Here is a 114,586-nt window from a genome sequence, read left to right on the forward strand (position 1 = left end):
AGCTTTGAGTCGTAGGGCCGCCACAACGGCATGCGCCATAACGGATCCTCGACCGCGACGGAAGCCTCCGCCAGATCGGACGCCAGCGCTTCATCGCCGGTGTAGAAAGGCGGCAGATCGGGACCGAGCGCGACGCGAGCAGCCCCGGTCAAGGTCGCCATGTCGATCAGCAGCTGCGGCTCGTCGTCATCTGCCAGTGCCAAGGCGTCCGCCAGCACCAGCCGTCCCTCGGCGTCGGTGTTGCCGATCTCGACGGTGATGCCCTTGCGGCTCACCAGCACGTCGCCGGGCCGGAAGGCGTTGCCGGCAATCGAATTCTCGACGGCGGGGATCAGCACACGCAGCCGGACCTTCAGCCCGGCGGCCATGATCATCGAGGCGAGGCCAAGGACGTTGGCGGCACCGCCCATGTCTTTCTTCATCAAAAGCATGCCCAAGGACGGCTTGATGTCGAGGCCGCCGGTGTCGAAGCAGACGCCCTTGCCGACCAGCGTCACCTTCGGGGCGTCCCTCGGTCCCCAAATCATGTCGATCAGCCGCGGCGCGCCGGCCGAAGCACGGCCGACGGCATGGATCATCGGAAAGTTGTTCTTGAGCAGATCGTCGCCCTTGGTCACCGACATTTCGGCCTTGTGCGTCGCGGCCAGCGTCCGCACCGCTTTCTCCAGCTCGTCCGGTCCCATATCGCTGGTCGGCGTGTTGACCAGATCGCGCGTCAGGAAGACGCCATCGGCGATGCGGCGAACACGCGCCGCGTCGGCGCCGGACGGCAGCGAAAAACGCAGCGCCTTGCCGGGCTTCTTGCCGTAGCGGGTGAAGACATAGCCGCCGAGCGCCAGTGCGATGGACGCCAGTTCCGGTTGGGCCGGTGCCGAGGCGAAATGCCAGTCGCCTTCGGGCAAGGCTCTCGCCAGCCCGCCGATGGCAAGCGCCCCTTCGCCATCGCCCGTGCCGAACAGGGCTCCGGCAAGCGCGCCGTTTTCGCCGGGTATGAGCAGCGTCCTGCCGGCCTCACCGGTAAAGCCGTTGGCCTTTGCCCAGGCGAGCGAGGACGAGGCAAGGCCCGCTGCATCCAGTCTATCCTTCGCCACCAGATGAACCGGCAGCGTGGTCTTCAGTTTTCTCTCGATGAATTCGACTGGCATTCGATGGTCTCCGGCTTCCGAGTCGGCGCTTTTTAACTATCCGTTAGGGTTAACAGAATATTTCTGCGGGAGGGAAGATGGCCACGTAATGGCCACGTTTACGAATGGAGGCCTGGTGCAGATGCCGACCAACCGCATGACGAACGCCACGGGGAAGCGGCTGATAACCATGGCGTTCATAGTAGCGCTCGCTGCAAGCGTTGCAGGCTGCGGGACCAGCAAGCTGACGACCGGCTCGATCGGACGCAGCAGCGGCAAACCACTGGAAACCATGTCGGCCGGCGAGTTGCACAAGGCGACGATCGCGCTCGGTCAGTCCTACGCCAAGAGCCCCAACGACAAGCGGATCGCGATGAATTATGCCGCGGCGCTGCAAATGGATGGCGACGTCGACCAATCGCTCGCGGTGATGCGCAAACTGGCGATCGCCCTGCCGAAGGACCGCGACGTGCTCGCCGCCTATGGCAAGGCACTGGCCGCCAACGGGCAGTTCGAGCCGGCGCTCGACGCGGTGCGCCGCGCGCAGACACCGGAATATCCCGACTGGAAGCTGGTATCCGCAGAAGCCGCGATTCTCGACCAGCTTGGCCAGAGAGACGAGGCGCGCCAGAATTACCGCAAGGCGCTTGACCTCAAGCCGAACGAACCTTCGATCCTTTCAAATCTCGGCATGTCCTATGTGCTGGAAGGTGATCTGCGCACGGCCGAAACCTATATGCGCTCGGCCGCCCAGCAGCCGAACGCCGACAGCCGCGTCCGCCAGAACCTGGCGTTGGTCGTCGGCCTGCAGGGCCGCTTCGACGAAGCCGAGAAGATCGCCTCCCAGGAGCTTTCGGCCGAACAGGCGCAGGCGAACGTGACTTACCTTCGCCAGATGCTCGCCCAGCAGAACGCCTGGAGCCAGCTCAAGGACCAAGACAAGGCAAAGCCTGCCACCAATTGACCACGCCCGGCTTTGCTCAAACCTGCCAGTTCCCTCAGCTCATCGATATGCTGGAAATACAAAGCCGCGTTGCATCAGCACCGCGGCTTTCGCATATGTTGTCGCCTTGGCGAGTCTATTGGCTGCTCGACGTCGGTTGGTCGCCGAAGATGCCGCGCTGGCTCACCTGGATGCCGGCGGGGCCTAGAATGATGGCAAACAGCACAGGCAGGAAGAACAGGATCATCGGCACGGTGAGCTTCGGCGGCAAAGCCGCGGCTTTCTTCTCGGCGGCGTTCATGCGCATGTCGCGGCTTTCGCCGGCAAGCACGCGCAGCGCATGCGCCACCGGCGTGCCGTAGCGCTCGGCCTGGACCAGCGCCTGCGACACCGACTTGACCGACTCCAGGCCGGTGCGGCTTGCAAGATTTTCGTAAGCCTGCTTGCGTTCCTGCAAGTAGGAAAGCTCGGCATTGGTCAGGATGAACTCTTCGGCAAGTGCCACCGATTGCGCGCCGATCTCGTCCGCGACCTTACGAAACGCCGCCTCCACGGACATGCCGGATTCGACGCAGATCAGCATCAGATCGAGTGCGTCCGGCCACGCCATCTGGATCGACTGCTTGCGTTTGGTGGCGCGGTTGTTGACATAGAGCACCGGCGCGTAAAAACCCGCATAGGCGACGACGATACAGACGAACAATTTGATGAGAGGCGGCTGCTCCGGCAACCCCCCGAGCACGAACAGATACATCGCGGCCAGCGCAAAGCCGACAAAGGGCAGGACCAGACGGAAGAAAAGAAACCGCGTCAGCGGATTCTGCCCGCGAAAGCCCGCCACCTTGAGTTTCTGCAAGGTGCCTTCATCGGCCAGGGCGCGCCTCAGGTCCAGCCGGTCGACAATGTTGCGCATGCCGATCGACTGTTCCTCGCGCAGGCCCTTGCGGCGGCGATCGGCCTCGATCGCAAGCCGCGCACGCTGCTTGGCGCGCAATTCGTCGCGCTCCAGCGCCACGGATTTCATGCGCGCCTTGAGCTGGTTTCCGCCAAAGGCAGGCAGCAGCGTAAAGACGGTCGCAAACACGGCGATGCCAACCAGCAAGGCAATCAGAAATGCCGGATCGGTAAGGGTTTTGACGACGTTCTCAGTCATGCGCTCGAAATCCTAAACTTCGAAGTTCATCATCTTGCGCATCACCAGGATGCCGATCCCCATCCAGACCGCCGAGCAGCCGAGGATCAGATTGCCGACGTTGGTGGTAAACAGAGGCATGATGTAGTTCGGGCTTGTCAGGTAGACGAGAAAGGCGACGACGAAAGGCAACGCACCGATGATCACGGCGGACGCCTTCGCTTCCATGGACAGCGCCTGGACCTTGGCCTTCATTTTCTTGCGGTCGCGAAGCACGCGCGAAAGATTGCCCAGCGCCTCGGAAAGATTGCCGCCGGCCTGGGACTGGATCTGGATGACGATGCCGAAAAAGCTCGCTTCCGTGCACGGCATTGTCTCAGCCATGCGCATGCTGGCGTCGGGGATCGACAGGCCCATCTGCTGCGAATCGACGATGCGGCGGAACTCGGTCTTGACCGGTTCAGGGGATTCGTTGGCGATCAGGCGGACGGCGTCGTTTAGCGGCAGGCCGGATTTGACCGCACGCACAATGATGTCGAGCGCGTTCGGAAATTCGTTGAGGAATGCCTTGACCCGGCGGGCGCGGCAAAACGAGACGAACCAGCGTGGCAGGCCGAGAGCACCGACCAGCAGCGCACCCGGCAAGACAAACAACGGCGCGCCGATGGAATAGGCAAGAAACGTCAGGGCGACGCCACAAACCGCCGAGTAGAGATAGAAGCGCTCAAGTGAGAACTTCATGCCTGCCTGACGGATCTGAGCCTTCAGTGGCGGCTTTTTGACGATGCTCTGGTTGGTTTTTTGCTTCTGTTCGAGATCCTTCAGCGAATCCTGAACCGATTTTCGCCGCTTGGCCGCTTCCGCCATGCGATCGCGCGAGGCCTTGACGACGGCACCATCCGTCTCGGCGGTCTTGATCGTTTCAAGCCGCCTGCCGACTTGCATCTCGGTGCTGATCCGATTGAACAGAAAAGCATAGGCGACCGCGCCGGCGCTGAAGCCGGCGAGCACGATGAATGCCAATACGGTGCCTTCAATTCCGAACATCGATTCCGGCCCCTACGCTTCCAGACACATCAGTCAGCGCGTTTCTCCATCGCCTCGAGCGCATTGGCGAGGCGCTGTTCCTCGCCATAATAGCGGGCGCGCTCCCAGAAGTGCGGGCGACCAATACCTGTCGACACGTGCTCACCCAGCAGCCTGCCGTTCGCGTCTTCGCCCTTTATGTTGTAGAGGACGATGTCCTGCGTGATGATGACGTCGCCCTCCATTCCAATCACCTCGGTGATGTGGGTGATGCGACGTGATCCGTCGCGCAGGCGTGCAGCCTGGATGATCACGTCCACTGAACCAACCACGATCTCACGCACGGTTTTCTGCGGCAGCGTGTAGCCGCCCATAGCGATCATCGATTCGATACGGTTCAGGCATTCGCGCGGGCTGTTCGAGTGGATCGTGCCCATCGAGCCGTCATGGCCGGTGTTCATCGCCTGCAGAAGATCGAACACTTCAGGTCCGCGCACTTCGCCGACGATGATGCGCTCGGGCCGCATGCGCAGGCAGTTCTTGACCAGGTCGCGCATCGTCACCTCGCCCTCGCCCTCGAGGTTGGGCGGGCGGGTTTCCAGACGCACGACATGCGGCTGCTGCAGTTGCAGCTCGGCCGAGTCCTCGCAGGTGATGACGCGCTCCTCGCGGTCGATATAGTTGGTCAGGCAGTTGAGCAGCGTCGTCTTGCCCGAGCCGGTGCCGCCTGAAATGACGATGTTGCAGCGGACGCGGCCGATAATCTTGAGAATCTCGGCGCCGTGCGGCGAAATCGCGCCGAACTTGACCAGCTGATCGAGCGTCAGCTTGTCCTTCTTGAACTTGCGGATGGTGAGCGCTGTGCCGTCAATGGCGAGCGGCGGCGCGATGACGTTGACGCGGGAACCATCGGGAAGACGCGCGTCGCAGATCGGGCTCGATTCATCAACGCGGCGGCCAACCTGGCTGACGATGCGCTGACAGATATTGAGGAGCTGCTGGTTGTCGCGGAAACGAACGCCGGTCTGCTCGACCTTGCCGTTGACCTCGATGTAGACGTTCTTGGAACCGTTCACCATGATGTCGGCGATGTCGTCGCGGGCGAGCAATGGCTCCAGCGGCCCGTAACCCAGCACGTCATTGCAGATGTCCTCGAGCAGTTCTTCCTGCTCGGCAATCGACATCGCGAAATTCTTGATCGCGATGATGTCGTTGACGATGTCGCGGATTTCCTCGCGTGCGCTTTCGGGATCGAGCTTGGCGAGCTGCGACAGGTCGATGGTGTCGATGAGCGCGGCAAAGACCTGGCTCTTGGTGTCGTAGTAGGTTTCGCTCTTTTGGCGCTGAACCTTTTTCGGCTCCGGCGCCAATGGCGGCGCCTCGACCGCACGGCGCACGGGCGGCGGCGCGGCAGACGCGCCAAGCGACGGCGGCGGTGCGGGCTTGGCAAGAACCGCCGTTTCCGCAGGGTTTGCCGCCGGCGCGGCAGGCGCAGGTGCCGGCTGACGGAATTCCGGGGTGAACCGGCTGCCGTCGTCGCTGCCTCTTTTACCAAACATGATCGATTACCAATTCCGCTCCGGAAGCATCACTTCTTGCTGCGCGAGAGCTTGCCAAGGAAATTGCCGAGGCCCGCTTTCTTTCTTGCCTTGATTTCGCTGCGCCCGGTCAGCACATGCGCAATCTCGTTGACCGTGCTGACAACCGGGTTCTTGGCATCCATTTCGCCGAGCATGCGCCCGTTGTTGGCGGCGTTTCCGAACAGCAGCGGCTCGAAAGGAATAACCGACATCGGCGACAGGCCGAGCGAGTCGGCGAAGTCGGATGACGCAATCTCCGGGCGCTTTGGCACGCCGGCCTGATTGATGATCAGCTTCGGCGGCGGATCGTTCGGGCGAAGCCGCTTGAACATGTCGACCAGATTCTTGGTGTTGCGCAGATTGGCCAGCTCCGGCGTCGCCGTGATCACGATCTCATCGGCCTTGACCAGTATGTTCTTGGTCCATCCCGTCCAGACGTGCGGAACATCGAGCACCAGAAGCGGCACGCTGCGCTGCGCCGTATCGATAAGCTGCGTGAAAGCGTCGGGATCGAAATCATAGACGCGCTCGAGCGTTGAAGGCGCTGCAAGCAGCGACAGATGCTGGGCGCACTGGGCAAGCAGCCGATCAAGATAGACCTCGTCGAGGCGCTCCGGTGAGAAAACGGCTTCGGCAATGCCTTGCGCGGGATCCTGATCGAAATTGATGTTGGCCGTTCCGAAAGCCAAGTCGAGATCGGCGACAACCACTTCGGACTTGAACAGCGACGACATCGCCCAAGCCACATTGTGGGCAATGGTCGAGGAGCCGACGCCACCCTTGGCGCCGATGAAGGCAATCGAGCGGCCGATCGGCTCGGCTTCCGGATCAACGAAAATCGTCGATATCACGCTGACAATGTCGGCCATCGACACCGGCGCGATGACATATTCGGAAATGCCGGAGCGGATGAGCTCGCGATAAAGCCCGACGTCATTGTAGTGGCCGATGACCACGACCTTCGAGGTCGGATCGCAATATTCCGAGAGCTGCGTGAGCTGCGCGAGCAATTGCGTCGGCTCGCTGCGCGATTCCAGCAGGATCAGGTTCGGTGTCGGCGCCGATTGGTAGAATTCGATGGCGGTGGCGATGCCGCCCATATGGACCTTCAGATGGGCCTTCGCCATGCGACGATCCTCGCCGGCGCGCTCGACCGGGTTGGCAACGCCCTCGGTCTCGCAAAATGCCTGAATCGAGATGCGCGGAATCGGCCGCAACGCCTGCATGGCGGCGATGTCCTGCTGCGAGGTTTCGCCGCCATCTACCGCTGTGTCGTAGGCAAGATTGCTCATTCTCATTTCTTTCCGTGACTGGCGCGGCTCAAGCTCAATACTCAACTTCCGAATTGCCGAAGAACTCTTCCGAAATGCCTCTCTGACGGTAGACGTCGATCACCGCGCTGCGATTTTCCGCGTCGATATCGGATTGCTTGCGCGGTCCGAGCAGATCGGTCGGATTTGCCATCTGGGCGGCAAGATTGTTCTGATACGAGCAGCCGAAATCGGCATAGTGCTTGTTTTCCGAGGTCTGCAGCAGGTCTTCGGGCCAGCGCCCGCATCTGTCGGTCTGCGCCTTCACCGAGACATAGGCGACGCGGATCGGCGCCGACGCTTCGGCCGAAACCGACTGGTAAGTGGTCATGACGATCCGGTTCCGGCTGATGCCGCTGGCAATCGCAAGTCTGGCAAAATCGCGACCGGCCGCGGTCGCGGCGATCTCGTTGGCCGAACCGCTCGGGATCGAGATCGTCAGGGTCGGAGCGGCGCTCTTGTCGTAGCCATCCAGGAAGCCCAGAAGGGTGTCGCGCTGAGAGCCGGTCATGCCGCGATCGCCGGCGCCGACCGGAAGGTCGATCTTCAGGTTCTTCTCAGCAATCACGATCGGATGGGTGGTGCGATAATCGTCCGGAACAGCGCCGACCGTGATGCTGTCCCGCTTGAGATCGGCGCAGCCCCCCAGCAATGCCGCGACCGCAACCATCAGGACCGGAATGGCTGGCCTGTAGATACGCGAACGGCCGGACCGCTTCGCTGCGGTGTTCGTCCTTGCCTTCAACGCTGACTGAGACATGTCCGCTTCCCCGCTTACTTGTAGATGAAGCCGACAACGCCGTGATAACGGCCGTTGGGCTTGTCGGTCTGCATGGTGCCGTAGACGCGATTGACACGGCCAAGGAACATGCCGGCGCCATCGCTGGCGGCGTTGAAATTGTCGTCCGGCTTGGCAAGAGCGTTGCGCGTCACCGGCTTCACCAGGTAGGGCGTGATGATGATGACGAGCTCGGTCTCGTTGCGGACGAAGTCCCGGCTACGGAACAGCGTGCCAAGCACTGGGATCTTGGTCAGCCCGGGCAGCCCGGCGACCGCCTGCCGGATGTCGTCCCGAACCAGGCCGGCGATCATCATCGAACCGCCTGAAGGCAGTTCAACGGTGGTGTCTGCCAGGCGCTTGCGGATCGACAGCAAAGTGGTGCCGGGCAAGTCCCCGGCCCCTTCGAGCACTGTGGCGCCTTCCATCGTAGGCTCCGAAACCGACGTCCTCACTTTAAGGCTGATGCGGCCGGCCGAGAGCACGACAGGCTGGAATTCGAGGCCAATTCCGTATTCGAGCTTTTCGTTGGTGTAAGTAACCTGGCCCGTTTGATTGTCGTTTGAAACGTTGTTCGTTCGGCTTGTGATGAGATTGAATTCACCGCCGACTTTGAATGTCGCTTTCTCACCCGAGACCGCAGTCAGTGTCGGCTCGGCCAGTGTCTTCATGACACCGCTTTGCTCCATGGCATTGATATACGCTTGAAGCGCCGAGGTGCCGATTGAAAGTCCCGAAAATTGCGACAGGGGTTTTCCCAGTCCGTATGCGGGGCTGGTCAAGGCGCTCCAACTGATGCCATTGCTGTCGCCGTTTCCGATCAGATTGACGCCAAGCTGCTTCATCACCGAGCGGCTGACTTCCGCGACCGTCACCTTTAGCGTCACCTGGTCGTCACCGATGATCTGCAGGAGGTTGACGATCTTGCTGACACGACGCTCGGAATCCGGATTGTCGATGTCGACACCGGCTTCGGCCGAGCCGCCGGAGGCGGTCTGCGAATATTGTCCCGTGGTCGCTTCACCGCCGGACACGAAGATGGTGGCCAGATCGACCGCGCGCTTGGCATCCAGGGGAGTGTCCACGGTTCCGGTCAGGACGACGTTGTCGTTCAGCAATTCGACAGTGATGGTCGATGACGGGATGAAGCGCCTGATATAGTCTTCCAGTCCGGCGACGTCGCGTTCGACTGCCAGATCCAGACTGACGATCTGTTCGCCATTGGGGCCGAAGACGAAGATGTTGGTGTCGCCCACCGCCTTTCCGAACAGATAGATGCGCCTGGCGGTGCGGGTCACCGCATCGGCGACCGCCGGGTTGGCGACGAGAATATCATAGGCATCGCTCGGCAGGTCGATGACCACCGATTTGTTGAGGCCGAGCTTGACGCGCTGGGTGGCGGTCGTAGCCGACACCTCGGCCTTCCTGCCTGCCGCATTCGCCTCGACGGGGCCTTGCGCATTCGTCCCAATGAGGAACAGGCCGATAGCCGCAGCCAGGGCGACCGGCAGTCTAGCGTTTAGCCTCATTGCCTTGCCCCCACTTCGGAAACTTCGCCTGACTTGATCAATCGTACTGTTCCGCGCCGCCCATTGCCGGAAACGAGATAATCGGCCTCGCCCAGATTCTTCTCCTGGGTGTCGCTGATCGACCGCAGCGCCAATGTCAGGCGATCCGCCATTTGCTGAGCGACGGTGATGATTTCCGCCTGCTGCGATGTCAGTTCCAGTGTCGCGGTCTGGCCGACCCTGGTCCTCTTGCCTTCCTCGTCCTCCTGGATGGTCTGGTCGATTGCCAGGACGCGAATGTTCTTGAGGATGGTTTCGGTCGTAAAACCGCTGCCGCCGCCCGCGGCATCGGCTCTGCGGGTCATGATGACATCGACGAAATCATTGGGAAGAATGAAGCCGCCGGCCGAAGTGTCGGCCGATACGGCTGTGGCGACGGCCCGCATGCCGGAGGGCAGGATCGACGACATGAAGCTCTGTCCCTCGCCGATCAGCTTGGATCGCCGCAGCGGCTCGCCGGCATACATCGCGACACGGGCGACGTCGCCTTTCAGCTTCTCAAGCGCATCGGGCTCCGCGGCGCGGGTGATGAAATTCGCGTTGACGCCGTCGGCCGGCCAGGACTGCCAGCTGATGTTGTTCTCGAGTGGGCTGCCCATCGGAACGTCGCCTGACAGGACAAGCACGTCCTGCAGCGCGATTGCCGGCGCCGTGGGGCCGGAATCGACGATTTGAGGCGGCGGAGCCGCCACCATATTTTTTGCAACATATCCTGCGCCACCCGCCGCGGCCACCGCCACGCCTAGAATGATCAGTCGGGATGCTGGCATCTGTCCGAACCTCGCCTTGGCAAACCACGTAGCCAAGCCGGACCTTGCAGCGGCAATCGTCAAAACAAGGTTAATTTAATACTTACGATCGTGATTAATTTAAGGTTTACATAAATTTGAGGCATCGCTCCGGACCGCAAAAAAGGCTGCCAAGCTGCCTGCTTCAACGCCAAATCGAAGAATGGTAGGCATGGTCTGACGAGAAAATGTTGGCGGCGAGAATCAGACCGCCAGCCTTGCAAGTGCCCACGTCATCAAGGGCGAATTCGGAAAGGTGAGCAGGCCGCCAATGCCAAGCGCGATGCCATAGGGAACGCCTGATGTCTCGTCGGCGAAATGGCGTAAAAACGGATTATGGCTTGTAACGGCCGCAAGCGGCGATTTCCGATAGACAAGGATTGCGAGCGTCAGCAGGCCACCGATGAATGTCGAGACAACGAGATATTGGATGAGATGGACATTGAGCCCCATCCACACGGCAGTGGCGGCCAGCAGCTTGGCGTCGCCGCCTCCCATGCCGCCGAGCGCGAACAGACCGAAGGTCACGGCGAGAACCAGGCCACCGGCGGCGAAATGCCAGCCATAGGTTGCCCAGTCCATTCCCGTCAGCGGCGCGACCAGGGCGAAGACTGCCACAAGCAGCACCGGCACACGATTGGCGATCGTCATCGACAGCATGTCGGAGATCGCGGCGAAAAGCATGCAGAACGGAAAAACGACGAAGATCAGGGCTTCAAGCATCTGCGCGGGGCCTATGGTCAACTATGCCTAGCCCAGCTTAGACATGTTCGATTAACGATTGATGAGGCTGCGAGCTGAAATCTGCGGTACGACGAAACAGGGCCGCCAGTGAGGCGGCCCTGTTCTGGAAAACGACAAGACGTCGTAATCTGTTACGAATTGTTGATCGAAGTGGCGATCCCGTTGAACTTCGCGTTCAGCGCGTTGCCCAGCGAGCCGGCGCCGACCATGATGGCGAGCGCGATGAGAGCGGCGATCAGACCGTATTCGATAGCGGTCGCGCCGGATTCGTCCTTCACAAAACGTGCAATGAGATTAGACATTCGAGAGCTCCTACTCCACGTGTTACAGCAGTTCCGTCAACTTCTCTTGGCGGCTGATCGGATATTGCCAATCTACGGAGAAGCTCTTTCGATCGGCTTAATAAACAGCCTTACCGATTCCTTTCCGGCTTCGATGACATTGCGTGGTTAACCGTAAACTAAGTGACGCTATGGCCCGACAGGCACGTCACGGGCCGCGAAAGGCGCAATTTAGCGATTTGGGAAAAGGGCCGCCCGCTGCAGGCGATCACGATTCCGATCCCGACATCACCACAGAACTTCTCCGATTAACCGTTGGTTCACCAATCTCGTTCATGTTCCGTTGAGCAGTTTGCCGCCGTGGAGCGCTTCAATGACCGGGCCGAGATCGTCCTTTCCGATTGCCGCGCTCCTTGCCGCCACGGCCTTTGTCGTGCCGGTCAAGGCTGGCGCCGGCATCGAGGTCACGATGAATCAGGCGAAGATCGTCAAACTGTCGCGCGCCGCCGATACGATTGTCGTCGGCAACCCGGCGATCGCCGACGCCTCCGTGCAGGATGCTTCGACGATCGTGCTGACCGGCAAAGGCTTCGGCGTCACCAACCTCGTCGTCCTCGATCAAGAGGGCCGTCCGATCGTCGACGAGCAGATCACCGTCGTGCGGCAGGATGCGTCGTCGGTGCGCATCTATCGGCGTGCCGAAATACAGACCATGTCCTGCACGCCGTATTGCGAAAGCTCGTATAAAAGCGATGCGGAGAAGGCCTCGGAAGCCGAGATGAGCGCCGGCCGGTAACGAGCGGATTGTTCTCACCTCGCTGAAATGCCGCTTCGGTTGTCGGCCTGTTAAAGCCTCTCCCTCAAATTTAACGATCATACAAACCGCACTTCAATGGGTTTCCGCTAATATTCCCTCCGACACCCCTTCAGGATCGGCAGACACGGGACATGATCAGAGCAGGACTGGCAGGCTTTTCCGCGCGCTTCCTTGGCGACCGGCGCGGCAGCACGGCTTTGGAGTTCGCGATGCTTGCCGTGCCATTTGCGCTCCTCATCTTTGCCATACTGGAGAGCTGCATTTCATTTGCCGGGCAAGAGGTGATGGCCAACATCACCGACGATGTCGCGCGCCAGCTACGGACGGGCCAGGTAAGGCAGGCCGATGTGACCGAGGCCACGCTGAAGACCATGATCTGCAGCCGGCTGAAGGTCATGGTCGCCAAGGACTGCCCGGGATTGGAGGTGGACCTGCGCGAGTATCCGACCTTCGCCGCCGCGGCCCAGGCGGGCTTCAAGATCCAAGACCGCGAAATCGTGCTGACCGGCACGGACCCCGCGGCTTTTACGGTATCCCCAGGCTTGGCTGAATCAATAAACATGCTGCGGGTTTTTTATAAATGGCCCGTCATGACCGATTTCATGGCCAAGTCGATGGCCAATCTGAAAGACGGCAACACGCTGCATTTCGCATCGGTGACCTGGCAGAACGAGCCGTTCGACAATTGAAAACGTACCGTTGCGTGGGTGGGAAAGGACGAAGGCATGGGGCGGGCGGGGGCACATAAGAGGATCGCTGGGATATGCACGAAAACCATCCGGTTCTGCTCCGATCGCCGCGGTGTCGCGGCCGTTGAGTTTGCCTTCATCGTGCCCGTCCTGCTGATCATGTACTTCATGACCATGGAAGCCTCACAAGCCATCGAGACCAGCAAAAAGGTCAGTCGCATCGGCAGCATGGTGGCGGATCTCGTTACCCAGCAGCAGACCATCACGGCAGCCGATCTCGATGCGATCATGCAGATCGGCAACTCCACCCTTCAGCCGTACAACCGATCGACCCCGGAAATCATCATCACCGCAATACAGGTCACGGACGAACCGACGCCGAAGGTACTGGTCGTGTGGTCACGCAAGATGGTTGGTAGCGCCTTCAGCGCCGCCACCGCCAAAAACTCCATCACCACGGTTCCACCGGCGCTCGAGATCAAGGGTACCTTTCTCATTCGCGTCGAAAGTAATCTCGCATACCAGCCGATCATCACCTGGTCGGTGGACAGTGAGAAGCGGCTCGGATTGAGTTCGGCTTTCGACTCGATATCGATGGGCGAAACCTATTATCTCAGGCCCCGCAGGAGCCCGACGATTCCCTGCAGCACCTGCTGAAACGACCGGGCCCGACTCCGGCCGCCATTGCTATCGGCCGTTGCCTGACACCAGGCGCACGATGGCTGCAGCCATCGCGTAATCCTTCGGGCCAGCGATGGCGAAGCCGCCGGAATGTTTCGATTCCAGAAGATCGTAGACATCCGGCGACATCGATCTGAGATTGATGAGAACACGGTGAGCCGCCGTTTGGCTTCGGGATCGGGATCGCTGCGGACGGCATGGGGACCATACCGCAGCAGGCCGGACGTCCACACGACCTGAAGTGCTGCTTTCGAAAGCCCTGCCATTTCCAGCCTGGCGACCGTGCCGCCCGCAACATCCGGCTGGCCATCGGCCACCGCCGGCATCCAGCCGAAGAGGGCATCGGCCTCGCCATCGACCAGCATCGTTTCAGCCGCCGCAGCCGAATTGGCGTGCGTCAGAAATGGCGCATCCTTGGCGATCTTGACGCCTTCGGCGGCCAGCCCGGCAAGCGGCAAAAGAGAACCGCCGACACTGTCCGGAGGCACCATGGCGACCCGATGCGCCTCCATCGCGGCCAGATCTGGGACCTTGCCGTCCCGCGTCAGCAAGACGGATCGGATGCCGATCACGCCGTCGGAATCGACAGGCGCCACAAGAGGCTCGACGCATTCGCAACGTTCGGATGCGATGGCGTAGGCGGTCGCCGAATAGACCGCATATTCGATGTGGGCGTTGGCTTGCGCCTCGATCAGCGCCGCGTAGTCGCGGGAAACGACAAACTCCACCTTCATGCCGAGCGCCTTGGTGTAGGCGTCCGTCAACAGCGCCAGACCCGGAACTGTGTTGCCGGCGCCGGGCTCGGCGACGATGCCGACACGAAACGTGCCGATGTCATCCCGCCAATCGGCGCGCACCGGATTTGACCAGGCCGCACCCAGCAGCGTCATGATGACTGCGAAGGCCTTCAAGGCATGCCTCATGTGAGTTCCCCGCTGGTTTTCGTCGATCCACGCCGATGCCGGCATTTCGCCACATCTCAACTATCGCGCCAAGCCGTCTGCTTCCGAATTGCCAATGGCGGCGCGGCCCCCTATGTCTGGGCGGACAGACAAACGATAATAATGAATCCCTGCAATGGCGCGCGCCTTCCTTTTTGTTCTCGATTCCTTCGGCATCGGCGGCGCGGCCGACGCAGAGCGCTATGGCGACGCCGGTTCCAACACGTTCGGACACATCGCTAGAGCCTGCGCCGAAGGCCGGGCGGATCGCGAGGGGCTGCGCAAAGGCCCGCTTTTCGTACCCAACATGCTCTCGCTCGGCCTGGGCCACGCGGCGAAAACCGCGACAGGATTCAGCATCGACAGCGGGGGCGAGGCCCAGGTCGCCTCCGCCTTCCATGGCGCGGCGCAGGAGATTTCGAGCGGCAAGGACACGCCATCGGGCCATTGGGAAATCGCCGCCTTGCCGGTTCGCTTCGACTGGGGCTATTTCCCGGACACGGTTCCCGCCTTTCCAGCCGAACTGACCGAAGCGATCATCCGCGAAGGAGAGGTGCCGGGCATTCTCGGCAATTGCCATGCCCCGGGCACCGAGATCATCGAGCGTTTCGGGGAGGAGCATATCCGCACCGGCAAGCCGATCTGCTACACGTCGGTCGACTCCGTCCTGCAGATCGCCGCGCATGAAGTTCACTTCGGCCTGGAACGGCTCTACGAATTCTGCAAGGTGGTGCGCAGGCTGGTCGATCCGCTGAACATCGGACGGGTGATCGCGCGGCCCTTCATTGGGGAAGCCGCCGCCAGCTTCGAACGGACGCACAACCGCCGGGACTATTCGGTGCCGCCGCCTGAACCGACCCTGCTCGACCGGTTGACGGCGCGCGGCAGCCGGGTCATCGCGGTCGGGAAGATCGGCGACATCTTCGCCCATCGCGGCATTTCGGAAGTACGCAAGGCCGCCGGCAACATGGCGATGTTCGACAAGGCGCTCGGCGCGATGGCTGACGCGGGCGACGGCGATCTCGTCTTCGCCAATTTCGTCGATTTCGACACAGAGTTCGGCCATCGGCGCGATGTTGCCGGCTATGCCGCGGCGCTCGAGGCCTTCGACCGGCGGCTGCCGGAGGCGCTTGCACGACTGAGGCAAGGCGACCTTCTCATCCTCACGGCAGACCATGGCAACGATCCAACCTGGCACGGCACCGATCATACACGCGAACGCATTCCAGTGATCGGCACGGGACCAGGTTTTGGCGGCGACATTGGGCTCAGAACGACGTTCGCCGACATCGGTGAAACCGTCGCCGAGCATCTTGGGCTGGCACGCGGCCGTCACGGCACCTCCTTCTATGCAACGATAGGCGGCTATGCCTGAGTTGCCTGAGGTCGAAACGGTGCGACGGGGCCTGCAGCCGGTTCTGGAAGGCGCCCATATCGTCCGCGTCGAGGCACGCCGGCCCGACCTGCGCTTTCCGTTTCCCGAAAAATTCTTGGAGGGGCTGACCGGCAAGACAATTACAGCGCTCGGCCGCCGGGCCAAATACCTGACGATGCATCTGAAAGGCGGTCCGGTGCTGATCTGCCATCTCGGCATGTCGGGGTCGTTCCGCATCGAAACGTCCGATGACAGCGAAATGCCCGATAGCAGCGAAGTGTTGGGCGCGTTTTATCACGAGCGCTCGAAAAGCGCGGTACACGACCATGTCGTCTTCCATATCGTCTCTCCCGAAGGCGCCCGGTCCCGCGTGACCTTCAACGATCCGCGCCGTTTCGGCTTCATGCTGTTTTCCGAAGGGGCGCCCGACACGCATCCGATGCTCGCGGGGCTGGGCGTCGAGCCGACAGGCAATGCGTTGGACGGCGAGTTGGTCGCCTCGCTGCTGAAAGGCCGGAAGTCGCCGCTGAAGGCAGCACTTCTTGATCAGCGGCTGATCGCCGGGCTCGGCAATATCTATGTGTCGGAGGCCCTGTGGCGCGCCGGTCTGTCGCCGTTGCGCGAGGCGGGCACCATCGCAAATCCTGGAAAGAAGGCCAAACAGCAGCGCGACGCCCTGGCCGAAGCCATCCGCGCGGTGATCGCCGACGCGATCGCCGCCGGCGGATCGTCGTTGCGCGACTATATGCAGACCGACGGGTCGCTGGGCTATTTCCAGCATTCGTTCGCGGTCTACGATCGCGAGGGCGAACCCTGCTCCAAGCACCGCTGTGGCGGCCATATAGAGCGCATCGTGCAAAGCGGGCGTTCCACCTTCTATTGCCGGACCTGTCAGTTGTGAGCTAGGTGCCGGGTGTGACCTAGATGCCGAGTATGAGCTGGACGCCAGATGTAAGTTAGATGACTGAGTGAGGAGATACAGTCATGGCCTATGAAACGATCATCGTGGAAACCCGCGGCAAGGTCGGGCTGATCACGCTCAACCGGCCGAAGGCGCTCAATGCGCTGAACTCCCAGGTCCTGGCGGAAATGGTCGCGGCCGTGAATGGCTTCTGCGCGAATGCCGACATCGGCGCGATGGTCATCACCGGCTCCGAAAAAGCCTTCGCGGCAGGTGCGGACATCAAGGAAATGCAGGCGATCTCCTTTGTCGACGCTTATGTGCAGGACTTCTTTGTCGGCTGGGAAGAGTTCACCCGGGCGCGCAAGCCTGTTATCGCGGCGGTGGCCGGCTATGCGCTCGGCGGCGGCTGCGAACTGGCGATGATGTGCGATTTCATCATCGCCGCCGACAACGCCAAGTTCGGCCAGCCCGAGATCACGCTCGGCGTCATGCCGGGCATGGGCGGATCGCAGCGCCTCACCCGCTTCGTCGGCAAATCGAAGGCGATGGACATGTGCCTGACCGGACGGATGATGGATGCGGCGGAAGCCGAGCGTTGCGGTCTGGTGTCGCGTGTGGTGCCCGCCGTCGAGCTGCTCGAGGAGGCGTTGAAGGCGGCGGCCAAGATAGCCGATTTTTCGCTGCCGTCGGTGATGATGGCGAAAGAGGCCGTCAACCGCGCCTATGAAACGACACTGGCCGAAGGGCTGCGGTTCGAGCGCCGGCTGTTTCACTCGCTGTTTGCGCTCGATGACCAGAAGGAAGGCATGGCGGCCTTTGCCGAGAAGCGGAAGCCAAATTTCACGAACCGATAGATCGTGACGACAGCGGCCAGAAGCGAGCGACAGCAGCGGCCAAAAAGAAGGCGAAACAGCGTTGACGCGCCGGAAAAGCTGAACTATAAGCCGCACCAACCGAGGCGGCCCTGTGGCTGCCCGTTTGTTTTTGCGCCCTGCGACATCCCGCATGCGCCCACCAGATCAGAAGAGAGGCATCATGGCCAATACCTCCTCGGCCAAAAAGGCAACGCGCAAGATCGCCCGTCGCACGGCGATCAACAAGAACCGCCGCTCGCGCGTGCGGACCTACATCCGCCAGGTCGAAGAGGCGCTCGCCTCGGGCGACAAGGCTGCCGCGCAGGCTGCTTTCAAGGTGGCGGAACCGGAATTGATGCGCGCCGCGACCAAGGGCGTGGTGCACAAGAATACGGCGTCCCGCAAGGTTTCGCGCCTGGCGCAGCGACTCAAGGTGCTGTCGGCCTAATATACCTTTACTGATCTTGTCCTTTTCAAGCCCGGCCGCTCGTGCCGGGTTTTTTCGTTTGCCGGCAAGTACTTAAAAAGAAATCTCGCAAACGGACACTTCGCACGGTTTCAATGTTCGAAATGCTTTGCCGGCATATACATGCCTGCTGATAGGCGCAGCCGCTGAAAGCGTTCACGGCGAAGATATCAGCTGTCAAAAATCAGCTTTATTTTTCAATAAGTTATTGACGGTCATCCACAGCTTGTTCACATCGGGCGCGGGGGATGGGGAACTTTTGCCTGTCAAGAAAATTATTTCAGAAAATTTCGCGCGATGCGGCCTTTTTCATATTCGCCGGAAAAGGGTTTGAATCACAATGGCTTTGTCAAAACATGCCAGTGCAGCGCAAGCTCCGAACCCGTCTGCGCTAACCACATTCCTTAAAAATCCGTTAGTCGTGGCCTTGCCCTATCCACAGCGAGTTCGTTATTGTCGGTCTATCGAGAGGGACGGGCCGTTGGCCCTTAGCTCAGCCTGAATCGGCCAGCAAAAAATGGCAGAATTCGTTGCGTGGATCATTTCCGCGTACGGGCTTGGTTTGTCTTTTCGACACGGTAGGGGATTGGCGTAATTGTACATGGCAGATCAATGACGCGCCGGCGTTTTCGCCGGACGGAATTGTATTGCCCTGACATGACCAAAGCGGGCTGGCTCTGATGAGGCGGCGCCGGTTCCCTGACAATGAGGCGACATCATCTGCCGGCGGCGGCGAGGGTGTCGCCGCGAGGACACGGTCGCCGGAAACATGGATGCAGGAGGCGCATTCCCGGCGGAAAAAAGGTACAAAAGGACAAGGAACTCGATCATGCAAAGCGGCATCGAAAGGGAGCTTACGGGCGACCTCCCATTCCCTGGAACCTTAACCGGAGGGGACGCTATGTCGGCTTCCATCGACGCGGAACAAAAGTTCGACCGGGTCAAGGCCCAGTTAAAGGCGCGTCTGGGAACCGAAGTCTACTCGAGCTGGTTCGGACGCATGAAGGTCGCCGAGGCGTCCCGGGGCATTGTCCGCATCTCGGTGCCCACCGCCTTCCTGCGCTCGTGGATCAACGGCCACTATCTCGACCTCATAGCCGAGCTGTGGAAGCACGAGGATCCTGAAATCCTAAAGATCGAGATCGTCGTGCGCACCGCTACCCGCCCGGGGCGCAACGGCGTCGAGCCCGAAGTGGTCCCGGCGCGCAAGATGACGAGGCAAGCGCAAACGGCGCTGGCCGCGGGAACAGCAGGCCCCGGCAGGGTGGAGCGGATACCGGCACCTCGCCCGGGAATGCCTGCAGAGTCGGAGTTCCGGCACAATGTGCTCGGTTCGCCGCTTGACCCGCGCTACACGTTCGGCTCCTTTATTGAGGGACCGTCGAACCGGGTGGCGTTTGCCGCCGCCAAAGCGGTGGCGGAATCGCAGTCGAGCGCGGTACGCTTCAATCCGCTCTTTCTTCACGCGACGGTGGGGCTGGGCAAGACGCACCTGCTGCAGGCGATCGCGGCGGAATCGCTGAAGCAAAATCCGAAGTCGCGTGTCGTCTATCTCACGGCCGAATATTTCATGTGGCGGTTTGCCACCGCGATCCGCGACAACAACGCGCTGACGCTGAAGGAACAGCTGCGCGACATCGACCTTCTCATCATCGACGACATGCAGTTCCTGCAAGGCAAGTCGATCCAGCATGAATTCTGCCATCTGATCAACATGCTGCTCGACAGCGCCAAGCAGGTGGTGGTCGCAGCCGACCGGCCGCCGTCGGAACTGGAATCACTGGAGCCCCGCGTCCGCTCGCGCCTCAACGGCGGCGTCGCGCTCGAAATGTCGGCGCCGGATTTCGCCATGCGCATCGGCATGCTCAAGCTGCGCCTTGCCACCGCCAAGGCCGATGATGCGTCGCTCGACATTTCGGACGAGATCCTCAACCATGTCGCTCGCACGGTGACCGGCAGCGGGCGCGAACTCGAAGGTGCGTTCAACCAGCTTCTGTTTCGCCAGTCGTTCGAACCGCAGATCACCATCGACCGCATCGACGAGATCCTCGGCCACATCTATCGTTCGGGCGAGCCGAAGCGGGTGCGCATCGAGGACATCCAGCGCATCGTCGCGCGCCACTACAATGTGTCGAAGACAGAACTTCTGTCCAACCGGCGCACGCGGACGATCGTCAAGCCGCGGCAGGTCGCCATGTACCTGTCGAAGGTGATGACACCGCGCTCCTTGCCGGAGATCGGACGGCGTTTCGGTGGCCGCGACCACACGACGGTGCTGCATGCAGTGCGCAAGATCGAGGATCTTTCAGGCGTCGACAACACGCTGGCGCAGGAACTCGAATTGCTGAGAAGACTGATCAACGATCAGGCCTGACCGGCCCGAAAAACGCCAGCTAGCGGACTTCGCCAGTTTTATCCCCAGAAAGCCCGCGTAACCGGTCCGAACAGGTAGCGCGGGCTTGCGTTTACGGGTTTTTTCCTGTCAGTTTGTGCAGATTCTGAGCCTGTTCAGACCTTTCGCGGGTTGCCGCTTACCGGAGACCCGCTCATTCATTCAAGCGAGCCTGTTTCGTCATGCGTGTTGTCCTGGAACGGTCAAATCTCCTGAAGTCGCTCAACCACGTTCATCGCGTGGTCGAGCGGCGCAATACCATACCGATCCTGTCGAACGTGTTGCTGAGCGCCGAAGGCGCCACCCTCGAACTGAAGGCGACCGACCTCGATCTGGAGGTGACCGAAGCCACGCCCGCCAAGGTGGAGCGCGGCGGGGCGACGACGGTTCCGGCTCATCTGCTCTACGACATCGTGCGCAAGCTCGCCGACGGCGCGGAGGTCATGCTGAAGACCGACGAGGACGGCAACGCCATGACGGTGACGTCGGGCCGCTCGAGCTTCCGTCTCCAATGTCTGCCGCAATCCGATTTCCCGGAGCTTTCGGCCGGATCGTTCTCGCATATCTTCCGGCTCGATTCGCTCGCGCTCAAGGGCCTGATCGAGAAGACCCAATTTGCCATCTCCACCGAAGAGACGCGCTACTACCTGAACGGCATCTACCTGCACACGCATGACGCCGACGGCAAGCTGAAGCTGCGCTCGGTAGCGACCGACGGCCATCGGCTGGCGCGCGCCGAGATCGACGCGCCGGCAGGATCCGAAGGCATGCCGGGCATCATCATTCCGCGCAAGACGGTCAGCGAGCTGCAAAAGCTTGTCGATGACCCGGACGTCGCCGTGACCACCGAATTGTCCGACACCAAGATCCGTTTCACCATTGGAAGTGTCGTTTTGACCTCGAAGCTGATCGACGGCACCTTCCCGGATTATCAGCGGGTCATCCCGACCGGCAACGACAAGAAGCTGATCATCGACCGCCAGAGTTTCGCCGCCGCCGTCGACCGCGTCTCGACCATTTCGTCGGAACGCGGCCGGGCAGTGAAGCTTTCGATTGGAGAAGGCCAGGTCACGCTTGCGGTCAACAATCCGGATTCGGGCAGCGCCACAGAGGAACTGGCCGCGGACTATTCGTCCGACGCGATCGAAATCGGCTTTAACGCCAAATATCTGCTCGACGTCGCCGCCCAGTTGACCGGCACTGAGGCAAAATTCATGCTGGCGGACCCCGGTTCGCCGACGCTGATCCACGACATGGCCGACGAAACCACGCTCTACGTGCTGATGCCGATGCGGGTATAGGCCCGAACGAGGCCATCTTGCTGTCATGACCGGAGTTGCGAAGCAGTCTGAGCGCGACCAGCAGACTCATATAAGTAAGCTGTCACTTACGAACTTCCGCAATTACGCAACACTGTCGATCGACCTCGACCCCGGCGCCGTGGTTTTTTCCGGTGACAATGGCGCCGGCAAGACCAACCTGCTGGAAGCGATTTCCCTGCTGACGCCGGGTCGCGGCCTGCGCCGTGCACCTTATGCCGACGTGGCGCGTGAAGGCGGGGACGGCGGCTTTGCCATCCATGTCCGGCTCGATGGGCCGGACGGACCGGTCGAGATCGGCACCGGCATTGCAGGCGGCGACGCCGCCGGCGAGGGCAGCCGGCGGGTGCGGATCAATGGCGCGGCAGCGCGCTCGGCGGAGGACATGCTGGAATGGCTGCGCGTCGTCTGGCTGACTCCGGCGATGGATGCATTGTTCACCGGGCCGGCCGCAGACCGCCGGCGCTTTCTCGACCGGCAGGTGCTGGCGATCGATCCAGGCCACGGCCGGCGCGCGCTCGACTACGAAAAAGCGATGCGCGGCCGCAATCGGCTGTTCGCCGAAGGCTCGCGTGACGGCGCCTGGTTCGATGCGATCGAGACGCAGATGGCCGAAACCGGTGTAGCGATTGCCGCGGCGCGTGCCGAACTGGTGCGCCTGCTCGCCGCCATGATCGACAGGCTGCCAAGCGCCGGCCCGTTTCCGCAAGCCGACATCGGCCTGTCGGGCACGTTGGAAAGCGAAGTCGGCACCACCGCGGCTGTCGATGTCGAGGAGCGGTTCCGCCAAGCGCTTGCCGAAGGCCGCGATCGCGACCGCGCCGCCGGGCGCACGCTCGACGGCCCGCACCGTTCGGATCTCGTAGTGCGGCACCGGCCCAAGGCGATGCCAGCCGAACTGTGTTCGACCGGCGAGCAGAAGGCGCTGCTGGTCGGCATGGTCTTGTCGCATGCTCGGTTGACCGGCGAGATGTCGGGCATGACGCCGATCCTGCTGCTCGACGAGATCGCCGCCCATCTCGACGGCGGCCGGCGTGCCGCGCTGTTCTCGATCCTCGAAGAGCTGAACTGCCAGGCTTTCATGACCGGAACCGATGCGGCGCTGTTTTCCAGTCTCAAGGGACGCGCGCAGTTCCTGACCGTCGATCATGGCATGGTTAGCCCAACCATTTGACTTCTTGGATATCGTTACCTCAAGACTGCTGCGCACCCTCTGGCCAAGCCCGAGGGCAGGCTTTGTGGGTGACGTGCATTGACGCCTGACAAGGTTTTTCTTCCGCTATATGGTCCGGCGATGATCACCACCGCGCTAACCGACGAAGAACTCGAACGCTACGCCCGGCACATCGTGCTGCCCGAAATCGGCGGCGCCGGCCAGCAGCGACTGAAGCGGGCGCGGGTCCTGGTCATCGGCGCCGGCGGGCTCGGAGCGCCGGTGCTCGAATATCTGGCCGCAGCCGGCGTCGGCACACTCGGCATCGTCGACGACGACAGCGTCTCACTGTCGAACCTGCAAAGACAGGTGATCCACGGCACCGATGCTGTCGGCATGGCGAAAACCGACAGTGCCAAAACGGCGATCGCCCGCATCAATCCCAACGTCGCCGTGGAACTGCACAATCTCAGGCTGACGGCGGACAACGCCCCTAACCTCGTCGCCCGCTATGACATCGTCGTCGACGGCTCCGACAATTTCGAAACACGTTATGCGGTGGCCGACGCCTGCGCCGCGGGAAAGCGGCCGCTGGTACATGCCGCCGTCGGCCGCTTCGACGGCTCGGTGACCGTGCTGAAACCGTTCGAGACCGGCACGGACGGCAGGCCAAATCCAAGCTATCGCGATCTTTTTCCGGAACCGCCGCCGTCCGGCCTGGTGCCATCCTGCGCCGTGGCCGGCGTGCTCGGCGTGCTGACCGGCGTCGTCGGCACGCTGCAGGCTATGGAGGCGATCAAGCTGATCGCCGGCATCGGCGAGCCGCTGGTCGGCCGCCTGCTGCTTTACGATGCGCTGGCCGCGCGCTTCGACACGGTCCGCTACAAGAGAAACTAGATCTTGGGCAGCTTGGTTTCCGTCGCGCAGCTTCCGGCCGATTTCGACCGTTGGGACGAGGTGCTGGCGCTGATCATGCGCGCCTTCGTCGCCATGGACGGCGTCATCGATCCGCCATCCTCGGCGCATCGGCTCACGGTCGAAAATCTCCGGGATAAGGCCCGGCAAGAAACGGGCTTTGCGGCGCTGAAGGACGGCAGGATCGTCGGCTGCGTTTTTGTTCTCGAACGGGCCAGTGATTTCTATGTCGGAAAGCTCGCGGTCGAACCGGATTTTCAGGGACAGGGCATTGCCAGGCAGCTGATGCAAGCTGTCGAGGATCTCGCCCGCAACCGCGGCAAGCCTGCGATCGAGCTTCAGACGCGGGTCGAACTGACCGGAAATCACGCGGCCTTTGCCCGCCTCGGGTTTAGCGAAATGGAACGGACAGCGCATAAGGGCTATGACCAACCGACCTCGATCACCATGCGCAAGGTGCTTTCGTAAGCCTTCGCTGACTTAAGATGGGCGGCCGGTCACGTTCGCAGCGGCAGTACGCGATCCGGCGGCCGGTGGCCATCGAAGAAGGCGCGGATGTTGATGATCACCTTCTCGCCCATGTCGATCCGGCCTTCGAGCGTCGCCGACCCCATATGCGGCAACAGCACGACCTTGCCCTTGGCGGCGAGCTTCAGCAATTTGCTGTTCAGCGCTGGCTCATGCTCGTAGACGTCGAGGCCGGCGCCGGCGATCTTGCCGTCTTGGATCAGCTTGACCAGAGAGTCCTCGTCGATGATGTCGCCGCGCGCTGTGTTGACGATGTAAGCGGACGGTTGCAGAAGCGCCAGCCGCCGCGCCGAAAGCAGATGGAAGGTCGCCGGCGTCGACGGACAATTGACCGATATGATGTCCATGCGGGCAAGCATCTGGTCGAGGCTTTCCCAGTAGGTCGCCTCCAGCTCATCCTCGACCGCCGGCAGCACGCGATGGCGGTTGTGATAGTGGATCGACAGGCCAAAGGCCTTGGCCCGCCGGGCGACGGCGGTGCCGATGCGGCCCATGCCAACAATGCCGAGGCGTTTGCCCCAGATACGTCGGCCGAGCATCCAGGTCGGCGACCAGCCGGCCCATTTCTTGTCGCCGGTCAGCACATTGGCGCCTTCCGCCAGCCGCCGCGGCACCGCCAGCATTAGCGCCATGGTCATGTCGGCCGTATCCTCGGTCAACACGTTCGGCGTGTTGGTGACGGAAATGCCCTTCTTCGCTGCTGCCGCCACATCGATCTTGTCGACGCCGTTGCCGAAATTGGCGATCAGCTTGAGGTTGTCGCCAGCCTGAGCGATCAGCGCTGCGTCGATATGATCGGTTATGGTCGGCACCAGCACGTCGGCTTCCTTGACCGCCGCGACCAGTTCCGGCTGCGTCATCGGCCTGTCTTCGACATTCAGCCGGGCGTCGAACAGCTCACGCATACGTGTCTCGACCGGGTCGGGCAGCTTGCGCGTGATGACGACGAGGGGCCTTTTTCTGCCTACCATTGTTTCCTCGAAACCCGACCTCGTTGAGACCTCTTTAACCAAGACAGGCGAAACTGCAGGCCGGTCGCGGTGCCAGTTCTCCATGTAACAAGAGGTTCCGCCGAAGACAAAGAAAAAGGGGCGCCAAGGCCGATGAGCCGGCGCCGAAAGGAATGAAAGTGTCTGGTTTCGCGTCGCTCCGCCTGGCCCTCAGCGCAGCATTCCTCGGCGCTCTCCTTTATTCCCCTCATGTGGCGGCACAGAATGCAGCAGCACCCGCCCAGAGCGCAACGCTCGGCCCGAGCGGCCTGCCACTGCCGCGTTTCGTCAGCCTGAAAGCGGGCCGCGTCAACTCCCGCGTTGGACCAGGTGTCAACTATTCCGTCGACTGGATGTATATGAAGCCCGGCCTGCCGATGGAGATCATCCAGGAATTCGACACCTGGCGTCGTGTGCGCGATGCCGACGGCTCGGAAGGCTGGATCAACCAGTCGCTGCTTTCAGGCCGCCGCACGGCGATCGTAGCACCCTGGCAGCGGGGCAAAGATGCCCGAGTCAACCTTCTCGATGACCCGGAAAAAGATGCAAGCATCGTCGCGATCATCGAGCCGGGCGCCATGGGCACGATCAAGTCCTGTGACGGCCAGTGGTGCGAGATGACCTTCAACGGCCACACCGGCTGGCTCGCCCAGTCGCTTGTCTGGGGCGCCTATCCGGGCGAACGGGTCAAGAACTAACCCTTCTTGGCGGTTCGGGATCACGGTCGAGAGGCAGATACAGCCGAGACGGATATCTCGCGGCCAAATAATGCGCGGATCAATCGCAGCGTTTGGGACGCAGCCTCACCACGATATCGACATTGGCGATCTCCATGCCTTCCGGCGGCTCCGGCAGGTTGGAAACCGTGACAGGACCGCTGGCGATATCGAAGATCCTGTTTTCGCCTTCGATGTAGAAATGATGGTGATCGGAGGTGTTGGTGTCGAAGTAGGTCTTCGATCCCTCGACGGCCAGGATGCGCAGAAGGCCCGCCTGGGTGAATTGATGAAGGGCGTTGTAGACGGTGGCGAGCGAAACCGGCACGCCGGCGGCGATCGCCTCCTCGTGCAGTTCCTCGGCCGACAGATGGCGGTCGCCTTTGGCGAAAAGCAGATCGGCCAGCGCAATGCGCTGACGCGTCGGCCTCAGGCCAGCTTCGCGAACCCGCGTGTCCACAGCGACATTTTCCTTCCGGCAGCCCAGATCCATCTATCCGTCCAAGCTCAAAGTTTTGCCTCAAGACATGCCCAGAATGCCAAAAACCGAACATTGACCGAAACTGGACACCCCCCGACATATATTCTGTCGGCCGAATACGATCAATAGCGCGCATTGACCCAGGCAGACGGGCAGGTTAAGCGCAAACGCCGGTTTCCGGCCGGAAATAGATTGTGTTAGGAAACCAACGACAAGGGCGCGCTACCGCCCGGACGATTACGGGGACGAGATTGATGGCGGTTTCGAAATCCAGCTACGATTACGAAGAACTGCTTGCCTGCGCCCGCGGCGAGCTGTTCGGACCTGGAAACGCCCAGCTCCCCTATCCGCCGATGCTGATGTTCGACCGCATCACCGAAATCAGCGAGACGGGCGGTGCCTTCGACAAGGGTTTCATCCGCGCGGAATTCGACATCAAGCCGGACCTGTGGTTTTTTGCCTGCCATTTCATCGGGAATCCGATCATGCCGGGGTGCCTGGGTCTCGACGCCATGTGGCAATTGACGGGATTCTACCTCGGCTGGCTCGGCGAACCGGGCAAGGGCATGGCGCTGTCGACCGGCGAGGTGAAGTTCAAGGGCATGGTGACGCCGTCGGTCAAGAAAGTGGAATATGGCGTGGACTTCAAGCGCGTGATGCGCGGACGGCTGGTGCTTGGCATCGCTGATGGCTGGCTGAAGGCGGATGGTGAACCCATATACGCAGCAACGGATCTCAAGGTGGGTCTGTCCAAGCAATCGGCCGCCGCCTGATCGGCGCGCCTCCGCAGCGCCGCGGGTCCGCAGGACGCGCAAAGGAAGCTGTAGAACTTAATTTGCGCATGATCCTTGTCCGACAGGTTTCGGGTTCATGCGCTGGAAGGAGTTGCGAATGAGACGGGTCGTAGTGACAGGCCTCGGCATCGTGTCGTCGATCGGCAACAATGCCAACGAGGTGCAGGCCTCGCTCCACGATGCCAGATCCGGCATCAGCTTTTCCGATTCATTCGCCGAACACGGCTTCCGCTGCCAGGTCTGGGGAGCGCCGACGCTCGACCCCTCGGCGCTGATCGATCGTCGCGCCATGCGCTTCCTGTCGCAAGGTGCGGCCTGGAACCATGTCGCCATGGACCAAGCTATCGGGGACGCTGGACTAGGCGAGAACGACATCACCAATGAGCGCACGGGTATCGTCATGGGATCGGGCGGACCATCGACCCGAACCATCGTCGAAGCCGCCGAAACCACGCTCAAGAATGGCAGCCCCAAGCGCATCGGCCCGTTCGCAGTGCCGAAGGCGATGTCGTCGACCGCTTCGGCGACACTCGCCACCTGGTTCAAGATCCACGGCGTCAACTATTCGATCTCTTCGGCCTGCTCGACCTCGGCGCATTGCATTGGCAATGGCTACGAACTGATCCAGTGGGGCAAGCAGGACATGGTCTTCGCCGGCGGTCATGAGGATCTCGACTGGACGATGTCGGACCTGTTCGACGCGATGGGCGCCATGTCCTCCAAGTTCAACGACCGGGCATCGGCCGCCTCGCGCGCCTATGACGTCGATCGGGACGGCTTCGTCATTGCCGGCGGCGCCGGCGTGCTGGTCCTGGAAGAGCTCGAGCACGCCAAGGCGCGCGGCGCAAAGATCTACGCCGAGATCGTCGGCTATGGCGCGACCTCCGACGGCTACGACATGGTGGCGCCCTCAGGCGAAGGCGCGGTTCGCTGCATGCGGCAGGCGCTGGCAACCGTCTCTTCGCCGGTCGACTACATCAACACGCACGGCACCTCGACGCCGGTCGGCGACTCCAGGGAAATGGGCGCGATCCGCGAGGTGTTCGGCGAAAACATGCCTTTCATCACCTCGACGAAATCACTGACCGGCCATTCGCTGGGTGCGGCCGGCGTGCAGGAATCGATCTACTCGATCCTGATGATGCAAGGCGGCTTCATCGGCGAGAGCGCCCATATCGAGCAGCTCGATCCGGAATTCGAGGGCATGCCGATCGTGCGAGATCGCATCGACGATGCCAGGATCGACACCGTTTTGTCCAACTCGTTCGGTTTCGGCGGCACCAACGCAACGCTGATTTTCCAGCGCTATTCCGCATAAGGATTGCCGATCATGGACGGATTGATGAAGGGCAAGCGCGGGCTTGTCATGGGTGTCGCCAACGACCATTCGATCGCTTGGGGCATCGCCCGGAAACTGTCCGAACATGGGGCAGAACTCGCCTTCACCTATCAGGGCGAAGCCTTCGGGCGCCGGGTCAAGCCGCTCGCCGACAAGCTCGGCTCCTCGCTGGTCGTGCCTTGCGACGTCGAGGACAGCGCATCGGTTGCCGCTACCTTCGAGACCTTAGGCGAGGCCTGGGGCGGGCTGGACTTCGTCGTCCACGCCATCGGCTTTTCCGACAAGAACGAGCTGAAGGGCCTTTACGCCGACACCAGCCGCGACAATTTCGTCCGCACCATGGTCATCTCCTGCTACTCCTTCACCGAGGTCGCCCGTCATGCCGCCGCGCTGATGAAGGGCAGCGGCTCGATGATCACGCTGACCTATGCCGGTTCCGTCCGTGTCATGCCGAACTACAACGTCATGGGCGTGGCCAAGGCGGGTCTGGAAGCCAGCGTCCGCTATCTCGCGAACGACTACGGCCCGCGTGGCATCAGGGTGAACGGCATATCGGCCGGACCGGTGCGGACATTGGCGGGCGCCGGAATTTCCGATGCACGCCACATGTTTTCCTACCAGCAGCGCAACTCGCCGCTGCGCCGTACGGTGACCATCGACGAAGTCGGTGGTTCCGCGCTCTACCTCCTGTCCGACCTGTCGTCGGGCGTCACCGGCGAAATCCACTATGTCGATTCCGGCTACCACATCGTCTCGATGCCGGCGCTCGACGAGCTGAAGCGGACCGACAGCGTACGAGATTAATTCGGCCCGTAAAAAATGCGACGGCCTTGCCGGCAAGCAGACTGGTCGAAGAACGCGGCCATAGATTCGCGAACGGCGCCTTGCCGATCTGCACTGAACTCCGCATTCAGCGGCGCGCCGCGAGAATCTTGAACATGCCGTCGCGGGCGATCTCCGCATGGCTGGAGAAGGCAGCCGCCAGCACCGGCTCGTAGGGAAGCTGACGGTTCGCCACCATGAACAGCCGCCCACCCGGCTTCAGCGCCTTTGCCGCGGCGCGGATCATGCCGGCACCGATCTCCGGCTCGGCCGCCCGGCTGCGATGGAAGGGCGGGTTCATGACGATGGCGTCATAGCGCCGCTCGACCGGCTCGCTCAAAAGATCGATCCAGGAGAAATTGGGTTCCGCCGCTGTATTGCCGATATTTCCTTTCGCCGCCTCCAGCGCATCGAACTCGGCCTCGTAGAGATCGAGCGCCGATATGCCAGGTGAGCGGGCGGCGACCTCGGCCGCCACATAGCCCCAGCCGGCGCAGAAATCGGCAACGCTGCCACGCAGGTCGGTAGGCAGGTTGTCCACCAGCAATTTCGAACCCGTATCGATCTTGTCGAAAGAGAACATGCCTGGCGCGGTGCGGAACCGGGCCTCGACCAGAATGGTTGGATTGACGGCGCGAAGCGCTGCCGCGGCCGCAGCGTCGGCCGGTCGACGGAACCAGAAGGCGATGCCGTGATGCTTCGGCAAATGGCCGTCGAGCGGAACAAGCTCGCCGACGCGCTTGCGCAGGCTGGCAATGCCATTGTCCTTGGCGCCGGCGACGATAATCGATCCGCCCGGCCTCACACGCTCAATCGCCTCAGCGATGCGCAATTCGTTTTGCCCGCGATGACGGCCGGCAAGCACCAATGCCGCATCGAAACCTTCGCCCTCCAGGCGCGGCGTGACCGTGAAGCCAGACCCCTGCAGCACGCGAAAATGCGGGCGGAAGCCTTGCACCAGATGCAGTGCTGCATCGAAACCTTCGGGCAGGCGGAAACCCGGTTCGGCGCCGAGAAAGAGGACACGCTCGCCCTTACGCGGCAGGGAGACAGCCTCGGCCTCGAACGGATGGAACAGTGTCTTCAGCGGCTCGGCGGACATTCTTCGATCTCGAAGTGCTGCTTGCTTTGAAAATGAAAACGGGCGCGACCTTCCGGCGCGCCCGCTTCGATTGTACCGTCAGATCGCTCAGGCGGCGTCTTCTTCGCCTTCGGCCTTCTTGTCGCGGGCGATTTCCTTGCCGGTGGCCTGGTCGACGACCTTCATCGACAGGCGGACCTTGCCGCGCTCGTCGAAGCCCATCAGCTTGACCCAGACCTTGTCGCCTTCCTTGACGACGTCAGAAGTCTTGGCGACGCGGTCATTGGCGAGCTGCGAGATGTGGACGAGGCCGTCACGCGGACCGAAGAAGTTGACGAAAGCGCCGAAGTCGGCGGTCTTGACGACCGTACCCTCGTAGATCTCGCCGACTTCCGGCTCGGCGACGATGGTGTGGATCCACTTCTTCGCCGCCTCGATCTCCTTGGCGTTGGACGAAGCGATCTTGACCGTGCCGTCGTCCTCGATGTTGATCTTGGCGCCGGTCTTTTCGACGATCTCGCGGATGACCTTGCCGCCCGAGCCGATCACGTCGCGGATCTTGTCGGTCGGGATGTGCATGACCTCGATGCGCGGCGCGAATTCGCCGAGTTCGGAACGCGCGCCGGAGAGCGCATGGCCCATTTCGCCGAGGATATGCTGGCGGCCATCCTTGGCCTGGTCCAGCGCGATCTTCATGATCTCCTCGGTGATGCCTTCGATCTTGATGTCCATCTGCAGCGAGGTGATGCCGTTGGCGGTGCCGGCAACCTTGAAGTCCATGTCGCCGAGATGGTCCTCGTCGCCGAGAATGTCGGAGAGCACCGCGAAGCGCTCGCCTTCCTTGATCAGACCCATGGCAATGCCGGCGACCGGCTTGGCCAGCGGCACGCCGGCATCCATCAGCGCCAGCGAGGTGCCACAGACGGTGGCCATCGACGACGAACCGTTGGACTCGGTGATCTCCGAGACGACGCGCAGCGTGTAGGGGAACTGGTCTGATGTGGGCAGCATCGGGCGGATCGCGCGCCAAGCCAGCTTGCCGTGTCCGATCTCGCGGCGGCCGGGCGAACCCATGCGACCGGTTTCACCGACCGAATAGGGAGGGAAGTTGTAGTGAAGGAGGAACTTCTCCTTGTACATGCCGGTCAGCGAATCGACATACTGCTCGTCCTCGCCGGTGCCGAGCGTGGCGACGACCAGCGCCTGGGTCTCGCCGCGGGTGAACAGCGCCGAGCCATGGGTACGCGGCAGGACGCCGACTTCGGAGACGATCTTGCGGACCGTCTTCAGATCGCGGCCGTCGATGCGCGAACCGGTGTCGAGGATGTTCCAGCGCACGACCTTGGCCTGGAGCTCCTTGAACACGGTGCCGATCTGCTCGGACGTGTATTTTGCTTCTTCGCCTTCTGCGGGCGCGAACGCAGCCTTGACCTTCGTCTTGACGGCGTCCACGGCGGCATAGCGCTTCTGTTTGTCGGTGATCTTGTAGGCGTCGCGAAGCTCGCCTTCGACGATCTTCAGCATCTCGGCTTCAAGCGCCGAATAGTCTGGCGCGGTGAAATCGCGCGGGTCCTTGGCGGCGACCTCGGCCAGCTTGATGATTGCGTCGATCACCGGCTGGAAGCCGCGATGGCCGAACATGACGGCGCCGAGCATCAGATCCTCGCCGAGCTCCTTGGCTTCGGACTCGACCATCAGCACGGCGTCAGAGGTGCCGGCGACGATCAGGTCAAGCTTGGATTCCTGCATCTCGTCGACATGCGGATTGAGCACATATTCGCCGTTGATGTAACCGACGCGGGCGCCGCCGACCGGGCCCATGAAGGGGACGCCGGACAGCGTCAAGGCCGCCGAGGTGGCGACGATCGACAGGATGTCCGGATCGTTTTCGAGATCATGCTGGACGACGGTGACAACGATCTGCGTGTCGTTCTTGTAACCGTCAGCGAAGAGCGGGCGGATTGGACGGTCGATGAGACGGGAGACCAGCGTTTCCTTTTCGCTCGGGCGGCCTTCGCGCTTGAAATAGCCGCCCGGGATCTTGCCGGCGGCATAGGTCTTTTCCTGGTAGTTGACGGTCAGCGGGAAGAAGTCGAGGCCGGGCTTCGGCTCCTTCATCGAAACGACGGTGGCGAGAACCTTGGTTTCGCCGTAGGTGGCGAGCACCGCGCCGTCAGCCTGGCGCGCAATCTTGCCGGTTTCGAGGATGAGCGGACGGCCGCCCCATTCGATTTCCACTTTGTGGTGATTGAACATGTCTTGTCCTTCATATGCGGAAAGGGCCGCGCCGTTTCGCCGTGCGCGAGTGCCCCTTTCCGTTGGCTTCGTTTCTCGGGCAGCCACGGGCAAGACAACGGGAAGCTCGGGTAAATCCGGCGCGGCTGCCGGGCGAGCGTCCTGCAATCCTGCCCCATGACCGTCCATGGGCGGTTTCGAATGGCCCTGTGCTATCTCGAAACCGGGTCTGGCCAATCGATTCGATTGACCTTGCGCGTGGCCCCGAAAGCCGCGGCTCTCGGAAAATGCCTTGCACAAATTCAAAATTTCAGAGCGTCCTATTTGCGCGTCCAAATCGATGCGCGGCGCTCTACTTCCTGCATTAGAGCAATGGACTGCTCCAATGCGCGACCGGCGGGCTCTCGAAAGAACCCGCCGGTCAATTCGTCAACGGCGCAGACCGAGCTTCTCGATCAGCGTCTGATAACGCGCATCATCCTTGCGCTTGAGATAATCAAGCAGGCTGCGGCGCTGGGAGACGAGAGCGAGCAGACCACGGCGGGAATGGTTATCCTTCTTGTGGTCCTTGAAATGGTCGGTCAGGTTCTTGATGCGCTCGGAAAGGATGGCCACCTGGACTTCCGGAGACCCGGTATCGCCCTTGGCGGTTGCGAATTCACCCATCAATTCCTTCTTGCGCTCGGCAGTAATCGACATCGTGTTTTTCCTTATCTGTTTGAGGAAACGGGACGCCCTCGGCCGGGATGTCGTCCAGCAGGGGCCGGTACAAGCAAGGTGTCATTGCACGATGCTGCGGCGCATATAGTGCAATTCAGGCAAAAACACCAGCCCAATTCACAAGCCGGCTTTTTGCTGCATAAACGAAGATTTTCCTTCGGCTAAAGCCACTTCTTCCATCTGAAGAAAGCGACGAGCCCGAGCGCGACAACGGCCATGAACACGAGCGCCGCCGGATAGCCGTATTGTGCCTTCAGCTCCGGCATGTTCCATGGCGAGGTTTCGGGATCGAAGTTCATGCCCCACACGCCAGCGAGAAAGGTGAGCGGGATGAAGATCACCGAGACGATCGTCAGATAGCTGATGACATCGCTGGTGCGTGCCTGGCTCAGCGACACATGCATCTCGATCAGACCGGTCAGCATGTCGCGCTGGGTCTCGACCAGTTCGATGAGCCGAAGCGAGTGATCGAGCGTGTCGTTCAGGAAGATCTTGGTCTCAGGCTTCACATAGGACACGTCGTTGCGGATCAGCGTCGCCAGCGCATCGCGCATCGGCCAAAGTACCCCCTTCAGCACATTGGCGTCGCGCCGCAACTCGTGAAGCCGCCGCATCTGGTGCTTGTCCGCCGCGCGCAGCATCTGGTCCTCGATGCTGTCGACCAATTCGCCGGCAGTCTCGATCGGCGGGAAATAGCTGTCGACAATGGCGTCGATCAGCGCATAGGCGAGATAGTCAGCGTCGCGTGCGCGCAGCCGGTTGGGCATCGAGCTTTCGATGCGCTTGCGCACGGGATCGAACGGATCGCCTTCGCGCTCCTGGAAGGTGACGACGAAGTTCCTGCCGAAGAAGACCGCGATCTGCTCGTAACGATGCGCGGTGACGTCGTCGATCATCCTGACGACGACGAAGGCATGGTTTTCAAAGAAATCCACCTTCGGCCTCTGGCCGGTGTTGACGACGTCTTCCAGCGCCAGCGGATGCAGGCTGAAAATCCGGCCGATCTCCTCGATCAGCGGGATGTTGGCGAGACCGGTGCAATCGAGCCAAATGACCGGCCATGTGTCGCAATGAGCGTTGACGTCGTCGATGCTGGCATTTTCGATTGTCTCGAATGTGTCGGGCGACATCAGTGTCAGTCGCAGTTCGCTGCGCCGCGCCGCCGGGTCGGCGATCAGTGTGCCCGGTGATGCGCCGACCGGCGGCCGCCTTGCAGTCACCGGCGCCCGCTTCTTGATCGTCTCGGCCTTTGTCATGTGCCCCTCGGATGCTGCGTCTGATCGAGACTAGACGACGGGACTCACCCGGCAAAGACCCGCTTCGGCTTGAACATGCCTTGCTCGATGGCGCCGATGGCGACCAGCTTGCCGCGCGCCGTAGCGCAGGCTTCCTCGGCTTCCACCGGCGCGTCGCGGCCACGGATGATGACCGGATTGCCGAGGCGGATTTTTGTAGCAGCGTCGTCGCTGATCGCGATCTGCGGCAGGCAGTCGAGCGCGGCTGATGTGTCGACCAGAAGCGCGTCGATGGCGTCGAAGTCGACTGGCACCGTGTCCGCTGAATCCGAACGTTCATCGCCCTGTTCGCCGAAGCGGGCGGCTTCCAGCTCGGCGATGGTGACGAAGTCTTCCTGCGTGAACGGCTCGACCTCGATCCGGCGCAGTTCGGCAATGTGGCCGAAACAGCCGAGGTCGCGGCCCATGTCGCGGGCCAGAGAGCGCACATAGGTGCCCTTGCCGCATTCGACCTCGAAAATGCTGCGATCAGCACTGTGCTCGATCAGGTCGAGGCGGCCGATCTCGACTTCCCGCGCCGGGATGTCGACCGTCGCGCCGTCGCGGGCAAGGTCGTAGGCGCGCTCGCCTGCGATCTTGATGGCCGAAAATTGCGGCGGCGTCTGCATGATGACGCCGGTGTATTTCGGCATCAGCAAAAGCACATCGGCTTCTGCCGGACGCTGTTCGGAACTTTTTGTCACCGGCCCTTCGAGGTCATCGGTCGAACGCTCCTCACCCCAGGCAACGGTGAAGCGGTAGACCTTGGCGCCATCCTGGACATAGGGCACGGTCTTGGTCGCTTCGCCGAGCGCAATCGGCAGCATGCCGGAAGCGAGCGGGTCGAGCGTGCCGGCATGGCCGGCCTTTTCAGCCTGGAACAACCATTTGATCTTGGAGACGGCTTCGGTCGAACCCATGCCGACGGGCTTGTCCAGCACCAGCCAGCCGGAGATCGGCCGACCCTTCTTCTTGCCGCGACGCGCCACTATTTTTCGTCCTTGTCGTTGTCTTTATTCTGGTCGCCAATCTGCGCGTCAGGGTCGAGATCACGCGCCACTTCTGGCGAGTGCAGCAATTCGTTGATTTTCTGGAAATTGTCGTAACTGGTGTCGAGCCGGAAGCGGAACTCCGGCATGTATTTCATCTGCCGGAGCGCGCCTGAGACGCGGCCGCGCACGAATTTAGCATGCTTGTTGAGCGCTTCGACCACGGCATCGGCATCACTGGCGCCAAGCGGCAAGACGAAGGCGGTGGCGATCTTCAGATCGGGCGACATGCGCACTTCCGAGACCGAAACCACAGCATTCTCGACCAACGGATCGAGGATCTCGCCACGCTGCAAGGTTTCCGACAGCGCGTGGCGCACCTGCTCGCCGACGCGAAGCATGCGCTGGGATGGACCTGACGTGGTTGAACGGGGCATTTTTCTCTATCCTGAAATCGTGAGGCACGGGATAGAACCGCCCCGCATGTCTCATATGCTTTGGGCGGCGGCCTTTCGACCACCGCCCGGTCTCAATAGATGCTCGAACTCAAGATGCTCGAACTCAGAGCGTTCTGGTCACCATCTCGACGCGGAAGCACTCGATGATATCGCCGACGCGCATGTCCTCGTAGTTCTGGAAGGCCATGCCGCATTCCTGGCCACCCGGGACCTCCGCCACTTCGTCCTTGAAGCGCTTGAGGGTCTTCAGCGTGCCTTCGTGGATGACGACATTGTCGCGGATCAGGCGAACGCCCGCACCGCGCTCGACCTTGCCTTCGGTGACACGGCAGCCGGCGATCTTGCCGACCTTGGTGATGTCGAAAATCTCGAGGATCTCCGCATTGCCGATGAAGGTCTCGCGACGCTCCGGCGACAGCAGGCCCGACAGCGCCGCCTTCACGTCATCCACGAGATTGTAGATGATCGAGTAGTAGCGGATCTCGATTCCCGCAGCCGCGGCAGCCGCGCGCGCCTGCACATTGGCGCGGACGTTGAAGCCGATGATTGCGGCACCCGAGGTTTCCGCCAGCGACACATCGCTTTCGGTGATGCCGCCGGCGCCCGCATGGACGATGCGCGCACGCACCTCGTCGGTGCCGAGCTTGTCCAGCGCCGCGTTGATCGCCTCGATCGAGCCCTGCACGTCGCCCTTGATGACCAGCGGGAATTCCTTCAGCCCGCTCGTCTGCAGTTGCGACATCATCTGTTCGAGCGAGCCACGCTGGCCGGCATGCTTGGCCACCGCCTTCTCGCGCGCCAGACGCTGGCGATATTCGGTGATCTCGCGGGCGCGGGCTTCATTGTTGACCACGGCGAAGCGGTCGCCGGCCTGCGGGGTTCCTTGCAGACCGAGCACCTCCACCGGCATCGCCGGCGGCGCTTCCTTGATTTGCCCGCCGCGGTCGTTGACCAGCGCGCGCACCCGGCCCCATTCGTTGCCGGCAACGAGGATATCGCCGGGCATCAGCGTACCGGTCTGGACCAGCACGGTGGCGACGGGGCCGCGGCCCTTGTCGAGCTGGGCTTCGATGACGACGCCCTCGGCGGTGCGGTCCGGATTGGCCTTCAGGTCGAGGATTTCGGCCTGCAGCAGGATCGCTTCGAGCAGCTTGTCGAGATTGGTGCCCTTGGTCGCCGACACCTCGACGTCCAGCACCTCGCCGCCCATCGATTCGACGAAGACTTCGTGGCGCAGCAGTTCCGAGCGCACCTTCTGCGGGTCGGCGTCATGCTTGTCGATCTTGTTGATCGCCACGATGATCGGAACGCCGGCCGCCTTGGCATGGCTGATCGATTCGATCGTCTGCGGCATCACGCTGTCGTCGGCCGCCACCACGAGGATGGCGATGTCTGTCGCCTGGGCTCCGCGGGCGCGCATCGCCGTGAATGCGGCGTGGCCGGGCGTATCGATGAAGGTGATCTTGTGACCGTTCTTCTCAACCTGATAGGCGCCGATATGCTGGGTGATGCCGCCTGCCTCGCCGGACACGACATTGGCATTACGGATGGCATCGAGCAGCGAGGTCTTGCCGTGGTCGACATGGCCCATGATGGTCACCACCGGCGGACGCGGCTCGAGATCTTCGGGACGGTCGGCGATGTTGAAGAGGCCTTCCTCGATGTCGGACTCGGCGACGCGGCGAACCGTGTGGCCGAATTCGGTGGCGACCAGTTCGGCCGTGTCGGCGTCGATGACGTCGCCCGGCTTCAGGATCTGGCCCTGTTTCATGAAGAACTTGACCACATCGACGGCGCGCTCGGACATGCGCTGCGCCAGTTCCTGGATGGTGATGGTTTCGGGCAGTATCACTTCGCGCATGACTTTCTCGCGCGGTTCGTTATGCAGCGCGCGCTTGAATTTCTCCTGGCGCCGACGCATCGACGACAGCGAACGCGCACGCGCATCCTCATCGGAAAGTGCGGCATTCAGCGTCAGCTTGCCGCGGCGGCGATCTTCCTCGCCTTTGGTCGGCTTAGCCGGACGCGCCACTTCGGGCGTGACCGGACGGCGCACCGGAGCACCGGCGCCGGTCCGCTTCGGCTTGATTTCCTCGTCGTCGACTGTCGCCAGTTCGGCCAGCGGCGCGCGGCGACGCGCCTCTTCCTCGGCACGCCGGCGGGACTCGGCCTCGGCCTGCAGCCGGGCTTCTTCCTCGGCCTGGCGGCGCGCGGATTCCTCGCGCTCGCGACGGCGGCGCTCTTCATCCTCGGCGCGGCGCTTGGCCTCGTCGATGGCGCGCTGGCGATCCTCGACGTCGCGCACCTTCGAACCCTCAAGGGCCCGGCGGCGCGCCTCCATCTCATTGCGGGACAATTCGTTCAGCACCATGCCGCCGCGTTCGACCGGCGGCGGAGGCGGCGGCGCCTTGGGCGCTTGCTGCACAACGGGCGCTGCCGCGACCGGCGGCTTCGGCGTGAACACGGACACAGGGGCAGCGGCCGGCTCCGGCTTGTCGCCGGGCAGCGAGAACTTGCGCTTCTTGGTCTCGACCACGACCGCCTTGGTGCGGCCATGCGAGAAGCTTTGGCGCACGGTGCCCTGTTCCGTACCGGGGCGCTTCAGCGTCAAGGTCTTCTTCGGCGTCACACTCAACGTCTTTTCGTCGCCCGATTTCGTATCGCTCATTCCATATCCTCTGCGGCATCATCTTCGTCAGCAACGGCCGCAAGCCTTGCCAGATCGTCCGGGGAACCGCCCCGATACCGGTCGAGCGCAACCATGCGCATCTGGACCGCCCTGCCCGCGTCTCCCGCGAGAACGGCAGCATGTATCACATTTGTACCCCCCAATGCCAAGCTCAACTCGGCCTCGGGGAAAAGTTTGTAGGCGAGGATGGCGGGGCCGCCAAGATGGACGGTTGCCCGTCGCGCCTGGCTGATCTTGCGGACGCCGTCATCTGACGCCTCGGTCGCATGCAACACGAAAAGCGCCAGCCCACCACGCACCGCGCTCTCGACCTTGGTGGCGCCGAGCGCGATCGAGCCTGCCTTTCGGGCAAGACCGAGCATGCCCAGAGCGGATCTGGAAAGCAGCCCGTCGACCATGCCGCCGAGATCGGTCGGCACGGTCACCTGCGCCTTGAAGGCGCGAGCGAACAAGTTTTTCGCTGCCGCCTTGTCGATATGTAGGCGGTCGGCCGTCACCCAGCAACCGCGGCCGGGCAGGTTTTTCTTGATATCCGGGACGACGGCCGAATCCGGGCCGACGACGAAGCGGATCAATTCATCCGGTTCGGCCTGTCTGCGCGTGACGATGCAAGTGCGATCGTTCATCTCGTCCAAGGGCGGGTTGTGTGCGATGCGGTTTCACCTCACGCACCAACGGCTTCGTCAGCCGGCACGTCTTCGGCTGCAAGCTCGTCTTCGGTGATCCAGCCGGCCTTGAGGCGGGCGGCCAGAACCATCTGCTCGGCATCGGCGCGCGACACGCCGTGACTGGCGAGCACGCCGGGGAACACCTTCGTCTCGCCGTCCTTGCGTTCTTTCCAGCCGGTCAGGTCATCGGCCGCATAGCCGGCGAAATCCTCGATCGTCTTCACGCCGTCCTCGCCGAGCGTCACCATCATGGCGGTGGTCACGCCGGGAATCTCACGCAACTCGTCCTTGACGCCCAGCGCCTTGCGCTTCTCGTCATGCTCGGCTTCGATCTTCTCCAGATACTCGCGGGCGCGGGCCTGGATTTCCGAGGCGGTGTCCTCGTCGAAGCCGTCGATCGACGCGATCTCGTCGGCATCGACATAGGCGACTTCCTCGACGTTGGTAAAGCCTTCGGAGGCGAGCACCTGGCCGACCATCTCGTCGACGTTGAGCGCATCCATGAACAGCGCCGAGCGTTCGACGAACTCCTTCTGGCGGCGCTCGCTCTCTTCCTGCTCGGTCAGGATATCGATATCCCAGCCGGTGAGCTGCGAGGCGAGCCGGACGTTCTGGCCACGGCGGCCAATGGCCAGCGACAGCTGGTCGTCCGGCACCACGACTTCGATGCGTTCGGCATCCTCGTCAAGCACGACCTTGGCGACTTCCGCTGGCTGCAGCGCGTTGACGATGAAGGAAGCAGCCGAAGGCGACCACGGAATGATGTCGATCTTCTCGCCCTGCAATTCGCCGACCACCGCCTGAACGCGGCTGCCGCGCATGCCGACGCAGGCGCCGACAGGATCGATGGAACTGTCACGCGAGATGACGGCGATCTTGGCGCGCGAACCTGGATCGCGGGCGACCGACTTGATCTCGATGATGCCGTCGTAGATTTCCGGCACTTCCATGGTGAACAGCTTCGCCATGAACTGCGGATGGGTGCGCGACAGGAATATCTGCGGACCGCGCTGCTCGCGGCGCACGTCATAGACATAGGCGCGGACGCGATCGCCATATTTGTAGTTCTCGCGCGGGATCAGCTCGTCGCGGCGGATGATCGCCTCGCCGCGGCCGAGATCGACGATGACGTTGCCGTATTCGACGCGCTTGACGGTGCCGTTGACGATCTCGCCGATGCGGTCCTTGTACTCGTCATACTGGCGGTCGCGCTCGGCCTCGCGCACCTTCTGCACGATGACCTGCTTGGCCGACTGGGCGGCGATGCGGCCGAAATCCATCGGCGGCAGCTGTTCGGCAATGAAGTCGCCGAGCTGGGCGTCGGGATTGCGCTCGCGCGCGGAGGAAATGGCGATCTGCGTCGCATAGTCGTCGACTTTCTCGACCACTTCCATCAGCCGCTGCAGCTTCATCTCGCCGGTATTCGGATTGATGTCGGCACGGATGTTGGTTTCCTGGCCATAGCGCGAGCGCGCAGCCTTCTGGATCGCATCCGCCATGGCGGCGATGACGATCGACTTGTCGATCGACTTTTCACGCGCGACCGCGTCGGCGATCTGCAGCAGTTCAAGCCTGTTAGCGCTTACAACCATCGTTTTTCTCCCGAGCTTGTTGCCGAGCCTTTGCGCCCGGCAGCCCAATCACATTTCCTGTTCGGTTTCATCTTCCGCGCCCGCTTCTGCGCCCTCTGGCGCGTCTTCGGGTTCGCCGCGGCGCTTCTTGGCTTCCTTGCGCGCCCTGTTGTCTTTCGACAGCGCGTCGCGGATAAGGTCATCGGTCAGGATCAGCCGTGCCTCGGCAATCGCATCGTAGGGCACACGCACCGTCGGCTCTTCGCCGTAGGCCGCCTTGTCGCGCTCGATCAGCACGCCGTCCGCGTCGCTCTCGGCGATCTTGCCCTTGAAGCGCTTGCGGTCGGCGACAAGGACCGAGGTTTCCATCTTCACCAAATGACCCGTCCAGGTCGCGAAATCCGACTTGCGGACCAGCGGCCGGTCGATACCCGGCGACGAAACTTCGAGATGATATGCCTTTTCGATGGGATCATCGACGTCGAGCGCCGGCGATACTGCCCGGCTAACCTCTTCGCAATCCTCGACGGTCATGGTGCCGTCCTCGCGTTCGGCCATGATCTGCAGCGTCAGCCCGTTCTGGCCCGTCAAATGCACCCTGACAAGGCGGAAGCCGATGGCACGCAGCACCGGCTGCACGATCAGCGCGATTCGCGCATCGATGCCGTTTTCGCGGATGATGCGGTCGTCGCTGTCGGGTACCGTTGCCGTCATTCTACTTCTGTCGCTTCATTGGTGGGCGGAAGGTAATAAAAAAGAGCGGGACCGGGTGGACCCACTCTTCGCCATACCGACCAAGAATTTGAGCATGATATAGACGATCGCCGCCATGGTTTCAAGTCCGCATGCAGGACCGGGCGAAAAGTGCCGGAAGCGGCAGCGTTGCACAGGGCGCATGGCGGCCATGCGGCAGCGTCCCTGTGATATCGGGCAATACGCACCTATCTATGTTGCGCTGCACAAATTCAATCACGCATCGCAGCAGGCGAAAGGGCATAATAATGACCAACCGCAGGGTTTTCTCGGCCATCGGCGATTTCTTCACCGTGTTCGGCAGCGCCGTCGCCGCTTCGCAAGCCGTCGAAGCCGGCCGCAAGCCGCGGGCGCACGATCTGCGCAATCTCGGCATGGATCCGGCCGCCTTCAACAAGATCGGTCGCTTCTAAGACCGGCGGCTCAGGGCGAGGACATCTTTGGTCCTCGTCGACGGCAAAGCGCGCGACGCGCGCTGCTGAGTAGGACTATCTCCGGACGAAGGTGAGATATGTCGGCCGACGGCCTTCGCGAATGGCCTTCGCCTCGTAGCGCGTACCCGACCAACCCTCATAGGGTCGATGCCAGTCGGCGGCCTCTTCAGCCTGCCACGCAAACGCCTCATGTTCCCGGCAATGCAGCAGCGTCCAGTTCACATAGCTATCGATATCGGAAGCAAAGCGGAATTTTCTGCCTGACTTCAGGACGCGCGCGAAACGGTCGAGATTAACCGGACTGACGAAGCGTCGCTTCCAGTGCTTCTTCTTCGGCCAAGGATCGGGATAGAGAAGGTCGATGCCGTCGAGCGAGGCTTGCGGGAGCCAGTCGAGCAGGCGCGTGGCGTCGTCGTCATAGACGCGAAGATTGGCAAGCGGCCGTTCCCTGACGGCCATCATCATCTTGGCCATGCCGTTGACGAAAGGTTCGACGCCGACAAAACCGATTTCAGGAGCCGCCGTCGCCCGATGCAGCAGGTGCTCGCCGCCGCCGAAACCAATTTCGAGATGAATGGCGCAGACATCGGCTTCGAACAGGCTGCGCAATTCGGCCGGCGGTCCGGCGGTCAGATCGAGCCGGTAGGTGCTGAAGCCACTTTCCAGTGCCGCCGCCTGCTGCGGACGGATGGTCTTGCCGCGCCGGCGACCGAAAAATGCTTCGGTCGCACGGCTTGGCCGGTCTTTCGGATCCATGGACGCCGCGGCTAGGCCGCGACTGCTTCGGCGGGCGCTTCGGCGAGTGCATCCTTGAGCGCCTTGGCGAGGTCGGTCTTTTCCCAGGAGAAGGATCCGTCACGGCCGGCCTTGCGGCCGAAATGGCCATAGGACGACGTCTTCGCGTAGATCGGCTTGTTGAGATCGAGGTGGCGGCGGATGCCGGACGGCGACAGGTCCATCACGGTGCGCAGCGCCTGCTCGAGCTTTGCCTCATCGACCTTGCCGGTGCCGTGCAGGTCGACATAGACCGACAGCGGCTGGGCGACGCCAATGGCATAGGAAAGCTGGATGGTGCAGCGATCGGCGAGCTTGGCCGCCACCACATTCTTGGCGAGATAGCGTGCCGCATAGGCCGCGGAACGGTCGACTTTGGTGGTGTCCTTGCCGGAAAAAGCACCGCCGCCATGGGGCGCAGCACCGCCGTAAGTGTCGACGATGATCTTGCGCCCGGTCAGGCCGGCGTCGCCGTCTGGCCCGCCGATGACGAACTTGCCCGTCGGGTTTATGTACCAGTTGCAGCTGTCGGCGATCTTCAGCTCGCCGAGCGCCTCGCGAATATAGGGTTCGACGACGTTGCGGACCTTCTTCGAATCCCAGCTGGCGTCGAGATGCTGGGTGGACAGCACGATTTGCGTCACTTCCGCCGCCTTGCCGTCGATATAACGGACGGTCACCTGGCTCTTGGCGTCCGGCCCGAGCCGGCCGGCATCGCCGTTGCCCTCATGGCGCGCGGCGGCCAGCAATTCGAGGATCTTGTGGCTGTAGTAGATCGGCGCCGGCATCAGATCCGGCGTCTCGCGGCAGGCATAGCCGAACATGATGCCCTGGTCGCCGGCGCCTTCCTCGCCTTGCCGGTCGGAGGCGTTGTCGACGCCTTGCCCGATATCCGGTGACTGGCCGTGCAGCAGAACCTCGATCTTTGCTGTCTTCCAGTGGAAACCGGCCTGTTCATAGCCGATTTCGCGGATCGCCTTGCGGGCGGCCGACTTGAACTTCGCCGGATTGACGAGCGGATGACCGGCGGCATCCATCAGGATGTTGCCGGCCTTGTCCTTCTTGAGCAGGGTCTCGGGGACGCGGACCTCGCCGGCGATGACGACGCGATTCGTGGTCGCCAGCGTCTCACAGGCGACGCGGACCTTCCAGGGGTCCATGCCGGTCTTTCTGGCCTCGCGATAGACCAGATCGACGATCTCGTCGGAGATACGGTCGCAGACCTTGTCGGGATGACCCTCGGCAACGGATTCCGAGGTGAATAGATAGTTTTGCCGCGTCACGGGTGTCCCCTCTTGAAAAAATGTCGGCACGCTGCCGATTGGCGCGCCACGTGTTAGCTGTGCCGGGCGGCGCCCGTCAAGCGGTGCGGCCATTCTGGTATGAAAATCGCGCTATTATCTTGTACCACTGTGACCGGCGGCAGGATGCCGCAAGCGCGCTTAGCTCCAACACGTTGCTTAGCTTCAGCACGTTGATGAAAAAGACTTTGAGCATGGGTGTAGAGCAAAATCGATCCGCTCTCCGGCATGCCTATGGGATGTAAGTTACACGGTGCGCGAGATCGCGAGAATTTGCCTGCCCCGCTATGACGGCCTCGCCATTTCGGGTTTTCAACGGCCAAATCAATCGGCCCAATCAATCCACTTCGTCGGTGGAAAGGGCCTTCACAAGCTCGATGATCTTGCGGCGTATCTTCACGTCGCCGATCTTGACGAAGGCCCGGTTGAGTTGAAGACCTTCAGGACTGCCGCAGAATTCGACGGCAAAAGCCATTGATGTATCCTCCGCAAATCCGCGGTTGCCCACGGTCTCCTGGCCCGGCGCGTCCTCGAAAAAGAAAGCGACAGGAACGCCGAGTATCGAGGCGATTGCCTGCAAACGGCTGGCACCAACGCGATTGGTCCCCTTTTCGTATTTCTGTATCTGCTGAAAAGTTATTCCGAGGTTCTCGCCCAGCTTCTCCTGACTCATTCCCAACATATTGCGACGAAGCCTGATGCGACTTCCGACATGGATGTCGATAGGATTCGGCTTCTTCTTGTTTTCTTCTGCCATTTTTTCCTCGCCGAATTTTTCCGGCTTTTTGTGTTTTTCTGCCCAAACGAAGCCGGCGGCCGGTGCCCAACACAAAGACGTACCGACTTCGAGAAATTTCAGGCCGTTACAGTATGAGTTTCTAATGTGTCGACTGTCAATTCGCCCGTAGCTTTTGCCTTACATTCGATGTGAAAGCGGCCAGGGCAAACAGCAACAATATCATCAGTCCGTTGATGCGTCTTTGGCGGGAAGAAGCAATGGCTTGATCGGAAATCGGCACATGTACATCGATGGCTCCGCGTGCGTCGATCGCCAGCGCGTCGAGGATGCGCCCGCGCGGATCGACGACAGCGGAGATGCCGTTATTGGCTGCGCGCAACAAGGGCACCCCGTTCTCCACAGCACGAATCTGCGCCTGCCTGAAATGCTGGTACGGACCCGGCGTGTCACCGAACCACGCGTCGTTCGTGACATTCACAATAAGCTCGGCTGACGTAGCGTCAATCGCCACCAGATCGGGAAAGATGACTTCATAGCAAATGAACGGAAGCACGCGGATGCCGCCGGACAGCGCGATCGGATGCCGCTCATTGCCGGCCGCGTAGGTCGTCGGCCCGGCGACGAGCTGTTTGAGCCCGAAGCGGCCAAGCAGGTCGGCAAAAGGCAGATACTCGCCAAAGGGCACCAGATGAACCTTGTCGACAGCATCTGCGATTTCGCCCTTGTCGTCGATCGCCACCACCGAATTGTAGTACCGCCTGTCGGCATCTGCCGCCGAGCCGCCCTCCTCCCGGACGACGCCGGCGATCAGCATCTGGCCGTCGTCAAGCATCTCTCCCAGCGCGGTCAGCGCATCGGGACGTTCGGCGAAAAAAAACGGCACGGAGGTTTCCGGCCACAGGATCAATTGCGGCTTGTCATGGCCGGCCTCCGGCGCCTTGGCCGAAAGCCCCATCAGCGTAGCGAAGATCCGGTCGGGCACCGAAGCGTCCCACTTCTCGCTGAGGTCGACAGCCGGCTGCACAATGCGGACGTCGAGGCTGCGCTCCGCCGGCTTCTCGGGAATAGCAAGCCGGATATAGCCGAAGCCGACATGGGCCGCGACGAGAAGGGCAAGCAGTGCAGCTCCCAGGCGGACATGCCGGCGCGCCGCAAGCAGGGCCGGCAATGCAAAGACGAAGACCGCCAGCGCGTTCATGCCGACCATGCCGGTCACCGACACGCTCTGCATAAGCAAAGGCACCGGCATCGCCGCGTAGCCGACGGCATTCCACGGGAACCCGGTGAACAGAAAATCGCGCAGCCATTCCGTCAGGCCAAAACCGAAGGCAAGGGCAGCGATGCGGCCGATGTCGTTGCTCCACAGCAGCCGGGCAACCGCTGTTGCGAAGCCGTAGAAAAAGGCGAGGGCCAGCGGAATTCCGACCACTGCGAAGGGAAGCGCCCAGGCGAAACTGTCGGCCTCGACCAGAAGTGCCGAGCCGATCCACCACAGGCCGGCGAGAAAATAGCCGAAGCCGAACCACCAGCCGATGGCGAAAGCCGGCCGCAGACGCCAGAACCAGCCATCGGAGGCTTCGCCGGTCGCGCCGTCGAGGAGCCAGACCAGCAGCGGAAACGAAATAAAACAGACGGCAAAGAAATCGTAAGGCGCCTGGGCAAGAACCGCCAGCGCGCCAGCAAGAAACGCCACAAGCGCGCGGCGCCAACCCCACAGCAGAATTATCCGGCCGGCCAGGCGCTTCATCAATTCTTCCGAGTCGTGCGAATCACCGAGCAAGATTTATCAGGCTGCGGTCCACGCTCCAAACGGCCACCGCTTCAGCCGGCGTGCCCGCTTGAATCTTCGGCAATCGACCCTCCTGCGGACTCAAAAGCAGGGTTCACAGACGAAGTGAGAACGATAGCGTGGATGCTCTATCAGCGTGCCAAAGCCGACAAGAAATGCTCCCCATGCGAGCACAACTGCCACAGCCATGATGCCAACTCCTGAAGCCAGTTTGCAAGCCAAGCCGACCGATGAAGAAAAGCGCCAAGGGCGTATCAGCGCAACGATTGCGGCTGATGCCAGCAGAATAAGCGCTGGAACGCCTAAGACCACGGCGTGCATCTCCAGCATAAGAGCGAACGGAGTATCCAACTTTATCATCGGCTTAACCCCCCTAAACCCTGAAGGCATTCAAGATGGCGACTCCGATGACTCGATGGGCCAGTTTTTCCACCCGTTGCGGACGAAGACGGCCTCGCGCAAGACGTTCACCTGTTGCCTAACCGCCTCCGCAGCAGGAAATGAAAGTCGCACAGGACAACCAGCCCAACCAGCATGCCGGATGTGGAGCCGACCACATCGCTCCAGCCAAGCTCGGACCCAACTCAACACAGCTTTGGACAGGGCATACAGCGGGACCAGGAATGACAGCCCGGCGAAAAAGGCGGTTACGGCAAACCAGGTTCTTTCGAAAGAGAGCGCCTTCCGCCCATCGAAGCCACGAATTCGTGCGGTCCGCGAAATCAAGTGGCCGTAGGCTGCTTCCTCTTGCTTTCGCAGGCTCGGGATGAATATGGCGATGAAGCAGAGGAACGCTGCATGCATGGCCAAGAGGCCTCTGAAAATCCGAAGGTGAGGATCACCGCCGAAGGGAGCCACGCAGTAGAGCGCCCCGAGGAGCACCGCAGCCACAAATCCATAGAAACAAAGCCGGATGGGATGCCACCAGTCTAGCGACGCAAGAAACATTTTCCGCCTTAACCCGCTGCCAATCAGCCAACAGAACTTCTTCCGCAGATATTGATCTCCGCTTTCCACCGTAACGGAAGTTCGCGGAATCGAAGACCATGCGCTGATGCCCGATTACAATCTTGAATATCGAAAGCTGCGCGAAGCGGGCTTCTCCGGCTGGTCGGGAGCCAATCGAGATGGGAACATCCGGACTCTGACAACCACGCTCATGTGGCTTGAAGCCGAATAGCTGTTACCAGGCCAGCGAGGGAAAACTCTTCGCCCTTCCAATTCATCCATCAGTCTTCGCCGTCGCGCGACAGAAATGCGTTCAGCCGCTCCAGAACGAGGGCCGGGGCTTCGAGCTGAGGCAAATGACCGACGCCAGGCAGTGTTTCGAACGACGCCCGCGGGATCAGCGCATGAAGCGCTTTGCCTCGCTCCAGCGGGATCCATGGATCGTCCTTGCCCCAGATTATCTTTACCGGACACCTGATATTCCCGAACACCTGCTCGACTTCGGCGGTGTACTTTTCGTCGGCTTGCGCGAATTGCCGATAGAAGCTTCCTCGTCCCTCCTCGGCAAGCCACGGCTCGACAAGCTTCTCGAAATCACCCGAATCGATGTCATTGACGATGGCCCCCTTGATATAGGCCTCCACGACCGCTCTGTGGATGTGCGGCGGCAGGCCCAGAAAGGCATCCACATGACGACCGACGTGATCGAAGAACTCCGATCCCCACGGGCGCATGGCGACGACATTCATCAGAACATACCGCTCGAAGTCGCAGCCATGCAGCAAATGCGCCCGTAGCGTCGTCGCTCCGCCGAAATCATGGGCAACGACCATGGGCCGCTCAAGGTGCCAGTGCGCAAGCATCTCGGCGAATACCTTTCCTTGCACATCGAGTGAGGTGCGCTGCTCCGCGGCTTTGTCGGATCGCCCGTATCCGGGCATATCGTACCAGTGGACACGATAGCGCCTTGCAAGGTCTGGAATAATCCGATGCCATGAGAACGAAGACCACGGCCAGCCATGGGCCAGCACGAGCGCAGGCCCGTTGCCAGATCGACCCGCTGCCACAGCGCCCGCGGATGTTTCGACGGTCTCATCAAGTTTCCACGGCATCAGATATTCTCCCAGTATTCAGGACAGCGTCCAGATGAATGGTTCGGAACCATATAGTTCGAGACCACCTACCATCCATCGCTGAGATTGAGACGGAGACGCTAACGGTGCCAGCCTTCGATCCGTAGATCGCCCAGCCGCTCGGCCTCCTCGCGTGGAATGGTGCGTACGGTCTGGGAAGAAGTCCAGACGTGACCCTCAGGATCGAGCGCCCTATACCGTTGTTGAGAGCTTGAACGGATCGTCGACCGTCATCGGGCGGCGGTGCTTCAGGTTTTCTTGTCGCAGGTTCTTGTCCCAAAACCGCTAGACACTTTTGCGGAACCTGCTCACGCCTGCTCGGCGCGGACGGCGCGCCGGCGGCGCTCGCCTTTCGGGGTCTCGACGATGCGCACGCGCTTGACGCGGCGCGGATCGGCGTCGAGCACATGGAATTCGAAGCCAGGGATGGCCTGCACCACTTCGCCGCGGGCCGGAACCCTGCCAAGCGTGTTGAAGATCATGCCGCCGATCGTGTCGACATATTCGCCATGCTCGCCGGCGGCGAAATCCTCGCCGATCATCTTGGCGACATCGTCGATCTCGGCCTTGCCGTCGACGACGAACACGCCCTCGCCGGTCTGGGTGATCATCGGCTCGTCCTCGTCATGCTCGTCCTCGATGTCGCCGACCACCATCTCGACGATATCCTCGAGCGACACCAGACCGTCGGTGCCGCCATATTCGTCGATGACCAGCGCCATCTGGGTCCGCATCGCCTGCATCCGCCCCATGAGATCGGAGGCGAGCATCGACGGCGGCACGAAAAGCACCGGGCGGATCAGGGTCAGGTCGCCGATGGTGCGCGTGAGATCGACCTTGGCGAGATCGAGAAGCGTGGCGGCGGCGGTTTTCCTGGTCGTCCTGCCCTTCCTGACGCGGGCGATCTTGGTGATGTGCGCGAGCACGTCGCGGATGTGGACCATGCCGCGCGGGTCGTCGAGCGTCTCCGAATAGACCGGCATGCGGGAATGGCCGGACTGCTCGAACAGCCCCAGAAGATCGCCCAGGTTCGTCGTGATCTCGACCGCCTCGATGTCGGCGCGCGGCACCATGACGTCCTCGACGCGCACCTCGCGCAGACGCAGGATGTTGTTGAGCATGGCCCGTTCGCCGGGCGAAAAGGCGCCGGCATCGCTCGCCGTTTCGGCAAGCGCGTCGGCGATCTCCTCGCGCAGGCTGGTGCCGTTGCGTTGCCTGAACAGGCCGAGCACGCGATCGAACAGGGAAGGACCGGCAGGCGATGGCTCGCTGGCGAAGCTGCCGGTAATGGTACTCGGACTCGAGCCCTCTTCCGTCTGTTCGGATGGCTTGGTCGCACTGCCGGCGTCTGGGCGGGCGGCAGTCTCTGGTTTGTCGTTCATCGTCGTCCGGTCATTTGATCTTTTTAGTTACGCGTAGGGATCGGGAATGGCAAGCCTCGCAAGTGCTGCGCGTTCGACGGCTTCCATTTCCTCGGCCTCGGCGTCGGTCTCGTGATCGTAGCCCAGCAAATGCAGCAGGCCGTGGATGACGAGATGGATGATATGGTTGTCGACAGGCTTGTCTTCCAGTGCGGCTTCCCGCGCAACCGTCTCGGCGGCCAGCACGATGTCGCCCAGCATCGGCGGCAGCGGGCCGCCCGTTGTAAGCGGAAAAGCCGGGAAAGACAGGACATTGGTCGGTTTGTCCTTGCCGCGCCAGCCGGCATTGAGGCTGCGGATATGGGCATCGTCAGAAAAGACGATGCTGAGTTCGGAAGGGCCGGCTACGCCGATTTCGGCAAACGCAGCGGCAACGGCGCGATGGACCAGCCGCGTCAGCGCAGCCTCTTCCGGCCAGTCGCCCGCTTCGACCGCTATATCGATGTCGACGGGAACCGGAAGATCCCCGCCTACAGACTTTCTGTCCTCAGCCATAAGGCCGCATCTTCAGCCTTCGGCGCCCAGGCCCCGGGCCAGCTTGCCGTCGCGGTCGTAGGCCTTCACGATCTCGGCGACCAGCGGATGCCTGACGACGTCGCCTTCGTTGAAGCGCACCGTCACCATGCCAGTGACGCCGTCGAGGATCCTGAGCGCCTCGACCAGACCGGATTTGGTGTTTTGCGGCAGATCGATCTGGGTCGGATCGCCGGTGACGATCATGCGAGAGTTCTCGCCGAGACGGGTCAGGAACATCTTCATCTGCATCGGCGTGGTGTTCTGCGCCTCGTCGAGGATGACGGCGGAGTGCGCCAGCGTGCGGCCGCGCATGAAGGCCAGCGGCGCGATCTCGATCACCTCGGCGGCAATCGCCCGCTCGACCTTGTCGGCCGGCATCATCTCGTAAAGCGCGTCATAGAGCGGCCGCAGATAGGGATCGACCTTCTCCTTCATGTCGCCGGGCAGGAAACCGAGCCGCTCGCCGGCCTCGACGGCCGGCCGCGACAGCACGATGCGCTCGACCATGCCACGTTCGAGCAGCATCGCCGCATGCGCCACCGCCAGGAAGGTTTTTCCCGTGCCAGCCGGGCCGATGCCGAAGACGAGTTCGGACCGCTCCAGGGCGCGCATATAGGCGTCCTGGTTGAGCGAACGGGCATAGATCGTCTTCTTACGCGTCGATATCTGGGCGGCTGACACCTTGCCCTTGCGCTCCAGCGTCGGCAGCGTCAGCTGGTCGTCGGCGGCGATCGCCATGCGCACGGCGCCGTCGACGTCCGACTGGCCGATGTCAGCGCCTTTCTGGAGAATGCCGTAGAGATTGTCCAGGGCGCGGCGCGCCTGCTCGGCGGCCGAGGCGGATCCCTTGATGGTCAGTTGGTTGCCTCGCGAGCGGATATCGACGCCAAGCTTCTGCTCAAGCCTGGCCAGATTCTCGTCGAACTGGCCATAAAGGGCGCTGGCAAGCTTGTTGTTGTCGAAAGTCAGAACGATGTGCGCCATATCCGAAGCCCCCGATGGTAGGTTCTGGGGCAGGTTCTTCACTTCCGCAGCGCTCAACCGTCTCTCCTCATCTGCCGAGACCTTCAGGCCAATTCGGCGAACAGGCTGTTGTAACCCGTCTTCGTGATTCGTACCTGGATAATCTCACCGATTTCGCCGGACTTTTCATCAACAATAACCGGCTGCAGCCACGGCGAGCGGCCGACCTTCTGGCCAGCCTGGCGGCCCGGCTTCTCGATCAGCGTGTCGATGGAGCTGCCGACCAGGCTCGCGCCGAAATCCTGCTGCTGCTTCAGCAGCAGCGCCTGCAGTCGCTGCAGGCGCGCGTCCTTGACGGCTTCCGGCACATGATCGGCCATTTCCGCGCCCGGCGTGCCAGGGCGCGGCGAATATTTGAACGAGAAGGCCGAGGCATAGTTCACTTGGCGGACAAGGTCCATCGTCGCCTCGAAATCCGCATCCGTCTCGCCGGGAAAGCCGACAATGAAGTCGCCTGAAAGCGCGATATCGCTCCGTGCGGCGCGGATCCGGTCGAGCAGCGTCAGATAATCCTTTGCCGTATGCCTGCGGTTCATCGCCTTGAGGATGCGGTCGGAGCCGGATTGCACAGGCAAATGCAGATAGGGCATCAGCGTCGGCAAGTCACGATGGGCGGCGATCAGTTCGTCGTCCATGTCGCGCGGATGGCTGGTGGTGTAGCGCAACCGCGCCAGCCCGGGAATCTCGGCCAGCCGGAACAGCAGGCGGCCAAGACACCATTCCTCGCCGTTTTCTCCCTCGCCATGCCAGGCATTGACGTTTTGGCCAAGCAGCGTCACCTCGCGCACGCCGGCTTGCGCCAGCCGCTCGGCCTCTGCGACGATCTGCGCCACCGGCCGCGACACTTCCGAGCCTCTGGTATAAGGCACGACGCAGAAGGTGCAGAACTTGTCGCAGCCCTCCTGCACGGTCAGGAACGCGGTGACGCCGCGTCTGATGATCTCGGCGCGCTTCGGCTGCGGCAGATGCTCGAACTTGTCCTCGATGGCGTAGTCGGTTTCGACGATCTTTTCGCCGCCGCGCACCCGTGCCAGCACGTCGGGAAGCCGATGATAGGTCTGCGGGCCGATGACCAGATCGACGACCGGCGAGCGGCGGATGATCTCGGCCCCCTCCGCCTGCGCCACGCAGCCGGCGACACCGATTAGCATCTCGCTGCCGGCCTGAGCCCGTTCGGCCTTCATCTCACGAATGCGGCCGAGTTCGGAATAGACCTTTTCGGCCGCCTTCTCGCGGATATGGCAGGTGTTGAGCAGCACCAGATCAGCCTCGCCGATGGCATCCGTCGCCACATAACCATCGGCGGCCAGCGCGTCGGTCATCCGCTGCGAATCGTAGACGTTCATCTGGCAGCCATAGGTCTTGACGAAGACCTTCCTGCTCGCGGCAGATGGTACGACCGCACTTTCGGCCGCACTTTCGATGTCGTCCCGTTCTAGCGTATTCAGTTCCATCCGGCGGCTTCTAACGTCTTTTCCAGACAAAAAACAGACGATTCTGCTCTACAGCGCCGCGTATCCTCTTGGACGCACAAAGAACGACGGAGTACGTGAGCCTGTTCCGGCTTACCGGCTCGGGCGCGGATCTGCGAGCGCCGCCTGCACCATATCACGCACCTGACTTTCCATCAGCCTTGCCGTTTCCTTGCGGTTGGAGCCCCTGGAAAAAGCGACCGGCTTGCCAAAATGGACTTCGACATCGAGCCCGCCCTCTGCCATCAGAACCTTTAGATGCGGCATCAAATCCTCGTCACCGATCCAGGCGGCAATCGGACGGTGCCTGCGGCCGAGCGGCACGCCATGCAGGCGCGTATAGACGATCGCCACCGGCTGGATGAAGACCTTTTCGGCCGCCCCTTCCGAAATCGCCATCGAGGCGGCGCCGAACAGCGTGCTCTTGAACGGCAGGATCATGTTGCCGTCGCTGGTCGAACCTTCGGCAAACAGCACCATGGCGTCGCCCTTGGCCATGCGGTTGGCGATCTCGCTCGCCTGGTCGCCCGACGAACGCTTGCGCTCGCGCTCGATGAAGACGGTACGCTGCAGCTTCGACAACATGCCTATCAACGGCCAGCCGGCCATGTCGGCCCTGGCGATGAACGTCACGTCGGCCATCGACCCCAGCACCATGATGTCGGTCCAGGAGATGTGATTCGACGCAACCAATAACGGGCGTTGGCTGGACAGCGACCCCTTGACATGGATGCGCATGCCCAGCGCCCGGATGATGAGCCGGTGCCAGATCTTCAGGATGAAAGTCTCGCGCCAGAGCCCGGTCTTCATCGACAGGATCTGCAACGGCACGAGAATCAACGAGCCGACGACAACGAGGCCCAGCGCCAGGAAAATCCTGATTTTTCCGATCATTTCGTACGCTCTGGCAATTTTGAATCTGCGCTAGCGAAGATCGCGGCGCATGACAAGCGCGCCGGTCGGGCCATGCTCGGGCGACCTGTAATAGTTGGCACGCTTGCCGACCTCGCGGAATCCCAGCCGCCGGTAGAGCGCGATCGCGGCGACGTTGGTCTCGTCGACCTCGAGGAAAAGCGCCTCGGCGCGTTGCGCGTGCAGTTCGCGCAGAACGGCATCCATCAATTGCCAGCCGAGCCCCTGGCGGCGATGGGAGCGCGCCACCGCGACAGTCAGGATCTCGCCTTCACCGGCAGCCAGGCGCGCCAGGACGAAGCCGACCGGCGGCTTGGCACCCTGTCCGGTCTCGCGCGCGGCATAGCCGAACACCGTGTCCTGCTCGAGCAGTGCGGCGAATTCGTCATCGGTCCACGGCCGAACGAAATCCTCGCGATGCAGCACCGACATGGCCGCGCTGTCGGCAATCGTCAGCGGCTCGAGCGCAAAGTCCCTGCGGCGCGGCTGGAGGAAAGGAATGCGCATCAGTTTTTCTTCCCGGCTTTCTTCCTGGACAGGATAAAGCCGGCCTGCGGCTTGGCGTCGGCGCCGCGCAGATAGAGCGGTTTCGGCTTTTCGCCTTCAGCCTTTTTGCCGGCACCTTGGGCGGCAGCCAGCCGGGCATAGACGGCGATCTCGGCAGTGGCGCTTGTCGAGCCGATGTCGAAGGTGCGGCCCGCGGACGCGGCGACCTGCGTTGCCGCCGTGCCGGCAAGAACCGGAGAACCGTCAACCACCATGGCGACGGCTTGCGAAAGCGTGGTCACCGCCGGACCATAGCGCAGAACCGGCCCCTCGTCGTAAAATGCCGCGTGGATTTCCTCGCGTCCGGCGTCGAGTGCCGCCAACACGGCGCGGCCGGGGAATGCCGCTTCCGCCTCCGTCGCCAGGGCTTCCAGCGTCGTCACCCCGATCGCCGGGATTTTCAGCGCCAGCGCCAGTCCGCGCGCTGCCGACACGCCAACGCGCAGGCCGGTGAAGGAGCCCGGGCCGGTGGAGACAGCGATGGCGCCGAGGCCGGCATAATCGGTTCCGGCCGCCTTCAACGCCTCCTCGATCACTGCCATCAGATGCTCGGCATGGCCCTTGCCGAGATCGAGCACCGAACGGCCAAGCTCTTTGCCGGCCGCAGTGTCGTAGACGCAAGCGGCGCAAAGATTGGCGGCACAGTCGATGGCAAGCAATTTCATAAGGCGGCCGGTTGGAGCACCCGCTTGGGCACAAGGGTTCTAAAGATAATTTTCCTGTGCCTGCCATGGCTCATCGCCGCAAGGAAATAATGCATAAATCGTTGGCGGCTTCGCTTCGGCCTCGTCTGAACGCGGTAATTCCAGCGAACGTAACGTCAGGGAACCGGAAGCACTTATCCGGCCTCCTCGATGCGCAGCATGTGATTATCCCAGACATAGTCCGGCTCCGACCGCGTCGCGCCCCTTGCTTCGATGATTTCGCCGGCGCCCGTCGTAGCTATAAAGCTCGCCCCGTCGGGCGCCACGCCGCAGACCTCGACCAATGCGTTGGTGGCAACGATCCGGCCGCTGGCCGTATCGATCACGGCAAGCGAGTTGCCCTCCGGCGAGGACACGGCGACGGTGCCGGCGGCGGGGTTGGCGGCGACCGAGCCGATGTAGTTCCTGAAGCCGGAAAGCACGTCCTGCGGCATGTCGAGCAGTTGCAGATCCTTGCCGCGCGCGGCGCGGCCGACCAGCAGCGGACGATCGGTGCCCGGCCCCCGGTACTGGCAGCCGAACCAGACCGTGCCGGATCGGTCGATATCCATGTGACGGATCGACAGCTGGTGCAGCGCCGGCGGCAGTTCATGCTTTTCGACGAGGTCGCCGGCGAGGCGGTCGACCAGTACATAGGATGGCTTCATCGTCGCGATGTTGAGCTCGGCGCGGCCGAAATCCGGATGCGTCTCGATGCCGCCATTGGCGACGGCAATCGTCCTGCCGTCGCCTAGCAGCAGAAGCTCGTGCGAGCCCATGCCGTAGGTCGGGAACTCACCGATGCGCTTGAATTTCGCACGCGCGTCGTAGACGCCGACCACGCCGGCGGCATTGTCGAAGTCATTCTCGGTGGCGTAAAGCAACGCACCGTCGGTCGAAAACACGCCGTGGCCGAAGAAATGCCGTCCACTGACGCTGGCAATGGTCAGTGGCTCGTCGCGGCCTGTGTGGTCGAAGACCACGGCGAAGGTGCCGGGCTGCCTTGCGAAGACCACGGAGCGTTTCGACACCGGATCGAAGGTGACGTCGTGACCGCGGGCGGGCAGGTCGATAGCGTGCAGGACCATGCCGGCCTCGGACAGGATCGCCGCGCCATAGCTGCCGTCGCGCTTGATGAAAGCGGTGGCGAAGACGGCGTCGGCGGCAAGCGTCTTTGCCCATGCGGACGGCGCCATCGCCGAGGCAAAACTTGCGCCGGCAGCGCGCAGGAAATCGCGGCGATCGAACAAAGGAGTTTTCAAAAGACGGTCCTCTTGTGGATCATCGCAGGCGTTCGGGATTGGCCGAAGCCTCCCCAACTTCGTCATCCTTGGGCGAAGCAGGAGCGAAGCTCCGTCGCGGAGACCCAAGGATCCATGCCGTAATCTCAGCCGAAGAGTACGGCGAAGCAGAACCCTGCACCGAAGCAACGCTCTGAGGTCACGGCATGGATCCTGGGGTCTGCGCCGCGTCGCTACGCTCCTTGCTCCGCCCCAGGATGACGAAGCGATGGGCGTTTCAGCCAATCTCGAGAGCATGCGATCCCGTCCACGCCATCCGATAAGTCCGCTCCCTTTCGAGTATCATGCTCAGTTTCTTTGCCGCATGATCTTATCCAAAAAGTCGGCAACTTTTTGGGATCATGCTTAGTCTCCGTCCAGCGACGAGAAGCCAGCGGTCAGGCCGAATTCGGCTGTCAGCCTGGTGCCGATCAGGGTCGACAGGCTGGATGTCACCAGCGAGAAATGGTCGAGCCTATCACGCAGCGCCGGGTCGGCGAGTGCCTTGTCGATCGGACCTCTGATGGCCGTGGCGTCGGCGGCCCCGTTGACGAGCTGGATGTGGATCGAATCTGCCATCCAGCGCGCGTCGGGCGACAGCGCTTCGCCAAGCTGCGACGCCTGGAACAGCGCGTCCATGCCCGAAAGATTGCCGGTCAACGAGCGCGCGGTGTTTTGCGAGCGCCAGTAGATCGCCTGTTTCGGCTTGTCGGCTTGCGGATTGCCGCCCAAAAAGCCCTTTAGGCGCACGTCGCGGACCATTTCCAGCTCGTTGATGAAGACGCCGACCAGTTCGGTCACCGCTTCGGTGCCGTCGCGGTAGAGCGCGTTTTGCGGGCCCGGATTGGCCCAAAGTGCGGCAAAACCGTCGGGCTTGTTCCAGGCGTCGCTGACCTCGGCGGCAATCGTTTCGATGTTGCCAGCGACGGCCGCGCCGTAAGCACAGCGATAGGGATCGTCCTTACCGGCGAGCCGCTCGGCGCTATCGCCGTAAAGCACGAACTCCAGCGCGCCGAGCCCTTGCATTGCGACGCTCTTTGTCGCCAGCTGGGCTGGATCGGCGGCGGTGCGATCTTTATTGGCCAGCGCCGCCTGGACCTGCCTCAGGCCGATGCTCTTGCGGTCCGGCCAGAACAGCATGCGCTCCAGCCGGTTGTTCTGCGTGATCGGTCCGATGCGGATGATCTCGACGACCGACCAGGCATCCACGGTACCGGAGAATTCGGCGCGCGCCGCATCGAGATGGTCCTGCGAAGGCGCGTCGCAAAGCCTGCGCATCGCCTTGGTCAGGCTGTCCGCATGCTCATGCAGCCGTGCATAGGCCGGGCGGACAAAGCCGTCGATGGCCTGCTGGATCACATCGGAGGCCTTTGCCGCCGCGGATGCCGGCAACGCGCCGGCGAGGACCAGCGGGAGAACCAGGACAAGCGCGAGACGCTTCGACATCAGAACGACTCCAGGAACTTGACCAACGCGTCGCGATCGGCCGCATCGGCGGCGGCAAAGCGGTCGCGCGCCTTCTGCCCCTCGCCGCCATGCCACAGGATCGCCTCGGCCAGGGTGCGCGCGCGCCCGTCATGCAGGAAGAAGCTGTTGCCGTTGACGGTCTGGGTAAGTCCGCTGCCCCACAGCGGCGGCGTGCGCCATTCGCTGCCGGTAGCCTCGCCCACCGCTTGCCCATCGGCGAGACCTGGCCCCATGTCATGCAGCAGAAAATCGGAATAGGGCCAGATAAGCTGGAAGGCCTGCGCCTTGTTGGGCGTGCCGCGGCGGGTGACGAATTTCGGCGTATGGCAGGAAATGCAGCCCATGTCGTAGAACAGCTTCTTGCCGGCCAGCACATCGGGCTCGTCGAGATCGCGCCGCGCCGGCACGGCGAGGTTTTGCGAATAGAAGGTGACGAGGTCCATGACCGGCGGCGGCGCCTCGACCGGGCCGAGGCGCTCCTGCACGCCGTTGGGCATGGCAAGGCAGGTCTTTTCGGCCGCGGTGCAATCGCCCCAGTGGTTTGGCACTTCCAGCGTCGAAATGCCGATGTCACCGGCGAATGCGTCCGCCGCTTGCTGGCGGATCGACGGCGTCTGCGCCTTCCAGCCGAAGCGGCCGAGCGTCAGTTCGCCGCTCTGGCCATCGCGCACGATGTTGGGCTTGCCGGAGATGCCGTCACTGTTCCGATCGTCCGGATCGGCATGGGCGAGAATGTCCGCCGGTGCGATCTGCTCGACCAGGCCGAGGCCGATCATCGGCGGCGTCATGCGCGGCGAAAGCGTCGTGTGCGGATCGAGCGGCCCGTTGGCAAGATCATCGACCGAATAGCTCGGCTTGCGCAGCCAAACCACGGTACCGTCCGGCAGCGTGACTTTCTGCTCCTGATAGTCGACACGCATCCGGCCTTCGCCCCGAAGACCCGGCACGGCCAGGCCCTGCAATTGCGAGCCGTAGACCGGATCTGGGAAGTTGAGCACCTTGCGGGCGGCCAGCGCTGCTTTCTCCTCATCGGTGCTCGCCTGCCGCGCCAGCCGCAGGAACATCGAGGTGGTACCGCTGTCGCCTTCCGGCGGACGACCGCGACCGTCCTTCAGATGGCAATTCTGGCACGCCCGCTCGTTGAACAGCGGCCCAAGCCCGTCCGACGCCTGCGTCGACGAGGGCGACGAAACCCAGTTCTTGCGGAAAAGGGCATTGCCGAGCTTGAAGGTGCCTTCTTCCTCGAAGGTGATATTGGCGGAAGATTGCGAGAAAGCGTCCTTGTTGGCATCTTTCCGTGACGTGCCGGCGCCGCCCTGCATCGGCTCGAACTGCTCGGGCCTGGAAAAATCCTTGGTCGGCCTGGTGATGGCGATGACGCGCGCCAGATCCTTCGGCGTCAGATCGGTACGACTGGTGGCGAGGCCCGCTGGTTCGGACGCGCCGGCCAGCGCCGAGGCCGTCAGCGCGACCACCACGGCAAACGAAAGCCCGCGAAGCCAACTGTATCGCGGTTTTTGCTGGGACGGCAGGCCGCAACCCTCGGCCCGCCGCAAGCGGCGCAAGAAACCTAAGGGGCGCCGCATTCCCGCATGTCCCTAATCCGCCTCGTCGGCCGATGCGGCGTTGAGCTGGCCATATTTTTCCTCGCCGATCGAGGCGAGCAGGTCGAGTTGCGTCTCGAGGAAGTCGATGTGACCTTCCTCGTCGGACAGCAGATCCTCGAACAGCTTCATCGTCACGTAGTCGCCTGCTTCTTCGCAAATCTCGCGCGAACGCTTGTAGGCGGTGCGCGCGTCATATTCGCCGGCGAGATCGGATTCGAGCACTTCCTTGACATTCTGGCCGATGCGCAGCGGCGCTACCGACTGCAGGTTCGGATGACCTTCAAGGAAGATGATGCGGGCCACGAGCCGGTCGGCATGGTGCATCTCCTCGATCGATTCCGCGCGTTCCTTCTTCGCCAGCTTGGCGTAGCCCCAGTCTTCCAGCAGCCGGAAATGCACCCAGTACTGATTGACCGCTCCAAGTTCCAGAAATAGAGCCTCGTTAAGCCGCTCTATAATCTGTTGTTCGCCTTTCATGGGTTCTGCTCCCGTATTGGACGCGCAGGCCTCTGACGCGATCCAGGTGTGAAACGACATCCACGCCGCTCGCCTCCGAGCGGGCGTGGTAATTTTCGGTTACCCGAATGATCGTTTCGACCACATTTGGGAAGCAGCCGCAACAGCGACCACGCTTCTGCATGGCATGATAGATCTTCGCCGGCACGATAAGTTGCCAGGGATCCTGATCCAGCAGCCCGACGATCGTCTGCTCAATCTCCTTCTCGGTGATGATGTTGCAATGGCAGATCAGCATTATTTGCTCTGTATGGCTGACGGCGCGTGCTCGGCGCCGTTTGGCTTATTTTCTCAATCGAACGGAAAACCGATTTCCACTTTTCTTTACGCGGACCTTCGATTCGGGATCGTGCTCGAGGCGCTTGCGCCTTACTGGAACACCTTGTCTGGCGCATCGAGGCTATCCGAACCCTCGAAGGCGATGGCATTGAGTTTCAGGGTGCCGACGGCGCGTTCGATCGACTTGGTCTGGTCGACCAGCGCGTCGATCGCCGCTTGCACGGTGGCGTTGCCTTCCGTGTTGCCTTCGCCGATCTGCTGGTCATAAGCCTCGCCGCCAAGCGCCCGCGCCTTGATGGCTTCCATCTTGGCGACGGTGACATCGAGCTTGTCCGCCAGTTCCTTGTCGATCGCCGGATCGGCCTCCTTGACCATGTCGGATACCGAGGGGCCTTCGACGATGGTGCCGTCGAGACGCGTATAGCTGCCACGATAGGCGGTGCGAACGCCGACGGCATCGTAGAGATGGGAGTCGTAGGTATTGTCGGAGAAGCAGTCATGCTCCTCTTCCGGATCGTGCAGCAGCAGGCCGAGCTTCATGCGCTCGCCGGCGAGTTCGCCATAAGACAGCGAGCCCATGCCGGTGAGGATGGTCGAGATGCCGGTTTTCGGCTCGCCATCGACAAGGTTCTTGCGGGCGGCGCCGCCATCCTTCCACTCGTTGACCATGTCCTGCAGATCGGAAACCAGAAGGTCGCTGGCCGACTTCAGGTACTGCGCGCGCCGATCGCAATTGCCGCCGGTGCAGTTGGCAACGTCATAGTCCGTGTAGGGCCGTTCGCCGGAGCCCGGACCGGTGCCGTGCAAGTCCTGGCCCCACAGCAGGAATTCGATGGCGTGGTAGCCGGTCGCCACATTGGCCTCGATGCCGCCGGCTTCCTGCAACGTGCCGGAGAGGAACTCCGGAGTAAGATTGGTGGCGTCGATCTTCTTGCCGTCGACCTCAATCGACTTGTTGGCGATCACATTGGCGGTGTAGAGCGCATTCGCATCCGACTCGGTGCCGTAGCCGGCGGCGACATAGTCGATCAGGCCTTCGTCCAGCGGCCAGGCGTTCACCTTGCCTTCCCAGTCGTCGACGATGGCGTTGCCGAAGCGGTAGACTTCGGTCTGCTGATAGGGAACACGCGACGCCTTCCAGGCCTCGCGGGCGGCAGTCAGCGTTTCCACCGAAGGCTTGGCAAGCAGCGCGTCGACGGCCTTGTCGAGCGCCTGCGCCGTCGTCAGCGAATCCTCATATTTGGCGAGCGCAATGTCGGAATAGGTCTTGATGACAGCCTTGGCATCGGTTTCCGCCTTGGCCGGCAGCACGAATATCGCCGCCGTCAATGCCGCCGTGGCGCCGATCGCGGCGAGCCTGCCATATCGTGCCGTGATCATCGCTCTCATGATTGTCATCTCCTCGGAATTCAGTGAAATGCCGGCATCAAAGGCGCGTCGGCAGGGAATCGGCACCAAGGCAGGTCCATGCCATTGGCCGAGAAACAGGCCGCGGCATAGCGCGGTTTGCGGAAGAAAGACATCGAAATGCCTCCAATCGAAAGGGTTCAAGGCCCAGACATCAAAGGGATGCGCTTGACACGCAAGCATCCATAAAGCGATGAAGGCGGCGGAAGTCAACCAATTTCAGAGAGAAAAGCCAATCGAAACAACAGTTTAGAATTATTCTAAACTGGAAGTGTCAACTTTAGCCGCATTTTACCTTGTCGTCATTAACAGCACTATTGATGGACGCCATTCCGGGTGCGACCCGCAAAGGTGGTCTTGCGGCGGGGTCAGACAATTGCCACTTGGCGAGACGTCCTAGACTTGGACGAGAATTGGGGATGAGGAAATTGGGGCTGCGATGAAAAACGGTGTGGTCATTGTCGGTGCGGGTCATGCGGGCGTGCAAGCGGCCGCCAGCCTGCGCGACGACGGTTACGACGGACCCGTGATCCTCGTCGGCGACGAGAACGAACTGCCCTATCACAAGCCGCCGCTGTCGAAGACCTTCATCAAGGATCAAGAGGCCAAACCGCAGCCGCTGCGCGGCGAGGCCTTTTATACCGGCAGTACCATCGACTACCGGCCGGGCATCAGGGTCGACCGCATCGATGCCGGCGGACGCAGGCTGGAGCTATCAGGTGGCGGCGTGCTGCCTTTCGACCGACTGATCCTGGCGACCGGTTCGCGGCCGCGCATCCTGCCGCTGCCGGGTTCGGAGCTTTCAGGCGTGGTGTCGCTGCGCTCGCTCGCCGACGCGCGGCTGATCCGCGCGTTGAGCGCGCAGAGCGAGGATGTCGTCATCCTCGGCGGCGGCTTCATCGGACTGGAGATCGCCGCGACGCTCAAAGCAGCCGGCCGCAAGGTCACCGTGGTCGAGGCGGTCGACCGGCTGCTCGGCCGGGCGGTAGCGCCGGTCATCGCGAGGCACGTGCGGCAACGGCTGGAAGCGACCGGTGTGCGCATCCTCACCGGCACCACGATTGCGCGGCTTGAAGGCGAACACGGCCATGTCGCGGCGGCGATCACCACATCAGGTGAGCGGCTGCCGGCGCAAATGGTCATCACCGGCATCGGCGTCGTGCCGAATGTCGAACTGGCGCAAGCCGCAGGAATCGCCATCGCCAACGGCATCCGCGTCGACCAGCAGATGCGCACGTCGGTGCCCGAAATCCTCGCCATCGGCGATGCCGCCTCCTACCGGCACTGGCTCACCGGCGGCGACGTGCGGCTGGAATCGGTGCAGAATGCGACCGACCAGGCGCGTCTTGCCGCGCGCACCATCGTCGGCCATGCGGACGCCTTTGCGGCGGTGCCATGGTTCTGGTCCGATATCGGCGACATGAAGCTGCAGATGGTCGGCCTGATTTCGGGCGGCGACAGCCATGTCGTGCTGGGCGACGTCAACGAGAACAGATTCTCCATTTATCACTACGCCGGAAATCGGCTGCTCGGCATCGAATCGGTCAACCGGCCGGGCGACCATATGCTTGGCCGCAAGATGCTCGGCGCCGGCTTCTCGCCGACGCCGCAGACCGTTGCGACGGGGCCGGACGGACTGAAGGCGGCGCTCGCCGCCTTCCAGCAGGTAGAGCCTGTCCGCGCCGCTGAATAGGATATGGTGTTATTTAGGTGATGCCGGCCTGCGAACGGTGGTTTCCTACGCTTCCGGTACTCACGGACCCAAATGTCCGCTCCGTTCCGGTTCTCGGAACCCACCATTCTCGGCTCGGCCTGACCTGAATCTCAACACATCCCAAGAAGGCGAGGGTCAGGCGGCGCGGACCTCGCGGATCGAGCTTTCCAGGACATCGAGCGCTTCGTTCATGATGCCGTCCTGGATGGTGATCGGCGCCAGGAAACGGATGACGTTGCCGTAGACGCCGCAGGTGAGCAGGATCAGGCCCTTGTCGAGCGCCTTGAGCCGGACGGCATTGGCGATCTCGGCCGACGGCAAGCCTTTCTTTACGTCGTTGAACTCGACCGCGTTCATGAAGCCGGGACCTCGGATATCGACGATCTCCGGCGCGTCGTCGCGGATCGATTGCAGCCGCTGCTTCAGCCGCGCGCCCAGCGCGTTGGCGCGGTCGCAGAGCTTTTCCTCGTCGATGATGTCGAGCACCGCATGTGCCGCGGCGACGCCGATCGGGCTGCCGCCATAGGTGCCGCCAAGCCCGCCGGGGTTCGGCGCATCCATGATCTCGGCGCGGCCGGTGACCGCCGACAGCGGAAAGCCGCCGGCCAGGCTCTTGGCCATGGTGGTGATATCGGGCGCCACCTCGTGATGATCCATGGCGAACATCTTTCCGGTGCGGGCAAAGCCGGTCTGCACCTCATCGGCGATCAACAGCATGCCGTGCTGGTCGCAGATCTTGCGCAGTGCCGTCATGAAGTCGCGCGGCGCCTCGTAGAAGCCGCCCTCGCCCTGCACCGGCTCGACGATGATGGCGGCGACGCGGGCCGGATCGACATCGGCCTTGAACAGCCGGTCGAGCGCGGCCAGTGAATCGGCGACCGAGATGCCGTGCAGCGCCACCGGGAACGGCGCGTGGAAAACATCGGCCGGCATGGCGCCGAAGCCGACCTTGTAGGGCACGACCTTGCCGGTCAGCGCCATGCCCATGAAGGTGCGGCCGTGGAAGCCGCCGGCAAAGGCGATGACCGCCGGCCGGCCGGTGGCGTTACGGGCGATCTTGATGGCGTTCTCCACCGCCTCGGCGCCGGTGGTGACGAAGATCGTCTTCTTGTCGAACTTGCCCGGCAGCATGCCGTTCAGCCGTTCGGCCAGCCTGACATAGCTCTCATAGGGCACCACCTGGTGGCAGGTGTGGGTGAAGCGGTCGAGCTGCGCCTTGACCGCTTCTATCACCTTGGGATGGCGATGGCCGGTGTTGACGACGGCGATGCCGGACGAGAAGTCGATGTAGCGGCGGCCTTCGACATCCCAGATTTCCGAGTTCTCGGCGCGGTCGGCATAGATCTGCGTGGTCATGCCGACGCCGCGCGAGATCGACTGGTTCTTGCGTTCGGAAATGGCTGAGTTCTTCATGATGTCCTTCGCCGGGCCAGCGCCCGTTCTCGTTGATGGTGGCTCAGATGTCTTCTGGCGTTATTTCATATATTCCTCAAGTTGGCACCAGCACCGGGTCATTGGGCCTGCCGTCACCATCGGGCAAGTGCAAAGTTTGAGCTGCTCAAGCCGTCCGCACGAACCCATCGCTGGCCCTCAGCAGGTTGCGCGTGTAATCCTCGGTCACGCGGCGCTCGACGAGGTCGTCCGCTGTGAGGTGCTCGACCGCCTCGCCGTTCTGCATCACCATTAGCCGCTCGCACATATGGGTGATGATGGCGAGGTCGTGGCTGACCATCAGGAAGGTCAGCTTGCGCCGCCGCCGGATCTCCTCCAAGAGGTTCAGCACTTCGGCCTGCACCGAAGCGTCGAGCGCCGAGGTCGGCTCGTCAAGCAGCAGGATTGACGGTTCGAGGATCAAGGCGCGGGCGATTGCCACGCGCTGGCGCTGGCCGCCCGACAATTGATGCGAATAGCGGAAGCGGAAGCCGGTGCCGAGCCCGACTTCGTCCAGCGCCCGCTGGATGCGCTTTTCGCCATCGGCAAAGCCGTGGATGGCGAGCGGCTCCTGCAGCAGGCGGTCGACGGTCTGGCGAGGATGCAGCGAGCCATAGGGGTCCTGGAAGACCATTTGCACTTCGCGATAAAAAGCCTTGTCGCGGCGCGCGCCGAGCGTCTTGCCGTTGACGGCGATGGTGCCCGAAGCGGCCGGAGCGAGGCCGGCTATTGCTCTGAGCAGCGTCGATTTGCCGGAGCCGGATTCGCCGACCAGGCCGAAGGATTCGCCGGATTGCACCTCGAGGCTGACGCCCTTCAGCGCACGAAACCGGTCGAAGACCACCTCCAGCCTGTCGACGGAGAGCGCCGCCGTCATGCCGCCCACTCCGGCTTGCGGTCGAGCACCGGCAGCGGGTGACGGTCGGCGCCGATCTTGGGCATGCAGTTGAGCAGGCCGCGCGTATAGGGATGTTGGGCGCGGCCGAGTTCCGACGCTGTCAGTTGCTCGACCACCTTGCCGGCATACATGACAATCACCCGGTCGCAGAATGACGAGACCAGGCGCAGGTCGTGCGAGATGAAGATCAGCCCCATGCCGCGCTCCCTGACCAGCCTGTCGAGAATGCCGAGCACGTCGAGTTGCACGGTGACGTCGAGCGCCGAAGTCGGCTCGTCGGCAATCATCATTTCCGGCCCGGCGATCAGCATCATGGCGATCATGGCGCGCTGGCCCATGCCGCCCGAAACCTCGTGCGGATGCAGGTCGAAGACACGGGAGGGATCGCGGATCTGCACCGCCTCCAGCATGGCGAGCGCGCGGTCGCGGGCTTCGGCCTTGTCGACCTTCTCATGCGTGCGCAGCGTCTCGACGATCTGGCGGCCGATGCTCATCACCGGGTCGAGCGAGTATTTCGGATCCTGCAGGATCATGGCGATGCGCTTGCCGCGCAGCGCCCGGCGATCGCGGGGCGGGGCCGCGAGCAGATCGATGCCGTCGAAGGCGAGTTTGTTGGCAGTGACCTCGGCCTGCGGCGGGGTCAGGGCCATGATGGCGCGGCCGGTCTGCGACTTGCCGGAACCGCTCTCGCCGACGATGCCGAGCCGTTCGCGGCCAAGCGAGAAGGAGACGCCGCGCACCGCCTCGATCAGGCCGGTACGCGTCGGAAAGGTGACGCGCAGATCGTCGACCTCCAGCAGGGTGCTCATTGGGTCGCCGCTCATTGGCCGCCGCTCATTGGTCACCACTCCGGGGGTCGAGCGCGTCGCGCAAGCCGTCACCGAGCAGGTTGAAGCCGAGGCTAACGATGAGGATGGCAAAACCCGGTGCACCGGCCACCCACCACTGGTCGAGCACGAAGCGGCGGCCCGACGCGATCATCGCGCCCCATTCCGGCAATGGCGGTTGCGCGCCGAGGCCGAGGAAGCCGAGGCCGGCCGCGGTCAGGATGATACCGGCCATGTCGAGCGTCACCCTGATGATCAGCGAGGATATGCAGAGCGGCATGATGTGGCGAAGCACGATGCGGAACGGCGAAGCACCCATCAGCTGCACCGCCTTGATGTAATCCGAATTGCGCACCGTCAGCGTTTCGGCGCGCGCGATGCGGGCGTAGGGCGGCCATGAGGTGACGGCGATGGCGAGCACCGCATTCTCGATGCCGGGGCCAAGTGCCGCGACGAAGGCCAGCGCCAGGATCAGTTTCGGAAACGCCAGAAAGATGTCGGTGATGCGCATCAGGACCGCATCGATCCAGCCGCCGGCATAGCCGGCGACCGTGCCGACCAGCAGGCCGATAGGGGCGGCGATGATGGCGACGAGAATGACGACGTAGAGCGTCCATCGCGAACCGAAGATGATGCGCGAAAGAATGTCGCGACCGAGGTCGTCGGTACCGAACCAATGCTCGGCGCTCGGTGCCAGCAGGCGCGAACCCTTGAGATCGCCGAATGTCGGCGAATAGGGCGCCAGCACATCGGCAAATGCTGCGACGATCAGCAGGGCAAGGATAATGAGCAGACCGATAAATGCCAGCCGATTAGCGGAAAAGCGCCGCCACGCCACATAGGCGCGGCCAAGCCTGGCCTGCATGCGCGACGCCGGCCGCTCGCTGAGCAACCAGTCGCGACGGCTTTGTATCGCTTCTGCAGTCATCTCACTTTGGTCCTCGGATCGAGCACCCGGTAGAGCAGGTCGGACAGAAGGTTGATGCCGATGAAGACCGAGCCGATGACGATGGTGCCGCCGAGCACGGCGTTCATGTCGGCATTCTGCAGGGAATTGGTGATGTAGAGACCGATGCCGGGCCAGGAGAACACCGTTTCAGTCAGCACCGAGCCTTCGAGCAGGCCGGCATAGGAAAGCGCAATCACGGTGACCATCGGCACCGCTGCGTTGCGCAGCGCGTGGCCCCAGATGATGCGCGTTTCCGACAGGCCCTTGGCGCGCGCCCCCACAATATACTCCTGTGCAAGCTCGTTCAGCATGAACGACCGCGTCATGCGGCTGATATAGGCGAGCGAGAAATAGCCAAGCAGCGAGGCCGGCAGAATGATGTGGCGGAAGGCATCACCAAATACATCCCACCGTCGCAGCCACAGCGCATCCAAGAGATAAAAGCCGGTGATCGGCGTGAAGGTATATTCATAGACGATGTCGAGGCGGCCGGGAAAAGCCACCCATTGCAGCCTGGCGTAGAACAGCACAAGCGCCAGCAGCCCCAGCCAGAAGATCGGCACAGAGTAGCCGACCAGGCCGATGATGCGGACGATCTGGTCGATGATGCTGCCGCGCCGGACCGCGGCCAGCACGCCGAGCGGCACACCGAGGAATGCACCGATCAGCGTCCCCAGCGTCGCCAGTTCGATCGTAGCGGGAAAGGCGCGGCGGATGTCGGTCATGACAGGATTGGTGGTCAGCACCGACGTGCCGAAATTACCGTTCAGGGCATTCTTCACATAGATGTAGAACTGCTCGATCAGCGGCAGGTCGAGACCCATTTCGCGGCGGGTGCGCTCGACGACATTGGCCGGCGCCCGGTCGCCGAGCACCGCCAGCACCGGGTCGATCGGGATGACCCGCCCGATGAAGAAGGTCACCGCGAGAAGACCGAGATAGGTGGTTATCGCGATGACCAGGAAGCGGGCGATCGCCGACGCGACAGCGACAGCACGGGCGCTGCCGCGCCCTGCCGTCGCTTCGCTTTCAACAGTGCTCATGCGGCAAGTCCGCCGATATCACTCCTTGGAGATCTGGCCGACGAAGTTGGTGTCGAAGCTCGGGCCGAGCGCAAAGCCTTTGAGGTTCTTGCGCAGGCCGGCCACTTCCAGCTGCTGGTGGATGATGATGAAAGGACTGGTTTCGAGGACCTTCTTCTGCAGATCCTGGTACATTGCGGCGCGCTTGGCCGCATCCTTCTCGAGCAGAGCCGCCTCGGTTTCTTTGTTCAATTCCGGGATGTCCCAGGCGTTGCGCCAGGCCAGGGTCTTGGTCTTGCCTTCATCCGAATTGTCGGGGTTGCTGGCGAAGGTCTGGGCATTGGAGTTCGGATCGAAATAATCCTGGCCCCACTGGCCGATATAGATGTCGTGGTTACGGGCGCGGTATTTGGTCAGCGTCTGCTTGCCGTCGCCGGGAATGATCTCCAGCTTGATGCCGGCCTGTCCCAGCGTCTGCTGAAACGATTCCGCCATGCCGGTCACTGGCTGGGTGCTGCGTACGTCCATGGTAACGCTGAAGCCGTCGGCGAGGCCGGCCTTGGCGAGCAGTTCCTTGGCTTTGGCGACGTCGAACGTGAACGGATTCTCGTCCAGCTCGCCGAGCACGCCTTTCGGCAGGAAGGTCTGGTGGATCTCGCCGATGCCCTTGAGGATGGTCGAGCTCAAGGCATCGTAGTCGACGAGATATTTGAAGGCCTGGCGAACCTCAGGCTTGGCGAGGTTCGGGTTCTTCTGGTTAAGGCTGATGTAAAAGACCGTGCCCTTCGGTGCGCTGGTGGTGGTGAGATTGGCGTTCTTGGCGATGGCGTCGAGGTCGTTCGGCTCGAGATTGCGGGCAACGTCGATGTCGCCGGCCTCGAGCGCCAGGCGCTGACCCGAGCTTTCCTTCATGTTGCGATAGATGACGCGGGCAAGTTTGGCCTTTTCGCCGTGATAATTGTCGTTGCGCTCCATCACGACGACCTCATTCGCCCGCCATTCGCGCAGCTTGAAGGCGCCGGAGCCGGCATAGCCGGTCTTCAGCCAGGCGTTGCCGAAATCGTTGTCGTATTTGTAATCGTCGCTGGGCGTCACCGCCGCGACATGCTCCTTGACCAGCTTGGCGTCGACGACCGAGGCGACGGTTGCCGACAGACAGTTCAAGACGAAGCTCGGCGCATAGGCCTTGTCGACGGTGAACTGGAACGTCGTGTCATCGATGGCCTTCGCCTTCTCAGTGACGTTGTCGCCGTTGATGCCGAACTGCCCGATGATAAAGGCCGGGCTCTTGTCGAGCTTGATGGCGCGCTCGAACGAATAGGCGACGTCCGCCGCCGTGATCGGGTTGCCCGAGGCAAATTTCAGGCCGGGCTTGAGCTTGAAAGTGTAGGTCAGGCCGTCGTCGGAGACGCTCCAGCTTTCGGCGAGATCGCCCTTGACCTTGGAGGTATCGCTGAGATCGAGGCGGACAAGAAGATCGTAGGTGTTGCCGGTGACCTCGGCGGTCGACAGCTCGAACGCCTCGCCCGGATCCATGGAGATGATGTCGTCGATGGCGAAACCCTCGACCAGCGTGTCGGCGGGCGTGACCGCAAAGGCCGGCGCGCCGGCCAGAAGCAGCGCTGACATGGCTGCGCCCGCGAGCAAGAAGCGGGAGCGTAGAGCAAACTTTTCCATCATCATTTTGATTGTTCCCTGTTTTGCTGACCTGAGTTCCCGGCCCAGGCTTGTGGCGTTCTCTTGCCACATCGGCCCGAAAATCGGAATCGATTTTCGAAAAGCACGATGTGTAGTTCAAAGTCCTAGAGCGTCCTTTGCGCGTCCAACGGACGCGCGGCGCTCTAACCGAACGGTGTCCCCTGAACCGGTTGTCTTGGCAACTTTTATCCAGTTCCGCCTCACCATATCCGGCGGTTTCAAGCGCGGCAACGAGCATTTGCAAAGCTGTTGGTTGGACCGATCAGCCAGCCGCCACCGCCGGGAACGACACCCCGGGGTGAGCTACTTCAATGCGGTGACCAGGTCGGCATCGGGAAAACAGGTGGCGGCTCGACTGTTCCTGGCCTGCCACTTACCGATCGAGCGGCGGGTCTTGAAGCCGGGCAGGCCGTCGGCACTGCCGACATCATAGCCCTCGGCCTCCAGGGCCCGCTGCAGGGTGGCGATGTCCGACCTGTGGAGCCCGCCGACCGCGCCCCAGCGCCCTGAAAAATTGCTGTCGCCATGGGCGATGCGGTCGGCGCCGTGGCCGATGAACAGGGCATACAGATCGCTGGTGTTGTATTGCTTCAGCACGTAGAAATTGGGCGTGACGATGAAGGCCGGACCGCTGCGCCCAGCCGGCATCAAAAGAAAGCCTTCGGCCTTCAACTCGCGCGCCGGAAACGGTCCTGCCGCGACGCGCTTGATGCCCATATCAGCCCACTCGGAAATCCTCTTGCCCTGGTCCGGACCTTCGAGCGAGCAGGAGACCGCTTCCGGCACCGTCACCTCGAAGCCCCAACCGCGGCCTTTTACCCAACCATAAATGGACGAGATAGTTGGCGATCGAGGCCAGCGTGTCCGGCACCGAATTCCAGATGTCGACGCGACCGTCGCCATCGAAATCGACGGCGTGGTTCAGGAACGAAGTCGGCATGAACTGCGGCTGGCCGAGTGCGCCTGCCCAGGACGATTTCATCGCGCCGACCGGGGCCAACCCACGCTCGACGATCTCGAGCGCCGCCATAAGCTCGGTGCGAAAGAAGTCCTTCCTGGTCGCCATGAACGCCTTGGTGCCCAGCACTTCGAAAGCGTCGTAAGGCATTTTCGCCGCGCCGAAGCCGCTCTCGCGGCCCCAGATCGCGAGCAGCACCTCGCCCGGCACGCCGTAGCGCTTCTCGATCGCGGCAATGGTCCTGGCGTTGGCCGCCTTGCGCGTGCGGCCACCGGCGGTCACGGCGCGAACCGTCTTTTCGGCGAAATAGGCGCCGGGCGAACCGAACTCCGCCTGATGCTGCTTCTGCGGCGTCGTCGCCTTTTTGCCCGGCATAATCAGGTCGGGCAGTTTCCGGTTCGGTTTGACGCCGTCAAAGGCGGCGTCGAAAGTTTTTCTGGAGATGCCTTTGGCACTGGCCTCGGGCCAGAGAACGCCTTGCAGCCAGGCGCGGAACTGGTCGTCGATTTTTGCTGCGGAAGCAGGGGTGGCGAGGAAGAGGCCAAGTAGGGCTGCAAGAAAAAGAGGCACTCTGGCGAGGTTGCGTTTCTTCCAACCCCCCTCTGTCCTGCCGGACTGTCCGGCAGGACAGAGGGGGGTGGGACGGAGTGCCATCGCTTCAGGAAAACTGTCCGTCACAGATCACCCCAATTGCCTCAAAACGCCGTCCGCGAGCGCAGCGCCGCGGCCAGCGTGCCTTCGTCGAGATAGTCGAGCTCGCCGCCGACCGGCACGCCATGCGCCAGCCGCGTTACTTTGATGTCGAAGCCGGACAATTGGTCGGTGAGATAATGCGCGGTGGTCTGGCCCTCGACCGTGGCATTGACGGCAAGGATCACCTCCTTGACCTCGCCGCCGGCGACGCGGTCGACCAGCGAGCGGATGTTGAGCTGCTCGGGGCCGATGCCGTCGAGCGGCGACAGCGTTCCGCCGAGCACATGGTAGCGGACATCCATGGCGGCCGCCCGCTCCAGCGCCCACAGGTCGGCCACGTCCTCGACGACGATCAGCGTGCCGGCATCGCGGCGCGGATCGGTGCAGATCATGCAGGGGTCGGACGTATCGACATTGCCGCAGGTCGAGCAGATGCGCACCTTGTCGACCGCCTCGCTCATGGCGGCGGCCAGCGGCGACAGCAACTGCTCCTTCTTCTTGATGAGGTGAAGTGCTGCCCGCCTGGCCGAACGGGGCCCGAGCCCTGGCACCTTGGCCAGAAGCTGGATCAGGCGTTCGATCTCGGGACCGGCGATTCGCTTCGACATCGCATTGGTTTAGACCATGATCCCGAAAAGTGGAAACCGGTTTTCGGAAAAGATCATGGTCAAACAAGAAGATAGAGCCCCATTCCGGTTTAATCGGAATGGATCAGGCTCTATGATTTTTCCGCACGCTTTGGAACAGTTCTGCGGGCGAGCGATCTGCTCAACGCGTAAGGATGCTGCTGCCGTCAGTATACTTCCAGCGGCCGGCTCTGGCCGGCGATCATCGCACCGATGGCGTCGGTGTTCTCGGGTGTCGATTCAAACGACATCGTCGGCTCGGCCGGCGCCGCCGGGAATGACGTGACAGGTTGCGAACCGGCAGTGCCGCCGAAACGGGCCGCGTCCGGCTCCTGCATCGGCTCTTGCATCGCCACAAGCGTCGCCTTCTCCAGAGTAGTCTTTGCCGGTTGCGATGTGACCGCGGTCACATAGGTTGCCTTGGCGAATTTTGCCTTGGCGACCGGAGCGGCGGAGGCCACGAGCGTCACAGGCGCTGCGCGCGCCGACCCCCGCGGCGTGGACTGTGCCACCGCGACCGTCGGCTCATCAGGCAAGGGTTTCCAGTTCCGGCCGCGTTTTTCATAGAAGGCGTTGCCGCCGGCAACCATGGTGTAGTGCATGTTCTTGTAGGGGAAACGCAGGCCGGCGGTGTGAAAGAACATCGTGTTCTTCAGCTTGGTCTTGCGCTCGCCCCTGAGCACCGCCTCGGCCGCCTCCTCGACGTCGGGCATCGCCTTCGAATTCATCTGTCGTGTCATCACGCCCGGTGCGAACTGGCCGCGCTCGCCGACCACCTGGCAGATGGTGTTGCCGTGCTTGCCGGAACGCAGCCGGTTCATGACCACCGTGCCGACGGCAATCATGCCGTCACGGCTCGACCGGTTGGATTCGAAGAACATCGCGCGCTGGAGGCACTCCTTGTCCTTCAATGTGTGACGGTAGGGCCGGGATCTGGCGGCATCGGTCAGGCTGGCCACCGACAGGCTGTGCGAGGTGGTCTGACTGCAAGCGGCCAAGAACAGCGGAGAGGTGATGACGCCGAGCAGCAACGGCGTCTTCCATCGGGTCGCGATCAAAAATATCCCCTCATTCTGTCGCCAGCCCGCCCCTGGTTGCGGCAAGAATGAGACACTTTCAGGCAAAAAGATGGCTAAAGCGTTATTAAGTGCGCGGAGTTGCCGAATGGACACACCGGTGGAGCAGGCGACCGCCGGATCGCGGCACAGCACTCCATGGCCCTATAAGGGTATGGATCCTATCCTAAGATATCCGCAGGGAGCCTTCCCCAAGGCTCGAGCAATGGGTTCAGTCGACCGGCATAGCTATCAACACCTTAGAACGGCAGCTTCATTCCCGGCGGTATCGGCAGTCCTGCGGTCAGTGCCTGGGTCTTTTCCTGCATCATCTGCTCGACCTTGGCCCTGGCGTCATTATGGGCGGCGAGAAGCAGATCCTCCAGAATCTCGACCTCCTCCTTGAACAGAGACGGGTCGATCTTGAGCGCCTTCATCTCGAATTTGCCGGTCAGCGTCACGCTGACCAGGCCGCCGCCGGCCTGTCCGGTGGCTTCCAGCGTGGCGATCTCGTCCTGCATGGCCTGGAACTTGGCCTGCATTTCTTTCGCCTTGCCCATCAGGCCGAGAAGATCTTTCATGGCTTGGTCCTCTACGATTGATCGTGTGTCTTTTGGTTGGGCATGATCTTCTCCGAAAACCGGCTCCCACTTTTCGGGATCATGCTTCAGGTTTCGTCTTCGTCTGTCGCCGGCTCGATCGGAACATCGGCCTCCACCGCATCGGATTCCGGTGCGTCGGGAATGCGCACGTCGATGATCTTGGCGCCGGGAAAACGCGCCAGGATGGCGGCGACGGTCGGGTCGTTCCTGGCGTCGAGGAGGGCGCTTTCGCGTTTGGTTGATTCCATCTCGGCCAGCGTCTGGCCGCCCTCTTCCTTCGACAGCGACACCAGCCAGCTGCGGCCGGTCCAGGCGCGCAATTTGGCGGTCAGGTCGTTGAGCAGCATCTTCGGCGCGTCATCGGTCAGGCTGACGTCGATGCGGCCCGGCTCGATGCGCACTAGCCGCACGCAGCGCTTCACCAGCACCTTGAAGGCCATGTCGCGCTGGGCGTCGGCAAGCGCGACGATATCGGCCAGCGATTTCACCGGCACCGGCGGCGCATCCGCAACCGGCTCCGGAACGAAGGCTGCAGGCATCGGCGCGGGTTCGACCAGCCGCATGGTCTGCGCGCCACCATTGGCCGACGGCATCCGCTTCTGCGCCACAGCGCTGGCGCCGCCATTTCCGGGACTTGCTGGGCCGGGATTTGCGACGACAGAACTTGCGGGCGTACCATTCGAGCGTGGCGGGCCATTCGACACCGATGCACCGGCCTCCAGCGATTTCAGCGCCTCGTCCAGTGTCGGCAGGTCGGCGGCATGCGCCAGCCGGATCAGCACCATTTCGGCGGCACTGACCGGCCGGTTGGAGGACTGCACCTCGGGAATGCCTTTCAACAGCATCTGCCAGGTCCGCGACAGCACCCTGACCGACAGCGCCTTGGCGAAATCGGCGCCGCGCCGGCGCTCGTCCTCGGATAGCGACGCGTCATCGAGGGCCGTCGGCACGAAGCGCAGCCGAGTTACGAGGTGGTTGAACTCGGCAAGGTCGGTCAGCACCGCGGCCGGATCGGCGCCGGTATTGTACTGGTTGCGGAATTCGGCCAAGGCCGCCGCCACGTCACCCTTCATCACATGTTCGAACAGGTCGACAATGCGGGCGCGGTCGGCGAGCCCGAGCATGGCGCGCACCGCTTCGGCGCTGACTGCGCCGCTGCCATGGGCGATCGCCTGGTCGAGAATGGACAGCGAATCGCGCGCCGAGCCTTCGGCCGCACGGGCGATCATCGCTAGCGCGTCGTCGTCGACCGCAATGTCTTCCTTGCCGGCGATCGAGGAGAGATGCGCGACCAGCGTGCCGGCATCGATACGCCTGAGGTCGAAGCGCTGGCAACGCGACAGAACGGTGATCGGAACTTTTCTGATTTCGGTGGTGGCGAAGATGAATTTGACGTGCGGCGGCGGCTCTTCCAGCGTCTTCAGCAGGCCGTTGAAGGCCTGGGTCGAGAGCATGTGCACTTCGTCGATGATGTAGACCTTGTAGCGCGCCGACACCGGGGCGTAGCGCACGCGCTCGATGATGTCTCTGATGTCGTCGATGCCGGTATGCGAGGCGGCGTCCATCTCGATGACGTCGACATGGCGGCCTTCCATGATCGCTTGGCAATGCTCGCCCAGCACGGCAAGGTCGACCGAAGGCTGGTCGACCGTGGCGGTCTTGTAGTTGAGCGCCCGCGCCAGAATGCGCGCCGTCGTCGTCTTGCCGACACCGCGCACGCCGGTCAGCATCCAGGCCTGGGCGATGCGGCCGGTGGCGAAGGCGTTGGTGAGGGTGCGGACCATCGGCTCCTGACCGATCAGTTCGGAGAAGTTCGCAGGACGGTATTTGCGCGCCAGAACGCGATAGGCGGCGGCCTTTTCCGTTCCCGAATTTCCGGCTTCGCTCATTCGCCCGTAAAGCTCCAAGGGCCGCGCCTGCAGGCGGCCGATTCCTGCGCATAGTTTCGCCCGCAGGGCTTGGCGCCGTCAATGTCGCGGGAGAAAGGCGAAGAGGTGGGAGGCTGGAACAATGACCCGTTCCGGGCTCGTTAGGGCTGCTTCCTTCCGGACCTGACCCGGTTGGCGAGTGGACCGTCCACCACCAACCTCCCACTTTCCATATCGGCAATCCGGCGATGAAATGCAAGGGCGCAGGATCAATCAGCCGGGAGTGGCGCCGAAAGCTGAAACAAAAAAACCGCCTCAGGAGCGGGTCATTGGCGCAGATCAGCACCATAGCCCAACCATTAGCATAACTGCCGTCACAAAGCAACGATTCGCTTGCCGCCTCTTGCGGGCCACCGGCAGCCGCTCTAGCGTTCAAAAGTCTAAAAAACACGACAAAAGTGAAGGAAACGCCGATGTTGCCGGGCCTCAAGGCCGGATTCACGCTGGATGCTCGTCTGGAGGCGGACAGCGAGCAATTGATGTGGCTCGGCCTGTGCGAGCTGCGGGTGATGAACGACCGCCGCTGGCCGTGGCTGCTTCTGGTACCGCAGCGACCGGGCGTGGAGGAAATCCACGATTTGACGCCGCTCGACCAGGCGATGCTGACCTTCGAGACCAATATGGTGGCGCAGGCGCTGAAGAGGGTGAGCGGCTGCACCAAGATCAACAGCGGCGCCCTCGGCAACGTCGTGCGCCAGTTGCATGTCCATGTCGTCGCCCGCTCGGAAGGCGATCCCGGCTGGCCGGGCCCGGTGTGGGGGCACGGCATGCGCGAGCCCTACCAGCGCTCGGACCTTCGCCGGTTTGCGCAACAGATAAAGGCGGCGCTATAAGCCTGTCCCGTGTCCATCCTGAAGTTGAGTCTCCATGAGCTTCCGCCTGTTTGACGCGCCCTTGCGCGAGCCGAGCCAGTTCGTCGGCTTCGCCGGCAATGTGATCGACCGGCAATCGGAAAACCGCGCCGACGATTCCGTCGAAAAGGCGCTCGCCGATCCCTCGGTCAGGCTTTTGCTGATGCATGGCGGGCGGCTACACCTGAAGCTCAGGGATGGCGGCTTCGACCCCTGGTTCGGCGCCGAGGAAAGCCAGCCGCTCCAGGTGTCGCTCGACCATGGCGTCCTGCTCGGTTTTTCCGACAGCGGCCCGGTGCTCGCCGTGCCGGCCGGGCTCGATCCCGAACAATTGCCGGAGTCGATCAAGGCGATCGACTATCGCTCGGTCTATATGCAGGGGCTGATCGACGAGGCGGCGGCCGGCGCGATGGCGCAAGGAGCAGCATTGCTCGCCTGGCATGCCAGCCACCGCTTCTGCAGCAAATGCGGCGCTGAAGCCGAAATGCGGGCCGGCGGCTACAAGCGGCTTTGCCCGGCCTGCGCCACCGAGCATTTTCCGCGCACCGACCCGGTGGCGATCATGCTGACCGCGACGCCCGAAAAATGCCTGCTTGGCCGCGGCCGGCATTTCGCACCGGGCATGTATTCGGCGCTCGCCGGCTTCATCGAACCCGGCGAGACGATCGAGGCGGCGGTGCGCCGTGAAACGTTGGAGGAAGCCGGCATCAGACTTGGCCGCGTCGTCTACCATGCCAGCCAGCCCTGGCCGTTTCCCTATTCGCTGATGATCGGCTGCTTCGGGGAACCGCTCAACGACGACATCCAGGCCGACCTCAACGAACTGGAAGACTGCCGCTGGTTCTTTCGCGACGAGGTATTCTCGATGCTGGCCCGCGAGCATCCGGGCGGCCTGATCACGCCGCCGAAGGGGGCGATCGCCTATAATCTCATCCGCGCCTGGGCAGACAGCGCGTAAAACTCACAGGGGGACAAATGATCCGTCACACAGTGGTATTCAGGCTGAAGCACAAGGACAGCTCGGCCGAGGAGGCAAGATTCCTCGTCGACGCGAAAATACTGGCGGCGATACCGGGCGTCGAAAAGTTCGAGCAGCTGCGTCAGGTCAGCCCGAAGAACGATTTTCGTTTCGGCTTCTCGATGGAGTTCGCCGACCAGGCCGCCTATTCCCGCTACAACGACCATCCCGACCACGTCGCCTTCGTCCGCGACCGCTGGATCCCAGAGATCGAGGCGTTTTTGGAGATCGACTACGCGCCGCTGAGCTAGCGTCAATCATTCGAGCAAGTTCGGCCGAGAGCAGCCCTCATCAGCCGGTCGGTGACTTGCCAGTGAAAACCGCCAGTTGAGCGGCGAAAGCACGCTTGTAGGCCGGCCGGGCTTCGCCGCGGGCGACATAGGCGAAGAGGTTCGGATATTCGTGCAGTATACCCGACCCGCTCAACCTTAGCAGCACGTGCACCATCATCAGGTCCCCCGCGCTGAACGCACCATCGAGCCAGTCGGCAGCGCCCAAGCGACCGGAAAGCTCGCCCAGCCGGTCACGGATGCGATTCTCGACCATAGGCAGGCGCTGTTCGTGCCAGGTCTCGTCGCGCTCCAGGAGCACGGCGGTTTGGCGCTCAAGGATCGGCGGCTCCACCGTGTTGAGCGCGGCAAACATCCATGAGATCGCGCGCGCCCGCGCATTCCCATCCTCTGGCAGCAGGCCACCATGGCGCTCGGCTATATGGAACACGATCGCCCCCGACTCGAACAGGGCGAGATCGCCTTCCTCATAGGTCGGAATCTGCCCGAAAGGATGGAGTGCTCGATGCGCGGGTTCGTTCATCGCTTTGAACGAAACAAGACGAACCTTGTAGGGCTGCCCCACTTCTTCAAGCGCCCAGCGAACGCGCATGTCACGCGCCAGTCCCCTGCCGCGATCGGGCGATCGTTCAAAGGCGGTGATGGTGGGGATCATTGGAGGCTCCGGATGATTGGATGACGCCATCGTGCGTGACGTTCGATTGAGATCAGTTTACTTATCTCCTCGCGTCCATTCTTCGATTGTGGCAACCAAAGGACGAATGTCGAGCCGGAATTCCGACATCTGGGAACTGCTCGTCAATCGCGCGTGACCGCTGCAACGGAGGCGCGTAGCGCTCCGGCGAAATCGGGATGGCCATAGAGGTCGTTGTGGCCAGCCGCTATGGCGATGTGGCTGCGCAGATCACGGGCAGCCTCGCGCAGAGGTGCCGAACGTGCGGCAGGGACGATGGTGTCGTTTTCGGCGGTGATTACGGCCGTGGGCACATCGAGGTCGCGCAGAGATCCTGCCGCCTCCATGCGGTGCCGCAGCAAGAGGCGAACCGGCAGCCAGGGATAGTGGTGAGCGGCGAGTTCTCTCAGCGAATCGAAGGGCGTAACCATGACGATGCCGCGCAACGGCCGGGCCGTCGCCAGATCGACCGCAACCGCAGCGCCGACGCTAAGGCCGATGGCGACGATGCCGGCTTTGGCATCGGTGGCCAGGTGGTCATGGGCGCGTCGGGCGTCCTCGAACAGGGCGGTGGCCGACGGGCTTCCGCTGCTCGGCGCATATCCGCGGTAGTGCAGCGCAGTGACCTGATGTTCGGGAAATAACTGGTGCAGCATAAGGGCAAGTGCATCGGCATTCCAGGCATTGCCGGCGAATCCCAGCAGGAGCGGGCGCGGCGCGGCCGGCGTCTGCCTTGCCGGCAGGCGCACCAGAACGACGCGCTCGCCGTCCTCCGTCGCCAGTTCGACATGGCGGGCCCCGGCCGGCAGATCGGGTCCGAACGCCGCAAGGCCGGCCGGAAAGATCAGCCAGGACTGAAGCACATACACCACGGTGACAACGGCCGCATACAATCCAGCGACTGCGAGCGTCAGTTTCAGAAGCCACATCGCAGGAATGTCGCCCGGCGCTCGTCACCTGGCAAGGCGTCACGTCGGGGTGCCGCGGAGCTCTCGATGAATGCTGTTGGTCAAAGCCTAACGCTTGGTACCCGATGCGAGTCGCCTCTTCCGACCTCTTGCGGAAGTTCGGTCGCCCTCAGCCGAACTCACGCCCATGACCCGATGCGGACCTTCTTGCCCGATACGAGGAAGGTCTGGAAAATGTGGGAATGCGTCATTCCTCCCGGTTACCGCCTGGCAGCGTCGCACCCATCCAACACCATCCCAAATTTATCAAGTATCGCCCGCGCCGTCGGAACGGCTCACACCGGAACTCAGCCCCGGGCGGATGTTCTGGTTATGGTGGAAGACGTTGTCGGGGTCGTACGAGGACTTCACGTCAGCCAGCCGGTCAAAGACGGAGTCGCCGTACGCCTCGCGGACCCGGCCCGGGTCTTCGTCGCCACCGAGGAAATTGACGTAGACGCCTTCGCGGAAGCGGCCAAGGGCGGCGAGGAACCCCCTCGTCCAGTCCGTCTCTCGGTCGCTGAAGTCCTCGCCGGGCCGCCACGCAGCGTGGACGATGATCGCGTGCGACGCTTGCCGGTTCCCGAACGCCGTCGCGCCCTCGGCCACTCGGCTCACCGCCCCCTTCAGATGGAACATCGCCACATACGAGCGCGGCGACGAGCAGGAGAACGCGTGCCCGGCAATCACGTCGGTGAGGTCGTCGCGGAGTGCGGGGAGGTGGGTGGCCTTCCAGTAGTAGTTCCAACCGTGGATGACGGTCGAGTCGAGCGCGCTCTGAAATACCACGTACGGCTTGGGCCCGGCCAGATCGAGGAGGGGAGTCCGAAATGCGCGGAGCGGGCGGAGCGCCTTGTCACCGTCCTCGATCGGCCCGGCGTAGCACGCGCCCACCATCACCACCGGGCGCCAATGCAGTTCCTCGGGGATGACCGATAGAGGCGGCACGGTGCAGAATTTTACGACCGTGCCGAGTTCGTCGGGAGCGTCGCGGATGAAGTCGCGGTAGAAACGGAGGACCTCCCCGGCGTCGCTCGTGTTCCAGAGGATGGGCCCGGCCAGAACGGTGGGCCCGACGGGGTGGAGGCGGAACTCGAACGAGGTGACCACGCCGAAGTTGCCGCCGCCGCCGCGCAACGCCCAGAACAGGTCGGGGTGCTCGTCCTCCGACGCCCGCAGCCGCTCGCCGTCGGCCGTCACGACGTCGGCGGCGAGGAGGTTGTCGACCGCGAGACCATGCTTTCGCATCAGCCAGCCGATGCCACCGCCGAGGGTGAGCCCGGCGACTCCGGTATGGCTCACGATTCCACCGGTGGTGGCAAGGCCGTGCGCCTGCGTCTCGCGGTCGACGTCGCCCCACAGCGCACCGCCCTGCACCCACGCCCTGCAGCCGGCGGGATCGACCCGCACGCCACGCATCGCCGAGAGGTCGATGACGATCCCGTCGTCGCAAACGGCGGTGCCCGCCACGCCGTGGCCTCCGCCCCGTATGGCGATCTCCAGATCGTGGTCGCGAGCGAAACGCACGGCCGCGACCACGTCGGCGGTCCCGATGCATCGGGCGATCAGATGCGGGCGCCGGTCAATGGCGCCGTTCCAGATTGCACGGGCGACATCGTAGTCGGCGTGGCTGGCATTGATCAGCCGGCCTCGGAACCCGTCGATTTCCACGACGGTTGGCTGCATGCTCCCGTGATGTGCTTCTGCGTACGTTGATGTCGTCATAGGTGTCGTCATCGTGTACTCCTCTCGTCGAGAGAGGCCACATCGGACCACGGCGGGCCGCTGCCGTATAGTCAACAATCTGGACTCCACAATCGGAGGCGGATGCGCAACACTGCCGTTGTGAGGACCTCTGTCATGAGGACATACGGTCAGTACTGCCCCATCGCCCGTGGCGCCGAGATTTTCGCCGAGCGCTGGACGCCGCTGATCATCCGCAACCTGTACCTTGGGTGCGGAAACTTCAGCGAGATCCTGGAGGGCGCGCCCGGACTCTCCCGTACCCTGCTCTCAGAGCGGCTCAAGCAGCTCGAATGGGTCGGTGTCGTCGAGTCGAATCCCAAGCCCGACGGGCGCGGGCGCCACTACGCGCTCACGTCCGCGGGCCACGAGCTCTTCACGGTCTGCCAGTCGCTCGGCGAGTGGGGTGCGCATTGGCTCGAGATCGCCCCCCAGCACCTAGACCCCTTTGTGGCCCTGTGGTCGATGTGCAAGGCGCTCCGCCGGGACCGGCTCCCGGACCGACGCGTCGTCATCCGCTTCGACTTCACCGGCCGCCCACACCGGGAGCGCTATTGGCTACTTATCGAGCTCGGAGACACCGAGATCTGCAAGACTTACCCTGGCTTCGACGAGGACCTCTACATCACGGCGGAAGCCGAAGCTTTCGTCAAATGGCACGCCGGCCAGCTCAGTTGGTCCCAAGCCACCCGCGAGGACCGCATCCAGCTCGACGGCGACCTGTCGCTCGCAAAAGCCTTCCCGAGCTGGAACGCCCGCAGCATGTTCGCCCACATCATGCCGGTCTCCCGCACCACCACGAGTCATGCAGGTTGACATTCCGGATGCGGCCTCCCGATGCGGCACCGCACCGCCGGCGTGAGACGTGCCAAGGTCCGAAGACATCCAGTGTTTTGCCAATGGCTCGACGATTGCGAATGACAGGATCGGATCGACTCGAGCCATTGCCCGAAGGGCGGCTTTTGCGAAGCGTCATGAATGTCGGGAAATGGCGCTACTTGCTCCTTCCGATCGCGGGAACCAACGGCAGAAACCCACCCAATGCGGGCTTACGGCTCCGGCGCTAGATTTTGACCACTAGCTAATCCGCCACCTTCCACTGCTCGCGCGATTCGCTGGCCGGGTAGACGCCAAGGATCCGCATTTCGCGCGAGAAGAAGGCAAGCTCGTCGAGTGCCAGCTTGACCAATGGATCGTCGGGATGGCCCTCGATATCGGCATAGAACAGGGTCGCGGTGAATGCGCCGAGTTGGTAGCTCTCTAGCTTGGTCATGTTGATGCCGTTGGTGGCAAAGCCGCCCATCGCCTTGTAGAGCGCGGCCGGCACGTTGCGGACGCGGAAGATGAACGTCGTCATCATCCTGGCTTCGGCGGAAGGGCGTTGTGCCCACTGCCTGTTCTTGGTCAGCACGACGAAACGGGTGACGTTGCTGTCGGTGTCCTCGACATTCTCCTCGATGATGTCGAGTCCGTAGAGCGTCGCGGCCAAGGCCGGCGCCAGCGCCGCCATGGTGCGGTTCTTCAGCTCGGCGACCAGCTTGGCGGCGCCCGCCGTGTCGCCGGCGACCACCGGCTTCCAGCCGTTCTTGCGGATGTATTTGCGGCACTGGCCGAGCGCATGGATGTGGCTGTGCACGGTCTTGATCTCGTCGCGCCTGACGCCCGGCAAGACCATCAGCTGGAAATGGATCGGCAGGAAATATTCGCCGACGATGTGCAGCTTCGATTCCGGCAGGAGGTGGTGGATGTCGGCGACGCGCCCGGCAATCGTGTTCTCGATCGGGATCATGGCGAGGTCGGCTTTGCCGGTCTCGACCGCATTGAAGGCATCCTCGAACGTCGGACACGGCAACGGCTCCATATCAGGGAACATGTTGCGGCAGGCGGTGTCGGAATTGGCGCCCGGCTCGCCCTGGAAGGCTATTTTGTTGGTTTTTTCAGGCATTCTCAGGTTGACCGGATGTTTCAGGTTGAAAGGAGGGTTCTGGCGCGTTCGAGATCGTCCAGCGTGTCGACGCCGAACGGCGCCGACTGCACAATCTCGGCGTCGATGCGCATGCCGGCCTCCAGCGCCCGCAACTGCTCGAGCTTCTCGCGCCGTTCCAACGACGAAGGCTTCAGCGCGACGAAGCGTTCGAGCGCTGAGCGGCGATAGGCATAGAGGCCGATGTGGTGATAGAGCGGCCCCTCGCCCCAGGGTGCCGTGGCGCGGGTGAAATAGAGCGCCCGCAGCCGTGTCTCCGACAGCGGCGAGCCGACGATCTTGACGACATTTGGATTGGTCTTTTCCTCGTCGCGGACGATCTCGATGCCGAGCGTGGCGATGTCGACCGCCGCAACCTCGAAAGGCCTCAGCGCGGCATTGATGATGTCGGGATCGATGGTCGGCAGGTCGCCTTGCACATTGACGATCGTTTCGACCTTACGCCCGGGATCCAGCGTGGCCAGCGCCTCGAAGATGCGGTCGGAGCCCGATTCGTGGCCGACGCGCGTCATCACCGCCTCGAAGCCGTGCGCGCGCACCGCTTCGGCTACGCTTTCGGTATCGGTGGCGACCACCACCCGGCCGAGCCCGGCTTCGGCAGCGCGACGGGCGACATGGACGATCATTGGGACGCCGGCGATGTCGGCCAGCGGCTTGCCCGGCAGGCGGGTCGAGGCCATGCGGGCCGGGATGAGGATAAGCGTGGACATCGGGTGATGAAGCGTCCGAAAAAGAGGAAGGGAAAAGTGGCAAAAGGTCTCACTGGAAGCGCCCTTATAGGTGTTGCAACGCCAGAGCAAAAGACCTAGTTTCCGCCCGATTTGACCGCCTTGTGGGGTGGTTCACGATTACCGACGGACGGAGTGGACGGATCGGTCCGCCGGAAAAGGGAGCCTGGGGCGTATGGACTCTTTCGAAATCAACAAGCTGATCGGCGGCCTGCTCGGAACCGTGTTCGTCGTCTTCTCGGTCGGCATTGTGTCCGACGCGCTGTTCGCCTCCCCCGCACCGGAAAAACCCGGCTTCGCCATCGAGGCGACCGAGGAGCCTGCCGAGGGCGGCCCGGCAGCTCCCGCTGCAGAAGCCAAGCCGATCGCCGACCTCCTGGCCAACGCCAATGTCGAGGCGGGTGCCGCCGTGTTCAAGAAGTGCCAGGCCTGCCACTCCGGCGAAAAGGGCGGGCCGAACAAGGTCGGCCCCGATCTCTGGGACCTCATCGACCGTCCCGTCGCCGAGCATGAGGGCTTCGCCTATTCGGCCGGCATGAAGGATTTTTCCAAGGGCGGCGCCGAGAAGTGGACCTACGACAACCTCAATCACTTTCTCCTCTCGCCGAAGAAGCTCGTGACGGGCACGGCGATGGGATTCGCCGGCCTGCCGAAGGACGAGGACCGCGCCAACGTTATCGCTTATCTGCGCACGCTGTCGGACAGTCCAAAGCCGCTGCCGGCACCCGGCGCTTCGGCCGAGAACGCCGCCGCGCCCGCCGAAGGCGCGGCGCCGGCCAAACCGGCAGAAAGTGCAGCGCCGGCCGCACCTGCGCCGGCCCCAGCTGCTCCGCCACCAGCGCCGGCGCAATAACGCAATTGTAATCGTACATTCCTTGAAAAAGCCGGGTTCAGCCCGGCTTTTTCAATGGGAAAAGCGCATGTGCGGCGACAAAGCCGGCCTGCCGCGGTTTTCATGAGCGTCAAATGATCTAGATTGTCGGCTGACAGCTATCACGCAGAGGAGAAGGCATGACGGTTGGCCGAACGTTTCTCAGATCGACGCTGGTTGTGGCGGCTTTCGCCGGCGGCCTGCAGGCAGCCTTCGCGGACGAATGGCGCACCACCTCGTCGCTAATCGGCGAATCCAAATACGGCGACAACTTCCAGCGCTACGACTACGTCAATCCGGACGCGCCGAAGGGCGGCACCCTAAATTCGGTGGTGCTCGGCACGTTCGACAGCTTCAATCCCTATATCGTTCAGGGTTCCTTCGCCGCCGGCTTCTTCCCGTTCGGCGGCGGCCTGCTCTATGACACGCTGATGGAGCAGGCGACCGACGAAGGCAGCGTCAGCCATCCGCTGATCGCCGACGCCTACAAACATCCGGACGACTATTCCTCGGCGACCTACCGTCTCGATCCGCGGGCCAAGTGGCACGACGGCAAGCCGATCACCACCGACGACGTGATCTGGTCGTTTCAGGTGCTGAAGGCCAACAGCCCGATGTACAGCCGCTATTTCGAGAACGTCACCGATGCCGTCGCGATCTCGGACCGCGAGGTCGAGTTCCATTTCGACCAGAAGGGCAATCGGGAGCTGCCGAAGATCCTCGGCGATCTGGTGGTGCTGCCGAAGCACTGGTGGGAAGGCACCGACGCCAACGGCAAGAAGCGCGACATCACCAGGCCGACGCAGGAGCCGCCGCTCGGCTCGGCCGCCTACCAGATCGCCAGGTTCAAGCCTGGCACTGAGATCGTCTGGCAGCGCGTGCCGGACTACTGGGGTGCCAAGCTGCCGGTGAAGATCGGGCGAGAAAATTTCGACAGGCAGCGTTTCAGCTACTTTCTCGACGATAATGCCTCTTGGCAGGCCTTCACCAAGGGCGGCTTTGAGGATTTTCGCGTTGAGTCACGGGCCCAGAGATGGGCAGTCGAGTACACCTTTCCCGCCATAAAAGCAGGGGACGTCATAAAAGCGGAATATCCCACAACCTCGCCGGAACCCATGCAGGCCTACGTGATGAACACGCGCCGGCCGCTCTTTCAGGACGTGCGCGTGCGCCAGGCTCTGACCTACGCCTATGATTTCGAGAGCATGAACCGCACCATCTTCTTCGGCGCCTATACGCGCACGGACAGTTATTTCGAAGGTGGCGATTTAGCCTCAAGCGGCCTGCCGCAGGGCAAGGAGCTGGAAATCCTGCAGCAATATCGCGACAAGCTGCCGCCCGAACTGTTCACCCAGGAGTTCAAGCTGCCCGTCTACACCGCGCCGCAGTCGGGGCGTGAAAATCTTCGGAAGGCCTATGACCTATTCAAGCAAGCGGGTTGGGTCAATCGCGGCGGCAAGCTCGTCAACGAAAAGACCGGCGAACCGTTCAGGATCGAATTTCTCGGCAACGACCCCGTAGACGAACGCGTCGCCGGGCCCTTGATTGACAATCTCAGACGTCTCGGCATCGATGCCACGCTGCGCATCGTTGACGACAGCCAGTACACGAACCGGACCCGCGCCTTCGATTTCGATATGCTGGCGGTTGCCGGCTTCCAGCAATCCAATTCGCCGGGTAACGAACAGCGGGATTTCTTCAGCTCCACCGCAGCCGATACATCCGGGTCACGCAATTTGGCAGGGATCAAGAACCCGATCGTCGACGCCCTCATCGACCGAGTGATCTTTGCCACCGATCGGGACGATCTCATAGCGGCCACCCACGCACTGGACCGGGTGCTGCTCTGGAACTACTACATGATCCCACAGTGGCACTTGGGAAAAATTCGTATCGCCTACTGGAACAAATTCGGCATCCCGGAAAAGCAACCGACCTATAGCGGCGTCGACCAGAATTCCTGGTGGATCGACCCGGACAAGGAAAAGGCGCTGGCGGCAAAATACAAGAGTAGCAATTGATGGCGGCGCTGCCCCGCCGCGCCCCTCTGGCCCGCCGCGACTTTCTGGCCCTCGGCGCCGCGGCCACGGCGGCAGCTTTGCTGCCCGGCCGGGCCTTCGCCGCCATAGCGACCGGCGTAAAGCTGCACGGCCTGTCGGCCTTCGGCGACCTCAAATATTCCCCAGGTTTCACGCATTTCGACTATGTCAATCCGGACGCCCCCAAGGGCGGCCAGATGAATTTCGCACCACCGAACTCCACCTTCAATCAGAGCTTCCTGACGTTCAACACGCTGAATTCCCTGGTGTTGAGGGGGGAATCGCCGCCGCGCACCGAACTCTGTTTCGATTCGCTGATGGCAAGCGCACTCGATGAGCCGGATGCGGTCTATGGCCGGCTTGCCGAGTCCGTCACCTTATCGCCGGACCGCAATGGCTTCCGCTTCAGCCTGCGACCGCAAGCGCGCTTCCACAACGGCTCGCCACTGACGGCGGAGGACGTCGCCTTCGCATTGAAGCTTTACAAGGGCAAGGGCCACCCGAACCTCTCCCAGGTGTTGCGGCATATGACGGAAGCGGTCGCGGTCGATCCGGTTACCGTCGACCTCACCTTCAACGGCAAACAGTCGGCGCAAAATATCCTCGCGATCGTGGCAATGCCGATCGTGTCCAAGGCCTTCTATGCGGTCAACGAATTCGATGCCTCGACGATGAAACCGCCGCTCAGTTCCGGCCCATACAAAATAGGGCGCGTGGCGGCCGGGCAGACTGTCGAATATGAACGCGTCGCCGACTATTGGGGCAGGGATCTGGCCGTGAACCGCGGCCTCTATAATTTCGACCGCATCCGTATCGATTTTTACATCAATCGCCAGGCAGCGTTTGAAGCCTTGAAAAAGGGGGACACGCATTTTCGCGAGGAATTTACCTCGCGGGTATGGGCGACCGGTTACGACTTCCCGGCGCTGAAGGACGGCAGGGTCGTCAAACGCGAATTTCCGGGCGAGAAAACGCCATCCATGCAGGCTGTCGCGCTGAACCAGCGCCGTGCGCAATTCCGCGATGTGCGCGTCAGACGAGCGATTGCCAATTGCTTCGATTTCGAATGGACCAGGCGGGTTTTGTTTTACGGCGCCTACGAGCGCTCGCAATCGAACTTCGAACGGTCGGATTACAAGGCCGAGGGCCTGCCCTCGGCCGAGGAATTGGCCCTGCTGGAGCCGTTTCGAGCCGAGCTGCCGCCGGAAACGTTCGGCGAAGCGGTGATGCAGCCTGTCTCCGACGGTTCGGGCCACGACCGTAAGCTGCTGCGCGCGGCTTCGAGACTGCTTGCCGAAGCCGGCTGGAAGCGGGCCGGCAATTTCGTCGGCAATGAAAAGGGCGAGCGGCTGCGGGTGGAAATGCTGGCCGAGGACGATGGCATCGTTCGGCTTTTCTCGCCGTGGGCCGAGAACATGAAAACGATCGGCATCGACGCTTCGATCCGGCAGGTCGATTCGACGCAGTATGAACAGCGGCAGAGCAATTTCGACTTCGATTTCACCCTGCTCGCCTGGTCGATCGGGGCGACGCCGACTGCCGACGGCCTGGAGATACTCTATGATTCCCGGATGGCGCAAACGCCGGGAATGCGCAACTATCCCGGTACGGAAAGCAAGGCCATCGATGCGCTGATCGAGGCAGCCGGCAAGGCGCAAAGCCGGATTGAACTGGTCACGGCGCTCAAAGCACTCGATCGGGTCTTGCGCGCGCGGCTAGACTGGATTCCAACATATTATCTCGCGAATCACCGAGTAGCCTATTGGGACATGTTCGGCTTTCCCGAGCAGAAGCCTGATTTCGGCTTTCCGGTCGAGGCGCTGTGGTGGTTCGACAAGGACAAGGCGGCAAAGATTGGCAAAGCCTAAATTTCTTGCGGGCGTTGGCGCCGCCCCTCACCTGCCTGCCGGCATCCTCTTCCCGTATAGCGACGGGGAGAGGGGCGCTGAGGCGATTGCCTTGGCGGCATCTCCAGACACAATGGTCTCCCTCAAGGAAGACAACATCTGATGGGCGCCTATATCCTGCGCCGCATCCTGCTGATGATCCCGACCCTGTTCGGCATCATGGCGGTGTCCTTCGCCGTCATCCAGTTCGCGCCGGGCGGGCCGGTCGAGCAGGTCATCGCCAGGCTGACCAACCAGGGCGGCAGCGATCGCCTTGGCGGTGGCGGTGGCGACGCCGGCGCCAGCAATTTCGACGTGGCCGGCGACGTCGGTTCGAAATATCGCGGCGCGCAAGGGCTTGACCCCGAATTCATCGCCAAGCTGGAAAAGCAGTTCGGCTTCGACAAGCCACCGCTCGAGCGCTTCGGCATGATGCTGTGGAACTATATCCGGTTCGATTTCGGCGACAGCTATTTCCGTGACATCTCGGTGATCGATCTGATCCTGGAGAAGATGCCGGTATCGATCTCGATCGGGCTGTGGATCACGCTGCTGTCCTACCTGATCTCGATCCCGCTCGGCATCCGCAAGGCAGTCAAGGACGGCTCGGCATTCGACGTATGGACCAGCGGCGTCGTCATTGTCGGCTACGCCATTCCGGGCTTCCTGTTCGGCATCCTGCTGATGGTGCTGTTTGCCGGCGGATCCTTCTACGACTGGTTTCCGCTGCGCGGCATCACCTCCGACAATTGGGACCAGCTGTCCTGGCCGGCGCGGATCGTCGACTATCTCTGGCACATGACCTTGCCGCTGACGGCGCTGGTGCTGTCGGCCTTCGCCACCACGACGCTGCTGACCAAGAATTCGTTCCTCGAGGAAATCCGCAAGCAATATGTGGTGACCGCGCGCGCCAAGGGCCTATCGGAACGGCAGGTTCTCTACGGACACGTCTTCCGCAACGCCATGCTGATCGTCGTTGCCGGCTTTCCCGGCGCCTTCATCTCGGCCTTCTTCACCGGCTCGCTGCTGATCGAGAACATCTTTTCACTCGACGGCCTCGGCCTGCTCGGTTTCAGGTCGGTGGTCGAGCGCGACTACCCGGTGGTATTCGCCAATCTCTACATCTTCTCGCTGCTTGGCCTGATCGTCGGGCTCCTGTCCGACCTGATCTATACCTGGGTCGACCCGCGCATCGACTTCGAGCGGAGAGACGTCTGATGGCCGGGGCCGCAGCCGAAACGGCGCCGGACCGGATTGCCCGGCCCTGGCTGTCGCCGCTCAACCAGCGGCGCCTGCAGAATTTTAGGGCCAACCGGCGCGGCTATTGGTCGTTGTGGATCTTTCTCGTGCTTTTCGTGCTGTCGCTGTTTTCCGAATGGATCGCCAACGACAAGCCGGTCCTCGTTTCCTACAAGGGCGAGATCCTGTTTCCGGTCCTGGTCGCTTATCCCGAGGAGAAGTTCGGCGGCTTTTATGCGGTCACCGACTATCGTGACCCGGTCATCCAGGACGAGATCAATGCCCATGGCTGGATGATCTGGCCGCCGGTCCGCTACTCCTACCGAACCGTCAACAACGCGATCCCCGAGGCGGCGCCCACCAAGCCGTCCTGGCTCTATGACGTCAAGACACGCTGCAACCAGTATCCGCAAGGTGCCGCCGACCCCAATTGCGTTGTCGGCAACTGGAACTGGCTGGGCACCGACGACCAGGCCCGCGACGTGCTGGCGCGCGTCATCTACGGATTCAGGGTCTCGGTGCTGTTCGGCCTGATCCTCACCGCCGGTTCGGCGCTGATCGGCGTGACGGCCGGGGCATTGCAGGGCTATTTCGGCGGCTGGACCGACCTTCTGTTCCAGCGCTTCATAGAGATCTGGTCGGCGATCCCGGTGCTTTATCTCTTGCTGATCGTCGCCGCCATCCTGCCGCCCGGCTTCTTCATCCTGCTTGGACTGATGCTGCTGTTCTCCTGGGTGGCGCTGGTCGGCGTGGTGCGGGCCGAGTTCCTGCGCGCCCGCAACTTCGAATATGTCAACGCCGCCCGCGCGCTCGGCGTACCCAACGGCACCATCATGTTCCGGCATCTGTTGCCAAACGCCATGGTGGCGACGCTGACCTTCCTGCCCTTTCTGCTCAGCGGCTCGATCTCGACGCTGACCTCACTCGACTACCTTGGCTTCGGCCTGCCGCCCGGCTCGGCGTCGCTGGGCGAGCTGCTGAAGCAGGCGCAGCGCAACCTCAACGCGCCATGGCTGGGCATTTCCGGCTTCGTCGTCATCTCGCTGATGCTGTCGCTGCTGGTCTTCGTCGGCGAAGCGACCCGCGACGCCTTCGATCCGCGCAAGACGTTCAGATGAGCGAAGCCCCTCTCCTCTCCGTGCGCGATCTCAGCGTCGCCTTCGCGCAGGAAGGCCGCCAGTCGATGGCCGTCGACCACATCTCCTTCGACATCGCTAAGGGCGAGACGGTGGCGTTGGTCGGCGAATCCGGCTCCGGCAAGTCGGTCTCGGCGCTGTCGGTGCTGAAGCTGCTGCCTTATCCGGCTGCCAGCCATCCATCGGGAAAGATCCTGTTCCAGGGCGCCGACCTGCTGGCCACCGACGAGAAGGCATTGCGCCGCGTGCGCGGCAACAAGATCACCATGATCTTCCAGGAGCCGATGACCTCGCTCAATCCACTGCACACGATCGAGCAGCAGATCATCGAGGTGCTGGCGCTGCACCAGGGCCTGGGCGACAGCCCAGCCAAGGCGCGCACCCTGGAGCTGCTCAACGAGGTCGGTATCCGCGAGCCGGAGAAGCGGCTCGACGCCTATCCGCACCAGCTTTCCGGCGGCCAGCGCCAGCGCGTGATGATCGCCATGGCACTGGCCAACGAACCGGAACTGCTGATCGCCGACGAACCGACGACAGCACTCGACGTCACCGTGCAAGCGCAGATCCTCGAACTGCTTGCGGAGCTGAAGAGCCGCAAGGGCATGTCGATGATGTTCATCACCCACGATCTCGGCATCGTCAGAAAGATCGCCGACCGGGTCTGTGTGATGACCAAGGGCAAGATCGTCGAGACCGGACCGACGAAAGATATCTTCGCCAACCCGCAGCACACCTATACGCGGCATCTGCTGGCCGCCGAACCGAAGGGCAAACCGCCCGCCGCCAACGCTGCCGCCAAGCCTGTCATGACCGGCCAGGACATAAAAGTCTGGTTTCCGATCAAGAAGGGCTTTTTCCGGCGCACCGTCGACAATGTGAAGGCGGTAGACGGCATCGACGTCACCGTGCGCGCCGGCCAGACGCTCGGCGTCGTCGGCGAATCCGGCTCTGGCAAGACGACGCTCGGCCTGGCGCTGGCCAGAATGATCTCGTCGACCGGGACCATTCGGTTCAACGGGCGCGATATCAACGAGCTGTCATTCAACGCCATGCGGCCGCTGCGGCGCGAGCTGCAGATCGTCTTCCAGGATCCGTTCGGGTCGTTGAGCCCGCGCATGTCGGTCTCCGAGATCATCGAGGAAGGGCTGAAGATCCACGAGCCGAAGCTGTCGCACGATGAGCGCGACAAGCGCATCGTCGATGTGCTCGGGGAAGTCGGGCTCGATCCCGCCACGCGCAATCGCTATCCGCACGAGTTTTCCGGCGGCCAGCGCCAGCGCATCGCCATCGCCCGCGCCATGGTGCTCAACCCGCGCTTCGTCATGCTGGACGAGCCGACTTCGGCGCTCGACATGAGCGTGCAGGCGCAGGTGGTCGATCTTCTGCGCAGCCTGCAGGCGAAGCACGACCTCGCCTATCTGTTCATCAGCCACGACCTGAAGGTCATCCGCGCGCTTGCCAACGACGTCATCGTCATGCGCAATGGCAGGATCGTCGAAGCCGGCCCATCCGAACAGATTTTCGAACGGCCGCAGACCGACTATACCAAGGCGCTGATCTCGGCCGCATTCAGGATCGAAACGGCGCCGGTCGGTATCGTCAGCGAATAGCCTGTACCGCATAAGGAAATAGAATCCGCAATGGAAAAAGGCCGTATCCTGCTTGCCCTCACCGGTATCCATCCAGGCCGTTGGCGCGAACTCTTGTCGGCGGAACGCGAGGTGGTGCTCGAGCCGGACGGCGCCAGCGATCCCTCGATCACCTATGCGGTGGTGTGGAAGCAGCGGCCCAACCTTCTGTCGTCGCTGCCCAATCTGCGCGCTGTCTTCTCGATCGGCGCCGGCGTCGACCACATCTTCGCCGATCCCACCTTGCCCGACGTGCCGATCGTCAAGGTCGTGGCCGACAACCTGACCCAGTACATGACCGAATATGTCGTGTGGCGGGTGCTCGATCACCATCGCCAGGGCATGCTCTACCGGTCGCAGCAGCAAAAGAAGATCTGGCACGAGCCACCGCAGCGACCGGCCGGCGACATCTCCGTCGGCATCATGGGGCTCGGCACGCTTGGCCGCGCGGCGGCTTCGGTGCTTTTGTCGCTCGGCTTTGCGGTCAATGGCTGGTCGCGCAGCGAGCGGCCGATGAGCGGCGTTTCGACCTATGCGGGCGAGGCCGGATTGATCCCCTTCCTCAACGCCACCGACATTCTGGTGGTGCTGTTGCCGCTTACGCCACAGACGCAAGGCATCATCAACTACGGCGTGCTGAAGGAACTGAGGAAACGCAACGGCCTCGGCGGTTCGGTGCTGATCAATGCCGGGCGCGGCAAGTTGCAGAAGGACGCCGACATTCTGCGTGCGCTGGAGGACGGCACACTCAAGGAAGCGAGCCTCGACGTGTTCGAGGTCGAGCCGCTGCCGAAGACCAGCCGGCTGTGGAACCACCCGAAAGTGTTCGTGACGCCGCACGCGGCGGCGACCTCCGACCCAGTGCATCTGGTTCCGATCATGCTGCGCCAGATGGCCGCCTTCGACCGCGGCGGGCAGCTCGAGAACGTGGTGGATCGCGACGCGCGGTATTAGCTCTGGTTCCACTGCACAGAGGATTTGACCTTTGACTGAGCCTAAAAGAGACTGCGGATAATCGCTGCCGACTTGCCTGCAGCCGCCGATCCAACGCTGGCGATTAGCAAGAGGCTACCACGCCTTCGTCATCCTAGGGCGGAGCAAGGAGCGAAGCGACGCGGCGCAGACCCTGGGATCCATTCCGTTACCTAAGCCGAAGAATGCAGCGGACCAGAACCGAACGCTACCACCTCGTTCCGCGAAAAAGCTCAACCATTCTGGGATTGGTCGTCTCGATCAGCTCGATCTTCCATTGGCGCGGCCAGCGCTTCAGCGACTTCTCGCGCTGGATGGCGTCACCAATGTCGAAATGTTCTTCGTACCAGACCAGACGCTGCACGCCGCGAGCCTTGGCCGGATTTGTGCTCCGGCAGGCGGCGGCCGAGGTCGTTGGTGACACCGATGTAGATCGTGCCGCGCTTCTGGCTCGCGGTCATATAGGTATAGCCGGTCATGGTGGAAGGGTAGCTGGCACCGTTGCGGATGCACGTGTTGTTCTGAGCGGTTGCATTCTTCGGCTGAGGTAACGGCATGGATCCCAGGGTCTGCGCCGCGTCGCTTCGCTCCTTGCTCCGCCCTAGGATGACGAAGTGGAGGGATGGTTCGGCCAATCTCGAAGGTTTGCGATTTGCCACTGAGATTTGCCGCTGAACGGGACTGTGGACGTTCGCTGCCGATCGGCCTCCAACCTGGCAAAATCCACTGCACAGAGGTATTAACCCGGCAGGCCAAGCTTGGTCTGCTTGGCCGGCTTGCCACATTCGCGGCGGGCGATCGAACGGTTCATGGCATCGATCCGGCCGCTTGCCTGTTCGACCTCTCGCTGGGCCTTGGAACGGGCGTCCGGCGTGAACGGGCCGAGGCCCACCCCGGGATCGGAGAAGGACGGCTTGGCATCTTGTGGAAGGCGGTATTGCTGTGCCAGCCGGTTGCGTTGCGCCAGCAATTGATTGCAGGGCACGCTGTCATATTGCAGCGAGGACTGGACATTCGCGTCCTGTCGCTCGGCAATCGAGGTGCCGACGCAACCGGCTATTGCCAGGCAAGATGCCAAGACCACCAAGTTCCAGCGCATGCAACGTCCTCCGTGTCGGTGTCCTGCCCTTTCGGGCATGCGAATCGGACTTTTTTCGCAGCCGCCGCCACGTGTGGCGCAGGTGAACGAAAATGGTCGCCGACGAGGCCTGATGCGGTTTCATGATGGAGGTCCCGCCGGCAGTTGCCTGTAAGCCGAGTCAGCAGTCACTTGCAACAGGCTTCCCGCGCCGGAATTAGCAACTATCTTGGAGCCATGCGCGCCAGTGACCTGCTTCATCCCCGGCCCGAGGGTCTCTATTGCCCACCCGGCGATTTCTTCATCGACCCGGTGCGGCCGGTCAACCGGGCGCTGATCACGCACGGCCATTCCGACCATGCCCGTTCCGGCCACCGCTCGGTGCTGGCCACACAACAGACGCTTGACATTATGGGGCTGCGCTACGGCGAGGGCTTTGCCGGGACCACGCAAGCGGCCGCACTTGGCGAGGCGATTGCGCTGAACGGCGTCACCGTAACCTTCCATCCGGCCGGCCATGTGCTGGGCTCGGCGCAGATCGAGGTCGTGCATCAGGGCTCATGCATCGTCGCTTCGGGCGACTACAAGCGCCATAGGGACGCGACTTGCGAGCCGTTCGAACCGGTCAAGTGCGACGTGTTCATCACCGAGGCGACGTTCGGCCTGCCGGTGTTCCGTCACCCGCCCGATACCGAAGAGATCGCCCGCCTGCTTAAATCGACGGCGCAGTTTCCCGAACGCGCGCATCTGGTCGGCGCCTATGCGCTTGGCAAGGCGCAGCGCGTCATGCGGTTGCTGCGGGACGCCGGCTACGACAAGCCAATCTACATCCACGGCGCGCTGGCCAAGCTCAGCGACTACTATCAAAGCCAGGGCATCGACCTCGGGACGCTGCAGCCGGCGACCGTCGAAAGCGGTGGTAAGGACGACTTCACCGGGGCCATCGTCGTTGGCCCGCCCTCCGCCTTCGCCGACCGCTGGGCGCGACGCTTTCCCGATCCGATCTCGTGCTTTGCGTCCGGCTGGATGCGCATCCGCCAGCGCGCCAAGCAGGGCGGCGTCGAACTGCCGCTGATCATTTCCGACCACGCCGACTGGGACGAGCTGACCGCCACGATCAGGGAGACCGGCGCCGGAGAAATCTGGGTGACGCATGGCCGCGAGGAGGCCCTGGTGCGCTGGTGCGAACTCGAAGGCATCGCCGCCAGGCCGCTGCATCTCGTCGGCTACGAGGACGAGGGCGATTGAGCTGATGGAAGATAGTTCGGAAATCGCTCATGCGGCGCTCCACGCCAGGCCAGAGGGTGGTGGCGTGGAGCGCAAACCCGTCTTATCGGCGCGGTTCTCCTCATGAACCGCTTCGCCGAACTCCTCGATCGCCTCGTCCTGACTCCGTCGCGCAACGGCAAGCTGACGCTGCTGAGCGATTATTTCCGCAGCGTCGAGGATCCAGATCGCGGCCTGGCGCTGGCTGCCATCACCGGCGACCTGACCATCGCGGCGGTCAAGCCGGCTATGCTTCGCATGCTGGTCATGGAGCGCATGGATCCGGTGCTGTTCGGCTATTCCTACGATTATGTCGGCGACCTAGCCGAGACCGTGTCGCTGGTCTGGCCGCAATCGCCCGCAGATATCGCCAACCATGAGCCGACGCTCGCCGAGGTCGTCGCAAAGCTGCAGGCGGCGAGCCGTTCCGACGGGCCGAAGGTGCTGGCCAGACTGCTCGACAGCGCCAGCATCTCGGCGCGTTTCGCCATCATCAAGCTGGTCACCGGCGGCCTGCGCATCGGCGTCTCGGCGCGATTGGCCAAGCAGGCGCTGGCCGATCTCGGCAAGGTCGACATCGCCGAAATCGAAGAACTCTGGCATGGGCTGACGCCGCCCTATGCCGAGTTGTTCGCCTGGCTGGAAGGCAAGGCAGAAAAACCCAGAAAGACGGCAATGGCGCTGTTCCGGCCGGTGATGCTGTCGAACCCGATCGGTGACGGCGATCTCGAAAAGCTCGACCCGGCCGATTACGCCGCCGAATGGAAATGGGACGGCATCCGCGTCCAGGCCGTATCGGAAGGCGGCATTCGCCGGCTCTATTCGCGCACCGGCGACAACGTCTCCGGGGCCTTTCCGGACCTCGCAGAGGCGATGGATTTTTCCGCCACCCTCGACGGCGAGCTTCTGGTCGGCGACCCCCTGCAGGCGACCGGTACGTTCTCGGACCTGCAGCAGCGGCTGAACCGTAAGAGCGTGACACCGAAGATCCAGCAGCAATACCCAGCCTTCATGCGCTGCTACGACGTGCTTCAGATCGGCGACGAGGACTTGCGCGCGCGCTCTTTCCGCGAGCGGCGCCGCCGCCTCGAAGCCTTCGTGCAGACGCTCGATCCGAGCCGCTTCGATCTTTCGCCGCTGGTCGAATTCACCGACTGGCAGGCGTTGGAGGAATTGCGCCGCAAGCCGCTGCATCCGGTCATCGAAGGCGTAATGCTGAAGCGCTGGGATTCGCCCTATCTCACCGGCCGGCCCAAAGGTCCATGGTTCAAATGGAAGCGCGATCCGCACACGGTCGACGCCGTGCTGATGTATGCCCAGCGCGGCCACGGCAAGCGTTCGAGTTTCTATTCCGATTACACGTTCGGCGTCTGGTCCGGCCCGGAAGGATCGGAGGAACTGGTGCCGGTTGGGAAAGCCTATTTCGGCTTCACCGACGAGGAACTGAGGCAGATCGACAAGTACGTCCGCGACAACACGATCGAGCGTTTCGGCCCGGTCCGCTCGGTGCGGGCCGACCGCAGACAAGGCCTCGTGCTGGAGGTGGCGTTCGAAGGGCTCAACCGCTCGACACGGCACAAATCCGGCGTCGCCATGCGCTTTCCCCGCATTTCACGGCTGCGCTGGGACAAGCCGGCGGCCGAAGCCGACCGCATCGAGACGCTGCAGGCGCTGCTTGACAGTTAGATTTTTGTTTTGAGCATCGGATTTTCCCAAAACCGGTTTCCACCCCGGGTCAAGCCCGCGGGCATGCTTTTGGGTCCGATGATCTACGGAACAATCGAGACGCGAATCTCGTAGATGTCGACCGACTTGCCCTGCTTGTCGAAGTCGGAATTGATGGCGATGGTGCCGGCAGCGCCCGGAGGCTTGTCGGGAAACCGGACGTCGAAGAGATATTCGTTGCGCTCGTGGCCGACCGCGTAGCGCTTGCGGCCGCAGTCGCCGAGTTCGCCGAAATTGCAGTCGACGGAGATCTGCGTCTCCTTGCCCTCCTCGGAGCGGGCGATGATGTCGAACGTGGCGTGCTTGCCGGCGAGTTTTTCCAGCACGCCTTGCCCGACGTCGAAGCTGATCGCCGAACCGGAGGCGCCCGACCGGATGCGCAGGAAGGAACCGCTGTCGTCCTGCATGACTTCGGCCTTGGCATCCGAAGGCGCACTGACAAGCGTCGGGTCGCTCGGCGAAAACACATTGACCCAGTCGCGCTCCACATCGCCTGAGCCCAGCGGCGAGGCCGTGTCGCCTGGTGGCGTGAAATCATCGTCTTCCACCGTCGGTGCCGTTTGCGGCGGGGCCGTGTCGAGTTCGGCCGCTGACTTGAAGACGCCGGTCTGCGCAGCGAAATAGAGGCCGATACCGACAGCTGCGAGCAGCGTCACGCCGAGGAAGATCGCGGTGAGAGGCAGGCGGGGGCCTCTCACCCGCCTGTCGTCGCGGTCTGGCATCACCTCTGCGTCGCCGTCTCCGGTTGATGGAGGGGACGACATGTCGATCTCCGGCACACCGGGAAAAACCGCGTCGGGCATGATATCGGGAACGACCGGTAAGACGCGCGAGCGCGGCGCGTCCGATGCAGGAAGCTTCGCCGGAGCGTCGACAACGACGTCAGGCGGCGGAGCGGGTTCAGCATCGGCGCCGGCATCCGTTTCGGCTTCGGCCTCGGCTTCGGCTTCGGCATCGGCTTCGCTGTCAGCCGGCTGCTTCACCGCCGGTGCTGCAGCGTCACCATCGGTCGGCCGGCCGATGCCGGGAACCGCCGGCAGGAACTCGGATTCGATTTCGGTGATCTTGGCCTGCACCGCCTTGCGGCGCTTGATGGCGACTTCCACCGTCACGCCCGGGTTGGCCTGCAGGGCACGGTCAAGTGCGGCGAAGGCTGATCGGTAGACCCGCTCGCGAAACGCGCGGTCTTCGGCATTGCCTTTCTCGAAGGCATTTCGGATCGCTTTTTCGATCGCGTCCAAACCGGACCCCTCTGCACGTACGGTCACATTGTCATGATCGTTAGCCGTAGGCGATCAATCAATCAACGGGCCAGCGGCCGCATTCTGCCTTGGCGAGGCATCCAAAGTCCATTTCGGCGGTTTTCGGTAAAGGAATCAACATTTTTCGCCGATTTCCCGATGCAGCGGCGACGCGACGTCCCGCAACCCGCCGGTACGGCATCGCGCCACTGTATGGCGGACCGGCGCGGCGGTGGCTTGTAGGTGCGGCATGAGCTCACACGAAATGCCAAGTCCCATCTTGAATTTATGGTTGGTTGCGTCTATCACCCAGCGCATCTTGGAGGCCTCGGCTTCCCGGGCCGCTTTAGCTCAGTTGGTAGAGCACATCATTCGTAATGATGGGGTCAGGTGTTCGAGTCACCTAAGCGGCACCAATTATCATTTCTCATGGCTTTGCGGGTTTTCGAGGGTAGAGCGAAAAAACGGCCTGCAACAAATTCAGCGGCAGATTTTTACCGCTTCTTTCCATCGGAAGTCTGTCGCGCCGCATGGGATCACTGCGACGCTGCCGGCGCCAGTCGCAATATCCTTCCCGCCGGCTCGTCGGTCAACGCCATTACCGCGCCGTCGGGAGCCTGCACCACGTCTCGGATACGCCTGCCGAGAGCGAGGACTTCCTCGCCGGCGACCTGCTTTCCATCGATCCTGACACGAACGATGCCTTCCGCCGACAGTCCGCCGATCAGGAGGTCGCCTCGCCAATCGGCAAACATGTCGCCGGTGTAGAAGGTCATGCCGGAAGGCGAGATGACGGGCGTCCAGCTATGGATGGAGCCGGCAAACTCCGGCCGAGTCGACGGATCGGGGATGCGTTCGCCCGAATAGTGCCGGCCCCAGCTGACCACGGGCCAGCCGTAATTCCTGCCTGCTTGCGGAATGTTCAGCTCATCGCCGCCGCGCGGTCCCATTTCCGCCGTCCAGAGCACGCGGGTTTCGGGATGGATCGCTGCGCTTTGCACATTGCGATGCCCGTACGACCATATTTCGTCGGCGCCGTCCTTGCCGACGAAAGGATTGTCGTCAGGCACAGAACCATCGGGATTGATGCGGACGACCGTGCCGAGATGATTGTTCGCGTCCTGCGCCTGTTGCGCCTTGCCGCGATCGCCGAGCGTGACGAAGAGCTTGCCGTCCGGCGTGAATACCAGGCGAGAGCCGTAGTGGTGCCGACTGGACACGGCTGGTTCCTGCCGGAAGATCACTTCGAAGTTCGTAAGCGCGCTGCCGTTCTCCTCCAGACGTCCACGGCCGACGGATGTGGCGGCGCCGCCGCCGCGTTCCTCCGAGTAGGAGAGATAAACCGTCCGGTTGTTGGCAAAGTCCGGATCGAGCGCCACATCCAGCAGACCGCCTTGTCCGCTGGCGAGGACGTCCGGCACACCGTCGATCGGATCGGAAACGGCCCCCTCGGTCGAGACGAGCCGCAGGCGCCCCGGACGCTCGGTGACCAGCATTGCGCCGTCGGGCAGGTAGGTCGCGCCCCAGGGATGTTCGAGCCCTTCGGCAAAGGTATCGACCGCGATGCGGCCGGTCTCGCTCTCGATGCTGCTGTCCTGCGCGAGCGTGGTCGAGGGCGTACCGAAGGCAAGAAGAAAAGACGAAGCAATGAATATCCGCAGCATGATATCTCCATCCGAACGGGGGCATAGGGGAGGAGCCGCCGGCTCCCCGATATAATGACCGACTGCCGATGCAGTTCCAAGCTGGCGCGCGCACCTAGGTTTTCAACTATGACCAGGTCCGGATCGAGCGAGATGAGCACGGGGCCTGTGGCATCCTCAGTACGATCTACCAAAAAAGAAGCCAAATGAGCGCGAACTGAAAAACCATCGAGACACAACTGAAACACATCTGCGCGCAGGCGACATGCACGCGAAACGCTTTGGGGCGATGGTCACCCCAAGCCAGGAACGCAGGAGCGTCGCCGATGACACCCGACCAGATCAGACTTGTCCAGGACAGTTTTCGCGAGGTCGTCCCAATTCGCGTGGCCGCCGCGGCGCTGTTCTATGACCGCCTGTTCGCGATCGACGCGGACCTTCGCGCGCTGTTTCCGGTGACAGACATGACCAAGCAAGGCGCCAAGCTGATGGCGAGCCTGGGCTTCGTCGTGCACGGATTGGACCGTGCCGACACCATCCTCCCGACGGTGCGCATGCTCGCCAAGCGTCACGTGACCTACGGCGTCGAGGAGCGTCATTACCCGATCGTCGGGCAAGCGCTCATCGAGACGCTGGCGGCCGGCCTCGGCACAGCTTTTACGCCGCCGGTCCGCGAGGCTTGGGAGGCGGCCTACGGGTTGCTCGCCAGTGTGATGATCGCGGCTGCCCGCGAGGATCAGCTCGCAGCGTGATTTTATTGGATGCAGCCAAAAGGCGAGCATCCAGCCGAACAACAATTCTAAATGGGGAGAAATACGATGTTCAGATACACAGCTCTTGCAGCGCTTTGCGTTGTGGCAAGTTCCGCTTCTGCCGGCGAACTCACGGCCCGTCAGGGTGGGAGCGTCGATCTCGGCAACTTCCACGGCGTCGTCTACTTCACGGAGGCGGATGACGGCTACCGGGTGGTCACCACGATGGCGGCGGGCGAAGAAAGTTTGCCAGTACGCTTCGTCGCGACCCTCACCGAGGGGCAGGCTTTCGTGATCTCGGTCCCGGGCGAGTTGGCAGGGGCCGGCCAGGCACTCGAAATCTCGCGCGCCCAAGGCAAGCTCGTTGTCGCCAAGGTAGAGTCCACCCAGTAAACGGCTCGTCTCCACGACTTAATTGCGGCTTGTGCCTTTGCGGTGGCCGCCTGAGGCCGGTTTCGAGTTGCTCGACCGCGGTGGCGAAAGCCAAGGGCGTGGATTTTCGCACTGCGATACCCGAGTCGCTGCCGTTTGAGGCTCCGTGTTCGACCGCGTCAACGGAGCCTGGTTTGTCGGGCGTCATGGTTTGACTTGCGTCAACGCCAAAGCAGCTGGGTGGCCGGATAATTGCCCATTCTGCATTTGGATTGCTCGCGATCATGGAGACGACCGATGGACGAAGAGCTCAGAAAGAAGATCCTGACGCTGTTGGACCAACACCGGATCATGACGATTGCCACACTAAGGCCGGACGGCTGGCCGCAGGCGACGACAGTCGGCTACGTGAACGAAGGCCTCGCCCTCTACTTCCTCTGCGGCCCGGACAGCCAAAAGGCGGCCAATCTGGCGCGTGATGATCGGGTGTCGCTGACGATCGATCACGACACTCCGGATCTGTTGGCGATTACCGGCCTGTCCATGGCGGCGCACGCGAAAGCGGTGGCTGATCCGGCCGAAGCGGCCAAGATCTTGCGTATGCTTCCGCTGAAGTATCCTGAGCAGGTCGCGCCGCTGCCAGTTCCAATGCCGACCCCGGAGGATGTCCGCATATTCCGCGTCACTCCGACGGTCATCTCCGTGCTCGACTACTCCAAGGGCTTTGGCCACACAGACCTTGTGACTTGCTAAGCACTTTTTGACGCGGATTTTCGCACTGGCGATCGCCCGCGTCATCAGCAATTTCGGGCTCTTGCATCTGGCGCAGCCGGAACGAGCGCGACGGCGTCGCGTGTTCGAGTCACGCAAGCGGCACCAGTTACCCCACAGATCAAATGGATGAACCGGGGCCATCGCTCAGCGAGGCCACCGTCTTCAGCGCGCTATCGAGCATGTCGCCCTTTTCGTCCTTGAGTGCTGCTTCGCGCAGGCGCCTGATCCAGTCGGCGGCGTCCTCGCGGCCCTTGACCATATCCAGCGCCGACAGCACCCGGTCGAATTTCGACTGGGCGCGGGCGTGGGTGTCGCTGTAGCCCTTGATCAGCCGGCGGCAGTTGAGGATCTCCGTGCCAAGCGCGTAGTCGTCCCTGACATGGCTGAGCGCCAGCGCGTACCAGCGCTCCAGATGTTCGGTCTCAACCTTGTGGCGCAGCAGGCGGCGGCGCCAGCGGCGCAGGCCGCCGATGAACCACAAAGCGGCAAAGCCGGCGAAACTATCGGTGCGGATGCGGCGGCCGCGATTGATGCGGCGGTCGAGGAAGGCGGCAAGCTTCGGCCGCACCTCGATATAGCTGCCGAGCCCGGCCGGCAGCGTACCGCAGAATTCCTCGATGCGCGGGTGGAAATATTCGGTCACCTGCAGGACCGTTTCGTCCTTGACGCCGACCTCGCGGCGCACGCGCCTGTCGCGCGTCGAGCGCGTCTTCAAATCGGCGACACGGATCATGTCGTCGTAGCACATGGCGTTGGCCAGGTGCTTTGCCGCTGCGGTCGACAGCGCGAAGTCATGTCCGGCATCGTCCAGGGCGACGGCCCGGTCAAGCCGGTCGAGATACTCGCCGCCATAGGCGATGTCCTGATAGTCGACGACTTTTCTCAAGCCGCGAAGCGCCATGTCGCGCACCGGGGCCGGCAGCGCAGCGACCCGGGCGGCGAGTGCCTGCCAGCCCTTAAGCAGGCCTTCCGGCCCGCTCACTTTTGTCGTGCCGCCCGATCCGGTCCCCGCAACTTTCGGCTCTGCGATCTTGTCGCCCGGAGCCGGCGCACTCGCGATGCCGCGGGCGCGATCACAGGCCGCGCCGAAGGCGGCGAGGCTGGCCTTCACGCCGCGACCGCCGGCGCCGATCGCCTGCTCGTAGCTTTCGCGCGTGAACGGCAGCGCGTCCGAGCCCGCCAGCGCGCCGAGCAGGCTGGCCGAGATCATCGAGCCGTTGTCGGCGGCGATCTTTTCCATGTCGAAGGCGATGAAGCGCTTGGCTGCGGCTTCCGCCGTGGCATGCACCTTTGGTGACGAAGCGCGGCCATCGCCGGGCTCGATCTTTTCCGAAACCGCGGCGATGCGATGCGACGAGGCAATCAGCGTAGTGCGCTCCGGTGTGACGAAGCCGCGGATGATGGCGCGGCCGGCTTCCATCAGTTCGGCGGCGATCAAGATGTCGACGTCGCCCTGCGAGGGCGACAGCGCAAAGACCGGCAGGCGGCCGGTGTCGCGGCACATCTCGACATAGTAGATCGTGGCGCCGGTGCGCTGGGCGACGCCGGCGACCGAGGTCGATTGCGCGACATAGCCATTGCGTTCGGCGACGTCGGTGATCCAGTCGGCGAGCACGCCGCCGCCCTGGCCGCCGACCGCCAGCACGGCAAGCTTGATGACGCGCTCGTCTTCGGGAGCACCGGCGTTCGAGCGCGATGAGGGGACGGCGTCAAGCATCGGCGAATGTCAGGCGCCGGCTTTCACGGCGCCGCTGCAAGAGGCTGATCGTGGCGCGACGCGCGGCTTCGAGGAAACGGTCCCAGCGGCTGGGATTGTGCACCACGTCGGCGCGGTAGAAGGAGGGGCACAGCACCGCCGCATCGGCAACCTCGCCGCAATTGCCGCAGCCGACGCAGCTCTGGTCGATATGCGCCACCGGATCGTCGCGCAGCGGATCGTCCAGCGACTTCACCGACAGCGACGGGCAGCCGGAAAGCCGCATGCAGGCATGGTCGCCGGTGCAGATGTCCTCGTCGACGCCGAATTTCGGCTTGACGATCCTTTTCCCGCCCTTGATCGCCTTGTCGACCAGCGGCTTTTCGCGGCGCTGCCGGTTCAGCATGCATTCGGACGAGGCGACGATGACTTTTGGGCCCTTCTCGTCCGTCGTCAGCGCCTCGCGCAGCGTGTCCTGCATCTTGGTCACGTCATAGGTGCGGTCGATGTGGCGCAGCCATTTGACGCCCATGCCCTTCACCGCCTCGGTGATCGGATGCTTGGTCGATTTCGTCTTGTTGCCGGCGCGGGATGAAAGAATGTCCTGCCCTCCCGTCGCCGCCGAATAGAAATTGTCGACGATGACGATGACGCCGTCGTTCTTGTTGAACACGGCGTTGCCGATCGACGAGGTCAGGCCGTTGTGCCAGAAGCCGCCGTCGCCGACGAAGGAGATCGACCGGCGCTTGGCATCGGGCGAATTGAACGCTGAGGCCGAGGCCGGCCCCAGCCCGTAGCCCATGGTAGTAGCGCCAAGCTCGAAAGGCGGCATGATCGAAAACAGATGGCAGCCGATGTCGGAGGCGATGTGGTGCTTGCCCAGCTCCTGCTCGACCAGCTTGGTGGCGGCGAAGATCGGCCGTTCCGGACAGCCGACGCAGAAGCCGGGCGGACGGCCCGGAACGACGTTGATCAGGTCGGCGGTATCGAGCCCGTCGCCGATCTTGTTCGGCGCGCGGACTTCGCCCGGCAGCAGGTGCGGGATGGTGGCGCGCAGGAACGATCCGATGCCGTCGAGCATGACCTGGCCGGTGTATTCGCCAGCCATCGGCAGGTGCTCCTTGCCGACGAGTTTCGTGCCACGCCCGGCCTTGTGCAGCATCGATGCGAAAGCCTGCTCGATATAATTGGGCTGGCCTTCCTCGACGACGAGCACAGCGTCCTTGCCCTCGCAGAAGGACAGGAACTCGTCGTCGACCAAGGGATAGACGGCATTCAGCACGTAGAGCGGCACGTCTGTCACACCATAGGTGTCGGCGAGGCCGAGCCGCTGCAGTGCCCGGACGACCGAATTGTACATACCGCCCTGCATGACGATGCCGACCGAGCCGTGCTCGGGACCGAAGAACTCGTTGATCTTGTTTTTGCGGATAAAATCGACTGCCGCTGGCCAGCGTTTCTGCACCTTTTCCTTCTCGTGCAGGAAGGAGGCGGGCGGCAGCACGATGCGGCCGGTGTCGCGGCGCGGCGCGTCGAGCGCATCGGCCACCGTCATGGTCGGCCGCTTGTTGTCCTTGGCGATGAAACGGCCATGGACATGGCAGCAGCGGATGCGGACCTGCAGCATGACAGGCGTGTTGGAAACCTCGGAAAGCTCGAAGCCGTCCTCCACCGCCTTGACGATCGAGGGCAGGTTCGGCCGCGGGTCGAGCAGCCAGACCTGGCTTTTCATGGCAAAGGCATGGCTGCGCTCCTGCATGATCGAGGAGCCCTCGCCATAATCCTCGCCGACGATGATCAGCGCGCCGCCGGTGACGCCGCCGGAGGCGAGGTTGGCGAGCGCGTCCGACGCGACATTGGTGCCTACGGTCGACTTGAACGTCGCCGCACCGCGGATCGGATAGTGCACAGATGCCGCCAGCATGGCGGTGGCGGTGGCTTCCGAGGCGCTCGCCTCGAAATGCACGCCGAGCTCGCCCAGAATATCCTGCGCATCGGCCAGCACATCCATCAGATGGCTGATCGGCGCGCCCTGATAGCCGCCGACATAGCCGACGCCGCATTGCAGCAGCGCCTTGGTGATGGCGAGAATGCCCTCGCCGGAAAACTCCTCGCCGGCGCCGAGCCTGAGCTTTTCGACTTCCTTGGCAAAAGACCGTTCAGCCATGTCAGCCTCCTTCCGTTGCCGCCGATATCCGGCGGCGGCGTACGTCTAGATGTCGTGCTTGCGAATGTTCTTCAGCATCTTCTGCAGCGTCGCGATCAGGGCGGCATATTCAACATCATCGATGTCATCGAACATCGCCTCGAACGCATCATGCATGGCCGGCCAGGCGCGGCCGAACTCGGCGCGGCCGTCGTCGGTCAGGAACACATGGCGGATGCGGCTGTCGGTGACTCCCTGCTCCCGCCGCACAAACCCTTGCCCTTCCAGCGTGTCGAGCGTCCGGCTCAACGTGGATTGTTCGATGACCGTGTAGACCGAGAGATCGTTGACGGTGACGCCGTCGGCCACCGACAGCACGGCGAGTGTGCGCACCTGTGGGATGGTCAGGCCCTGCTTGCGAAAATCGTCGCGCAAGGTGGCGTTGTAGCGGCCCATGATGCGGTTCATCAGATAGGGCGCGAATTGCTGCAGTCCGATCTGGCCCAGTGTCGAGATGCGCTGGCGCTTTTCAACCTTCTGTTCCATCACAGCCTCCCCGCCAGCAGAAAGCCGGAACCGCCGCCAAGCCCGGCGCCGGGATGGGTCGAGGCTCCGATATGGTAGAGGCCCTTGATCCCGGTGTCGTGATTGCGGCTCGTCTTGAACGGCCGCCATAGCAACGACTGGTCGATGGTCGATGAGCCGCCATAGGGATCGCCGCCGACCAGATTGACGTTGATCGCTTCCAGATCGGCCGGCGAATAGGCGCGGCGTGCAATGACGCTGTCCTTGAATCCGTCGATATGGCTGGCGAGGATCGCTTCGGCACGGTCCGCGTAGGCCTCGCGCAGCGCGTCGGTCCAGCGGCCGTCGGCCGGTGTCTGCAGTTTGCCGGCGGCATCGCCCTTGATATGGCGTGGCGCCTCCGGCAGTTGCAGCCACAGGATCGCCTTGCCTTCCGGACAGCGCGAAGGATCGAGCGCATGCGGCTGGCCGACGCAGATGGTCGGCACCTCCGGCAGCATGCCGCGCGTGGCCTCGTTGCAGGCTTTCGACACGCCGTCGAGCCCCGGTGTCAGATGCAGCAGCGCGACCTTTGCCAGGCCCTCGCCGCGCCATGCGGGCGGCTTGTCCAGGGCATAGTGGATTTGGAAATTGCCCTTGCCGTAGCGGTATTTCTGCGCCGCCTCGAGGTCGGCTTTCGGAGCCGCGTCGCCGAGCAGCCGCCCGTAGAGATGGGTCGGCGTGACCGAGCAGATGACGCTCTTCTTCGCGGTGACCGTTTCGCCCGAAGCCAGCCGTACGCCGGTGGCTCGGCCTCCGCTCTGGATGATGGAGGCAACGTCCCCTTCAGTCCGGATCACGCCGCCGCGCTCCTTGATCAGCGCTTCGAAGGCGGACAGCAGATTCCCAGCGCCGCCCTTGACGATCGGCGCGCCGGCAGCTTCCAGCGCAAAGGCGATAACCCTGGCGATCTGGCCGGAGAACGCGTCTTCAGGCCCAAGGCCGGCATGCAGCACCCAGGGCGCCCACAGCGCCCGGGTGATCTCCGACTGGTAAGTGTTCTCCAGCCAGCCGCGCGCCGGCACCAGCGCATCGCCGAGAAAGGCGGCAAGGCCGCGCGGGCCGCGCCGCCAGGCTTCGCCCGCCAGCAGCCTAGTCGTGGGGTAAGACCACAGGCTGCCGCCGAGCAGCCCGAACAGCAGGCCGACATTGCGCTCGATCTCGCCGACGTCGCTGCCGTGCCGGTCGCCATCGCCTGCGGCAAGCGCATTGGCAGCCGCGACATTGGCGGGCCGATCGGTGCGCAGGATGGCATAGCTGCCGTCCGGCCGCAGCACGCCGGTGGGCGTGCCGGTGTTGCAGAATTCCAGGCCGTGCCGCGCCAGATCCTGGCCCAGAGCCGCATAGGCAGGCGAGGTGATGAACAGGACGAATGTCGTCGCCATCACGTCGTGGATGAAGCCGGGCGCGGTGATCTCCTCGGTGCGCATGCAACCGCCGATGCGATCGTTGCGCTCGAGCACCAGCACCTTTGCCCCCTTGCCGCCAAGCATCGCCGCGCAGACCAGCGCGTTGATGCCGCTGCCGACGATGATGTGATCGATATCGCTCATCGTCGTGGCCTATCGCTTAAGCTATGTTTTCTTGCTTGAGCATGATCTTGTCCGAACCCGATCATCACTTTTCGGGATCATGCTCTTGGCACCAGCACCAGCGCGCGGATCGGACTGCCGGTGCCGTGCTCGATTTTGAGCGGTGCGGCGATCAGGATCGCGCCTTTCGGCGGCAGCCGGTCGAGGTTGCACAAGCTGGCGAGGCCGTAGCGGTTGGCCTTGTGCATCAGGCTGTGCGCCGGGAATGGCGGCTCCATTCCCCCTGCTTTGCCAGCATCCGTGCCGATCGTCTCGCTGCCCCAGCCCCTGATGTCTTTGCTGATCAGGTACTGGATGGCCTCGGCCGTCGGTCCGGGGGTGTGCGGTCCGGTCTCGTCGGCGTTGAGGAATTCGGCTTCCGAGCCGTTGCGCTTATACCAGTCGGTGCGCATCACCACCCATTCGCCGGCGTTGATCGCGCCGTGCTCGGCTTCCCACGCCTTGATGTGGTCGACTGTGAGCAGGAAGTCGTTGTCGGCGGCGGCTTGCTTCGAGCAGTCGATGACATTGACCGGGCCGACGAAATTCTGAACCGGAATGGTGTCGGTGGCACCGTCCGGATAATCCTTGCCGGTAATCCAGTGCTGCGGCGCGTCGAAATGCGTGCCCGAGTGTTCGCCGAGCTTCAGCCAGTTCCATGCCCACCACGGACCGTTCTTGTCATAGTGGGAGATGGCGTGGATCTCGACCTTCGGCGTGTCCACCGCCAGCTCCGGCGGCAGCTTGATTAGCGGCGTGTTGGGCCCGAGCGGCGCCGTCAGGTCGACCACCTGGATGGTGCCTGAAAGAAGCTGGCCGGCGACCTCGCCGAGGAGTTGTTGCGTGTCCATGGTCTCTATTCCCTCTTTCTTGGTGATGATCACGGCTCTTCGCGGCCCTTAATATCCTACTAGACTAAAACATATGCATCTGCAATTATCTTTAAGCATAAAGGAAATGGGTTGGGTGGGTGTGAGCGAGTTTGACGCCATATTCGTCGGGGCAGGCCACAACAGTTTGGCATGCGCCGCGCATCTGGCGCTCAAAGGGTGGAATACCGGGATTTTTGAGCGCAGCACAACTATCGGCGGCGCCGTCCAGAGCCGCGAATTCACGCTTCCCGGCTTCCGGCACGATTTCGGCGCGATGAATCTGAGCCTGTTCGCCGGCTCGGCCTTTCACAAGAAATATGCAAATGAATTGAAAAGCCATGGGCTGGAGTTTGCGCCGGTCGCCGATTGCTTTGCCAGCGCCTTTCCCGACGGACGGTGGTTCGGCGTCAGCAACGATCTGGAAAAGACCGCGTCGCGCATGGCAACTTTTTCCGCAACCGACGCCGCCACATGGCGCCGGCTGGTCGGCGCCTTCCCGGTGGAAGCCGAGCACCTGTTTCGGCTGCTCGGCTCACAGATGAGCGGGCGGGCGCTGGCCGGCACCGCATGGAACCTCTGGCGCAAGAAGGGCCTTGCCGGCGCGCTCGACACCGGCCGGCTGCTGCTCTCATCACCACGCTCGTGGCTCGAGGAGAATTTCGAGTCGCCGCATGTCAGGGCGACGCTCGCCACCTGGGGCATGCATCTCGATTTCGCCCCCGATATCGCCGGCGGCGCGGTGTTCCCCTATCTGGAATCGATGGCCAACCAGTGCTTCGGCATGGTGCTCGGCAAGGGCGGCGCCGACACCATCATCCGCGCGCTGACCGGCATGGTCACCGTTGCCGGCGGCCAGATTAGCACCGGTGCTGAGGTGGCCGAGATCACGGTGTCCGGCGGCCGAGCGACAGGCGTGCGGCTTGCTTCCGGCGAGACCCATACTGCCACCAAGGCGGTGATCGCCGGCGTTGCACCCGGGGCGCTAACCGGAAAGCTTTTGCCTGACGGTTCCGGCGACGCCGGCTTCGACACGGCGATGAAAAAATTCCGACATGCGCCGGGCACGATGATGATCCATCTGGCGCTTGACGATCTGCCGGACTGGCGCGCCGGCGCCGAGCTTCGGCGATTCGCCTACGTCCATCTTTCGCCGTCGCTCGACGCCATGTCGCGGACCTATCAGCAGGCAATATCCGGCATGCTGCCGGACGAGCCGGTCCTTGTCGTCGGCCAACCGACTGCGGTTGATGCATCGCGGGCGCCGGAAGGCAAGCACGTTCTGTGGGTACAGGTGCGGATGCTACCCGCCGAAATCTTTAGCGATGCGGCCGGCAAGATCGCGCCAGCTCATTGGGATCAGGTCAAAGAACGCTACGCCGAGCGCGTTCTCGACATCATCGAGACCTATGCGCCCAACCTTCGCCGGAATATCCTCGGCCGTGCCGTGTTCTCGCCCCTCGACCTCGAACGCGAGAACCCCAACCTCGTCGGCGGCGACCAGATTTGCGGCAGCCATCACCTGGCGCAGAATTTCCTGTTTCGCCCGGCGCGCGGCTTTGCCGGCTGGAATACGCCGGTCATGAATTTGCATCTCACCGGTGCTGCAACATGGCCGGGCGCCGGTACAGGTGCGGCCTCGGGCTATATGCTCGCCCAACAGCTTGGCGGGAGGTAGAATTCAAAACACTTGCGGGTGAAGGAGAGGCAATGCGCGGTTGCCCAAGGAGCCTGAACCCACTGCATGATAACGACGCGCATAGAAAACCAACAGGGGAACTACCATGACAATCAACAGACGAGAATTGCTCGGATATGGCGCAGCAGCACTTGGCGCCACCGTCATCGGCCTGCCGCAAATAGCCAAGGCAGCCGGCGAACTGACCATCGCCTACAACGTCAACCTGCCGTCCTGGGACCCGACAACCGGGCCTTCGGCGGTCAACCCGACGATCCAGGGCCTCTACCAGTCGGTGTTCGATCAGTTCATCCCGCAGAAGCCGGACCTTTCCTTTGCGCCGGGCCTGCTCACCGAATGGGGCTGGAACGACGACCGCAGCAAGATCATGATGACGGTGCGCGAGGGCGTCACCTGGCATGACGGCTCGCCGTTCACCGCCGAGGACGTGGTGTGGTCGCTGCAGCGGGCGGGCGACGAAAAGACAGGCAATCCGATCCAGTTCGTCTGGAAGAACGTCAACAACTTCAAGATCGACGGCAATAAGATCACTGGCGATGTCGTGCAGTTCGACCCGGTGTATTTTAAGTGGATGTCGTTCCTGACCGGCTACATCATGCCGAAGGCCTACTACGAGAAGGTCGGCGCCGAAGGCTTCGAGAAAGCCCCGATCGGCACCGGCCCTTACATGGTCGACAAGTTCGAGCGCAACGCCTTCCTGCGGCTCAAGGCCAACCCGAACTATTGGGGCGGCAAGCCGGCCTTCGAGAATGTGACGATCAAGTTCGTCACCGACGCAGCGAGCCGCGTTGCCGAAATCGAGTCCGGTTCTTCGCAGGTGACGCTCGAAATCCCCTATGAGGAATATGATCGCCTGATCGCCAAGGACGGGCTCGCCGGCTCGTGCAATAACGTTTCCGACATCGGCATGATCTTCTTCAACGACATCGATGTGATGCTGGACAGGAACGTCCGCCAGGCCGCGGTGATGGCGGTCGACAAGAAGCTGCTCGTCGACCGGCTGCTGCGCGGCTACGGCCAGCCGATCGATACGTTGGAGACGCCGGAATACGAGGCCTACGACCCGTCGATCAAGGTCGAGCACAATCCGGAAAAAGCTAGGGAATTGCTGGCCGCGTCGGGCTACTCGCCGGAGAAGCCGGTCAAGTTCACGATCCAGACGACCAAGGGCTTCAAGCCCAAAGATTACGAGATGGTCCAGGCGATCGTCGGCATGTGGCGCAAGGTCGGCATCGAGGCGTCGATCGAGGTCTACGAGATCGCCAAGCACTACGAGCTGCGCGCCGCCGACAAGCTGGCCCCGGCCGCCTTCTACAATTGGGGCAACGCCATCGGCGATCCGACCACCTCGACCGGCTTTGCCACCTATGGCCCGAGCCCGCATTCGGTGTGGGACAGCCAGGATCTGATCGACATGATCAACCCGCTATGGGGCGAGAAGGACGAGACCAAGCGCGTCGCCGGCTGGAAGGCTGTCGACAAATACATCGCCGAACAGGCCTATGTGCTGCCGCTGATCCAGTATGCGCAGCCGATCGTGCACGCCAAGGGCGTCAATGTCGTGCAGCATGTTTCCGGCGCGCTTTTGCCGGCGCTGATGACCCCGGCCTGACATCGGCCAGGGATCGCCGCGCGCCGTCCGCAATGACGGCGCGCATTTTCCGCCAGGCATACGGGCGACCATGCTGCTGCAAAGATTCCTGATCCGTCTTTTGACGATGGCGATCACGCTGCTCGGCGTCGCCGTCGTGGTCTTTGTCGTCATTCGCGTCGCGCCGGGCGATCCGATCGCGATGATGCTGCCTCCCGGTGCAACCGATGCCGACATCGCCCGGCTGCGTACGCTCTATGGGCTCGACAAGACCATCGTCCAGCAGTTCTTCATCTGGCTGTCCGGCGTCGTCAGGGGCGATTTCGGCACCTCTATCTCGCTGCGGCAAGACGTGTTGGGGCTGGTCTTCAACCGGCTGCCGGCGACGCTGGAACTCGCCATCGTTGCTCTTTTGATGGCGCTGGCGATCGGCGGCACGACGGCAATCCTCGGGGCGCGCGAACGCGGCACGGCGGTCGAAGCCGGTATCGACATCGCCAGCGGTGCAGCGCTTTCCATTCCCGACTTTTTGTGGGGGCTGGTGCTGATTCTTTTGTTCGGGGTGCTGGTGCCGGTGTTCGACATTTCCGGCAGGGTGTCGCCACAGCTCGACCTGCCCTTCGTCACCCAGTTCTACCTGTTCGAGAGCATGGTGCGGCTGCGCTTCGACCTGACCAAGGACCTGCTCGGGCACATGCTGATGCCGGCCGTGGCACTGGCGCTGCCGCTCGCCGCGATCATTTCGCAGCTCCTGAAGCAGTCGCTGAAGGAAGTGCTCGACCTCGATTATGTCGTGCTGGCACGGGTGAAGGGCTTTTCGGAAACGCAGGTCATTTTGCGCGAGGCGCTGAAGAACGCCGCGCTGCCGACGCTCACCCTGGTCGGCGTGCAGTTCACCTTCCTGATCGGCGGCACGGTCATCGTCGAACGGCTGTTTTCCTATGAAGGTCTCGGCAACATGGCGATCGATGCCGTCATCAACCGCGACCTGCCGCTGATCCAGGGCATCGTGCTGGTCTTCGCGCTGCTGTTCGTGCTGATCAATCTCACCGTCGACAT

102 protein-coding genes, 1 tRNA gene, 1 other RNA gene and 3 pseudogenes (2 of these 107 only partly in view) are annotated in these 114,586 nt (G+C 62.7%); 39 read left to right on the forward strand and 68 right to left on the reverse strand.

The genetic code is table 11. From position 1 onward, the window contains the following. Positions 1-1,145: the 5' portion of a leucyl aminopeptidase family protein gene (locus tag EN807_RS00530; RefSeq protein WP_135933477.1), read on the reverse strand. 220 nt of this gene lie to the left of the window's left edge; 1,145 of the gene's 1,365 nt are visible here — the first part of the coding sequence; the start codon lies at positions 1,143-1,145; its stop codon lies beyond the left edge, outside the window. Between the two features lie 121 nt (positions 1,146-1,266). Between EN807_RS00530 and EN807_RS00535 the strand changes: the two genes are divergently transcribed. Beyond that, entirely contained in the window at positions 1,267-2,088 is an 822-nt protein-coding gene (locus EN807_RS00535) for a tetratricopeptide repeat protein (RefSeq protein ID WP_135935737.1), read from the forward strand. Between the two features lie 115 nt (positions 2,089-2,203). On the opposite strand, the gene EN807_RS00540 is transcribed toward EN807_RS00535, so the two are convergent. The 9 genes from EN807_RS00540 to EN807_RS00580 all read right to left on the reverse strand — a co-directional run bounded on the left by EN807_RS00540 (position 2,204) and on the right by EN807_RS00580 (position 11,295). Further along, the gene (locus EN807_RS00540; RefSeq protein ID WP_065005866.1) at positions 2,204-3,220 is read right to left on the reverse strand and encodes a type II secretion system F family protein; all 1,017 of its coding nucleotides are present in this window, start codon (positions 3,218-3,220) and stop codon (positions 2,204-2,206) included. 12 nt (positions 3,221-3,232) lie between these two features. Then, entirely contained in the window at positions 3,233-4,246 is a 1,014-nt protein-coding gene (locus tag EN807_RS00545) for a type II secretion system F family protein (RefSeq protein WP_135933478.1), read from the reverse strand. A 29-nt stretch (positions 4,247-4,275) separates the two neighbouring features. Continuing rightward, positions 4,276-5,784 carry a CpaF family protein gene (locus EN807_RS00550; protein WP_135933479.1) on the reverse strand — a complete coding sequence of 503 codons (1,509 nt, stop codon included), beginning with the start codon at positions 5,782-5,784 and terminating at the stop codon, positions 4,276-4,278. Between the two features lie 29 nt (positions 5,785-5,813). Further along, the gene (locus EN807_RS00555; RefSeq protein WP_189522313.1) at positions 5,814-7,097 is read right to left on the reverse strand and encodes a CpaE family protein; all 1,284 of its coding nucleotides are present in this window, start codon (positions 7,095-7,097) and stop codon (positions 5,814-5,816) included. A 34-nt stretch (positions 7,098-7,131) separates the two neighbouring features. Beyond that, positions 7,132-7,875, reverse strand: a complete 744-nt coding sequence (locus EN807_RS00560) for a CpaD family pilus assembly protein (protein WP_135933481.1) — start codon at positions 7,873-7,875, stop codon at positions 7,132-7,134. Positions 7,876-7,889: 14 nt separating this feature from the next. Then, complete coding sequence (locus tag EN807_RS00565; protein WP_135933482.1) at positions 7,890-9,422, reverse strand: type II and III secretion system protein family protein; 1,533 nt, start codon at positions 9,420-9,422, stop codon at positions 7,890-7,892. Beyond that, a complete protein-coding gene (cpaB, locus tag EN807_RS00570; RefSeq protein WP_135933483.1) occupies positions 9,419-10,231 on the reverse strand; it encodes a Flp pilus assembly protein CpaB in 813 nt (270 codons plus the stop codon). Before cpaB ends, EN807_RS00565 begins: the two co-directional genes overlap by 4 nt. Positions 10,232-10,453: 222 nt before the next feature. Next, positions 10,454-10,972, reverse strand: a complete 519-nt coding sequence (locus EN807_RS00575; RefSeq protein WP_127212515.1) for a prepilin peptidase — start codon at positions 10,970-10,972, stop codon at positions 10,454-10,456. Positions 10,973-11,124: 152 nt separating this feature from the next. Continuing rightward, a complete protein-coding gene (locus EN807_RS00580; protein WP_127212514.1) occupies positions 11,125-11,295 on the reverse strand; it encodes a Flp family type IVb pilin in 171 nt (56 codons plus the stop codon). 352 nt (positions 11,296-11,647) lie between these two features. Here EN807_RS00580 and EN807_RS00585 point away from each other — a divergent pair, with 352 nt between their 5' ends. The 3 genes from EN807_RS00585 (at position 11,648) to EN807_RS00595 (ending at position 13,437) form a co-directional block, all read left to right on the forward strand. Further along, complete coding sequence (locus tag EN807_RS00585; protein ID WP_095517025.1) at positions 11,648-12,070, forward strand: pilus assembly protein N-terminal domain-containing protein; 423 nt, start codon at positions 11,648-11,650, stop codon at positions 12,068-12,070. 152 nt (positions 12,071-12,222) lie between these two features. Further along, complete coding sequence (locus tag EN807_RS00590) at positions 12,223-12,780, forward strand: TadE/TadG family type IV pilus assembly protein (RefSeq protein WP_135933484.1); 558 nt, start codon at positions 12,223-12,225, stop codon at positions 12,778-12,780. A 36-nt stretch (positions 12,781-12,816) separates the two neighbouring features. Further along, complete coding sequence (locus EN807_RS00595) at positions 12,817-13,437, forward strand: TadE/TadG family type IV pilus assembly protein (protein WP_135933485.1); 621 nt, start codon at positions 12,817-12,819, stop codon at positions 13,435-13,437. Positions 13,438-13,467: 30 nt separating this feature from the next. On the opposite strand, the pseudogene EN807_RS00600 reads toward EN807_RS00595, so the two are convergent. After that, a pseudogene (locus EN807_RS00600) lies at positions 13,468-14,384 on the reverse strand (PhnD/SsuA/transferrin family substrate-binding protein). A gap of 154 nt (positions 14,385-14,538) precedes the next feature. Between EN807_RS00600 and EN807_RS00605 the strand changes: the two are divergent. The 9 genes from EN807_RS00605 to EN807_RS00645 all read left to right on the forward strand — a co-directional run bounded on the left by EN807_RS00605 (position 14,539) and on the right by EN807_RS00645 (position 24,248). Continuing rightward, positions 14,539-15,777: a phosphopentomutase gene (locus EN807_RS00605; RefSeq protein ID WP_135933486.1), complete on the forward strand. Its 1,239-nt coding sequence runs from the start codon at positions 14,539-14,541 to the stop codon at positions 15,775-15,777. Then, positions 15,770-16,678 carry a bifunctional DNA-formamidopyrimidine glycosylase/DNA-(apurinic or apyrimidinic site) lyase gene (gene mutM, locus EN807_RS00610; RefSeq protein WP_135933487.1) on the forward strand — a complete coding sequence of 303 codons (909 nt, stop codon included), beginning with the start codon at positions 15,770-15,772 and terminating at the stop codon, positions 16,676-16,678. The genes EN807_RS00605 and mutM overlap by 8 nt, the downstream gene beginning before the upstream one ends. Before the next feature lie 83 nt (positions 16,679-16,761). Continuing rightward, on the forward strand, positions 16,762-17,535 hold the full coding sequence (locus EN807_RS00615) for an enoyl-CoA hydratase (protein ID WP_127211873.1): 774 nt from the start codon (positions 16,762-16,764) through the stop codon (positions 17,533-17,535). A gap of 181 nt (positions 17,536-17,716) precedes the next feature. Beyond that, positions 17,717-17,983 (forward strand): 30S ribosomal protein S20, encoded by a 267-nt coding sequence (gene rpsT, locus EN807_RS00620; protein WP_029356919.1) that lies wholly within the window; start codon positions 17,717-17,719, stop codon positions 17,981-17,983. A gap of 919 nt (positions 17,984-18,902) precedes the next feature. Continuing rightward, positions 18,903-20,375, forward strand: a complete 1,473-nt coding sequence (gene dnaA, locus EN807_RS00625) for a chromosomal replication initiator protein DnaA (RefSeq protein ID WP_245477499.1) — start codon at positions 18,903-18,905, stop codon at positions 20,373-20,375. Between the two features lie 200 nt (positions 20,376-20,575). Beyond that, the gene (dnaN, locus tag EN807_RS00630) at positions 20,576-21,694 is read left to right on the forward strand and encodes a DNA polymerase III subunit beta (RefSeq protein WP_135933488.1); all 1,119 of its coding nucleotides are present in this window, start codon (positions 20,576-20,578) and stop codon (positions 21,692-21,694) included. Positions 21,695-21,719: 25 nt separating this feature from the next. Beyond that, positions 21,720-22,886: a DNA replication/repair protein RecF gene (gene recF / locus EN807_RS00635; RefSeq protein WP_135933489.1), complete on the forward strand. Its 1,167-nt coding sequence runs from the start codon at positions 21,720-21,722 to the stop codon at positions 22,884-22,886. Between the two features lie 120 nt (positions 22,887-23,006). Continuing rightward, positions 23,007-23,762, forward strand: a complete 756-nt coding sequence (locus EN807_RS00640; RefSeq protein ID WP_135935738.1) for a molybdopterin-synthase adenylyltransferase MoeB — start codon at positions 23,007-23,009, stop codon at positions 23,760-23,762. 3 nt (positions 23,763-23,765) lie between these two features. Continuing rightward, positions 23,766-24,248, forward strand: a complete 483-nt coding sequence (locus tag EN807_RS00645; protein WP_135933490.1) for a GNAT family N-acetyltransferase — start codon at positions 23,766-23,768, stop codon at positions 24,246-24,248. 29 nt (positions 24,249-24,277) lie between these two features. On the opposite strand, the gene EN807_RS00650 is transcribed toward EN807_RS00645, so the two are convergent. After that, on the reverse strand, positions 24,278-25,279 hold the full coding sequence (locus EN807_RS00650; protein WP_029356930.1) for a D-glycerate dehydrogenase: 1,002 nt from the start codon (positions 25,277-25,279) through the stop codon (positions 24,278-24,280). Between the two features lie 158 nt (positions 25,280-25,437). Here EN807_RS00650 and EN807_RS00655 point away from each other — a divergent pair, with 158 nt between their 5' ends. Further along, entirely contained in the window at positions 25,438-25,995 is a 558-nt protein-coding gene (locus tag EN807_RS00655) for an SH3 domain-containing protein (RefSeq protein ID WP_029356932.1), read from the forward strand. 79 nt (positions 25,996-26,074) lie between these two features. Here the strand turns inward: EN807_RS00655 and irrA are convergent, their stop codons facing one another. Next, positions 26,075-26,506: an iron response transcriptional regulator IrrA gene (gene irrA, locus EN807_RS00660; protein WP_135933491.1), complete on the reverse strand. Its 432-nt coding sequence runs from the start codon at positions 26,504-26,506 to the stop codon at positions 26,075-26,077. Between the two features lie 242 nt (positions 26,507-26,748). Between irrA and fabA the strand changes: the two genes are divergently transcribed. The 3 genes from fabA (at position 26,749) to fabI (ending at position 29,431) form a co-directional block, all read left to right on the forward strand. Continuing rightward, positions 26,749-27,267: a 3-hydroxyacyl-[acyl-carrier-protein] dehydratase FabA gene (gene fabA, locus EN807_RS00665; protein WP_023802127.1), complete on the forward strand. Its 519-nt coding sequence runs from the start codon at positions 26,749-26,751 to the stop codon at positions 27,265-27,267. A gap of 118 nt (positions 27,268-27,385) precedes the next feature. Further along, positions 27,386-28,606, forward strand: a complete 1,221-nt coding sequence (fabB, locus tag EN807_RS00670) for a beta-ketoacyl-ACP synthase I (protein ID WP_135933492.1) — start codon at positions 27,386-27,388, stop codon at positions 28,604-28,606. Positions 28,607-28,618: 12 nt separating this feature from the next. Continuing rightward, positions 28,619-29,431, forward strand: coding sequence for an enoyl-ACP reductase FabI (fabI, locus tag EN807_RS00675; protein WP_127315675.1), 813 nt, complete (start codon positions 28,619-28,621; stop codon positions 29,429-29,431). 106 nt (positions 29,432-29,537) lie between these two features. On the opposite strand, the gene EN807_RS00680 is transcribed toward fabI, so the two are convergent. The 10 genes from EN807_RS00680 to rimP all read right to left on the reverse strand — a co-directional run bounded on the left by EN807_RS00680 (position 29,538) and on the right by rimP (position 41,848). Further along, entirely contained in the window at positions 29,538-30,551 is a 1,014-nt protein-coding gene (locus EN807_RS00680; protein ID WP_135933493.1) for a class I SAM-dependent methyltransferase, read from the reverse strand. 87 nt (positions 30,552-30,638) lie between these two features. Next, a complete protein-coding gene (gene pnp / locus EN807_RS00685) occupies positions 30,639-32,786 on the reverse strand; it encodes a polyribonucleotide nucleotidyltransferase (RefSeq protein WP_135933494.1) in 2,148 nt (715 codons plus the stop codon). A 408-nt stretch (positions 32,787-33,194) separates the two neighbouring features. Further along, positions 33,195-33,464 carry a 30S ribosomal protein S15 gene (gene rpsO, locus EN807_RS00690; RefSeq protein WP_006337962.1) on the reverse strand — a complete coding sequence of 90 codons (270 nt, stop codon included), beginning with the start codon at positions 33,462-33,464 and terminating at the stop codon, positions 33,195-33,197. 182 nt (positions 33,465-33,646) lie between these two features. After that, positions 33,647-34,741: a magnesium/cobalt transporter CorA gene (gene corA, locus EN807_RS00695; RefSeq protein WP_135933495.1), complete on the reverse strand. Its 1,095-nt coding sequence runs from the start codon at positions 34,739-34,741 to the stop codon at positions 33,647-33,649. A 44-nt stretch (positions 34,742-34,785) separates the two neighbouring features. Then, positions 34,786-35,748 (reverse strand): tRNA pseudouridine(55) synthase TruB, encoded by a 963-nt coding sequence (gene truB / locus EN807_RS00700; protein WP_127315679.1) that lies wholly within the window; start codon positions 35,746-35,748, stop codon positions 34,786-34,788. Continuing rightward, positions 35,748-36,185, reverse strand: a complete 438-nt coding sequence (gene rbfA / locus EN807_RS00705; RefSeq protein WP_135933496.1) for a 30S ribosome-binding factor RbfA — start codon at positions 36,183-36,185, stop codon at positions 35,748-35,750. Before rbfA ends, truB begins: the two co-directional genes overlap by 1 nt. A gap of 124 nt (positions 36,186-36,309) precedes the next feature. Further along, the gene (infB, locus tag EN807_RS00710) at positions 36,310-38,874 is read right to left on the reverse strand and encodes a translation initiation factor IF-2 (RefSeq protein ID WP_135933497.1); all 2,565 of its coding nucleotides are present in this window, start codon (positions 38,872-38,874) and stop codon (positions 36,310-36,312) included. Continuing rightward, on the reverse strand, positions 38,871-39,521 hold the full coding sequence (locus tag EN807_RS00715) for an RNA-binding protein (RefSeq protein WP_135933498.1): 651 nt from the start codon (positions 39,519-39,521) through the stop codon (positions 38,871-38,873). The genes infB and EN807_RS00715 overlap by 4 nt, the downstream gene beginning before the upstream one ends. 38 nt (positions 39,522-39,559) lie before the next feature. Then, the gene (gene nusA / locus EN807_RS00720) at positions 39,560-41,155 is read right to left on the reverse strand and encodes a transcription termination factor NusA (protein ID WP_135933499.1); all 1,596 of its coding nucleotides are present in this window, start codon (positions 41,153-41,155) and stop codon (positions 39,560-39,562) included. 48 nt (positions 41,156-41,203) lie between these two features. Beyond that, positions 41,204-41,848, reverse strand: coding sequence for a ribosome maturation factor RimP (gene rimP, locus EN807_RS00725; RefSeq protein ID WP_135933500.1), 645 nt, complete (start codon positions 41,846-41,848; stop codon positions 41,204-41,206). Positions 41,849-42,135: 287 nt separating this feature from the next. Here rimP and EN807_RS00730 point away from each other — a divergent pair, with 287 nt between their 5' ends. Beyond that, entirely contained in the window at positions 42,136-42,300 is a 165-nt protein-coding gene (locus EN807_RS00730) for a hypothetical protein (protein WP_127315684.1), read from the forward strand. 75 nt (positions 42,301-42,375) lie between these two features. On the opposite strand, the gene EN807_RS00735 is transcribed toward EN807_RS00730, so the two are convergent. The 19 genes from EN807_RS00735 to EN807_RS00830 all read right to left on the reverse strand — a co-directional run bounded on the left by EN807_RS00735 (position 42,376) and on the right by EN807_RS00830 (position 62,107). Then, the gene (locus EN807_RS00735; RefSeq protein ID WP_135933501.1) at positions 42,376-43,077 is read right to left on the reverse strand and encodes a tRNA (guanosine(46)-N(7))-methyltransferase TrmB; all 702 of its coding nucleotides are present in this window, start codon (positions 43,075-43,077) and stop codon (positions 42,376-42,378) included. A gap of 11 nt (positions 43,078-43,088) precedes the next feature. Next, on the reverse strand, positions 43,089-44,378 hold the full coding sequence (gene metK / locus EN807_RS00740; RefSeq protein WP_029356957.1) for a methionine adenosyltransferase: 1,290 nt from the start codon (positions 44,376-44,378) through the stop codon (positions 43,089-43,091). Between the two features lie 355 nt (positions 44,379-44,733). After that, a complete protein-coding gene (locus EN807_RS00745) occupies positions 44,734-45,153 on the reverse strand; it encodes a helix-turn-helix transcriptional regulator (RefSeq protein WP_127315687.1) in 420 nt (139 codons plus the stop codon). Positions 45,154-45,289: 136 nt separating this feature from the next. After that, the gene (gene lnt / locus EN807_RS00750; protein ID WP_135933502.1) at positions 45,290-46,882 is read right to left on the reverse strand and encodes an apolipoprotein N-acyltransferase; all 1,593 of its coding nucleotides are present in this window, start codon (positions 46,880-46,882) and stop codon (positions 45,290-45,292) included. A gap of 123 nt (positions 46,883-47,005) precedes the next feature. After that, on the reverse strand, positions 47,006-47,284 hold the full coding sequence (locus EN807_RS00755) for a hypothetical protein (RefSeq protein ID WP_135933503.1): 279 nt from the start codon (positions 47,282-47,284) through the stop codon (positions 47,006-47,008). Between the two features lie 869 nt (positions 47,285-48,153). Beyond that, entirely contained in the window at positions 48,154-48,984 is an 831-nt protein-coding gene (locus EN807_RS00760; RefSeq protein ID WP_135933504.1) for an alpha/beta hydrolase, read from the reverse strand. Positions 48,985-49,313: 329 nt separating this feature from the next. Beyond that, the gene (locus EN807_RS00770) at positions 49,314-50,387 is read right to left on the reverse strand and encodes a hemolysin family protein (RefSeq protein ID WP_127315691.1); all 1,074 of its coding nucleotides are present in this window, start codon (positions 50,385-50,387) and stop codon (positions 49,314-49,316) included. Between the two features lie 27 nt (positions 50,388-50,414). Continuing rightward, positions 50,415-50,921 carry an rRNA maturation RNase YbeY gene (ybeY, locus tag EN807_RS00775; protein ID WP_135933505.1) on the reverse strand — a complete coding sequence of 169 codons (507 nt, stop codon included), beginning with the start codon at positions 50,919-50,921 and terminating at the stop codon, positions 50,415-50,417. A 12-nt stretch (positions 50,922-50,933) separates the two neighbouring features. Further along, positions 50,934-51,983: a PhoH family protein gene (locus tag EN807_RS00780; RefSeq protein WP_065005896.1), complete on the reverse strand. Its 1,050-nt coding sequence runs from the start codon at positions 51,981-51,983 to the stop codon at positions 50,934-50,936. Positions 51,984-52,009: 26 nt separating this feature from the next. Then, complete coding sequence (gene miaB / locus EN807_RS00785) at positions 52,010-53,419, reverse strand: tRNA (N6-isopentenyl adenosine(37)-C2)-methylthiotransferase MiaB (protein WP_135933506.1); 1,410 nt, start codon at positions 53,417-53,419, stop codon at positions 52,010-52,012. Positions 53,420-53,530: 111 nt separating this feature from the next. Then, complete coding sequence (locus EN807_RS00790; protein WP_135933507.1) at positions 53,531-54,331, reverse strand: 1-acyl-sn-glycerol-3-phosphate acyltransferase; 801 nt, start codon at positions 54,329-54,331, stop codon at positions 53,531-53,533. 30 nt (positions 54,332-54,361) lie between these two features. Further along, the gene (gene rimI / locus EN807_RS00795) at positions 54,362-54,856 is read right to left on the reverse strand and encodes a ribosomal protein S18-alanine N-acetyltransferase (RefSeq protein ID WP_123146510.1); all 495 of its coding nucleotides are present in this window, start codon (positions 54,854-54,856) and stop codon (positions 54,362-54,364) included. Further along, positions 54,856-55,560, reverse strand: a complete 705-nt coding sequence (gene tsaB / locus EN807_RS00800) for a tRNA (adenosine(37)-N6)-threonylcarbamoyltransferase complex dimerization subunit type 1 TsaB (RefSeq protein WP_135933508.1) — start codon at positions 55,558-55,560, stop codon at positions 54,856-54,858. The genes rimI and tsaB overlap by 1 nt, the downstream gene beginning before the upstream one ends. 173 nt (positions 55,561-55,733) lie before the next feature. Further along, on the reverse strand, positions 55,734-56,840 hold the full coding sequence (locus tag EN807_RS00805) for a DUF1513 domain-containing protein (RefSeq protein ID WP_135933509.1): 1,107 nt from the start codon (positions 56,838-56,840) through the stop codon (positions 55,734-55,736). 384 nt (positions 56,841-57,224) lie between these two features. Continuing rightward, entirely contained in the window at positions 57,225-58,304 is a 1,080-nt protein-coding gene (locus tag EN807_RS00810; protein WP_135933510.1) for an imelysin family protein, read from the reverse strand. Next, positions 58,304-59,911: a di-heme oxidoredictase family protein gene (locus EN807_RS00815; protein WP_135933511.1), complete on the reverse strand. Its 1,608-nt coding sequence runs from the start codon at positions 59,909-59,911 to the stop codon at positions 58,304-58,306. The genes EN807_RS00810 and EN807_RS00815 overlap by 1 nt, the downstream gene beginning before the upstream one ends. A 12-nt stretch (positions 59,912-59,923) precedes the next feature. Further along, entirely contained in the window at positions 59,924-60,409 is a 486-nt protein-coding gene (bfr, locus tag EN807_RS00820) for a bacterioferritin (RefSeq protein ID WP_077377191.1), read from the reverse strand. Beyond that, entirely contained in the window at positions 60,375-60,686 is a 312-nt protein-coding gene (locus tag EN807_RS00825; RefSeq protein WP_127315702.1) for a (2Fe-2S)-binding protein, read from the reverse strand. Before EN807_RS00825 ends, bfr begins: the two co-directional genes overlap by 35 nt. A gap of 131 nt (positions 60,687-60,817) precedes the next feature. Beyond that, on the reverse strand, positions 60,818-62,107 hold the full coding sequence (locus tag EN807_RS00830) for an imelysin family protein (protein ID WP_189522436.1): 1,290 nt from the start codon (positions 62,105-62,107) through the stop codon (positions 60,818-60,820). 466 nt (positions 62,108-62,573) lie between these two features. Between EN807_RS00830 and EN807_RS00835 the strand changes: the two genes are divergently transcribed. Continuing rightward, entirely contained in the window at positions 62,574-63,827 is a 1,254-nt protein-coding gene (locus EN807_RS00835; protein ID WP_135933512.1) for an FAD-dependent oxidoreductase, read from the forward strand. Between the two features lie 156 nt (positions 63,828-63,983). Here EN807_RS00835 and EN807_RS00840 read toward each other — a convergent pair whose 3' ends face one another. The 12 genes and pseudogenes from EN807_RS00840 to ffs form a co-directional block, all read right to left on the reverse strand. After that, positions 63,984-65,261, reverse strand: coding sequence for a 4-aminobutyrate--2-oxoglutarate transaminase (locus EN807_RS00840; RefSeq protein WP_135933513.1), 1,278 nt, complete (start codon positions 65,259-65,261; stop codon positions 63,984-63,986). A 145-nt stretch (positions 65,262-65,406) separates the two neighbouring features. Then, positions 65,407-66,156 (reverse strand): ABC transporter ATP-binding protein, encoded by a 750-nt coding sequence (locus EN807_RS00845; RefSeq protein ID WP_135933514.1) that lies wholly within the window; start codon positions 66,154-66,156, stop codon positions 65,407-65,409. Then, positions 66,153-66,986, reverse strand: coding sequence for an ABC transporter ATP-binding protein (locus tag EN807_RS00850; protein WP_135933515.1), 834 nt, complete (start codon positions 66,984-66,986; stop codon positions 66,153-66,155). Before EN807_RS00850 ends, EN807_RS00845 begins: the two co-directional genes overlap by 4 nt. 25 nt (positions 66,987-67,011) lie before the next feature. Then, positions 67,012-67,932: a nickel transporter permease gene (gene nikC, locus EN807_RS00855; protein ID WP_127315707.1), complete on the reverse strand. Its 921-nt coding sequence runs from the start codon at positions 67,930-67,932 to the stop codon at positions 67,012-67,014. After that, the gene (locus EN807_RS00860; RefSeq protein ID WP_135933516.1) at positions 67,929-68,996 is read right to left on the reverse strand and encodes an ABC transporter permease; all 1,068 of its coding nucleotides are present in this window, start codon (positions 68,994-68,996) and stop codon (positions 67,929-67,931) included. Before EN807_RS00860 ends, nikC begins: the two co-directional genes overlap by 4 nt. An 18-nt stretch (positions 68,997-69,014) precedes the next feature. After that, a complete protein-coding gene (locus tag EN807_RS00865; RefSeq protein WP_135933517.1) occupies positions 69,015-70,658 on the reverse strand; it encodes an ABC transporter substrate-binding protein in 1,644 nt (547 codons plus the stop codon). A gap of 318 nt (positions 70,659-70,976) precedes the next feature. Then, positions 70,977-72,285 (reverse strand): annotated as a pseudogene (locus tag EN807_RS00870) (lytic murein transglycosylase). Positions 72,286-72,326: 41 nt separating this feature from the next. Beyond that, the gene (gene recR, locus EN807_RS00875; RefSeq protein ID WP_127315711.1) at positions 72,327-72,932 is read right to left on the reverse strand and encodes a recombination mediator RecR; all 606 of its coding nucleotides are present in this window, start codon (positions 72,930-72,932) and stop codon (positions 72,327-72,329) included. A 185-nt stretch (positions 72,933-73,117) separates the two neighbouring features. After that, positions 73,118-74,008 (reverse strand): cell wall hydrolase, encoded by an 891-nt coding sequence (locus EN807_RS00880; RefSeq protein WP_135933518.1) that lies wholly within the window; start codon positions 74,006-74,008, stop codon positions 73,118-73,120. Between the two features lie 257 nt (positions 74,009-74,265). Next, positions 74,266-74,586 (reverse strand): YbaB/EbfC family nucleoid-associated protein, encoded by a 321-nt coding sequence (locus EN807_RS00885; protein WP_135933519.1) that lies wholly within the window; start codon positions 74,584-74,586, stop codon positions 74,266-74,268. A gap of 86 nt (positions 74,587-74,672) precedes the next feature. Continuing rightward, on the reverse strand, positions 74,673-76,496 hold the full coding sequence (locus tag EN807_RS00890) for a DNA polymerase III subunit gamma/tau (RefSeq protein WP_135933520.1): 1,824 nt from the start codon (positions 76,494-76,496) through the stop codon (positions 74,673-74,675). Positions 76,497-76,601: 105 nt separating this feature from the next. Beyond that, an RNA gene (ffs, locus tag EN807_RS00895) (signal recognition particle sRNA small type) lies at positions 76,602-76,698 on the reverse strand. Between the two features lie 250 nt (positions 76,699-76,948). Here ffs and EN807_RS00900 point away from each other — a divergent pair. Genes EN807_RS00900 through EN807_RS00910 form a run of 3 tightly spaced genes read left to right on the forward strand, consistent with a single transcriptional unit; the run spans position 76,949 to position 78,655 of the window. Continuing rightward, positions 76,949-77,368 carry an HIT family protein gene (locus EN807_RS00900; RefSeq protein ID WP_029356985.1) on the forward strand — a complete coding sequence of 140 codons (420 nt, stop codon included), beginning with the start codon at positions 76,949-76,951 and terminating at the stop codon, positions 77,366-77,368. 34 nt (positions 77,369-77,402) lie between these two features. Beyond that, a complete protein-coding gene (gene nudC, locus EN807_RS00905; protein ID WP_135933521.1) occupies positions 77,403-78,344 on the forward strand; it encodes an NAD(+) diphosphatase in 942 nt (313 codons plus the stop codon). A 17-nt stretch (positions 78,345-78,361) separates the two neighbouring features. After that, on the forward strand, positions 78,362-78,655 hold the full coding sequence (locus EN807_RS00910; protein ID WP_135933522.1) for a Dabb family protein: 294 nt from the start codon (positions 78,362-78,364) through the stop codon (positions 78,653-78,655). Positions 78,656-78,695: 40 nt separating this feature from the next. On the opposite strand, the gene EN807_RS00915 is transcribed toward EN807_RS00910, so the two are convergent. From EN807_RS00915 to EN807_RS00925, 3 genes are all read right to left on the reverse strand, one after another. Next, a complete protein-coding gene (locus tag EN807_RS00915) occupies positions 78,696-79,349 on the reverse strand; it encodes a glutathione S-transferase family protein (protein WP_135933523.1) in 654 nt (217 codons plus the stop codon). A gap of 143 nt (positions 79,350-79,492) precedes the next feature. Further along, positions 79,493-80,296, reverse strand: a complete 804-nt coding sequence (locus tag EN807_RS00920; RefSeq protein ID WP_135933524.1) for a hypothetical protein — start codon at positions 80,294-80,296, stop codon at positions 79,493-79,495. A 285-nt stretch (positions 80,297-80,581) separates the two neighbouring features. After that, positions 80,582-82,000 (reverse strand): FAD-binding oxidoreductase, encoded by a 1,419-nt coding sequence (locus tag EN807_RS00925; RefSeq protein ID WP_246683990.1) that lies wholly within the window; start codon positions 81,998-82,000, stop codon positions 80,582-80,584. Positions 82,001-82,174: 174 nt separating this feature from the next. Here EN807_RS00925 and EN807_RS00930 point away from each other — a divergent pair, with 174 nt between their 5' ends. Continuing rightward, a complete protein-coding gene (locus tag EN807_RS00930; protein WP_127315719.1) occupies positions 82,175-82,873 on the forward strand; it encodes a helix-turn-helix domain-containing protein in 699 nt (232 codons plus the stop codon). A gap of 265 nt (positions 82,874-83,138) precedes the next feature. Here the strand turns inward: EN807_RS00930 and EN807_RS00935 are convergent, their stop codons facing one another. Together EN807_RS00935 and EN807_RS00940 are read right to left on the reverse strand one after the other, a co-directional pair. Continuing rightward, the gene (locus EN807_RS00935) at positions 83,139-84,002 is read right to left on the reverse strand and encodes a prephenate dehydratase (protein WP_135933526.1); all 864 of its coding nucleotides are present in this window, start codon (positions 84,000-84,002) and stop codon (positions 83,139-83,141) included. A gap of 20 nt (positions 84,003-84,022) precedes the next feature. Further along, entirely contained in the window at positions 84,023-84,751 is a 729-nt protein-coding gene (locus EN807_RS00940) for a 3-deoxy-manno-octulosonate cytidylyltransferase (RefSeq protein WP_135933527.1), read from the reverse strand. A 193-nt stretch (positions 84,752-84,944) separates the two neighbouring features. Between EN807_RS00940 and EN807_RS00945 the strand changes: the two genes are divergently transcribed. The 7 genes from EN807_RS00945 (at position 84,945) to EN807_RS00975 (ending at position 94,522) form a co-directional block, all read left to right on the forward strand. Continuing rightward, positions 84,945-85,622: a cytochrome c family protein gene (locus EN807_RS00945; protein WP_135933528.1), complete on the forward strand. Its 678-nt coding sequence runs from the start codon at positions 84,945-84,947 to the stop codon at positions 85,620-85,622. 158 nt (positions 85,623-85,780) lie between these two features. Beyond that, positions 85,781-87,661, forward strand: coding sequence for an extracellular solute-binding protein (locus EN807_RS00950; RefSeq protein ID WP_135933529.1), 1,881 nt, complete (start codon positions 85,781-85,783; stop codon positions 87,659-87,661). Further along, positions 87,661-89,547, forward strand: a complete 1,887-nt coding sequence (locus EN807_RS00955; RefSeq protein ID WP_135933530.1) for an extracellular solute-binding protein — start codon at positions 87,661-87,663, stop codon at positions 89,545-89,547. Before EN807_RS00950 ends, EN807_RS00955 begins: the two co-directional genes overlap by 1 nt. A 141-nt stretch (positions 89,548-89,688) precedes the next feature. Then, positions 89,689-90,783 carry a microcin C ABC transporter permease YejB gene (locus EN807_RS00960; RefSeq protein WP_065005922.1) on the forward strand — a complete coding sequence of 365 codons (1,095 nt, stop codon included), beginning with the start codon at positions 89,689-89,691 and terminating at the stop codon, positions 90,781-90,783. Continuing rightward, complete coding sequence (locus EN807_RS00965; protein WP_135933531.1) at positions 90,783-91,922, forward strand: ABC transporter permease; 1,140 nt, start codon at positions 90,783-90,785, stop codon at positions 91,920-91,922. The genes EN807_RS00960 and EN807_RS00965 overlap by 1 nt, the downstream gene beginning before the upstream one ends. Next, entirely contained in the window at positions 91,919-93,550 is a 1,632-nt protein-coding gene (locus EN807_RS00970) for an ABC transporter ATP-binding protein (RefSeq protein ID WP_135933532.1), read from the forward strand. Before EN807_RS00965 ends, EN807_RS00970 begins: the two co-directional genes overlap by 4 nt. A gap of 30 nt (positions 93,551-93,580) precedes the next feature. Next, entirely contained in the window at positions 93,581-94,522 is a 942-nt protein-coding gene (locus EN807_RS00975) for a glyoxylate/hydroxypyruvate reductase A (protein ID WP_135933533.1), read from the forward strand. A 226-nt stretch (positions 94,523-94,748) separates the two neighbouring features. On the opposite strand, the pseudogene EN807_RS00980 reads toward EN807_RS00975, so the two are convergent. Together EN807_RS00980 and EN807_RS00985 are read right to left on the reverse strand one after the other, a co-directional pair. After that, positions 94,749-95,019, reverse strand: a pseudogene (locus EN807_RS00980) (GIY-YIG nuclease family protein). Positions 95,020-95,279: 260 nt separating this feature from the next. Beyond that, on the reverse strand, positions 95,280-95,639 hold the full coding sequence (locus tag EN807_RS00985; RefSeq protein ID WP_135933534.1) for a hypothetical protein: 360 nt from the start codon (positions 95,637-95,639) through the stop codon (positions 95,280-95,282). Positions 95,640-95,855: 216 nt separating this feature from the next. Here EN807_RS00985 and EN807_RS00990 point away from each other — a divergent pair, with 216 nt between their 5' ends. After that, entirely contained in the window at positions 95,856-96,866 is a 1,011-nt protein-coding gene (locus EN807_RS00990) for a ligase-associated DNA damage response exonuclease (RefSeq protein WP_135933535.1), read from the forward strand. 102 nt (positions 96,867-96,968) lie between these two features. Continuing rightward, on the forward strand, positions 96,969-98,570 hold the full coding sequence (locus EN807_RS00995; RefSeq protein ID WP_135933536.1) for a cisplatin damage response ATP-dependent DNA ligase: 1,602 nt from the start codon (positions 96,969-96,971) through the stop codon (positions 98,568-98,570). 83 nt (positions 98,571-98,653) lie between these two features. On the opposite strand, the gene EN807_RS01000 is transcribed toward EN807_RS00995, so the two are convergent. Continuing rightward, the gene (locus EN807_RS01000; RefSeq protein WP_135933537.1) at positions 98,654-99,850 is read right to left on the reverse strand and encodes a hypothetical protein; all 1,197 of its coding nucleotides are present in this window, start codon (positions 99,848-99,850) and stop codon (positions 98,654-98,656) included. Between the two features lie 340 nt (positions 99,851-100,190). Between EN807_RS01000 and EN807_RS01005 the strand changes: the two genes are divergently transcribed. Beyond that, a tRNA-Thr gene (locus EN807_RS01005) sits at positions 100,191-100,266 on the forward strand. A 120-nt stretch (positions 100,267-100,386) separates the two neighbouring features. Here EN807_RS01005 and EN807_RS01010 read toward each other — a convergent pair. Continuing rightward, positions 100,387-101,514: a PQQ-dependent sugar dehydrogenase gene (locus EN807_RS01010; RefSeq protein ID WP_135933538.1), complete on the reverse strand. Its 1,128-nt coding sequence runs from the start codon at positions 101,512-101,514 to the stop codon at positions 100,387-100,389. A gap of 305 nt (positions 101,515-101,819) precedes the next feature. On the opposite strand from EN807_RS01010, the gene EN807_RS01015 reads away from it, so the two are divergent. The 3 genes from EN807_RS01015 to EN807_RS01025 all read left to right on the forward strand — a co-directional run bounded on the left by EN807_RS01015 (position 101,820) and on the right by EN807_RS01025 (position 103,370). Further along, a complete protein-coding gene (locus EN807_RS01015) occupies positions 101,820-102,245 on the forward strand; it encodes a globin family protein (RefSeq protein WP_135933539.1) in 426 nt (141 codons plus the stop codon). A 66-nt stretch (positions 102,246-102,311) separates the two neighbouring features. Beyond that, positions 102,312-102,638 carry a hypothetical protein gene (locus EN807_RS01020; protein ID WP_135933540.1) on the forward strand — a complete coding sequence of 109 codons (327 nt, stop codon included), beginning with the start codon at positions 102,312-102,314 and terminating at the stop codon, positions 102,636-102,638. A 276-nt stretch (positions 102,639-102,914) separates the two neighbouring features. Next, positions 102,915-103,370: a pyridoxamine 5'-phosphate oxidase family protein gene (locus EN807_RS01025; RefSeq protein ID WP_135933541.1), complete on the forward strand. Its 456-nt coding sequence runs from the start codon at positions 102,915-102,917 to the stop codon at positions 103,368-103,370. A gap of 139 nt (positions 103,371-103,509) precedes the next feature. Here EN807_RS01025 and EN807_RS01030 read toward each other — a convergent pair whose 3' ends face one another. From EN807_RS01030 to EN807_RS01050, 5 genes are all read right to left on the reverse strand, one after another. Then, the gene (locus tag EN807_RS01030; protein ID WP_135933542.1) at positions 103,510-105,108 is read right to left on the reverse strand and encodes an indolepyruvate oxidoreductase subunit beta family protein; all 1,599 of its coding nucleotides are present in this window, start codon (positions 105,106-105,108) and stop codon (positions 103,510-103,512) included. Next, positions 105,101-107,254 (reverse strand): indolepyruvate ferredoxin oxidoreductase subunit alpha, encoded by a 2,154-nt coding sequence (locus tag EN807_RS01035; RefSeq protein WP_135933543.1) that lies wholly within the window; start codon positions 107,252-107,254, stop codon positions 105,101-105,103. Before EN807_RS01035 ends, EN807_RS01030 begins: the two co-directional genes overlap by 8 nt. 45 nt (positions 107,255-107,299) lie before the next feature. Continuing rightward, positions 107,300-107,779: a MarR family transcriptional regulator gene (locus EN807_RS01040; RefSeq protein WP_127212025.1), complete on the reverse strand. Its 480-nt coding sequence runs from the start codon at positions 107,777-107,779 to the stop codon at positions 107,300-107,302. After that, on the reverse strand, positions 107,779-109,350 hold the full coding sequence (locus EN807_RS01045; RefSeq protein ID WP_135933544.1) for an NAD(P)/FAD-dependent oxidoreductase: 1,572 nt from the start codon (positions 109,348-109,350) through the stop codon (positions 107,779-107,781). Before EN807_RS01045 ends, EN807_RS01040 begins: the two co-directional genes overlap by 1 nt. 77 nt (positions 109,351-109,427) lie before the next feature. Further along, positions 109,428-110,219: a cyclase family protein gene (locus EN807_RS01050; protein ID WP_135933545.1), complete on the reverse strand. Its 792-nt coding sequence runs from the start codon at positions 110,217-110,219 to the stop codon at positions 109,428-109,430. A gap of 121 nt (positions 110,220-110,340) precedes the next feature. Between EN807_RS01050 and EN807_RS01055 the strand changes: the two genes are divergently transcribed. The 3 genes from EN807_RS01055 to EN807_RS01065 all read left to right on the forward strand — a co-directional run. Beyond that, the gene (locus tag EN807_RS01055) at positions 110,341-111,915 is read left to right on the forward strand and encodes an NAD(P)/FAD-dependent oxidoreductase (protein ID WP_135935740.1); all 1,575 of its coding nucleotides are present in this window, start codon (positions 110,341-110,343) and stop codon (positions 111,913-111,915) included. A gap of 106 nt (positions 111,916-112,021) precedes the next feature. Beyond that, positions 112,022-113,548, forward strand: a complete 1,527-nt coding sequence (locus EN807_RS01060; protein WP_135933546.1) for an ABC transporter substrate-binding protein — start codon at positions 112,022-112,024, stop codon at positions 113,546-113,548. A 70-nt stretch (positions 113,549-113,618) separates the two neighbouring features. Next, positions 113,619-114,586: the 5' portion of an ABC transporter permease gene (locus EN807_RS01065; RefSeq protein WP_135933547.1), read on the forward strand. It continues 40 nt past the right edge of the window; only the first 968 of its 1,008 coding nucleotides appear in the window; it begins with the start codon at positions 113,619-113,621; its stop codon lies beyond the right edge, outside the window.

Source organism: Mesorhizobium sp. M5C.F.Ca.ET.164.01.1.1 (genome assembly GCF_004792125.1).
Classification (GTDB): Bacteria; Pseudomonadota; Alphaproteobacteria; order Rhizobiales; family Rhizobiaceae; genus Mesorhizobium; species Mesorhizobium wenxiniae.

Excerpts from the sequence above, each read along its gene's own strand:
- EN807_RS00535 (WP_135935737.1), top strand. The coding sequence starts at position 1,267 with ATGCCGACCAACCGCATGACGAACGCCACGGGGAAGCGGCTGATAACC.
- EN807_RS00540 (WP_065005866.1), bottom strand. The coding sequence starts at position 3,220 with ATGACTGAGAACGTCGTCAAAACCCTTACCGATCCGGCATTTCTGATT.
- EN807_RS00545 (WP_135933478.1), bottom strand. The coding sequence starts at position 4,246 with ATGTTCGGAATTGAAGGCACCGTATTGGCATTCATCGTGCTCGCCGGC.
- EN807_RS00550 (WP_135933479.1), bottom strand. The coding sequence starts at position 5,784 with ATGTTTGGTAAAAGAGGCAGCGACGACGGCAGCCGGTTCACCCCGGAA.
- EN807_RS00555 (WP_189522313.1), bottom strand. The coding sequence starts at position 7,097 with ATGAGCAATCTTGCCTACGACACAGCGGTAGATGGCGGCGAAACCTCG.
- EN807_RS00560 (WP_135933481.1), bottom strand. The coding sequence starts at position 7,875 with ATGTCTCAGTCAGCGTTGAAGGCAAGGACGAACACCGCAGCGAAGCGG.
- EN807_RS00565 (WP_135933482.1), bottom strand. The coding sequence starts at position 9,422 with ATGAGGCTAAACGCTAGACTGCCGGTCGCCCTGGCTGCGGCTATCGGC.
- cpaB (WP_135933483.1), bottom strand. The coding sequence starts at position 10,231 with ATGCCAGCATCCCGACTGATCATTCTAGGCGTGGCGGTGGCCGCGGCG.
- EN807_RS00575 (WP_127212515.1), bottom strand. The coding sequence starts at position 10,972 with ATGCTTGAAGCCCTGATCTTCGTCGTTTTTCCGTTCTGCATGCTTTTC.
- EN807_RS00580 (WP_127212514.1), bottom strand. The coding sequence starts at position 11,295 with ATGTCTAATCTCATTGCACGTTTTGTGAAGGACGAATCCGGCGCGACC.
- EN807_RS00585 (WP_095517025.1), top strand. The coding sequence starts at position 11,648 with ATGACCGGGCCGAGATCGTCCTTTCCGATTGCCGCGCTCCTTGCCGCC.
- EN807_RS00590 (WP_135933484.1), top strand. The coding sequence starts at position 12,223 with ATGATCAGAGCAGGACTGGCAGGCTTTTCCGCGCGCTTCCTTGGCGAC.
- EN807_RS00595 (WP_135933485.1), top strand. The coding sequence starts at position 12,817 with ATGGGGCGGGCGGGGGCACATAAGAGGATCGCTGGGATATGCACGAAA.
- EN807_RS00605 (WP_135933486.1), top strand. The coding sequence starts at position 14,539 with ATGGCGCGCGCCTTCCTTTTTGTTCTCGATTCCTTCGGCATCGGCGGC.
- mutM (WP_135933487.1), top strand. The coding sequence starts at position 15,770 with ATGCCTGAGTTGCCTGAGGTCGAAACGGTGCGACGGGGCCTGCAGCCG.
- EN807_RS00615 (WP_127211873.1), top strand. The coding sequence starts at position 16,762 with ATGGCCTATGAAACGATCATCGTGGAAACCCGCGGCAAGGTCGGGCTG.
- rpsT (WP_029356919.1), top strand. The coding sequence starts at position 17,717 with ATGGCCAATACCTCCTCGGCCAAAAAGGCAACGCGCAAGATCGCCCGT.
- dnaA (WP_245477499.1), top strand. The coding sequence starts at position 18,903 with ATGTCGGCTTCCATCGACGCGGAACAAAAGTTCGACCGGGTCAAGGCC.
- dnaN (WP_135933488.1), top strand. The coding sequence starts at position 20,576 with ATGCGTGTTGTCCTGGAACGGTCAAATCTCCTGAAGTCGCTCAACCAC.
- recF (WP_135933489.1), top strand. The coding sequence starts at position 21,720 with ATGACCGGAGTTGCGAAGCAGTCTGAGCGCGACCAGCAGACTCATATA.
- EN807_RS00640 (WP_135935738.1), top strand. The coding sequence starts at position 23,007 with ATGATCACCACCGCGCTAACCGACGAAGAACTCGAACGCTACGCCCGG.
- EN807_RS00650 (WP_029356930.1), bottom strand. The coding sequence starts at position 25,279 with ATGGTAGGCAGAAAAAGGCCCCTCGTCGTCATCACGCGCAAGCTGCCC.
- irrA (WP_135933491.1), bottom strand. The coding sequence starts at position 26,506 with ATGGATCTGGGCTGCCGGAAGGAAAATGTCGCTGTGGACACGCGGGTT.
- fabA (WP_023802127.1), top strand. The coding sequence starts at position 26,749 with ATGGCGGTTTCGAAATCCAGCTACGATTACGAAGAACTGCTTGCCTGC.
- fabB (WP_135933492.1), top strand. The coding sequence starts at position 27,386 with ATGAGACGGGTCGTAGTGACAGGCCTCGGCATCGTGTCGTCGATCGGC.
- fabI (WP_127315675.1), top strand. The coding sequence starts at position 28,619 with ATGGACGGATTGATGAAGGGCAAGCGCGGGCTTGTCATGGGTGTCGCC.
- EN807_RS00680 (WP_135933493.1), bottom strand. The coding sequence starts at position 30,551 with ATGTCCGCCGAGCCGCTGAAGACACTGTTCCATCCGTTCGAGGCCGAG.
- pnp (WP_135933494.1), bottom strand. The coding sequence starts at position 32,786 with ATGTTCAATCACCACAAAGTGGAAATCGAATGGGGCGGCCGTCCGCTC.
- rpsO (WP_006337962.1), bottom strand. The coding sequence starts at position 33,464 with ATGTCGATTACTGCCGAGCGCAAGAAGGAATTGATGGGTGAATTCGCA.
- corA (WP_135933495.1), bottom strand. The coding sequence starts at position 34,741 with ATGACAAAGGCCGAGACGATCAAGAAGCGGGCGCCGGTGACTGCAAGG.
- rbfA (WP_135933496.1), bottom strand. The coding sequence starts at position 36,185 with ATGCCCCGTTCAACCACGTCAGGTCCATCCCAGCGCATGCTTCGCGTC.
- infB (WP_135933497.1), bottom strand. The coding sequence starts at position 38,874 with ATGAGCGATACGAAATCGGGCGACGAAAAGACGTTGAGTGTGACGCCG.
- EN807_RS00715 (WP_135933498.1), bottom strand. The coding sequence starts at position 39,521 with ATGAACGATCGCACTTGCATCGTCACGCGCAGACAGGCCGAACCGGAT.
- nusA (WP_135933499.1), bottom strand. The coding sequence starts at position 41,155 with ATGGTTGTAAGCGCTAACAGGCTTGAACTGCTGCAGATCGCCGACGCG.
- rimP (WP_135933500.1), bottom strand. The coding sequence starts at position 41,848 with ATGACGGCAACGGTACCCGACAGCGACGACCGCATCATCCGCGAAAAC.
- EN807_RS00730 (WP_127315684.1), top strand. The coding sequence starts at position 42,136 with ATGACCAACCGCAGGGTTTTCTCGGCCATCGGCGATTTCTTCACCGTG.
- EN807_RS00735 (WP_135933501.1), bottom strand. The coding sequence starts at position 43,077 with ATGGATCCGAAAGACCGGCCAAGCCGTGCGACCGAAGCATTTTTCGGT.
- EN807_RS00745 (WP_127315687.1), bottom strand. The coding sequence starts at position 45,153 with ATGGCAGAAGAAAACAAGAAGAAGCCGAATCCTATCGACATCCATGTC.
- lnt (WP_135933502.1), bottom strand. The coding sequence starts at position 46,882 with ATGAAGCGCCTGGCCGGCCGGATAATTCTGCTGTGGGGTTGGCGCCGC.
- EN807_RS00755 (WP_135933503.1), bottom strand. The coding sequence starts at position 47,284 with ATGATAAAGTTGGATACTCCGTTCGCTCTTATGCTGGAGATGCACGCC.
- EN807_RS00760 (WP_135933504.1), bottom strand. The coding sequence starts at position 48,984 with ATGCCGTGGAAACTTGATGAGACCGTCGAAACATCCGCGGGCGCTGTG.
- EN807_RS00770 (WP_127315691.1), bottom strand. The coding sequence starts at position 50,387 with ATGAACGACAAACCAGAGACTGCCGCCCGCCCAGACGCCGGCAGTGCG.
- ybeY (WP_135933505.1), bottom strand. The coding sequence starts at position 50,921 with ATGGCTGAGGACAGAAAGTCTGTAGGCGGGGATCTTCCGGTTCCCGTC.
- miaB (WP_135933506.1), bottom strand. The coding sequence starts at position 53,419 with ATGGAACTGAATACGCTAGAACGGGACGACATCGAAAGTGCGGCCGAA.
- EN807_RS00790 (WP_135933507.1), bottom strand. The coding sequence starts at position 54,331 with ATGATCGGAAAAATCAGGATTTTCCTGGCGCTGGGCCTCGTTGTCGTC.
- rimI (WP_123146510.1), bottom strand. The coding sequence starts at position 54,856 with ATGCGCATTCCTTTCCTCCAGCCGCGCCGCAGGGACTTTGCGCTCGAG.
- tsaB (WP_135933508.1), bottom strand. The coding sequence starts at position 55,560 with ATGAAATTGCTTGCCATCGACTGTGCCGCCAATCTTTGCGCCGCTTGC.
- EN807_RS00810 (WP_135933510.1), bottom strand. The coding sequence starts at position 58,304 with ATGTCGAAGCGTCTCGCGCTTGTCCTGGTTCTCCCGCTGGTCCTCGCC.
- EN807_RS00815 (WP_135933511.1), bottom strand. The coding sequence starts at position 59,911 with ATGCGGCGCCCCTTAGGTTTCTTGCGCCGCTTGCGGCGGGCCGAGGGT.
- bfr (WP_077377191.1), bottom strand. The coding sequence starts at position 60,409 with ATGAAAGGCGAACAACAGATTATAGAGCGGCTTAACGAGGCTCTATTT.
- EN807_RS00825 (WP_127315702.1), bottom strand. The coding sequence starts at position 60,686 with ATGCTGATCTGCCATTGCAACATCATCACCGAGAAGGAGATTGAGCAG.
- EN807_RS00830 (WP_189522436.1), bottom strand. The coding sequence starts at position 62,107 with ATGATCACGGCACGATATGGCAGGCTCGCCGCGATCGGCGCCACGGCG.
- EN807_RS00835 (WP_135933512.1), top strand. The coding sequence starts at position 62,574 with ATGAAAAACGGTGTGGTCATTGTCGGTGCGGGTCATGCGGGCGTGCAA.
- EN807_RS00840 (WP_135933513.1), bottom strand. The coding sequence starts at position 65,261 with ATGAAGAACTCAGCCATTTCCGAACGCAAGAACCAGTCGATCTCGCGC.
- EN807_RS00845 (WP_135933514.1), bottom strand. The coding sequence starts at position 66,156 with ATGACGGCGGCGCTCTCCGTCGACAGGCTGGAGGTGGTCTTCGACCGG.
- EN807_RS00850 (WP_135933515.1), bottom strand. The coding sequence starts at position 66,986 with ATGAGCACCCTGCTGGAGGTCGACGATCTGCGCGTCACCTTTCCGACG.
- nikC (WP_127315707.1), bottom strand. The coding sequence starts at position 67,932 with ATGACTGCAGAAGCGATACAAAGCCGTCGCGACTGGTTGCTCAGCGAG.
- EN807_RS00860 (WP_135933516.1), bottom strand. The coding sequence starts at position 68,996 with ATGAGCACTGTTGAAAGCGAAGCGACGGCAGGGCGCGGCAGCGCCCGT.
- EN807_RS00865 (WP_135933517.1), bottom strand. The coding sequence starts at position 70,658 with ATGATGATGGAAAAGTTTGCTCTACGCTCCCGCTTCTTGCTCGCGGGC.
- recR (WP_127315711.1), bottom strand. The coding sequence starts at position 72,932 with ATGTCGAAGCGAATCGCCGGTCCCGAGATCGAACGCCTGATCCAGCTT.
- EN807_RS00885 (WP_135933519.1), bottom strand. The coding sequence starts at position 74,586 with ATGAAAGATCTTCTCGGCCTGATGGGCAAGGCGAAAGAAATGCAGGCC.
- EN807_RS00890 (WP_135933520.1), bottom strand. The coding sequence starts at position 76,496 with ATGAGCGAAGCCGGAAATTCGGGAACGGAAAAGGCCGCCGCCTATCGC.
- EN807_RS00900 (WP_029356985.1), top strand. The coding sequence starts at position 76,949 with ATGTTGCCGGGCCTCAAGGCCGGATTCACGCTGGATGCTCGTCTGGAG.
- nudC (WP_135933521.1), top strand. The coding sequence starts at position 77,403 with ATGAGCTTCCGCCTGTTTGACGCGCCCTTGCGCGAGCCGAGCCAGTTC.
- EN807_RS00910 (WP_135933522.1), top strand. The coding sequence starts at position 78,362 with ATGATCCGTCACACAGTGGTATTCAGGCTGAAGCACAAGGACAGCTCG.
- EN807_RS00915 (WP_135933523.1), bottom strand. The coding sequence starts at position 79,349 with ATGATCCCCACCATCACCGCCTTTGAACGATCGCCCGATCGCGGCAGG.
- EN807_RS00920 (WP_135933524.1), bottom strand. The coding sequence starts at position 80,296 with ATGTGGCTTCTGAAACTGACGCTCGCAGTCGCTGGATTGTATGCGGCC.
- EN807_RS00925 (WP_246683990.1), bottom strand. The coding sequence starts at position 82,000 with ATGCAGCCAACCGTCGTGGAAATCGACGGGTTCCGAGGCCGGCTGATC.
- EN807_RS00930 (WP_127315719.1), top strand. The coding sequence starts at position 82,175 with ATGAGGACATACGGTCAGTACTGCCCCATCGCCCGTGGCGCCGAGATT.
- EN807_RS00935 (WP_135933526.1), bottom strand. The coding sequence starts at position 84,002 with ATGCCTGAAAAAACCAACAAAATAGCCTTCCAGGGCGAGCCGGGCGCC.
- EN807_RS00940 (WP_135933527.1), bottom strand. The coding sequence starts at position 84,751 with ATGTCCACGCTTATCCTCATCCCGGCCCGCATGGCCTCGACCCGCCTG.
- EN807_RS00945 (WP_135933528.1), top strand. The coding sequence starts at position 84,945 with ATGGACTCTTTCGAAATCAACAAGCTGATCGGCGGCCTGCTCGGAACC.
- EN807_RS00950 (WP_135933529.1), top strand. The coding sequence starts at position 85,781 with ATGACGGTTGGCCGAACGTTTCTCAGATCGACGCTGGTTGTGGCGGCT.
- EN807_RS00955 (WP_135933530.1), top strand. The coding sequence starts at position 87,661 with ATGGCGGCGCTGCCCCGCCGCGCCCCTCTGGCCCGCCGCGACTTTCTG.
- EN807_RS00960 (WP_065005922.1), top strand. The coding sequence starts at position 89,689 with ATGGGCGCCTATATCCTGCGCCGCATCCTGCTGATGATCCCGACCCTG.
- EN807_RS00965 (WP_135933531.1), top strand. The coding sequence starts at position 90,783 with ATGGCCGGGGCCGCAGCCGAAACGGCGCCGGACCGGATTGCCCGGCCC.
- EN807_RS00970 (WP_135933532.1), top strand. The coding sequence starts at position 91,919 with ATGAGCGAAGCCCCTCTCCTCTCCGTGCGCGATCTCAGCGTCGCCTTC.
- EN807_RS00975 (WP_135933533.1), top strand. The coding sequence starts at position 93,581 with ATGGAAAAAGGCCGTATCCTGCTTGCCCTCACCGGTATCCATCCAGGC.
- EN807_RS00985 (WP_135933534.1), bottom strand. The coding sequence starts at position 95,639 with ATGCGCTGGAACTTGGTGGTCTTGGCATCTTGCCTGGCAATAGCCGGT.
- EN807_RS00990 (WP_135933535.1), top strand. The coding sequence starts at position 95,856 with ATGCGCGCCAGTGACCTGCTTCATCCCCGGCCCGAGGGTCTCTATTGC.
- EN807_RS00995 (WP_135933536.1), top strand. The coding sequence starts at position 96,969 with ATGAACCGCTTCGCCGAACTCCTCGATCGCCTCGTCCTGACTCCGTCG.
- EN807_RS01010 (WP_135933538.1), bottom strand. The coding sequence starts at position 101,514 with ATGCTGCGGATATTCATTGCTTCGTCTTTTCTTCTTGCCTTCGGTACG.
- EN807_RS01015 (WP_135933539.1), top strand. The coding sequence starts at position 101,820 with ATGACACCCGACCAGATCAGACTTGTCCAGGACAGTTTTCGCGAGGTC.
- EN807_RS01020 (WP_135933540.1), top strand. The coding sequence starts at position 102,312 with ATGTTCAGATACACAGCTCTTGCAGCGCTTTGCGTTGTGGCAAGTTCC.
- EN807_RS01025 (WP_135933541.1), top strand. The coding sequence starts at position 102,915 with ATGGACGAAGAGCTCAGAAAGAAGATCCTGACGCTGTTGGACCAACAC.
- EN807_RS01030 (WP_135933542.1), bottom strand. The coding sequence starts at position 105,108 with ATGCTTGACGCCGTCCCCTCATCGCGCTCGAACGCCGGTGCTCCCGAA.
- EN807_RS01035 (WP_135933543.1), bottom strand. The coding sequence starts at position 107,254 with ATGGCTGAACGGTCTTTTGCCAAGGAAGTCGAAAAGCTCAGGCTCGGC.
- EN807_RS01040 (WP_127212025.1), bottom strand. The coding sequence starts at position 107,779 with ATGGAACAGAAGGTTGAAAAGCGCCAGCGCATCTCGACACTGGGCCAG.
- EN807_RS01045 (WP_135933544.1), bottom strand. The coding sequence starts at position 109,350 with ATGAGCGATATCGATCACATCATCGTCGGCAGCGGCATCAACGCGCTG.
- EN807_RS01050 (WP_135933545.1), bottom strand. The coding sequence starts at position 110,219 with ATGGACACGCAACAACTCCTCGGCGAGGTCGCCGGCCAGCTTCTTTCA.
- EN807_RS01060 (WP_135933546.1), top strand. The coding sequence starts at position 112,022 with ATGACAATCAACAGACGAGAATTGCTCGGATATGGCGCAGCAGCACTT.